This window comes from Chromobacterium alkanivorans (assembly GCF_016937655.1).
Lineage (GTDB): Bacteria > Pseudomonadota > Gammaproteobacteria > Burkholderiales > Chromobacteriaceae > Chromobacterium > Chromobacterium alkanivorans.
On record NZ_JAFHKL010000008.1, the window covers coordinates 165,059 to 278,950 of the forward strand.

General features: G+C 66.4%; 86 protein-coding genes and 3 tRNA genes (1 of these 89 running past the window's edge). 62 read left to right on the plus strand and 27 right to left on the minus strand.

All coding sequences use genetic code 11. The features are described 5' to 3' along the window. A protein-coding gene (locus JW897_RS15595) for a SixA phosphatase family protein (protein WP_048412556.1) crosses the window boundary here: on the plus strand, positions 1 to 125 show its 3' end. The gene continues 334 nt to the left of window position 1, outside the view; 125 of the gene's 459 nt are visible here — the last part of the coding sequence; its start codon lies beyond the left edge, outside the window; it ends in the stop codon at positions 123 to 125. A gap of 63 nt (positions 126 to 188) precedes the next feature. Here JW897_RS15595 and metE read toward each other — a convergent pair whose 3' ends face one another. Then, a complete protein-coding gene (gene metE / locus JW897_RS15600) occupies positions 189 to 2,543 on the minus strand; it encodes a 5-methyltetrahydropteroyltriglutamate--homocysteine S-methyltransferase (protein ID WP_420837269.1) in 2,355 nt (784 codons plus the stop codon). Between the two features lie 32 nt (positions 2,544 to 2,575). On the opposite strand from metE, the gene JW897_RS15605 reads away from it, so the two are divergent. Then, the gene (locus JW897_RS15605) at positions 2,576 to 3,505 is read left to right on the plus strand and encodes a LysR family transcriptional regulator (protein ID WP_048412558.1); all 930 of its coding nucleotides are present in this window, start codon (positions 2,576 to 2,578) and stop codon (positions 3,503 to 3,505) included. Between the two features lies 1 nt (position 3,506). Here the strand turns inward: JW897_RS15605 and JW897_RS15610 are convergent, their stop codons facing one another. The 5 genes from JW897_RS15610 to glnA all read right to left on the minus strand — a co-directional run bounded on the left by JW897_RS15610 (position 3,507) and on the right by glnA (position 8,987). Next, the gene (locus tag JW897_RS15610; protein WP_205466871.1) at positions 3,507 to 4,247 is read right to left on the minus strand and encodes a substrate-binding periplasmic protein; all 741 of its coding nucleotides are present in this window, start codon (positions 4,245 to 4,247) and stop codon (positions 3,507 to 3,509) included. A 29-nt stretch (positions 4,248 to 4,276) separates the two neighbouring features. Then, positions 4,277 to 5,734 carry a nitrogen regulation protein NR(I) gene (ntrC, locus tag JW897_RS15615; protein WP_205466872.1) on the minus strand — a complete coding sequence of 486 codons (1,458 nt, stop codon included), beginning with the start codon at positions 5,732 to 5,734 and terminating at the stop codon, positions 4,277 to 4,279. A gap of 67 nt (positions 5,735 to 5,801) precedes the next feature. Next, positions 5,802 to 6,854 (minus strand): nitrogen regulation protein NR(II), encoded by a 1,053-nt coding sequence (glnL, locus tag JW897_RS15620; protein WP_048412560.1) that lies wholly within the window; start codon positions 6,852 to 6,854, stop codon positions 5,802 to 5,804. A gap of 121 nt (positions 6,855 to 6,975) precedes the next feature. Continuing rightward, positions 6,976 to 7,458 (minus strand): DUF4124 domain-containing protein, encoded by a 483-nt coding sequence (locus JW897_RS15625; protein ID WP_048412561.1) that lies wholly within the window; start codon positions 7,456 to 7,458, stop codon positions 6,976 to 6,978. 110 nt (positions 7,459 to 7,568) lie between these two features. Next, a complete protein-coding gene (gene glnA / locus JW897_RS15630) occupies positions 7,569 to 8,987 on the minus strand; it encodes a glutamate--ammonia ligase (protein WP_048412562.1) in 1,419 nt (472 codons plus the stop codon). Between the two features lie 370 nt (positions 8,988 to 9,357). Between glnA and JW897_RS15635 the strand changes: the two genes are divergently transcribed. The 6 genes from JW897_RS15635 (at position 9,358) to JW897_RS15660 (ending at position 14,850) form a co-directional block, all read left to right on the plus strand. After that, positions 9,358 to 9,810, plus strand: a complete 453-nt coding sequence (locus JW897_RS15635) for a rhodanese-like domain-containing protein (RefSeq protein ID WP_205466873.1) — start codon at positions 9,358 to 9,360, stop codon at positions 9,808 to 9,810. Positions 9,811 to 10,002: 192 nt separating this feature from the next. Continuing rightward, a complete protein-coding gene (gene aroE, locus JW897_RS15640) occupies positions 10,003 to 10,824 on the plus strand; it encodes a shikimate dehydrogenase (protein ID WP_019102659.1) in 822 nt (273 codons plus the stop codon). 111 nt (positions 10,825 to 10,935) lie between these two features. Then, complete coding sequence (mtgA, locus tag JW897_RS15645) at positions 10,936 to 11,619, plus strand: monofunctional biosynthetic peptidoglycan transglycosylase (protein WP_205466874.1); 684 nt, start codon at positions 10,936 to 10,938, stop codon at positions 11,617 to 11,619. Between the two features lie 203 nt (positions 11,620 to 11,822). Beyond that, positions 11,823 to 13,262 carry a magnesium transporter gene (gene mgtE, locus JW897_RS15650; protein WP_048412564.1) on the plus strand — a complete coding sequence of 480 codons (1,440 nt, stop codon included), beginning with the start codon at positions 11,823 to 11,825 and terminating at the stop codon, positions 13,260 to 13,262. A gap of 8 nt (positions 13,263 to 13,270) precedes the next feature. Next, on the plus strand, positions 13,271 to 14,089 hold the full coding sequence (gene prmC / locus JW897_RS15655) for a peptide chain release factor N(5)-glutamine methyltransferase (protein WP_048412616.1): 819 nt from the start codon (positions 13,271 to 13,273) through the stop codon (positions 14,087 to 14,089). Next, on the plus strand, positions 14,089 to 14,850 hold the full coding sequence (locus tag JW897_RS15660) for a phosphatase PAP2 family protein (RefSeq protein ID WP_048412565.1): 762 nt from the start codon (positions 14,089 to 14,091) through the stop codon (positions 14,848 to 14,850). Before prmC ends, JW897_RS15660 begins: the two co-directional genes overlap by 1 nt. A 123-nt stretch (positions 14,851 to 14,973) precedes the next feature. Here the strand turns inward: JW897_RS15660 and JW897_RS15665 are convergent, their stop codons facing one another. Continuing rightward, positions 14,974 to 15,453 carry an FKBP-type peptidyl-prolyl cis-trans isomerase gene (locus JW897_RS15665; RefSeq protein ID WP_048412566.1) on the minus strand — a complete coding sequence of 160 codons (480 nt, stop codon included), beginning with the start codon at positions 15,451 to 15,453 and terminating at the stop codon, positions 14,974 to 14,976. 139 nt (positions 15,454 to 15,592) lie between these two features. Here JW897_RS15665 and JW897_RS15670 point away from each other — a divergent pair, with 139 nt between their 5' ends. Continuing rightward, complete coding sequence (locus JW897_RS15670; RefSeq protein WP_205466875.1) at positions 15,593 to 16,726, plus strand: ribosomal protein uL16 3-hydroxylase; 1,134 nt, start codon at positions 15,593 to 15,595, stop codon at positions 16,724 to 16,726. A 695-nt stretch (positions 16,727 to 17,421) separates the two neighbouring features. Here JW897_RS15670 and bamC read toward each other — a convergent pair. Together bamC and dapA are read right to left on the minus strand one after the other, a co-directional pair. Then, positions 17,422 to 18,549 (minus strand): outer membrane protein assembly factor BamC, encoded by a 1,128-nt coding sequence (bamC, locus tag JW897_RS15675; protein WP_048412568.1) that lies wholly within the window; start codon positions 18,547 to 18,549, stop codon positions 17,422 to 17,424. Positions 18,550 to 18,580: 31 nt separating this feature from the next. Beyond that, entirely contained in the window at positions 18,581 to 19,456 is an 876-nt protein-coding gene (dapA, locus tag JW897_RS15680; protein WP_205466876.1) for a 4-hydroxy-tetrahydrodipicolinate synthase, read from the minus strand. 175 nt (positions 19,457 to 19,631) lie between these two features. On the opposite strand from dapA, the gene JW897_RS15685 reads away from it, so the two are divergent. Further along, entirely contained in the window at positions 19,632 to 21,263 is a 1,632-nt protein-coding gene (locus JW897_RS15685; RefSeq protein ID WP_048412570.1) for an ABC-F family ATPase, read from the plus strand. A gap of 256 nt (positions 21,264 to 21,519) precedes the next feature. After that, entirely contained in the window at positions 21,520 to 22,260 is a 741-nt protein-coding gene (fabG, locus tag JW897_RS15690; protein ID WP_048412571.1) for a 3-oxoacyl-ACP reductase FabG, read from the plus strand. A 67-nt stretch (positions 22,261 to 22,327) separates the two neighbouring features. On the opposite strand, the gene cysB is transcribed toward fabG, so the two are convergent. After that, complete coding sequence (cysB, locus tag JW897_RS15695; protein ID WP_048412572.1) at positions 22,328 to 23,272, minus strand: HTH-type transcriptional regulator CysB; 945 nt, start codon at positions 23,270 to 23,272, stop codon at positions 22,328 to 22,330. A gap of 112 nt (positions 23,273 to 23,384) precedes the next feature. Here cysB and JW897_RS15700 point away from each other — a divergent pair, with 112 nt between their 5' ends. The 16 genes from JW897_RS15700 to greB all read left to right on the plus strand — a co-directional run bounded on the left by JW897_RS15700 (position 23,385) and on the right by greB (position 41,102). Beyond that, complete coding sequence (locus JW897_RS15700; RefSeq protein ID WP_205466877.1) at positions 23,385 to 24,089, plus strand: phosphoadenylyl-sulfate reductase; 705 nt, start codon at positions 23,385 to 23,387, stop codon at positions 24,087 to 24,089. Positions 24,090 to 24,108: 19 nt separating this feature from the next. Then, on the plus strand, positions 24,109 to 25,767 hold the full coding sequence (locus JW897_RS15705) for a nitrite/sulfite reductase (RefSeq protein WP_048412574.1): 1,659 nt from the start codon (positions 24,109 to 24,111) through the stop codon (positions 25,765 to 25,767). Further along, a complete protein-coding gene (locus JW897_RS15710) occupies positions 25,751 to 26,263 on the plus strand; it encodes a DUF934 domain-containing protein (RefSeq protein WP_048412575.1) in 513 nt (170 codons plus the stop codon). The genes JW897_RS15705 and JW897_RS15710 overlap by 17 nt, the downstream gene beginning before the upstream one ends. A 238-nt stretch (positions 26,264 to 26,501) precedes the next feature. Continuing rightward, positions 26,502 to 27,176, plus strand: a complete 675-nt coding sequence (locus JW897_RS15715) for an OmpA family protein (protein ID WP_048412576.1) — start codon at positions 26,502 to 26,504, stop codon at positions 27,174 to 27,176. A gap of 173 nt (positions 27,177 to 27,349) precedes the next feature. Continuing rightward, the gene (locus tag JW897_RS15720; protein WP_048412577.1) at positions 27,350 to 28,285 is read left to right on the plus strand and encodes a bifunctional riboflavin kinase/FAD synthetase; all 936 of its coding nucleotides are present in this window, start codon (positions 27,350 to 27,352) and stop codon (positions 28,283 to 28,285) included. Next, positions 28,282 to 31,059, plus strand: a complete 2,778-nt coding sequence (ileS, locus tag JW897_RS15725) for an isoleucine--tRNA ligase (RefSeq protein WP_048412578.1) — start codon at positions 28,282 to 28,284, stop codon at positions 31,057 to 31,059. The genes JW897_RS15720 and ileS overlap by 4 nt, the downstream gene beginning before the upstream one ends. Before the next feature lie 133 nt (positions 31,060 to 31,192). Beyond that, a complete protein-coding gene (gene lspA, locus JW897_RS15730; RefSeq protein ID WP_048412579.1) occupies positions 31,193 to 31,681 on the plus strand; it encodes a signal peptidase II in 489 nt (162 codons plus the stop codon). Positions 31,682 to 31,708: 27 nt separating this feature from the next. After that, entirely contained in the window at positions 31,709 to 32,650 is a 942-nt protein-coding gene (ispH, locus tag JW897_RS15735) for a 4-hydroxy-3-methylbut-2-enyl diphosphate reductase (protein WP_048412580.1), read from the plus strand. A gap of 160 nt (positions 32,651 to 32,810) precedes the next feature. Then, positions 32,811 to 34,706 carry a molecular chaperone HtpG gene (gene htpG, locus JW897_RS15740; protein WP_048412581.1) on the plus strand — a complete coding sequence of 632 codons (1,896 nt, stop codon included), beginning with the start codon at positions 32,811 to 32,813 and terminating at the stop codon, positions 34,704 to 34,706. Between the two features lie 127 nt (positions 34,707 to 34,833). Beyond that, a complete protein-coding gene (locus tag JW897_RS15745) occupies positions 34,834 to 36,339 on the plus strand; it encodes a hypothetical protein (protein ID WP_205466878.1) in 1,506 nt (501 codons plus the stop codon). A gap of 64 nt (positions 36,340 to 36,403) precedes the next feature. Then, entirely contained in the window at positions 36,404 to 37,252 is an 849-nt protein-coding gene (locus JW897_RS15750; RefSeq protein WP_205466879.1) for a segregation and condensation protein A, read from the plus strand. 77 nt (positions 37,253 to 37,329) lie between these two features. After that, a complete protein-coding gene (locus JW897_RS15755; RefSeq protein WP_048412583.1) occupies positions 37,330 to 37,863 on the plus strand; it encodes a GNAT family N-acetyltransferase in 534 nt (177 codons plus the stop codon). A gap of 67 nt (positions 37,864 to 37,930) precedes the next feature. After that, a complete protein-coding gene (scpB, locus tag JW897_RS15760) occupies positions 37,931 to 38,563 on the plus strand; it encodes an SMC-Scp complex subunit ScpB (RefSeq protein ID WP_019102634.1) in 633 nt (210 codons plus the stop codon). A 45-nt stretch (positions 38,564 to 38,608) separates the two neighbouring features. Continuing rightward, the gene (locus JW897_RS15765; protein WP_048412584.1) at positions 38,609 to 40,009 is read left to right on the plus strand and encodes a pseudouridine synthase; all 1,401 of its coding nucleotides are present in this window, start codon (positions 38,609 to 38,611) and stop codon (positions 40,007 to 40,009) included. Between the two features lie 11 nt (positions 40,010 to 40,020). After that, complete coding sequence (locus tag JW897_RS15770; protein WP_053077189.1) at positions 40,021 to 40,515, plus strand: NUDIX domain-containing protein; 495 nt, start codon at positions 40,021 to 40,023, stop codon at positions 40,513 to 40,515. A 32-nt stretch (positions 40,516 to 40,547) separates the two neighbouring features. Continuing rightward, complete coding sequence (greB, locus tag JW897_RS15775) at positions 40,548 to 41,102, plus strand: transcription elongation factor GreB (protein ID WP_048412585.1); 555 nt, start codon at positions 40,548 to 40,550, stop codon at positions 41,100 to 41,102. 68 nt (positions 41,103 to 41,170) lie between these two features. Here greB and JW897_RS15780 read toward each other — a convergent pair whose 3' ends face one another. Together JW897_RS15780 and JW897_RS15785 are read right to left on the minus strand one after the other, a co-directional pair. Next, positions 41,171 to 41,437, minus strand: coding sequence for a TFIIB-type zinc ribbon-containing protein (locus JW897_RS15780; protein WP_205466880.1), 267 nt, complete (start codon positions 41,435 to 41,437; stop codon positions 41,171 to 41,173). A 96-nt stretch (positions 41,438 to 41,533) separates the two neighbouring features. Then, positions 41,534 to 42,001, minus strand: coding sequence for a MarR family winged helix-turn-helix transcriptional regulator (locus tag JW897_RS15785; RefSeq protein ID WP_048412587.1), 468 nt, complete (start codon positions 41,999 to 42,001; stop codon positions 41,534 to 41,536). 87 nt (positions 42,002 to 42,088) lie between these two features. Between JW897_RS15785 and JW897_RS15790 the strand changes: the two genes are divergently transcribed. The 12 genes from JW897_RS15790 to JW897_RS15845 all read left to right on the plus strand — a co-directional run bounded on the left by JW897_RS15790 (position 42,089) and on the right by JW897_RS15845 (position 77,422). Next, entirely contained in the window at positions 42,089 to 43,246 is a 1,158-nt protein-coding gene (locus JW897_RS15790) for an aminotransferase-like domain-containing protein (protein WP_205466881.1), read from the plus strand. A 96-nt stretch (positions 43,247 to 43,342) separates the two neighbouring features. Then, positions 43,343 to 43,636 (plus strand): hypothetical protein, encoded by a 294-nt coding sequence (locus JW897_RS15795; protein WP_205466882.1) that lies wholly within the window; start codon positions 43,343 to 43,345, stop codon positions 43,634 to 43,636. 793 nt (positions 43,637 to 44,429) lie between these two features. Further along, positions 44,430 to 49,517: a non-ribosomal peptide synthetase gene (locus JW897_RS15800; protein ID WP_205466883.1), complete on the plus strand. Its 5,088-nt coding sequence runs from the start codon at positions 44,430 to 44,432 to the stop codon at positions 49,515 to 49,517. Further along, positions 49,517 to 54,187 (plus strand): SDR family NAD(P)-dependent oxidoreductase, encoded by a 4,671-nt coding sequence (locus JW897_RS15805; protein ID WP_205466884.1) that lies wholly within the window; start codon positions 49,517 to 49,519, stop codon positions 54,185 to 54,187. Before JW897_RS15800 ends, JW897_RS15805 begins: the two co-directional genes overlap by 1 nt. Then, positions 54,184 to 57,735 (plus strand): SDR family NAD(P)-dependent oxidoreductase, encoded by a 3,552-nt coding sequence (locus tag JW897_RS15810; protein WP_205466885.1) that lies wholly within the window; start codon positions 54,184 to 54,186, stop codon positions 57,733 to 57,735. The genes JW897_RS15805 and JW897_RS15810 overlap by 4 nt, the downstream gene beginning before the upstream one ends. A 14-nt stretch (positions 57,736 to 57,749) precedes the next feature. Then, positions 57,750 to 66,905 (plus strand): non-ribosomal peptide synthetase, encoded by a 9,156-nt coding sequence (locus JW897_RS15815; RefSeq protein WP_205466886.1) that lies wholly within the window; start codon positions 57,750 to 57,752, stop codon positions 66,903 to 66,905. Next, a complete protein-coding gene (locus JW897_RS15820; RefSeq protein ID WP_205466887.1) occupies positions 66,902 to 72,613 on the plus strand; it encodes an amino acid adenylation domain-containing protein in 5,712 nt (1,903 codons plus the stop codon). Before JW897_RS15815 ends, JW897_RS15820 begins: the two co-directional genes overlap by 4 nt. Continuing rightward, entirely contained in the window at positions 72,610 to 73,782 is a 1,173-nt protein-coding gene (locus JW897_RS15825) for an acyl-CoA dehydrogenase family protein (RefSeq protein ID WP_048415977.1), read from the plus strand. The genes JW897_RS15820 and JW897_RS15825 overlap by 4 nt, the downstream gene beginning before the upstream one ends. Next, entirely contained in the window at positions 73,779 to 74,744 is a 966-nt protein-coding gene (locus tag JW897_RS15830) for a phosphotransferase (RefSeq protein WP_205466888.1), read from the plus strand. The genes JW897_RS15825 and JW897_RS15830 overlap by 4 nt, the downstream gene beginning before the upstream one ends. Positions 74,745 to 74,794: 50 nt before the next feature. Next, positions 74,795 to 75,700 (plus strand): NAD(P)/FAD-dependent oxidoreductase, encoded by a 906-nt coding sequence (locus JW897_RS15835; protein ID WP_205466889.1) that lies wholly within the window; start codon positions 74,795 to 74,797, stop codon positions 75,698 to 75,700. A gap of 46 nt (positions 75,701 to 75,746) precedes the next feature. After that, positions 75,747 to 76,661, plus strand: a complete 915-nt coding sequence (locus tag JW897_RS15840) for an alpha/beta hydrolase (RefSeq protein WP_205466890.1) — start codon at positions 75,747 to 75,749, stop codon at positions 76,659 to 76,661. Beyond that, positions 76,658 to 77,422, plus strand: a complete 765-nt coding sequence (locus tag JW897_RS15845; RefSeq protein ID WP_205466891.1) for a thioesterase domain-containing protein — start codon at positions 76,658 to 76,660, stop codon at positions 77,420 to 77,422. Before JW897_RS15840 ends, JW897_RS15845 begins: the two co-directional genes overlap by 4 nt. Before the next feature lie 181 nt (positions 77,423 to 77,603). Here the strand turns inward: JW897_RS15845 and JW897_RS15850 are convergent, their stop codons facing one another. The 5 genes from JW897_RS15850 to minC form a co-directional block, all read right to left on the minus strand. Then, complete coding sequence (locus JW897_RS15850; protein ID WP_048415973.1) at positions 77,604 to 77,969, minus strand: VOC family protein; 366 nt, start codon at positions 77,967 to 77,969, stop codon at positions 77,604 to 77,606. Between the two features lie 82 nt (positions 77,970 to 78,051). Then, positions 78,052 to 78,990, minus strand: coding sequence for a LysR substrate-binding domain-containing protein (locus JW897_RS15855; RefSeq protein ID WP_048415972.1), 939 nt, complete (start codon positions 78,988 to 78,990; stop codon positions 78,052 to 78,054). A gap of 3 nt (positions 78,991 to 78,993) precedes the next feature. Further along, positions 78,994 to 79,251, minus strand: coding sequence for a cell division topological specificity factor MinE (gene minE / locus JW897_RS15860; protein WP_019104116.1), 258 nt, complete (start codon positions 79,249 to 79,251; stop codon positions 78,994 to 78,996). Between the two features lie 3 nt (positions 79,252 to 79,254). Next, on the minus strand, positions 79,255 to 80,067 hold the full coding sequence (gene minD, locus JW897_RS15865; RefSeq protein WP_019104115.1) for a septum site-determining protein MinD: 813 nt from the start codon (positions 80,065 to 80,067) through the stop codon (positions 79,255 to 79,257). Between the two features lie 26 nt (positions 80,068 to 80,093). Then, on the minus strand, positions 80,094 to 80,810 hold the full coding sequence (gene minC / locus JW897_RS15870; RefSeq protein WP_048415971.1) for a septum site-determining protein MinC: 717 nt from the start codon (positions 80,808 to 80,810) through the stop codon (positions 80,094 to 80,096). A 381-nt stretch (positions 80,811 to 81,191) separates the two neighbouring features. Here minC and JW897_RS15875 point away from each other — a divergent pair, with 381 nt between their 5' ends. Beyond that, complete coding sequence (locus tag JW897_RS15875) at positions 81,192 to 81,758, plus strand: phasin family protein (RefSeq protein WP_048415970.1); 567 nt, start codon at positions 81,192 to 81,194, stop codon at positions 81,756 to 81,758. Positions 81,759 to 81,804: 46 nt separating this feature from the next. Here JW897_RS15875 and JW897_RS15880 read toward each other — a convergent pair whose 3' ends face one another. Both JW897_RS15880 and ppa read right to left on the minus strand, forming a co-directional pair. Continuing rightward, complete coding sequence (locus tag JW897_RS15880; protein ID WP_205466892.1) at positions 81,805 to 82,533, minus strand: hypothetical protein; 729 nt, start codon at positions 82,531 to 82,533, stop codon at positions 81,805 to 81,807. Between the two features lie 334 nt (positions 82,534 to 82,867). Beyond that, entirely contained in the window at positions 82,868 to 83,395 is a 528-nt protein-coding gene (gene ppa / locus JW897_RS15885) for an inorganic diphosphatase (protein ID WP_205466893.1), read from the minus strand. Between the two features lie 132 nt (positions 83,396 to 83,527). Between ppa and coq7 the strand changes: the two genes are divergently transcribed. Further along, positions 83,528 to 84,148, plus strand: a complete 621-nt coding sequence (gene coq7, locus JW897_RS15890) for a 2-polyprenyl-3-methyl-6-methoxy-1,4-benzoquinone monooxygenase (RefSeq protein ID WP_048415967.1) — start codon at positions 83,528 to 83,530, stop codon at positions 84,146 to 84,148. Positions 84,149 to 84,214: 66 nt separating this feature from the next. On the opposite strand, the gene JW897_RS15895 is transcribed toward coq7, so the two are convergent. From JW897_RS15895 to JW897_RS15910, 4 genes are all read right to left on the minus strand, one after another. Beyond that, positions 84,215 to 85,249 carry a DUF475 domain-containing protein gene (locus JW897_RS15895; protein ID WP_205466894.1) on the minus strand — a complete coding sequence of 345 codons (1,035 nt, stop codon included), beginning with the start codon at positions 85,247 to 85,249 and terminating at the stop codon, positions 84,215 to 84,217. 125 nt (positions 85,250 to 85,374) lie between these two features. Beyond that, positions 85,375 to 86,586, minus strand: coding sequence for a DUF1615 domain-containing protein (locus JW897_RS15900; protein WP_048415965.1), 1,212 nt, complete (start codon positions 86,584 to 86,586; stop codon positions 85,375 to 85,377). A 67-nt stretch (positions 86,587 to 86,653) separates the two neighbouring features. Continuing rightward, positions 86,654 to 87,388, minus strand: coding sequence for a substrate-binding periplasmic protein (locus JW897_RS15905; protein ID WP_048415964.1), 735 nt, complete (start codon positions 87,386 to 87,388; stop codon positions 86,654 to 86,656). Between the two features lie 135 nt (positions 87,389 to 87,523). Beyond that, positions 87,524 to 88,231: a peptidoglycan DD-metalloendopeptidase family protein gene (locus JW897_RS15910; protein WP_048415963.1), complete on the minus strand. Its 708-nt coding sequence runs from the start codon at positions 88,229 to 88,231 to the stop codon at positions 87,524 to 87,526. Positions 88,232 to 88,351: 120 nt separating this feature from the next. On the opposite strand from JW897_RS15910, the gene JW897_RS15915 reads away from it, so the two are divergent. The 3 genes from JW897_RS15915 (at position 88,352) to tdh (ending at position 91,548) form a co-directional block, all read left to right on the plus strand. Beyond that, positions 88,352 to 89,074 (plus strand): substrate-binding periplasmic protein, encoded by a 723-nt coding sequence (locus JW897_RS15915; protein WP_082159169.1) that lies wholly within the window; start codon positions 88,352 to 88,354, stop codon positions 89,072 to 89,074. Between the two features lie 198 nt (positions 89,075 to 89,272). Further along, on the plus strand, positions 89,273 to 90,472 hold the full coding sequence (locus JW897_RS15920; RefSeq protein ID WP_205466895.1) for a glycine C-acetyltransferase: 1,200 nt from the start codon (positions 89,273 to 89,275) through the stop codon (positions 90,470 to 90,472). A 50-nt stretch (positions 90,473 to 90,522) separates the two neighbouring features. After that, the gene (tdh, locus tag JW897_RS15925) at positions 90,523 to 91,548 is read left to right on the plus strand and encodes an L-threonine 3-dehydrogenase (RefSeq protein WP_197083130.1); all 1,026 of its coding nucleotides are present in this window, start codon (positions 90,523 to 90,525) and stop codon (positions 91,546 to 91,548) included. A 409-nt stretch (positions 91,549 to 91,957) separates the two neighbouring features. Here tdh and JW897_RS15930 read toward each other — a convergent pair whose 3' ends face one another. Continuing rightward, the gene (locus tag JW897_RS15930; protein WP_205466896.1) at positions 91,958 to 92,752 is read right to left on the minus strand and encodes an SPOR domain-containing protein; all 795 of its coding nucleotides are present in this window, start codon (positions 92,750 to 92,752) and stop codon (positions 91,958 to 91,960) included. A gap of 137 nt (positions 92,753 to 92,889) precedes the next feature. Here JW897_RS15930 and ndk point away from each other — a divergent pair, with 137 nt between their 5' ends. From ndk to JW897_RS16015, 17 genes are all read left to right on the plus strand, one after another. Then, complete coding sequence (gene ndk / locus JW897_RS15935) at positions 92,890 to 93,315, plus strand: nucleoside-diphosphate kinase (RefSeq protein ID WP_048409044.1); 426 nt, start codon at positions 92,890 to 92,892, stop codon at positions 93,313 to 93,315. A 99-nt stretch (positions 93,316 to 93,414) separates the two neighbouring features. After that, positions 93,415 to 94,509 (plus strand): dual-specificity RNA methyltransferase RlmN, encoded by a 1,095-nt coding sequence (gene rlmN, locus JW897_RS15940; protein ID WP_019104100.1) that lies wholly within the window; start codon positions 93,415 to 93,417, stop codon positions 94,507 to 94,509. Positions 94,510 to 94,544: 35 nt separating this feature from the next. Next, positions 94,545 to 95,249, plus strand: a complete 705-nt coding sequence (gene pilW / locus JW897_RS15945; protein WP_048415958.1) for a type IV pilus biogenesis/stability protein PilW — start codon at positions 94,545 to 94,547, stop codon at positions 95,247 to 95,249. A 2-nt stretch (positions 95,250 to 95,251) separates the two neighbouring features. Continuing rightward, complete coding sequence (locus JW897_RS15950) at positions 95,252 to 96,181, plus strand: RodZ domain-containing protein (protein ID WP_048415957.1); 930 nt, start codon at positions 95,252 to 95,254, stop codon at positions 96,179 to 96,181. A 13-nt stretch (positions 96,182 to 96,194) separates the two neighbouring features. Beyond that, the gene (gene ispG / locus JW897_RS15955; RefSeq protein WP_205466897.1) at positions 96,195 to 97,478 is read left to right on the plus strand and encodes a flavodoxin-dependent (E)-4-hydroxy-3-methylbut-2-enyl-diphosphate synthase; all 1,284 of its coding nucleotides are present in this window, start codon (positions 96,195 to 96,197) and stop codon (positions 97,476 to 97,478) included. A gap of 56 nt (positions 97,479 to 97,534) precedes the next feature. Further along, a complete protein-coding gene (hisS, locus tag JW897_RS15960; protein WP_205466898.1) occupies positions 97,535 to 98,806 on the plus strand; it encodes a histidine--tRNA ligase in 1,272 nt (423 codons plus the stop codon). A gap of 14 nt (positions 98,807 to 98,820) precedes the next feature. Further along, positions 98,821 to 99,450: a YfgM family protein gene (locus JW897_RS15965; RefSeq protein WP_205466899.1), complete on the plus strand. Its 630-nt coding sequence runs from the start codon at positions 98,821 to 98,823 to the stop codon at positions 99,448 to 99,450. Positions 99,451 to 99,454: 4 nt separating this feature from the next. Next, complete coding sequence (gene bamB, locus JW897_RS15970) at positions 99,455 to 100,594, plus strand: outer membrane protein assembly factor BamB (protein ID WP_205466900.1); 1,140 nt, start codon at positions 99,455 to 99,457, stop codon at positions 100,592 to 100,594. Between the two features lie 13 nt (positions 100,595 to 100,607). Further along, positions 100,608 to 102,035, plus strand: a complete 1,428-nt coding sequence (gene der / locus JW897_RS15975; protein ID WP_048415952.1) for a ribosome biogenesis GTPase Der — start codon at positions 100,608 to 100,610, stop codon at positions 102,033 to 102,035. Between the two features lie 89 nt (positions 102,036 to 102,124). Then, a complete protein-coding gene (hfq, locus tag JW897_RS15980) occupies positions 102,125 to 102,382 on the plus strand; it encodes an RNA chaperone Hfq (protein ID WP_039756760.1) in 258 nt (85 codons plus the stop codon). Positions 102,383 to 102,479: 97 nt separating this feature from the next. After that, positions 102,480 to 103,610 (plus strand): ribosome rescue GTPase HflX, encoded by a 1,131-nt coding sequence (gene hflX, locus JW897_RS15985; protein ID WP_048415951.1) that lies wholly within the window; start codon positions 102,480 to 102,482, stop codon positions 103,608 to 103,610. Continuing rightward, entirely contained in the window at positions 103,597 to 104,811 is a 1,215-nt protein-coding gene (hflK, locus tag JW897_RS15990; protein WP_048415950.1) for an FtsH protease activity modulator HflK, read from the plus strand. The genes hflX and hflK overlap by 14 nt, the downstream gene beginning before the upstream one ends. Positions 104,812 to 104,814: 3 nt before the next feature. Then, the gene (gene hflC, locus JW897_RS15995; RefSeq protein ID WP_048415949.1) at positions 104,815 to 105,696 is read left to right on the plus strand and encodes a protease modulator HflC; all 882 of its coding nucleotides are present in this window, start codon (positions 104,815 to 104,817) and stop codon (positions 105,694 to 105,696) included. Positions 105,697 to 105,822: 126 nt separating this feature from the next. Further along, on the plus strand, positions 105,823 to 106,974 hold the full coding sequence (locus tag JW897_RS16000; protein WP_048415948.1) for an ATP phosphoribosyltransferase regulatory subunit: 1,152 nt from the start codon (positions 105,823 to 105,825) through the stop codon (positions 106,972 to 106,974). Between the two features lie 34 nt (positions 106,975 to 107,008). Then, the gene (locus JW897_RS16005) at positions 107,009 to 108,304 is read left to right on the plus strand and encodes an adenylosuccinate synthase (protein ID WP_048415947.1); all 1,296 of its coding nucleotides are present in this window, start codon (positions 107,009 to 107,011) and stop codon (positions 108,302 to 108,304) included. 101 nt (positions 108,305 to 108,405) lie between these two features. Next, entirely contained in the window at positions 108,406 to 109,455 is a 1,050-nt protein-coding gene (locus JW897_RS16010; protein WP_205466901.1) for an oxidoreductase, read from the plus strand. A gap of 118 nt (positions 109,456 to 109,573) precedes the next feature. Continuing rightward, positions 109,574 to 110,965, plus strand: coding sequence for an MFS transporter (locus JW897_RS16015; protein WP_240352232.1), 1,392 nt, complete (start codon positions 109,574 to 109,576; stop codon positions 110,963 to 110,965). Between the two features lie 56 nt (positions 110,966 to 111,021). Here the strand turns inward: JW897_RS16015 and JW897_RS16020 are convergent. The 3 genes from JW897_RS16020 to JW897_RS16030 all read right to left on the minus strand — a co-directional run bounded on the left by JW897_RS16020 (position 111,022) and on the right by JW897_RS16030 (position 111,401). Further along, positions 111,022 to 111,108 (minus strand) — tRNA-Leu (locus JW897_RS16020). Between the two features lie 64 nt (positions 111,109 to 111,172). Continuing rightward, a tRNA-Leu gene (locus JW897_RS16025) sits at positions 111,173 to 111,259 on the minus strand. Between the two features lie 55 nt (positions 111,260 to 111,314). Then, a tRNA-Leu gene (locus tag JW897_RS16030) sits at positions 111,315 to 111,401 on the minus strand. A 73-nt stretch (positions 111,402 to 111,474) separates the two neighbouring features. On the opposite strand from JW897_RS16030, the gene rnr reads away from it, so the two are divergent. After that, positions 111,475 to 113,892: ribonuclease R (rnr, locus tag JW897_RS16035; protein WP_205466902.1), on the plus strand; the 2,418-nt coding region annotated here is incomplete at its 3' end.

Here is a 113,892-nt window from a genome sequence, read left to right on the forward strand (position 1 = left end):
CCGAGCAGCAGCAGTTGTGGAGCGTGAAGAAGGGCTCGATCTGGTGGCTGAGCCACCGCGAGCGCCACGGCATAGAACAGACGCGCTTGAAGGCGATGATGACGCCGGGCATGTTGCAGCCCTGAGTCGGAAGGTAAAAAGGCCCCTCGATCGAGGGGCCTTTTCTTTATGCCGGCGGATTAGATGTTTCAAACCACGGCGTCGGCCTCCTGCGCCAGACGTTGGCGCAGCGTCTTGCTGACTTTGACCATGCTGGAGAGCGCGGCCTCCACTTCCGGCCAGCCGCGGGTTTTCAGGCCGCAGTCGGGGTTGACCCACAGTTTTTCCGGCTCGATCACCTGCAGCGCCTTTTCCAGCAGCTGTTGGATTTCGGCTTCCGGCGGCACCCGCGGGCTGTGGATGTCGTAGACGCCGGGGCCGATGGCGTTGGGGTAGCGGAAGTGGCCGAAGTCCTGCAGCAGCTCCATGTCGGAACGCGAGGTTTCTATGGTGATCACGTCCGCGTCCAGCGCGGCGATGGCCGGCAGGATGTCGCCGAATTCCGAATAGCACATATGGGTGTGGATCTGGGTGGCGTCGGCCACGGCGTGGCAAGACAGGCGGAAGGCCTGGCCGGCCCAGTCCAGGTAGGCGGCGCGGTCGGCGCGCTTCAGCGGCAGGCCTTCGCGGATCGCCGGCTCGTCGATCTGGATCACGCGGATGCCGGCGGTTTCCAGGTCGCGGACTTCGTCGTTCAGCGCCAGGGCGATCTGGCGGCAGACTTCGCCGCGCGGCAGGTCGTTGCGGACAAAGCTCCACTGCAGGATGGTGACCGGGCCGGTGAGCATGCCCTTGACCGGGCGCGGAGTCAGGCTTTGCGCGTATTCCGCCCATTCCACGGTCATCGCTTGCGGCCGCGCCACGTCGCCGAACAGGATGGGCGGCTTCACGCAGCGGCTGCCGTAGCTCTGCACCCAGCCGCCGGCGGTGAACACGAAGCCGGACAATTGTTCGCCGAAGTATTCCACCATGTCGTTGCGCTCGGCCTCGCCGTGCACCAGCACGTCGATGTCCAGCGCCTCCTGGCGGCGGATCGCCAGCTCGATTTCCTGCTGCATCGCCTGGCGGTAGGCGTCGGCGGACAACTCGCCGCGCTTGAAGGCGGCCCGGGCGCCGCGGATGGCCGCGGTTTGCGGGAAGGAGCCTATGGTGGTGGTGGGCAGCAGCGGCAGCTTGAGCCAGGCTTGCTGCGCGGCGGCGCGCGCCGGATAGGCGCTGTGGCGGCGGTCGGCGTCGGCCGGCAGCTCGGCCAGCCGCTGCTGGACGTCGGGGCGGTGGATCAGCGGGCTGGCGGCGCGCTGCTGACGAGCGTAGTCGCTGCCGGCCAATTCATTGGCGATGGCGTCGCGGCCTTGCTCCACGCCGCGTTTCAGCACTTTCAGCTCATTGAGCTTTTGCACCGCGAAGGCGAGCCAGGTCTTGACGTCGACGTCGAGCTGGGTTTCCGCGGCCAGGTCGAAGGGGGTGTGCAGCAGCGAGCAGCTGGGGGCGATCCACAGCCGTTCGCCCAGGTCGGCGGCCAGCGGTTGCAGGCTGGCCAGCACGCGGGACAGGTCGGCGCGCCAGATATTGCGTCCGTCGATGACGCCGGCGGACAGCACCTTGTCCTGAGGCCAGCCGTCGGCGAAGGCCGCCAGTTGCAGCGGCGCGCGCACCAGGTCCAGGTGCAGGCCGGCCACCGGCAAGCGTTGCAGTAGTTCCGCGTGTTCGGCGACGCTGCCGAAGTAGGTGGCCAGCAGCAGACGCAGCGGCGCGTCTTGCAGTTGACGGTAGGCGGGCTCGAAGGCGGCCAGCCATTCCGGCGGCAGGTCCAGGGCCAGGATGGGCTCGTCGATCTGCACCCACTCCACCTTGGCCGCCGCCAGCGCGGCCAGCACCTCGCGATAAGCCTGCAGCAGGGCGGGCAGCAAGGACAGCTTGTCCAGGCCGGCGTGCTTGGCCTTGCCCAGCCACAGCAGCGACAGCGGCCCCAGCAGCACCGGCTTGGCGCGCAGGCCCAGCGCCTGGGCTTCGCGCACTTGCGCCAGCAAGCGTTCCGGCTGCGCTTGGAAGGCGGTGTCGGCATGCCATTCCGGCACCAGATAGTGGTAGTTGGTGTCGAACCACTTGGTCATTTCCAGCGCCGGCTGGCCGGCGTTGCCGCGCGCCAGTTGGAAATATTGCTCGGTGCTGAGCTTGGCGGCGTCGAAGCCGAAGCGCGGCGGCACTGCGCCCACCAGCAGTTGCGCGTCCAGCACGTGGTCGTACAAGGAGAAGTCGCCTACCGGGGACAGTTCCACGCCGGCGCCTTTTTGCAGCAGCCAGTGGCGCTGGCGCAGTTCGCGCGCGCCGCCCAGCAGCGCGGCTTCGTCGATGTCGTTTTTCCAGTAGTTTTCCAGCAGGGTTTTCAGTTCGCGCTTGGCGCCGATGCGGGGGAAGCCGAGCAAGTGCAGGGTGGTCATGGTGGACTCCTTGGTTCGAGATGTCCCTAGCATTGCGCAAGCTGCTGTATGATACAAACTCATTATTTTGCCAGTTAATATGAAATGAATTCATAATGAGCGTTCTGGAGATTAGACATCTGCGCACCCTGCTGGCGCTGGCCGAAACCGGCAGCGTGTCCCTGGCCGCCAGCCGGCTGTTCCTGACTCAGTCCGCCTTGTCGCATCAGCTCAAACAGCTGGAGCAGGCCTACGGCATGGGCTTGTTCGAGCGCAAGACCCAGCCGCTGCGCTTCACCGCCGCCGGCGAACGTCTGCTGACGCTGGCCCATGATCTGAACGCCCGGGTGGCGGCGGCGGAGCGCGATCTGGCGCGGCTGCGCCAGGGCGAGGCCGGCGAGTTGCGGGTGGCGGTGGAGTGCCATACCTGCTTCGACTGGCTGATGCCGGCGATGGACGCGTTTCGCCAGCACTGGCCGGGCGTGGAGCTGGACATCGTGTCCGGATTCCACACCGATCCGGTCAGCCTGTTGCTCAGCCACCGGGCGGATCTCGCCATCGTGTCCGAGGTGGAGCCTCAGGCCGGCGTCGATTACCAGCCGCTGTTCGCTTACGAGATGGTGGGCATCGTGGCGCGGGATCACCCGTTGGCGAACAAGCGCTGCTGGCTGGCGGAGGATTTCGCCGGAGAAACGCTGATCCATTACCCGGTGCCGGACGAGATGCTGGACCTGATGCGCAAGGTCTTGCGCCCGGCGGGCGTCAATCCGGCGCGGCGCAGCAGCGAGCTGACCATCGCCATCATCCAGCTAGTGGCCAGCCGCCGCGGGGTGGCGGCCTTGCCTTACTGGGCGGTCAAGCCCTATCTGGAGCGCGGCTACGTGGTGGCGCGGCCGATAGGCGAGCGCGGGCTGAGCAGCGAGCTGTACGCCGCGGTGCGCGACGACGACGGCGGGCTGGCCTATATGCAGGATTTTCTGGCCACGGTGCGGGAGCAGAGCTTCGCCACTCTGCCGGGGCTGACGCCGCTGGGCGCGGCCGGCTGATTCAGGGCAGGGCCAGTTGCCGGCGCAGCGGCGGCAACTGCCGCCAGACGCAGCGCATGCGCTCCGGATGCGCCTGGCCGTAAGCCTTGCCGAACACCAGATAGTTGTTTTCGGTTTTCAGCGGCGGCAGCAGCTTTTTCATGCGCAGTTGCGGGTGTTGCGCCAGATAGGCGTCGCCGCCGGGTTCATGCATGGCGAAGGCGGCGATGCGCCCGGCCTGCAGCTTGGCGAAGTTCTCCTCCAGATCGGCGCCGGCCTCGGTCGGGATTCGGCGGGCCTTCAGCTCGCGGATGACCGACCAGCCGCGGTTGACGCCGACGCTGTCGTCTTCGGGCAGGTCCAGCCGGTAGCCGTCCCAGCGCAGCGTTGAGTCCTGCGGGATGTAGAGCACGTAGGACAGCGCGGTCAGCCTGAGCCGGCTGTCCGCCTGCCCGTCGCGCATCGGGTAGAGCATCTGTTTGGCGCGGTCAGTCTGGAAGGACAGCATGGCGGCGGCGTCGGCCTGGTCCAGCGCCAGGCTGCGCAGCAGCCGCCGCGCCGGCAGCTGCCGGAACTGGGCGTTCAGGCCGCAGTGTTCCGCCGCTTGCCGGGCGAGCTCGATGACGGGGCCGGACAGCTGGGCGGAGGCGTGTTGGATGAAGGGCGCCGGTTCGGCGCTGCCGACGACGATGCGCAGAACGGGAGCTGCATGGACCCACCCGCCGGCCAGCAGGGTGAGCAGCGCCAGCGCGGACTTGGACATGGGCGAGCCCTTACGGAATGATCATGGCTTCATTTTATGAGCCCGAGATCGGCCTTGTCATGGCTTTCGTCGGCATGGGCCTCCAAACCCAGCTCCTGGATCTTGCGGGTCAGGGTGTTGCGGCCCCAGCCCAGCAGGTGGGCGGCTTCCACCTTGCGGCCGCCGGTGTGGGCCAGGCCGCTGCGGATGCAGCTGGCCTCGAAGCGCCGGGTCAGCTCGTCGATGATGCCGGCCTCGCCGGCGCGCAGGCGGCGGCTGACTTCCTCCGCCAGCAATTGCGGCCAGTCCAGTTGCCCCGCGTCGGCGCCGCCGGCGTGGCGTCCGCCGGCGGCGGGGTCGCGCAGCTCCTGCGGCAGGTCGGCCACTTCCACGGTCTGGCCGGGCGCCATCACGCTGATCCACTGGCACAGGTTTTCCAGTTCGCGCACATTGCCGGAGAACAGGCTGTGCTTGACCACGTCCATGGCGGCGTCGCTGAGCCGTTTGGGCTCCACGCCCAGCTGGGTGGCGCTCTTGGCCAGGAAGTGGCGGGCCAGCAGCGGAATGTCTTCGCGCCGTTCGCGCAAGGGCGGCAGCCGCAGGCGGATCACGTTCAGGCGGTGGTAGAGGTCTTCGCGGAACAGGCCGTCGCGCACCCGTTGTTCCAGGTTCTGATGGGTGGCGGCGATGACGCGAACGTTGGCCTTGATCGGGGTGTGGCCGCCGACGCGGTAGAAGTGGCCGTCGGACAGCACGCGCAGCAGCCGGGTTTGCAGCTCGGTGGGCATGTCGCCGATCTCGTCCAGGAACAGCGTGCCGCCCTCGGCCTCTTCGAAGCGGCCGCGGCGGGTGGCTTGCGCGCCGGTGAACGCGCCTTTCTCATGGCCGAACAGTTCCGACTCCAGCAGGTCCTTGGGGATGGCGGCGGTATTGAGCGCGATGAAGGGCTTGCCGGCGCGCACCGAGTGGCGGTGCAGCGCTTCGGCCACCCTTTCCTTGCCGGTGCCGGATTCGCCGGTGATCAGCACGGTGACGTTGGACTGGGACAGCCGTCCGATGGCGCGGAACACGTCTTGCATCGCCGGCGCCTGGCCCAGCAGTACCGGCATCGCTTCGGGATGATCGCTGACCGCGATGTCCGGGCGGCTCTCCGCCAGCGCGCGCTCGATCAGCAGCACCGCCTGATCGACGTCGAAGGGTTTGGGCAGGTATTCGAAGGCGCCGCCCTGAAAGGCCGCCACCGCGGAATCCAGATCGGAGTGCGCGGTCATGATGATGACCGGCAGCGCCGGGTGCTCGGCTTTGACCTTGGACAGGAATTTCAGCCCGTCGGTGCCCGGCATGCGGATGTCCGAAACGATGACTTGGGGCGCGCGGTCGTACAGCGCGTTCAGCGCGTCGTCGGCGCTGGCGAAGCTGTCGAAGCCGATGCCGGCGCGCCCCAGCGCTTTCTCCAGCACCCAGCGTATCGCCTTATCGTCGTCAATAATCCATACCGCTTGGTTCATCGCGAAATCCTTGTGCTCGGCGCCGCCGGCGAAGCGGGCGGCGGCAATGTGTTTGTGGGCGGGCGGCTCAGTCAGTGGCGAAAGGCAGCGTCACGGTGAAGCAGGTCTGTCCCGGCCGGGAGTCGAATTCGATGTTGCCGCCGTGCTGGTGGACGAAGGCCTGGGCCAGGGTCAGGCCCAGGCCGGTGCCTTCGGCGCGGCCGGTGACCAGCGGGTAGAAGACATGGTCCTTGATCTCGTCGGGGATGCCGGGGCCGTCGTCGATGATCTGCAATTTCAATGCCAGGGTGTGGCGTTTGCGCGCCAGCGTCACCTGGCGCGCCACCCGGGTGCGCAGAACCAGTTCGCCGCGACCCTTCATCGCCTGGATCGCGTTCTTGACGATGTTGAGCGCCACCTGGATCAACTGCTCCTTGTCGGCCACCAGCTGCGGCAGGCTGGTGTCGTAGTCGCGGCGGATCAGCAGGCCCTGCGGGTATTCGGCCAGCGCGATGCTGCGCACGCGCTCCAGCACTTCGTGGATATTGATCTCGCCGCGCACATGGCTGCGGTGCGGCGCCAGCAGCCGGTCGACCAGCGATTGCAGCCGCAGCGCCTCTTCCTTGATCACCGCGGTGTATTCCTTCAGTTCCGGGCGGTCCAGCAGCTCGTGCTCCAGCAATTGCGCCGCGCCGCGAATGCCGCCCAGCGGGTTCTTGATCTCATGCGCCAGATTGCGGATCAGTTCGCGGTTGGCCTGGTGCTGCAGCAGCAGCCGTTCTTCGTTGGCGATTTTCAGCTGCTGATCCAGCGGCCGCAGTTCGATCAGCGCCAGGCCGCCGTCCGCGTCCACCGGCGCGACCGACAGCGCGATGTGCAGCGGCTGCTCGCTGTGCTGCGGAACCAGCTCCAGATCGTGCTCGATGAAGCTGGCGTTGTGGCGCAAGGCGGTGGACAGCGCCTGGCGCAGCGCCGGGCAGGGCTGGAACAGGTCGAACAGGCTGTGACGCAGCAATTCGCGGCTGCCCAGCGCCAGCAGGTTTTCGCAGGCGGGATTGACGAAATGCAGCGCGCCGTCGGCGTCGACGATCAGCACGGGGGTGTCCAGCAGTTCTAGTCCGGCAAAGCTGGTCGGCGGCATGGTGCGGTGTGTCCTGTAGGCTGGAGCGGGGGCTTGCGCAGGCTGAGCAAAATTCGGGCCATGCCCGCGTGCCCGGGAATGGCCCATTCATCGTCAGTATGCACCACGATGGTGCGTCAAACTAGTTCTGTCCCAGCTCGCGGCGCAAGGCTTCCACGTTTTTCTGGCGATCGGTGACTTCGTCCTGCAGCTTCTGCACCCGGTTCAGGTATTTCTGGTAGTTGCGGGTTTCGTCGCCGTTGCGGGTGGCCTTGCCGTCGGTCAGCGCCTTTTCCGCTTCGGTCAGCGCTTTCTGCTCATTGGCCAGTTCCTGCTCCAGAATCTTGCGGCGGCCGTTGTCGCGCTGCTTCTGGGTGCCGGGGTCGACGCTGGGGTAGCTGCCGGCGGGCTTGGCGTCGCCGTTGCCGCCGCTGCTGTTGCCGACGGCGTTGTTTTTCTTGTGCTGGCTGGGATAGGAAGACAGCGGATTGAGCCGGATCGCTTGCGCGCCGCGAATCGGCACATTGGTGAAAGTGACGTTGCCGTCTTTGTCCACGTACTTGTAAACGGTGGCTTGAGCGTAGGCGCTCAGCAACAGCATCAGACAAAGCGATAGAGTTTTCATGGGCGGCGTGTCGAGTTCCGGGTTTCAGCTCTGCAATGATATGCAAATCCGCCGGACAAGTCATATATGAAAACGGCAGCCCTCGGGCTGCCGTTTTTCCGCGCGCCGGTTTACAGCGAGTAATACATCGCGAATTCCACCGGATGGGTGGTCATGCGGGTCAGGTTGACTTCCTGCATCTTCAGCTCGATGTAGGCGTCGATCCAGTCATTGGAGAACACGCCGCCGCGGGTCAGGAACTCGCGGTCCTTGTCCAGCGCGGCCAGCGCCTCGTCCAGGCTGGCGCAGACGGTCGGGATCAGCTTGTCTTCTTCCGGCGGCAGATCGTACAGGTTCTTGTCCGCGGCGTCGCCCGGGTGGATCTTGTTCTGGATGCCGTCCAGGCCGGCCATCAGCAGAGCGGAGAAGCACAGGTAGGGGTTGGCCAGCGGGTCCGGGAAACGCGCTTCGATGCGGCGGCCCTTGGGGCTGGCCACGTGCGGAATGCGGATGGACGCGGAACGGTTCTTGGCGGAGTAAGCCAGCTTCACCGGCGCTTCGTAGTGCGGCACCAGGCGTTTGTAGGAGTTGGTGCCCGGGTTGGTGATCGCGTTCAGCGCCTTGGCGTGCTTGATGATGCCGCCGATGTAGTAGAGCGCGGTTTCGGACAGGCCGGCGTAGCCGTCGCCGGCGAACAGGTTCTTGCCGTCCTTCCAGATGGACTGGTGCACGTGCATGCCGGAGCCGTTATCGCCGACGATGGGCTTGGGCATGAAGGTGGCGGTCTTGCCGTAGCTGTGCGCCACGTTGTGCACCACGTATTTCAGGATCTGGGTCCAGTCAGCGCGCTGGGTCAGGGTGCTGAACTTGGTGCCGATCTCGTTCTGGCCGGCGGTGGCCACTTCGTGGTGGTGCACTTCCACCGGGATGCCCAGTTCTTCCAGCAGCAGCACCATGGCGGAGCGGATGTCCTGGGAGGAGTCCACCGGCGGCACCGGGAAGTAGCCGCCTTTAATGCCCGGGCGGTGGCCCATATTGCCGCCTTCGAACTCCTCGGCGGACGCCCAGGCGGCTTCTTCGGCCTTGATCTTGACGAAGCAGCCGGACATGTCGGTGCCCCAGGTCACGCCGTCGAAGATGAAGAATTCCGGCTCCGGGCCGAAGTAGGCGGTGTCGCCGAGGCCGGAGGCCTTCAGATAGGCTTCGGCGCGCTTGGCGATGGAACGCGGGTCGCGGTCGTAGCCCTTGCCGTCGGCCGGGTCGATCACGTCGCAATGCAGGAAGACGGTGGGTTCGTCGTAGAACGGGTCGATGCGGGCGGTGGCCGGGTCGGCCATCAGCAGCATGTCGGATGCCTGGATGCCTTTCCAGCCTGCGATCGAGGAGCCGTCGAAAGCGTGGCCGTGTTCGAACCATGCGTCCGGATCGTCCAGCAGGACGTGGGCCGGAATCGACACGTGTTGTTCTTTGCCGCGGGTGTCGGTAAAGCGCAGGTCGATGAACTTGACATCATTTTCGGTAATCAGCTTGACTACGTCTGCAACCGCCATGGTTTTCTCCTGAAAGGCTACATGCATCATGTGCGAATGAGTGGATGGCTAGCACTTAAGCATTAAGCGTGCCAGCTTTAAAATCGCTGAGATTCCATTGTGTCATAGCCCAAAATCGGGCGCTAGCGAAGTTGAATGAACCAGGCTGGTGCCTGGACTGAATTTATGCACCAATATGGGGCGTTAATGGCGTTGCGGCCATCATCGTCGATATGGATAATCCGTATATAAGGTAACGGGGCGGCTGACAGCACCTCGCGGAGAGCCTGAGGCAAGACGAGCTGACGCGGACCGTGGCGAGTCAGCCCAAGGCGGAGGCGAAGGAGCGTCGGCGGCTCCGCAAGGCGGCGAGGCCGCGGGGAGAGCTTGCATGGATCAAGTGACACAGCTATTGCAGCAGGCGCGGCGCCGGGCCGAAGAGCAAGGCTTGCCCTATCGCGGCGCCTTGACGCCGCAGGAGGCGCACCAGCTGAAACAGGCGATGCCGGAGGCGGTGCTGCTGGACGTGCGCAGCGCGGCGGAATGGCAGTTCGTCGGCGTGGTGCCCTACGCGCAGCGGCTGGAGTGGCGCAGCTTCCCCGGCATGCAGCCCAACCCGCATTTCATCGAGCAATTGCAGGACATGCTGCCCAAGGAGGGCGTGCTGATGCTGATGTGCCGCTCCGGCGTGCGTTCCGACGAAGTGGCGCGCATGGCCGCCGCCGCCGGCTACAGCGAGGCTTACAACGTGCTGGAGGGCTTCGAGGGCGACAAGGACGCCGCCGGCCACCGCAACAGCGTGGGCGGCTGGAAGGCGCGCGGCCTGCCCTGGCAACAAGGCTGAGCCGAGGCCGGCGCGGCGACGTCGTGGTTGATGTTTGGCGTATTCCACGGCAAAGTGTCATAGCGCCGCCGCGCCGTCGGCGCGGGCATGGCGAGAGCCGCCAACAAAGCCAGGCGCGAAGCGGCGCCGGGGGTTTTGTTAGCCGCTCTCTATCCGATACCGAAAACATACCCAATCTTGGAAAGCTGACTCATGACCGACCGTTACGCCGTTATCGGCAATCCTGTTTCGCACAGCCAGTCGCCGTTCATCCATAACGAATTCGCGGCGGCCACCGGCCAGGATATCGCCTACGACAAGTTGTTCGCCGAACTGGGGCGCTTCAACGACGTGGTGGCCGAGTTCGTCGCCGCCGGCGGCAAGGGCCTCAACATCACGCTGCCGTTCAAGGGCGACGCTTACCGTTTCGCCAACGAGCTGACCGAGCGCGCCCGCGCGGCGGAGGCGGTCAACACCCTGTGCTTCCGCGACGGCAAGATCTACGGCGACAACACCGACGGCGTGGGCCTGGTGCGCGACATCGTCGACAATCTGGATTACCCGATCGCCGGCGCCAAGGTGCTGATCCTGGGCGCCGGCGGCGCGGTGCGCGGCGTGCTGGAGCCCATCCTGGCGCAAAAGCCGGCCTCCCTGACCATCGCCAACCGCACGCTGATCAAGGCCGAGGCGCTGGCCCACCACTTCGCGCCCTGGGGCAAGGTGGAGGCCATCGGCTACGAGCAATTGAAGGGCCGCAGCTTCGACATCGTGATCAACGCCACCTCGACCAGCCTCAGCAATGAACTGCCGCCGATTCCCTACGGCCTGTTCACCGCGCGCACCCTGGCTTACGACATGGTGTACAGCAAGGGCTTGACCCCCTTCCTGCAGCGCGCTCAGGCGGAAAACGCCGGCATGCTGGCCGACGGCCTGGGCATGCTGGTGGAGCAGGCGGCCGAATCCTTCTCCATCTGGCGCGGCGTGGAGCCGGCCACCCGCAAAGTGACCAATATGCTGCGCGAAGTGCTGGCCTGACGCTTCCCGGAGCCGGCCGGGCCGGCGCCGGAAGCGCGGCGCCGCCGGTTTCCTCCCGCGGTTTGAATCCCAATCCCCCGCCTTGCGGGGGCTCGCTTCGCGAGTCAGATAATGCGTCTCTTCCTGAAAGTGCTGGCGGCCCTGATGGCCGCCTTTCTGCTGTATAACCTGTGGATCTTCGGCCATATCGTCTATTGGCGCAGCCACAATCCGTCGGCCAGCTCCTTCATGAACGAACAGCTGGCCAAGTTGCAGCAGGAGGATCCCGAGGCGGAGTTGCGCCACAAATGGGTGAGTTACGAGCAGATTTCTCCCAATCTCAAGCGCGCGCTGATCGCGTCCGAGGACGCCAAGTTCGTCGATCACGAGGGTTTCGACTGGGACGGCATCGAAGTCGCTTTCGAAAAAAACCTGAAGAAGGGCAAGATCGTCGCCGGCGGCTCCACCATCAGCCAGCAGCTGGCCAAGAATTTGTTCCTGTCCAGCAGCAAGACGCCGTGGCGCAAGCTGGAGGAAGCCTTGATCACGGTGATGCTGGAGGCGGTGCTGGACAAGCGGCGCATCTTCGAGATTTACCTGAACGTGATCGAGTGGGGCAACGGCGTGTTCGGCGCGGAGGCGGCGTCGCGCCATTACTACCGCAGCAGCGCCGCGCGGCTGTCCTCGGCGCAGGCGGCCAAGCTGGCGGCGATGGTGCCCAATCCGCGCTATTACGACACCCATCGCGCCGCGCCGGGCCTGGCGCGCAAGACCCGCATCATCCAGCGACGCATGAGCTATGTGGAACTGCCGTGAGCGTCCGGAGGGCGGATTGGAGCGGCGCAGGCGGCATGTTACAATCGCGACTTTCTTTTTAGAGCGCGCCATGCGCGAGGCATGGCGGCTACGCAATGGACTTACCCAGTTACCCCGTAATCCAATCCCGATTTACCGTTAGAGAATAAGCCCGCCTCAGACCGCCCGCGCCGCGCGCGCCATCTGGGCGGAAGGAGACGTGCATGACGGTTGCCTTCAAGCAACAATCCGCCGATCGTCTGCAAGAAAGCCTGGCCCTGGTGCAGCGCCTGATCGAGCGCCAGCGGCAGTTGGAAGATCTTGTATCCCGTCCGGAGGTCTCCGAGCCGCCGACGGACCCGCTGGCCCCGCATTACAATCTGGAAGCGCTGCGCCTGAAGCTGGAACAGCTGCACCCGGCCGACGTCGCCCATATCCTGGAAGCCTTGCCGCTGGAAGACCGCCTGCTGGTCTGGGACCAGGTGGACGGCGCTCGCGACGGCGCCATCCTGCTGGAAGTGTCCGACGCGGTCAGGGAATCGCTGATCGAAGTGATGGAGCACGGCGAGCTCGTCAACGCCGCCGAGCAACTGGATGCGGACGAACTGGCCGAACTGGCGCCGGACATGCCGCGCCAGGTGGTGTACGAAGTGATGGGCGGCCTGGACGAAGAGGAACGCGCCCAACTGCAGTCGGCCTTGTCCTACGACGAGGACAAGGTCGGCGCGCTGATGGACTTCGACCTGGTCAAGATTCGCGCCGACGTCAGCTGCGAAGTGGTGCTGCGCTATCTGCGCCGTTTCGACGAGTTGCCGGCGCACACCGATAAAATCTTCGTCATCGACGACCTGGGCCTGCTCAAGGGCGTGCTGTCCATCCGCAAATTGCTGGTGTCCGATCCCGACGCGCTGGTGGCCGAAGTGATGGCCACCGAACTGGTCAGCTTCAGCCCCGACGAGGACGCCGCCGACGCGGCGCTGGCCTTCGAGCGCTACGACTTGATCACCGCGCCGGTGGTGGACGAGGCCGGCAAGCTGATCGGCCGGCTGACCGTGGACGAGATGGTGGACGTGATCCGCGAGGAGTCCGACAGCGAAGTGCTGAACCTGGCCGGTTTGAAAGAGGAAGAAGACCTGTTCGCGCCGGTCATCGATTCGGTGAAGAACCGCTGGGCCTGGCTGGCGATCAATCTGTGCACCGCCTTCGTCGCCTCGCGCGTGATCGGCGTGTTCGAGCACTCCATTTCCCAATTGGTGGCCCTGGCCGCGCTGATGCCCATCGTCGCCGGCATCGGCGGCAACTCCGGCAACCAGACCATCACCATGATCGTGCGCGCGCTGGCCATGGGGCAGATGCAGCTGAGCCAGGCCTGGCGCTTGTGGCGCAAGGAACTGCGGGTCAGCATGATCAACGGCGTGTTGTGGGGCGGGGTGATAGGCAGCGTCGCCTGGTTGTTGTACGGCAGCTTCTCGCTGGGCCTGGTGATGCTGGGCGCGATGCTGCTCAATCTGATGCTGGCCGCCACCATGGGGGTGTTGATCCCCTGCCTGATGCAGCGCTCCGGCCGCGATCCGGCGCTGGGCTCCAGCGTGCTGATCACCGCCTGCACCGATTCCGGCGGCTTTTTCATTTTCCTGGGGCTCGCCACCCTGTTCCTGTTGTGACGACCATGTTGACGATAGCCGAGGCGCTGCGCCTATACCCCTTGCCCCGTCTGGAGGCCCGCATGCTGTTGCAGCAGGCGGCGCCGGAACTGAGCCACGCCCGCATCGCCGCTTATCCGGAGCAGGAACTGAGCGCGGAACAGGAAGCGTGTTTCCGCGCGCTGGGGGCGCGCCGCGCCGCCGGCGAGCCGGTGGCTTACCTGATCGGCCGGCGCGAGTTCTACGGTCGCGATTTCTCCGTAGGGCCGCAGGTGCTGATCCCCAGGCCGGAAACCGAGCATTTGATCGAGGCTGCGCTGGAGCGGACCGGCCGCGGCGCCGCCCGCGTGGTGGACCTGGGCACCGGCAGCGGCGCCATCGCCGCGACCTTGGCGCTGGAGGCGCCGGCGTGGCGGGTCTGCGCCGTCGATCTGTCGGCGGAGGCGCTGGCCGTCGCGCGCGGCAACGCCGAGCGCCTGGGCGCGCGCGTCGATTTTTACCAAGGCAGCTGGTATCAGGCGCTGCCGGCGGACGCGGTGTTTGATCTCATCGTGTCCAATCCGCCCTATATCCGGCGCGACGACGAGCATCTGGGGCAGGGGGACGTGCGTTTCGAGCCGCGGATGGCCTTGACCGACGAGGCCGACGGCCTGGCCTGTCTGCGCGCCATCGCCGCCGACGCGCCGCGTCGGCTGGCGCCCGGCGGCTGGCTGATCGTCGAGCACGGCTACGATCAGGGCGAGGCGGTGCGCCGGCTTTTCACCGAAGCGGGTTTGCTGCAAGCGGAAACCATTGTCGATCTGGCGGGTCTGGATCGAATCACCCTTGCAACGATGAAAGCTGACTGATGTGGTTTAAGTGGTCCTGTTTGCGCCGGCTGTGGCCGGCGTTGTTGTTGTCGCCGCTGGCTATTCTGCTGGCGCTGTCGCCCGCCTCCAATCGCGAACTGTTCCTGATCTTGCACGAAGCCGGCCGCATCGCGCCCGGCGCGTTCTGGCGCTTGCTGAGCGTGTTGGGAGACTGGCCCACGGTGCTGGCCCTGCTGCTGGCCTTGAGCTGGCGGCGGCCGGACAAGCTGCCGGCCTTGCTGGTCGGCTGCGGGACGGGCGTGTTTCTGGCCATCGCGCTCAAGGCGGGCTTCGCCGAGCCGCGGCCGCCGCTGGTGTTGCCGCCGGGATCGGTGCGGCTGCTGGACGACTTGCCCGGCAACGGCTCCTTTCCTTCCGGCCACGCGATGGCTTCCGCCACGCTGGCGAGCTTTCTTTACTATTCCGGCATGCTGCGCCGCGGCGCGCTGCTGACGGCCGCCGTGGCGCTGGTGATGTTGTCGCGGCTGGCGATAGGCGTGCATTGGCCGTTGGACGTGGTCGTGGGCGCCTTGCTGGGTTGGGCGGCGATGTGGGGCGCCTGCCGCTGGGCCTGGCCCCGGGGCTGGCCGGCGGATTTAAGCGCGCGGCTGCAGTCGCTGATGCTGCCGGCCCTGGCGCTGCAGTTGCTGTGGCTGCTGTACAAGTCCGGCAGTCATGAGGAATACGGCTTGAGGCTGGCGCTGTGCGCGCTGGTGCTTGTCGCCGGTTGCCGCCGTTGGTGGCGAGGGCGTTCGGGATAGCGCGACGGATTTCGCGCGCAGGCATGACAAAGGCGGCCCATGGGGCCGCCTTTGTCGAAATCAGGCCGGCGCGCCGGCAAAAGCATTACAATGACGCCGATGCCGGCTGGGCCGGATGCCTGATCAATGGTGGTGGCCGTGCTCGCCGTGGGCGTGGCCGTGGCTGATTTCATCGGCGCTGGCGGCGCGGATTTCCACTACCTTGGCGGCGAAGCGGATGCTCTGGCCGGCCAGCGGGTGGTTGGCGTCGACCACGGCCTTGCCGTCGGCGATGTCGGTGACGCGGAACAGCAGCACGTCGCCGGTTTCCGGATCGTCGGCTTCGAACATCATGCCGACTTCGACGTCAGCCGGGAACACGTCCAGGTCTTCCAAGCGGATCAGTTCTTCTTCCGGGTCGCCGAAAGCGTCGTCCGGCGTCATCTTGACGTCGATGGCGTCGCCAACGGCCTTGCCTTCCAAAGCTTCTTCCACCAGCGGGAAGATGCCGTCGTAGCCACCGTGCAGATAGCTGATCGGCTCTTCGGTCTTGTCGAGGAGGTTGTTGTCAGCGTCGAACATCTCGTAGTGGAGGGTAACGACGGTGTTTTTGGAGATTTGCATGAGTGCGGATCCGTGAAGGAAGGTAAATAAAGCAGACGGCGGCGCAAGCCGGCCATCGAAAACGATTTTCAGGTGCGCCGCCATTGCGCGCATCCCATATTGTAAACCATTGCCGGGCGTTTCAGCCCGTGAAACTGCCATGAACACAACAACTTTGCTGGGCGGGATGTCGCCCGAACAGTTCCTCGCCGAGTACTGGCACAAGAAGCCTTTGCTGATCCGCGGCGCCCTGACCGAGGTGGGGCCGCTGGCGGATTTTTCGGTGCTGTCGCAACTGGCGACCCGCGAAGACGCGGAGTCGCGCTTGATCGAATGCCGCGACGGCCGCTGGAGTCTGGAGCGCGGCCCGTTCCGCCCGGCGCGCTTCCGCCGGCTGCCGGAAACGGACTGGACCCTGCTGGTGCAGGGCGTCAATCAACATCTGCCGCACATCGACGAACTGCTGTGGCGCTTCAACTTCATTCCCTACGCGCGGCTGGACGATCTGATGATCAGCTACGCGCCGCCGGGCGGCACCGTGGGCCCGCATTTCGACGCCTACGACGTGTTCCTGCTGCAAGTGGGCGGACGCAAGCGCTGGCAGATCTCCACCCAGCACGACGACGACTTCATCGAAGACGCGCCGATCCGGGTGCTGAAGGATTTCCGCTGCGAGCAGGAGTTCGTGCTGGAGCACGGCGACATGCTCTACCTGCCGCCCAAGTGCGCGCACCACGGCGTGGCGCTGGATCCCGGCATGACTTACTCGATCGGCTTCCGCGCGCCGCCGGCGCAGGAGTTGGCGACCCAATTCCTGGTGCACCTTCAGGACCGCATCTGCGCGGAAGGCGTGTACGCCGATCCCGACCTCAAACTGCAGCGGGAACCGGCGCGGATCGGCGACGAGATGGTGGAGCAGGTCAGCCGGCTGCTGGAGCAGATCCGCTGGGACAAGGCGGCGGTGGGCGACTTCCTCGGCCATTATCTGACCGAACCCAAGGCGCATGTATTTTACGACGCGCCGGAAGAAGAGCTGGACGAGGCCGAATTCGAGAGCGAAGCGCGCTTGCGCGGACTGGAACTGGACCGCAAGAGCCAGATCCTGTTCTGCGGCGACAGTTTCTATTGCAACGGCGAGAAATTGGAGGCGGAGGAGGGGGATTTCGCCGCCTGGCGCACCTTCGCCAATGCCAGACGCATTGCCGGCGCGGCTTTGGGGCCGGGCATGCAGGAATGTTTGTACGAGGGATACCTGGCAGGCTATTGGCATTTGGCGACGAATGTAGCAAAATAACCACAGAAATTGTTCGGATGCGCAAGTGATATCGACAAATTCTGGCCTCAACGACAGGGGTAAACGCCCGTTTTTGTGGCTATGCTGCTTTGCGGAAGAGGATTATGGGCAAAGGTGTTTTTTTGGAATTTTGCCCCCTATACAGCCTTTTTTTTCGTGATACAATTTGCGCACTGATGGATTTTCAGTCGCCCGGCTTATTTCGAAGACCGTGCGATAACTGACGTCTTGTTCAACTTATCCTCAAAGGTAATGAAAAAATGAAACAGTCGCTCCTCGTTGCTGCCCTGCTGGCTGTAGCCCTGTCCGCTTGCGGTAAGAAAGCTGAAGCTCCGGCTGAAGCTTCCGCTCCTGCTGTTGAAGCATCCGCTCCGGCTGCCGCTCCGGCATCCGCTCCGGCTGCTGAAGCTTCCGCTCCGGCTGCTGCTTCCGCTCCGGCCGCTGAGGCTTCCGCTGCCAAGTAATTCTTGGCCTGCGACAAAAAAACCGGCTATGGCCGGTTTTTTTGTGCCTGTAGCAAATGGAACAAGAGGTGTTGCAACATGAAAACAACACAATTGTCTGTTCGCTACAAAGTGTTACATTTCGCTTGATTGTCGAAAGCCGGAGGCTTTGATCGCTGGTTTGACAATTAAGGCGCAAAACAAAGCCCGCAATAGCGGGCTTTGTTTTTAAGGACGCGTGGATTTCGCGTCTTATTGCAGCTCGGTTTGCAGCTTGGACAGCGCGGCCTTGCTGAAGGCGTCCGACAGCGGCTTGCCCTGCTTGTCCTGGAGGGACACCGTGCTGGAGCCGGGCGCGGTTTCCTTGATCTGCACGCGGTACTCCTGCTCGGTGGGCTTGGCGGACTTGCCGTCGTCGCTCTTCCAGAAGGCCAGGCTGGACCAGAAGCCGCCGGATTCGTTCTTGTCGGTCTCGCTCTTGGCCGGTTTGACGAAGTAAACGCCCTGGGAGCGGTCGCGGTCGCTGACCACCAGGCCGACGCGGTCCAGCGCCAGGCCGACACGGCGCCAGGCGCGGTCGAACTCGTCGCTGAGCACCAGCTGGCCGTCGACGATGGGCGTCTGCGGCTTGGCCGGCGCGCTCAGCGTCTGCTTGACCTGTTCGCGCGCCTTGTCCTCCGCCATGCCCAGATTCATCATGAAGCGGCCCAGCAACTCGGCCTCCAGGCCCGGGTCGGTGGCGCGCGGCTGCCAGATGGTGTTGGTCTTGGTGGTGTCGGCATAGACTTCTTCCATGCCGCGGTGCGAGAAGTAGACTTCGGTGCCGTTGGCGGTCTTTTCCAGACGGATGCGGAACTTGTCGCGCTCGCCGGTGGAGTAGACGCTGCCGAGGCCGACGGTTTCTAGCAGCTTGCGCAGGCCGTCGTTGGGCAGCTTGGCGCGGTTTTCCGCCCAGTCCGTTTCCATCACGCCCACGGCCGGGTCTTCGCTCTTGATCACGAAGCCGTTGTCCTGCCAGAAGGCCTTCAGCGCCGGCCACAGTTGTTCCGGGCTCTTGCCGGACACCACCAGCCAGCGTTGGGTGCCGGCGCGCTCCATCTTGACGTTGTCAAGCTGGTTCAGCGCGACCGAGCTGCCGGCCGCCGGCTGCTGGGCCGGAGCGTCGGTCTTGGCGCCTTGGGCCGCGGCGCTGGCGGCGCCGGGGATGGTGTATTTGTTCTGGACTTGCGGCGCGGTCAGATCCGGCGGCACTTCCAGAGTGTTGACGCTTTTGGGCTTGTCGGACTGATAGTCCAGCTTCTTGGTCAGCGGCTGTTGCGAGCTGCAACCGGCGATAATGCCGGTTGCCAGCAGAATCGCGGCGGGCGCGGTTCGTTTCATGCGGTCTCCCATCGTTTCGGCAGGGGAAAGGTTAAAGGACGTCGGCTTGTTTCATCGCCGCTTCCACGGCGGCTTGCGCGTCGGTGGAGAGCGGGGTCAGCGGCAGGCGGATGCCGGAGGGTATCCGGTTCATCCGCGTCAGCGCCCACTTGGCCGGAATCGGGTTGGGTTCGATGAACAGCTGCTTGTGCAGGCCTTGCAGCTTGTCGTTGATCTCGCGAGCCCGCTTGGCGTCGCCGCCGGTGGCGGCTTTGCACAGCTCGCTCATGAATTTGGGGGCGATGTTGGCGGTGACCGAGATCACGCCGTGGCCGCCGCACAGCATGAAGGCCATGCCGGTGGCGTCGTCGCCGGAATAGAGGATGAAGCCTTCCGGAACGCGCATGACCAGATCGCAGGCGCGGCCAATGTCGCCGGTGGCGTCTTTCAGGCCGACGATGTTGGGGTGCGAGGTCAGGCGCAGCACGGTGTCGTTGCTCATGTCGGCGACGGTGCGGCCGGGCACATTATAAAGAATGACCGGCAGCTTGCTGGCGTCGGCTATCGCTTTGAAATGCTGATACAGACCTTCCTGAGTGGGCTTGTTGTAATAAGGCACGACCGACAGCACGTAATCGGCGCCAACCTCCCGGGACAGGTGGCTCAGTTCGATCGCTTCGGCGGTGGAGTTGCCGCCGGCGCCGGCGACGACCTTGACGCGGCCGGCGGCGTATTCGACAACCGCCTTGACCACGGCGATGTGCTCGGTCACGTTCAATGTGGCGGATTCGCCCGTGGTGCCAACCGCGACAATGCCGTCGGTGCCATTCTCAATATGGAAATCGACGAGTCGTCGCAGTGCCTCGTAGTCGACCGAGCCGTCTGCGGACATCGGGGTGACCAGGGCGACCAAGCTGCCGGTAAGCATAGTTCAGCCTATCTCAGGGAATAGAAAACAAGGCTTACGATTGTAGCGGAATTCGAGAAGCTGGCAAAAGGTAGGCGGCGTTTCCTTGACGGACGGCTCGGGAAAACGCCGGCACTGTGCTAGAATCCCACGTTTTTCCGATACTTACGGCTATTTGGCTGAAGGATCCCTAAGCGTGATTACCACAAGCAATATTACCATGCAGTTTGGCGTCAAACCTTTGTTTGAAAAGGTTTCCGTCAAATTTGGCGAAGGCAACCGTTACGGCCTGATCGGCGCCAACGGTTCCGGCAAATCCACTTTTATGAAGATTCTGGGTGGCGACCTGGAGCAGACCAGCGGCGAGGTGGCCATCGAGAACGGCCTGCGCCTGGGTAAGCTGCGCCAGGATCAGTTCGCCTATGAGGATCAGCGCGTCATCGACGTGGTGATGATGGGCCACACCGAGATGTGGGCGGCGATGAGCGAACGCGACGCCATCTATGCCAACCCGGAAGCCAGCGAAGATGATTACATGCACGCGGCCGAACTGGAAGCCAAGTTCGCCGAGTACGACGGCTACACCGCCGAGGCGCGCGCCGGCGAACTGCTGATGGGTGTCGGCATTCCTGTGGAGCAGCACGGCGGCCCGATGAGCGAAGTGGCGCCGGGCTGGAAGCTGCGCGTCTTGCTGGCGCAGGCGCTGTTCTCCAATCCGGACATCCTGTTGCTGGACGAACCGACCAACAACCTGGACATCAACACCATCCGCTGGCTGGAAAACGTGCTCAACGAGCGCAACTCCACCATGATCATCATTTCGCACGACCGTCACTTCCTGAACTCGGTGTGCACCCATATGGCGGACTTGGACTACAACACCATCCGCATCTACCCGGGCAATTACGACGACTACATGATCGCGTCGGCCCAGGCGCGCGAACGCCAGCTGTCGTCCAACAGCAAGGCCAAGGAACGCATCCAGGAACTGCAGGAGTTCGTGGCCCGCTTCTCCGCCAACAAGTCCAAGGCGCGTCAGGCGACCAGCCGGCTGAAGCAGGTGGACAAGCTGAAGTCCGAAATGGTGGAAGTGAAGCCGTCCAGCCGTCAGAACCCGTTCATCCGTTTTGAAATGGACGACAAGTTCAAGCTGCACCGCCAGGCGGTGGAGGTGGACCACCTCAACAAGGCCTACGACGCCAAAGTGCTGTTCAAGGACTTGAGCCTGATCCTGGAGGCCGGCGCCCGTCTGGCCGTGATCGGCCCCAACGGCGCGGGCAAGACCTCGCTGGTCAAGCTGCTGGCCGGCGCCTTCAACGCGCCGTTCGCCGAAGGCCTGAGCGCGGACCGCGGCTCGATCAAATGGGCGGAGAAAGCCCAGGTCGGCTATTTCGCCCAAGACCACGAGGCTGATTTCGACAGCGACATGACGCTGACCGAATGGATGCGCGAGTGGGGCCAGGAAGGCGACGACGAGCAGGTGATCCGCGGCACGCTGGGCCGCCTGCTGTTCGGCGGCGACGAAGTGGGCAAGCCGGTGCGCGTGCTGTCCGGCGGCGAGAAGGGCCGCATGCTGTACGGCAAGCTGATCCTGCAAAAGCCCAATGTGATGATCATGGACGAGCCGACCAACCATATGGACATGGAGTCGATCGAGTCCCTGAACATGGCCTTGGAAAAGTACAAGGGCACCCTGGTCTTCGTTTCCCACGATCGTCAGTTCGTCAGCTCGCTGGCGACGCACGTGCTGGAATTGGACGGCAAGGGCGGTTACGACTACTACACCGGCAATTACGAAGACTATCTGGCCAGCAAGGGCCTGGAATAAGCAGGGGCTTGATCCGGGCGGTTACACGCGGTAACTGACCTGTAGAGCAGTTGCTTTACCGGCGGGAGTGAGTGCGCTATATTGCAGTGCGTCTTGTGCGCTGCAATGGCTGCGGTGCACAAACTCCCGCTTTTCTTTTTTGTACAGAAAATAATCAATAAAAACAGGTGTTTGGCCATAGGTGGTCGATGGTGGAGTTGTGAGTCCGGCCTCCGGGCGGATTGCCTGTCATCTACAAAGTCAGTAAGGAAAATCCATGCGCTTGAAAGGTAAAGTCTCCATCATCACCGGCGCCGCCAGCGGCATCGGCAAGGCGACCGCCGAGAAATTCGTCAAAGAAGGCGCAGTCGTCGCCGTTTGCGACCTCAATCTGGACGCGGTCAACGCGGTGGTCGAGGAGTTGCAGCAGGCCGGCGGCGAAGCCATAGGCTACAAGGTGGACGTCACCGATAAGGGCCAGATCGCCGACATGGTCGCCGATCTGAAAAACCGCCGCGGCCGCATCGACGTGTTGGTCAACAACGCCGGCATCGTCATGGACGCCCAACTGATGAAGATGACCGAAGATCAGTTCGACAAGGTGATCGACATCAATCTGAAAGGCGTTTACAACTGTGCCCGCGCAGTGATCGACACCATGGTGGAGCAGGGCGGCGGCGTGATTTTGAACGCGTCCTCGGTGGTGGGCGTCTACGGCAACTTCGGCCAGACCAATTACGCGGCGTCCAAATTCGGCGTCATCGGCTTCGTCAAGACCTGGGCCAAGGAATTGGGCAAGAAGGGCATTCGCGCCAACGCGGTATGTCCGGGCTTCGTCGCCACCCCCATTCTGCAATCGATGCCGGAAAAAGTGATTCAGGCGATGGAGGACAAGGTGCCGATGCGTCGCATGGCCGACCCGACCGAGATCGCCAACGTCTACGCCTTCCTGGCGTCCGACGAGGCCAGCTACATCAACGGCGCGGCCATCGAAGTGACCGGCGGCCTGACGCTCTGATCCGGCACCGGTGAACGCGAAAACGCCCCGATATCGGGGCGTTTTGCTTTGCCGGGCCGCAAAGGGCTCAATCCTCGCTGTCCGGGTCGCGCGCCAGCAGCGCCGCCTCGACTTCGCGCCGGTGCAGATGCGGCGCGAACAGCTCGATGAAGGTGTAGGCGAAGCCGCGCAGATAGGCGTCCTTGCGGATGCCTATCTTGGTGGTGGACGGCTCGAACAGGTGGCCGGCGTCCAGCAGCTGCAGATTGAGGTCGCGTTCCGGCTCGTAGGCCATGCTGGCGATGATGCCTATGCCCAGCCCCAGGCCGACATAGGTCTTGATCACGTCGGTGTCTATCGCGGTCAGCACCACGTTGGGCGCCAGGCCCTGATCGGCGAAGGCCTTGTTGATCTTGGAGCGGCCGGCGAAGGCGAAGTCGTAGGTGACGATGGGATAGCGGGCGATGTCCGCCAGCGTCAGCGGACGCTCCAGCGTCGTCAGCTCGTGCCCTTCCGGCACCACGATGGAACGGTTCCATTCATAGCAGGGCAGCATCGCCAATTCCTTGTACAAGGCGATGCCTTCGGTGGCGATGGCGAGGTCGGCTTCGCCCGACACCACCATTTCGCAGATCTGGGTGGGGCTGCCCTGCTTGATCGACAGTCTCACCTTGGGGTAACGTCGAACGAACTCGGCGATGGCCGGCGGCAGCGCGTAGCGCGCCTGGGTGTGCGTGGTGGCGATGGTCAGCGCGCCTTCCGCCTCCTTGGAGAATTCGTCGCCCACCCGTTTCAGATTCTGCGCCTCGCGCAGGATGCGTTCGGAAATGCGCAGCACCTCCTTGCCCGGCTCGGACACCGACACCACCCGCTTGCCGTTGCGGATGAAAACCTGGATGCCCAGCTCGTCTTCCAGCAGCCGGATCTGCTTGGAAATGCCCGGCTGCGAGGTGTGCAGCTTTTCCGCGGCCTCCGAGACGTTCAGCCCTTGCTTGGCCACCTCGACCAAGTAACGCAGTTGTTGCAGCTTCATGCGACGCCATCCTCTTTAAAACCTGTAGTAATTAAATACTAACACAATATTCTTTTCGGTTTATAAGCGGCTTGGGTAGGATTGTCGTGAAATTTCCTGCCTGGAGTCTTTGATGAGCCTGGAAGCAAAACTGGACGCCACCGTCGCCTGCCTCAGGACGATCGCGGCCGAGCATCCGGACGCCGTGCTGGCCAACAGCTACGGCGCCGAGGACATGGTGCTGACCGATCTGATCGCCCGCCTGGGCCTAGGCATCGCGGCCTTCAGCCTGGACACCGGCCGCCTGCCGGCGGAAACCTACGATCTGATGCAGCGGGTGGAAGAGCGCTATCCCAGCCACCCGGTCGCCGTGTATTTCCCGCAGGCCGTCGCGGTGGAGCAGTACGTCGGTCTCCACGGCATCAACGGCTTTTACCACAGCGTGGACGCGCGCAAGTCCTGTTGCCAGGTGCGCAAGCTGGAGCCGCTCAAGCGCGCGCTGGCCGGCCGCTCGGCCTGGATCACCGGGCTGCGGCGCGAACAGTCGCCGACGCGCCAGGATCTGCAGGTCAGCGAATACGACGCCGACAACGGCCTGCAAAAGTTCAGCCCGCTGCTGGACTGGAGCGAGCGCGATGTCTGGGACTACCTGCGCGCGCACGAAGTGCCCTACAACGCCCTGCACGACCGCCATTACCCCTCCATCGGCTGCGCGCCCTGTACCCGGGCGATCTCGGTGGGCGAGGACGTCCGCGCCGGACGCTGGTGGTGGGAAAACCCCGATTCCAAGGAATGCGGCCTGCACGTCAAGGCCAGCCCGTTGAAACGTCCGGCATAGCGCCGTCTGAAAGAGCACCATGTATCAATATGATGAAGTCGATCACCGCATCGTGCGCGAGCGCGTGGTTCAGTTCCGCGATCAGACCCGGCGCTATCTGGCCGGCGAACTGAGCGAGGACGAATTCCGCCCGTTGCGGCTGATGAACGGCCTGTACGTGCAGCGCCACGCGCCCATGCTGCGCGTCGCCATTCCCTACGGCCATCTGCGCAGCGGCCAGCTGCGCAAGCTGGCCGACATCGCCCGCCGCTACGACAAGGGCTACGGCCATTTCACCACCCGCCAGAACATCCAGTTCAACTGGCCGGAACTGGCGCGGGTGCCCGACATCCTGGAAGAGCTGTCCACGGTGGAAATGCACGCGATCCAGACCTCAGGCAACTGCGTGCGCAACACCACCACCGACGCCTTCGCCGGCGTGGCCGGCGACGAACTGCTGGACCCGCGGCCCTGGTGCGAAATCATCCGCCAGTGGAGCACGCTGCACCCCGAATTCACCTTCCTGCCGCGCAAATTCAAGATCGCGGTGTCAGGTAGCGTGGAAGACCGCGCCGCCACCCGCGTACACGACATCGGCCTGCACGTGGTGCGCAACGAGGCCGGCGAAGTGGGCTTCCGCGTGATGGTGGGCGGCGGCCTGGGCCGCACCCCCATCGTCGGCGACGTGGTCAAGGATTTTCTGCCCACTCCCCATCTGCTGACCTATCTGGACGCGGTGCTGCGGGTCTACAACCGTTTCGGCCGCCGCGACAACAAGTACAAGGCGCGCATCAAGATCCTGGTCAAGGCGATGACGGTGGAGGGCTTCGCCGCCAAGGTCGAGGACGAATGGCTGCACATCAAGGGCGGCCCGGCCACCTTGCGCGACGAGGACGTCGCGCATTACGCCAGCTTCTTCACCGACCCGCCGTATCTGGCGCTGCCGGCCAACCCGCCCGAACTGGGGGCTCTGCTGGAAGAGGACAAGGGCTTCGCCCGCTGGGCGGAGCGCAACACCCGCGCCCACAAGCGGCCGGGCTATCGCTCGGTGGTGCTGTCGCTGAAGCGCGCCGGCGTGCCGCCCGGCGACATCAGCGCTGAGCAGATGGACGCGGCGGCGGATTTGGCCGACCGCTTCGGCTTCGGCGAACTGCGCGTCGCCCACGAACAGAACCTGGTGCTGCCGGACGTGCCGGAGAAGGATTTGCACGCGCTGTGGCTGCTGGCGCGCGAGCACGGCTTCGCCACCCCCAATATCGGCCTGCTCACCGACATCATCTGCTGTCCGGGCGGAGACTTCTGCTCGCTGGCCAACGCGCGCTCTATCCCGGTGGCGGAGGCGATTCAGCAAACCTTCGAGGACATGGACTATCTGTACGACCTCGGCGACATCGACTGCAACTTCTCCGGTTGCATGAACGCCTGCGGCCATCACCACATCGGCAACATCGGCATCCTCGGCGTCGACAAGAACGGGGAGGAGTGGTACCAGATCACGCTGGGCGGCAGCCAGGGCAGCGCCACCAGCATAGGCAAGGTGATCGGGCCCTCGTTCGCCCAGGCCGACGTGCCCAAGGCCTTCACCACCATCATGAGCGTCTACCTGGAACAACGCGGTCCGGGCGAGCGCTTCATCGAAACCGTGCGCCGCATCGGCATCGAACCCTTCAAGGAGCGGGTATATGCCAAACATCATTAAACAGGGACAAGTCCGGCCGGACGATTGGAATCTGCTGCGCCAGGATGAAAACGGCCAGTTGCCGGAAACCGCGGCGGGCGGCAATGTGATCGTGCCGCTGTCCGATTGGCTGGAGCGGCGGGCGTTCTGGCGCAGCCATGCCGCGCGGGTGGGCGTCTGGCTGGGGCCGGACGACGAGCCGGCGCGGCTACTGGCCGATTTGCCAGAGCTGGAGCTGATCGCCGTCGATTTTCCGGCCTTCACCGACGGCCGCGGCTACAGCCATGCCCGCCTGCTGCGTGAGCGCTATGGCTATCGTGGGGAACTGCGGGCGATCGGAGATGTCTGGCAAGACTTACTGCACTCCATGGCGCAAGTCGGTTTTGATGCATTTGCCATCAAGGACGGCAAGACGCTGGAATCTTCGCTGGATGGTTTCAATACTTTTAGCGAAAACTATCAGGCTACCGTGCTGAATCCGCTGCCACTGTTTCGTAGGCGCGTCACATCGCCGTAATGTGTGGTTTATGCGAGACAAAGGCCGCAAAAAAACGCTTTTTTTGATGTTTTTTTGCAACGGATTGCTCGCAATCTGTGGCGCCCTAAGTTGACATGGGGTTGCAGCGTTTCTATAGTGCGGGTTAACTGCATAAACACAGTTTGCAGATCACCCTGTTGTTTGCAGTAAAATTGTTCGTGTGGTCTTTGCGTCAGCCCGCATTGCTACCCATTTTATAGATTAAAGAGGGAATAACATGACTAAACAGCTGAAACTGAGCGCCCTGGTTGCTGCTCTGTTGGTTTCCGCTAGCGCTTTTGCTGCTAAACCTGGCTATGCCGTTGACCAGTCCACCGAATCCGTGACTCGCAACAACTACGGCGAGTGCTGGAGAACCAACTTCTTCGACAAGGCCAAAGACGGCCTGGTTGAATGTGGCGACCGCGAAGCTACCAAGGTAGCTGAAGCTCCGAAGCCGGTGCTGGTTTCCGAAAAAGAAAAAGTCACCCTGTCCGCCAAAGTTCTGTTCGACTTCGACAAGGCCAAGCTGCGCGCTGACGCCAAGAACGAACTGGACCCGCTGGTTGAAAAGCTGAAAGCCAACGCTGGCAAAGGCTACCTGAAGTCCGTTGAAGTTGCTGGCTACACCGACTTCATGGGTTCCGCTGCTTACAACAACCGTCTGTCGCAAGAGCGCGCCGACGCAGTTAAAGGCTACTTCGTAGCCGCCGGCGTTCCGGCCGACAAAGTGACCTCCGTAGGTCGCGGCGCCGCCGAAGCCAAGATGACTGCCGAGTGCAAGGCCAAATTCCCGAAATACCAGAAGAAAGGTTCCAAGCAGAACCTGGCTATCAAGGAATGCATCGAGTCTGACCGTCGCGTAGAACTGACCATCGACGCCGTTAAAGAGTCCCTGGTTGAGAAGAAGTAATCTCGACTAGCCGCTCTGTTCAAAAAGCCCCGCAATCTTGCGGGGCTTTTTGCATTGGGAGGCGGACGGACGGCCTCGTTCGCCGTCGTCGACCCAATTGCGTCGCAAGTCTGGACGCTATCCGTGGCAGGCAGATACAATCGAAGGTTTTCAGGACGCAATAAGACCAGCACATGCAGGTATTTTTTGGAGATCCGCGGCGTTATCAGCTGCCAGCCTGCGCCTTGACCATCGGCAATTTCGACGGCGTGCACCTTGGCCATCAGAAAATGCTGCAGCGGCTGCGGCTGGAAGCCGACGCGCGCGGCTTGCCGACGGCCCTGTTGACCTTTGAGCCCCATCCGCGGGAGTTCTTCGCGCGCGACAATCCGCCGGGCCGCTTGTCCACGCTGCGCGACAAACTGGCGTTCTTGCAGCGGCTGGGCCTGGTCGACTATGTGTTCGTCTATCGCTTCAACCGCGGCTTCGCCGGCATGTCGGCGCCGGATTTCATCGACAAGGTCCTGGTGCAGGGCCTGCAGACCAAGTATTTGCTGATCGGCGACGATTTCCAGTTCGGCGCCAAGCGGCAGGGCCATTTCGAGATGCTGAGTTCCTGTCCCCACTTCGTCACCGAGGCGATGCCGACGGTGCTGGCGATGGGCGAGCGGGCTTCCAGCACCTTGGTGCGCGAGCGGCTGGCTGCCGGCGACCTGAGCGGAGCGGAAAGTCTGCTGGGGCGTGAGTACCAGATCTCCGGCCGCGTGGTGCACGGCAAGAAGCTGGGCCGCACCATAGGCTTCCCCACGGCCAACATCCATTTGCCGCATTTGCGTCCGGCCTTGCAAGGCGTGTTCGTGGTGCAGGCGGAAACGGCCGACGGCGTGCTGGGCGGCGTGGCCAGCCTGGGTTTGAACCCGACGGTCAGCGATACTCCGGATTACAAGCTGGAAGTGCATCTGTTCGATTTCGCCGGCGATCTCTACGGCCAGCGGCTGACGGTGCGATTCCTGAAGAAACTGCGCGACGAGGCGCGGTATGATGATTTATCGGCGCTGATCGCTCAGATCGAAAAAGACGCGGCCAGCGCCAAGACCTATTTGACAAGTTTGCAGCGAGAGCAGGCATGAGCATCGATTATCGAAAAACCGTAAACCTGCTGGATACCCCCTTCGCCATGCGCGGGGATCTGGCCAAACGCGAACCGGCCTGGGTCAAGCGCTGGCAGGAGGAGAAGCGCTACGACAAGCTGCGCAAGCTCTCCGCCGGCCGCCCCAAGTTCATCCTGCACGACGGCCCTCCGTACGCCAACAACGACATCCACCTGGGCCACGCGGTCAACAAGGTGCTGAAGGACATCATCGTCCGCTCCAAGACGCTGGCCGGCTTCGACGCCCCCTATGTGCCGGGCTGGGACTGTCACGGCCTGCCCATCGAGCTGATGGTGGAAAAGCTGCACGGCAAGGACATCCCCGCCGCCAAGTTCCGCGAGCTGTGCCGCGAATACGCCAAAGAGCAGGTGGCGCGCCAGAAGAAGGGCTTCATCCGCCTGGGCGTGCTGGGCGATTGGGACAATCCCTATCTGACCATGGACTTCAAGACCGAGGCCGACATCGTGCGCACCCTCGGCAAGATCTTCGAGAACGGCTATCTGACCAAGGGCGAGAAGCCGGTGCACTGGTGCATCGAGTGCGGCTCCTCGCTGGCCGAGGCCGAGGTCGAGTATGAGGACAAGGTGTCGCCGGCGATCGACGTCGGTTTCAAAGTGCTGGACGCCGACAAGGCGGGCGCGGCCTTCGGCGCCGACGCCTCCGGCGCGATGGCGGTGATCTGGACCACCACGCCGTGGACCTTGCCGGCCAACCAGGCCGTCGCCGCCGGCGCCGAGCTGGTTTACCAATTGCTGGACACCCCCAAGGGCAAGCTGATCCTGGCCAAGGACCTGGCAGAGTCCGCGCTGAAGCGCTACGGCGTCGAAACCAGCCAGGTGCTGGGCGAGGCCAAGGGCCGGGCGCTGGAGCTCTTGCAGCTGCAACACCCGTTCTACGCGCGCCAAGTGCCGGTGATCCTGGGCGACCACGTGACCACCGACGCCGGCACCGGCCTGGTGCACACCGCGCCGGCCCACGGCCTGGAAGACTTCCAGGCCGGCCTGCATTACAAGCTGCCGGTGGCCAACCCGGTGGCCGACAACGGCCGCTACAAGACCGGCACCGAGCTGTTCGCCGGCCTGCTGGTCTGGGACGCCAATCCGCGCATCATCGAAACGCTGGAAGAGCACGGCGCTCTGGTGCACAAGGCCAAGCTGGAGCACAGCTACCCGCATTGCTGGCGCCACAAGACGCCCATCATCTTCCGCGCCACGCCGCAGTGGTTCATCGGCATGGACAAGGCCGGCCACGGCGGCGAGACCCTGCGCGCGATCAGCCAGCGCGCGGTGGACGCCACCGAGTTCTTCCCGGCCTGGGGCCGCGCGCGCCTGGACGCGATGATCAAGAACAGCCCCGACTGGTGCGTGTCGCGCCAGCGCAACTGGGGCGTGCCGATGACCTTCTTCATCCACAAGGAAAGCGGCGAGCTGCACCCGCGCTCGGCGCAATTGCTGGAAGAAGTGGCGCTGCGCATCGAGCAGCAAGGCATTGAAGCCTGGTTCAGCCTGGACGCCAAGGAGTTGCTGGGAGACGAGGCCGAGCACTACCGCAAGCTGTCCGACACCCTGGACGTGTGGTTCGATTCCGGCTCCACCCATTTCGCCGTGCTCAAGCAGCGCGCCGAGCTGGCCTGGCCGGCCGACCTGTATCTGGAAGGCTCGGACCAGCATCGCGGCTGGTTCCAGTCTTCGCTGAAAACCGGCTGCGCCACCATAGGCCGCGCGCCGTACAAGCAGTTGCTGACTCACGGCTTCACCGTGGACGACAAGGGCTACAAGATGTCCAAGTCGCGCGGCAACGGCATTGCGCCGGAAGAAATCTGCGGCAGCTTGGGCGCCGACATCCTGCGTCTGTGGGTGGCCAGCGCCGATTACTCCGGCGACATGTCGCTGTCTCAGGAAATCCTGAAGCGCACGACGGAAAGCTATCGCCGCCTGCGCAACACCATCCGCTTCCTGCTGTCCAATCTGTCGGATTTCGATCCGCTGGAACACGCCGTGCCGCTGGCCAATATGGTGGAGCTGGACCAGTACGCGCTGCTGCGCGCGCGCGAAGTGCAGGAGAAGGTGGCGGGCGAGCTGTACTCGCGCTACGCCTTCCACCACGTGGTGCAGGAAGTGGTCGGCTATTGCTCCGAGGATCTGGGCGCCTTCTATCTGGACGTGATCAAGGACCGCCTGTACACCACCAAGGCGGACAGCCACGCGCGCCGCAGCGCCCAGACCGCGCTCTACCACATCACCCGCAGCCTGCTGCTGCTGGTGGCGCCCATCCTGTGCTTCACCGCCGACGAGGCGTGGAACGTGCTGGTGGACAGCGAGGAAGAGTCGACGCTGTATCACGTCTGGCACGAGTTCCCGGCCCAGGCGGCCGAGCGCGAAGCGGCCTTGTCCGCCAAGTGGCAGGCCATCCGCGAGCTGCGCGCCCAGGTCAACAAGCAGATCGAGGCGCTGCGCAGCGCCGATCAGCTGGGCTCCTCGCTGCAGGCCGAGATCGAAATCGAAGCCGACGCCGAGCTGTCGCAGTGGCTGAACGCCTTGGGCGATGAACTCAAGTTCGTGCTGATTGTCTCTAAAGCCAGCGTCAAGCAAGGCGAGCAAACCCGCGTCAGCGTGGCGTCGTCGACGCAGCAGAAGTGCGAGCGTTGCTGGCACTACCGCGCCGACGTCGGCAGCCACGCCGGCCACGGCGCGGTGTGCGGCCGTTGCGTGGACAATATCGACGGCAAGGGCGAGACGCGCCGCTTCGCCTGATCCGCGTTAACGGGACGCGGCGGCACGGCCGGGCCGGAAGCATGGGGCGCTAAGCGTCCCGGGCTTCCGGCGCTTTGATATAGAGTGCGCGGAGTTCCGCTTCGCATCGTGGAAAGGTCTGATGGAATCTGCAATGACTATGCCCAAGGCCAAGCAATGGCCGAAGTGGTTCGCGCTGGCGGCGGTGATCGTGCTGCTGGATCAATTGACCAAGATTTATTTCAACGGCAATTACCAGTACGGCGAAGTCCGGGAAATCATTCCCGGCTTTTTCGGATTCACCTTGCTGTACAATCCGGGCGCGGCGTTCAGCTTCCTGCACGACGCCGGCGGCTGGCAGAAGTATCTGTTTTCCGGGCTGGCCTTCGCCGTCTCCGGCTGGCTGGGCTGGAACATCTTCAAGAACCGCTTCAGCGGGCTGATGAACCTGGCCGCGGCCTTCATCATGGGCGGCGCGCTGGGCAATGTGATAGACCGCATCGTCCATGGCCATGTGATCGATTTCATCCAGGTGCATTACTACAGCAGCTGGTCGTACCCGGCCTTCAATCTGGCGGACTCCTTCATCTGCGTCGGAGCCGCCCTGATGGTGCTGGACAGTTTCAGAAAGCCGCGCGCCTGAGCGCCGCGGCTTGAGCAAGGATTTGTGATGACGAAGACCATCATGCTGGCCAACCCGCGCGGTTTCTGCGCAGGGGTGGACCGGGCCATCGCCATCGTCGAGCGGGCGATCGAACTCTACGGCGCGCCGATCTACGTGCGCCACGAAGTGGTGCACAACCGCTTCGTCGTCGAGAACCTGCGCGCCAAGGGCGCCGTGTTCATCGAAGAACTGAAGGACGTGCCCAGCGGCAGCACCCTGGTGTATTCCGCCCACGGCGTGCCGCTGTCGGTGCGCGAAGAGGCGGCGGCGCTGGGCCTGCAGGTGTTCGACGCCACCTGTCCCTTGGTGACCAAGGTGCACGTCGAAGTCAAGCGCATGAACAAGGCGGGCATGGAGATCGTCATGATAGGCCACGCCGGCCACCCCGAGGTGGAAGGCACCATGGGCCAGGTGGACGGCGGCATGTATCTGGTGGAGAACGTCGCCGACGTCGCCAAGCTGCAAGTGCGCAACCCGGCGGCGCTGTCCTACGTCAGCCAGACCACGCTGTCGGTGGACGAGACTCGCGACATCATCGCCGCGCTGAAGGCGCGTTTCCCCGAGATCTCCAGCCCGAAAAAAGACGATATCTGCTACGCCACGCAAAACCGGCAGGACGCGGTGAAGGTGTTGGCCGACGAGTGCGACATCGTGGTGGTGGTGGGTTCGCCCAACAGCTCCAATTCCAATCGCCTGCGCGAAGTGGCCGCGCTCAAGGGCGTGGACGCCTATATGGTGGACAACGCCGGCCAATTGGTGGAAGCCTGGTTTGCCGGCAAGCGTCGCGTCGGCGTCACCGCCGGCGCCAGCGCGCCGGAAGTGCTGGTGCAGGCGGTGATAGACCAGATCAAGGCCTTCGGCGCGGACAGCGTCAGCGAGCTGGACGGCGTGGAGGAAAACACGGTGTTCGCGCTGCCGCCGGCGCTGCGCGAGGACAAGCGCGCCTGAGCCGGCCCGGCACGGTTTGAAGCGCCAGACCGCCCCGCGATCCCGCGGGGCTTTTTCATGCGCGCGCGGCGGCGATCCCGGGTTGAGGGCAGGGGTATTGAAAAGCCCGCGACAGCCCTTATCTGATGCGCATCGTTGACCAACTATTGTGTAAGTCACCATGAGCGCATTGAAAGAAACCCTGGGTTTTCAGACCGAAGTCAAGCAGCTGCTGCAGCTGATGATCCACTCCTTGTACTCCAACAAGGAAATCTTCCTGCGTGAACTGATTTCCAACGCCTCCGACGCCGCCGACAAGCTGCGCTTCGAAGGCCTGGCCAAGCCCGAGCTGTTCGAGAACGAGCCGGAGCTGAAGATCACCATCGGCTACGACGCCGAGGCGCGCACGCTGACCATCGCCGACAACGGCATCGGCATGAGCCGCGACGAAGTCATCGCCAATATCGGCACCATCGCCAAGTCCGGCACCAAGGCCTTTTTCGAGCAGCTGTCCGGCGACGCCAAGAAGGACGCCAACCTGATCGGCCAATTCGGCGTCGGCTTCTACTCCGCCTTCATCGTCGCAGACAAGGTCACGCTGACCACCCGCCGTGCCGGCGACGCCGCCGCCACCCGCTGGGAATCCCAGGGCGCCGGCGAATACACGCTGGAGCAGGTGGAGAAGGCCGGCCGCGGCACGGAAATCGTGCTGCACCTGAAGGAGGGCGAGGACGAGCTGCTGAACGACTGGAAGCTGAAGGGAATCGTCCGCAAGTACTCCGACCACATCTCGATCCCGATCGAGATGAAAAAGGGCAATAGCTACGGCGAGAACGGCGAAGTCATCGTCAGCGACGAGATGGAAGCGGTCAACTCCGCCTCCGCGCTGTGGACTCGCGGCAAGAGCGAGATCAGCGAAGAGCAGTACAAGGAGTTCTACAAGCACGTCGCCCACGATTTCACCGACCCGCTGGCCTGGAGCCACGCCCGCGTCGAGGGCCGCCAGGAATACACCGAGCTGTTGTACATCCCGTCGCGCGCGCCGTTCGACCTGTTCGACCGCGAACGCAAGCAGGGCGTCAAGCTCTACGTGCGCCGCGTCTTCATCATGGAAGACACCGAAAAGCTGATGCCGCACTACCTGCGCTTCGTGCGCGGGGTGATAGACAGCAACGACCTGCCGCTGAACGTGTCGCGCGAGATCCTGCAGGAAAGCAAGGACATCGACGCCATCCGCAACGGCTGCGTCAAGAAAGTGCTGGGCCTGCTGGAAGACCTCTCGGCCAATCAGCCGGAAAAATACACCGAATTCTGGCAAGAGTTCGGCCAGGTGCTGAAAGAGGGCGTTGGCGAGGACATGGCCAACAAGGAGCGCATCGCCAAGCTGCTGCGCTTCGTCTCCACCGCGTCCGAAGGCGTCGAGCCGGCGGTGACGCTGGGCGACTACGTGGCCCGCATGAAGGAAGGCCAGGACAAGATCTACTACATCACCGCCGACACCCTGGCCGCGGCCAAGAACAGCCCGCATCTGGAAGTGTTCAAGAAGAAGGGCGTCGAGGTGCTGCTGCTGACCGACCGCGTCGACGAGTGGGTGGTGGGCTCGCTGTTCGAATTCGACGGCAAGGCGCTGCAATCCGTGGCCAAGGGCGCGCTGGATCTGGGCGCTTTGGAAGACGAAGCCGACAAGGAAGCGCAGAAGCAGGTGGAGGAAAGCGCCAAGCCTGTGGTGGAAAAAGTGCAGAAAGCGCTAGCCGACCGCGTCAAGGAAGTGCGCGCCACCGCCCGCCTGACCGAGAGCCCGGCCTGCCTGGTGGCCGGCGAGCACGATATGAGCGCCCATCTGGAGCGCATGTTGAAGGCGGCGGGCCAGAAGGTGGAAGCCAGCAAGCCCACGCTGGAGATCAACCCCGAGCACGTGCTGGTGAAAAAACTGGCCGAGGAGGCCGACGAGGCGCGCGCCGACGATCTGGCCCAGGTGTTGTACGACCAGGCCCTGCTGGCCGAGGGCGGCAAGCTGGAAGACCCGGCGGCCTTCGTCAAGCGCATCAACAAGCTGATGCTGGAGCTGTCGGCTTAAGCCTGAGGCCGCTCCGATCGGAATGCCCCGCCGCGCGCGGGGCATTTTTTTGCGCTGGCAATAATGCCGCGCCAAAAATCATGGCTGGGCGTATCATCGGCGGCTTCTCTCTCGCTATGACTTGGTCATGATGGAACTGTCGCTGATTCACGCCTTGCCGGAAGGCCCCTGGCTGACATTGGACCTCAAGGCGGTCCAGGCGCAATGGGAGACGCTGGCGGCGCAGCCGGCCGCCCTCGCCGCGGACAAGGCCGGCCAGTGGCTGGAGCAATGGCGGCGCTCGGCCCTGGCGCCGGCGGAACGCCTGCAGCTCTTGCAGGCGCTGCGGGCGCCGCTGGCCGCGCTGGCGGCCAGGCTGGAGCGCGCGGCGGCGCGGCAGGATCCCTCCTGCACCCCGGAAGCGCGCGCGGCCTTGCAGTCGGCCCGCCAATTGCTGCGGCAATGGCATGAGCAGTGCAAGCTGCTGGCCCAGGCCTTCAGCGCGCAGGAGGCCGGCCGTTTTTCCAGCTCGCGTCCGCGGCTGGAGGCCCTGCAACTGGCGCTGGCCAGCGGCTACGACTTGCTGGCCTTGCACGCGCGCGGCTACGCGCCGCCGCACAAGGGCTTCTGGCGCGATTGCCACCGCCTGTACGCCTACGCGCTGGCCCAGGGTTGGGAGGGGCGGCAGGCGTCCGGCGGCGCGCCGCCGCCGGGACTCAGCTATCGCCGCATCATGCTGCTGGGCCTGACCGCCAGCAACCGTTTGGAAGCGGCCAAGATCGCCTTGCTGCTGCAATGGCTGGAGCAGCACGCCGGCCTGCTGCGCGTGGAGCAACTGGATCAGCCTTTGGGCGACGACGGCGCGCTGGCTTTCCGCGCCGACGCCGACCGGCCGGCGCGCTTCTGCGCCGAACTGGACCTGGACGGCGACGGCGTGTGGTGGCGGCTGGACGCCGGCCGCCTGCTGCAGCGTCTGGACGAGCTGGGCCGCCAACGCCAGCGCCAGGGACTGGACGACGGCCACGAAGCCTGGCTGCTGGCGCGACTGCGCCAGGAGTGGGGCGCGCCGCCGCGCCGGCGGCACGTCAGGCTGCGCCGGCTCAGCGTCGAAACCGTCGAACTGGTCAGCCTGTTGCCGCGCTGCTGGCGGCTGGCCGCCGGCGAGCCGGCCGACGGGGAACTGGAGCCCTGCCGGCTGCAGATCAGCAATCTCAGCGCTTCCGGCCTGCTGCTGCAGGGCGAATCCCTGCGGCAACCCTTGCGCGCCGGCGAAGTGGTGATGCTGCGCCGCCGCGGCTTCGGCTGGCAGCTGGGCCTGGTGCGCTGGGTCAGCTTCGGCGGCGAGGACATGCAGACCGAGTGCGGGATAGAGTTCATCGGCAAGCGGCCGCAGGCGGTCGAGGTCGCCGCGGTCACCAGCCACGCGGCCGGCGGCTTCGAGCCGGCGCTGCGCATGCAGGCCGAGCGCCATTTCCGCCATTCCGGCATCCTGGTGTTGCCGGGCCGCCTGTATCAGGCCATGCGGCCGTTTCATCTGCGCGGCGCCGACGGCGAATGCCGGGTGCGCGCGCTGCGCTTGTTGCAGCAGACCGCGCATTATCAATTCGTCGAGATCAAGGTCGACGAGCTGTTGCCCGCCGACGCGCAGGCTTGAACGGCGGGCCCGGCGGCGGACAAGTTCCGCCACGGCGCCGGCCAGTGCTGGTATCCTTGCCGCCATGAGCAACGCCCCCCTTCCCGAGACCGGGCCTTCGGCCGACGATTTTCAGCTGACCGCGCCGGAACTGCCCGCCAGCGTGCCGATCGCGCACGTGTTCGGCCAGCCGGTGCTGGAAGTGCCGCAGGATCTGTTCATCCCGCCGGACGCGCTGCAAGTGATTCTGGACAGTTTCGAAGGCCCGCTGGACCTGCTGCTTTACCTGATCCGCAAGCAGAACCTGGACGTGCTGAACATTCCGATGGCGGAGATCACCGTCCAGTACATGGCCTATATCGACGCGATGCGCGACGGGCGCCTGGAACTGGCCGCCGAATACTTGCTGATGGCGGCGCTGCTGATCGAGATCAAGTCTAGGCTGCTGCTGCCCAGGCCGCAGCTGGACGAGGAGGGCGAGCCGGACGATCCGCGCGCCGAGCTGGTGCGCCGGCTGCTGGAGTACGAGCAGATGAAGCTGGCGGGGCTGGAGCTGGACAAGCTGCCGCAGGCCGACCGCGACTTCGCCTGGCTGGCGGTGCTGATCGAACAGTCGGCCGAGCAGCGGCTGCCCGACGTCAGCCCGGCGGACCTGCGCCAGGCGTGGATGGCGATTCTGTCGCGCGCGCGCCACCATCGCCACCACAAGGTGGAGAAGGACGAATTGTCGGTGCGCGAGCAGATGAGCTGGATTCTGCGCTATCTGGACGGCCGCGAGTACGTGCCCTTCGACGAGCTGTTCGACGCGGACAAGGGCGTCGCCCACCTGGTGGTCAACTTCATCGCGGTGCTGGAGCTGGTGAAAGAGGGCCTGGTCAAGGTCAGCCAGGAGGCGCCGTACCAGCCCATTTATGTCAGGATTGCGCTGGTCTGAGGCGGGCGCGCGCCGATTTGCACTTGATGTTGGCGCGGCAGCGATTAGGATACAGATATCCATTGCGAGAGCATGCCATGCACATCGAAGCGGCCGACCAGAAGCATCTGCCAGCCTATCGGACTTTTTTCCAGGCCTGCCGTGAGGAAGGGCTGGATTATTACCGTCGCGCCGGCGCGGATTCCGACGCCTGGCTCGGACAATTGCTGCAGCACGCCGAAGGGCGGGCGCTGCCCGAAGGCTGGGTGCCGTGCCGCACCTGGTTTTTGATCAACGGCCGCACCGAGATCATAGGCGCGATCCGCCAGCGCCTGGCCGACAGCGCGCTGATCGTGGAGCGCATCGGCCACATCGCTTTCGAAGTGCTGCCGGCCTGGCGCGGCCACGGCTACGGCCGAGTGCTGCTGCAGTACGTGCAGACCCTGGGCGAGAAGCCGGCGCACGGCAACTGGGTGTTGGTCTGTCCGGCGGACCGGCCGGCCGCGGTGCGCACGGTGGAGGCCTGCGGCGGCCAGTTGCTGGAAACGATGGAGCACGGCGGGCGGGCGTTCCGGCGTTACAGCCTGACCGCGCTGGCGGCCTGGGACGACATGGCGGAAGGATTAATTTAGCCCCGGACGGAGAGTTCATGTAGAATATCCGGTTTCCTGCGCAAACGTGTTTCGGCTTCACGGCTCAATGTCCACCATCACCGACCTAAAATATCTGAAGATCGTGCTGGAGACGGCGTTACTGACCGCGCAGGAACCTCTGTCGGTTGCCATGCTCAAAAAGCTGTTCACCGAAGAGGTGAAAGCCGCGTTGATCAACGACATCCTCGACGATATCCAGAGCGACTGGAGAGGCAAGGGCGTTGAACTGGTCAAATTGGCGTCGGGATGGCGCTTTCGCGCCCGAGCGGAGTTCACGCCATACTTGAACCGCTTGAACCCGGAAAAGCCGCCGCGATACTCGCGCGCGGTAATGGAAACCTTGGCGATCATCGCCTACAAACAACCTGTGACCCGTGGCGATATCGAAGCGATACGCGGCGTATCGGTGTCCACCGGCGTGATGCAGACTCTGCTGGAACGCGGCTGGATCGAAGTCATCGGCCACAAGGACGTACCCGGCAGGCCGGGCTTGTATGCCACTACCCGAAAATTCCTGGACGATCTGGGCTTTGTCTCGCTCAAGGATCTGCCGCCGTTGGCGGAGCTGGGAAGCCTGGTAGTGCCCGAGGCGGCGCCTCGGGATCAAGGCCCGGCAGCGGCCACAGACGACATCCCCCTCGACGATGAGGCGGATAATTTCGAGCCCATCGCAGAATAACATCGACATTCTGCCGGTTGCTCGCACGGAAAGAGCAAAGCACATATGTCTAAAGGACAACGCAATCACGCCCGCCAGCCGGTGGCGCGTGTCAAAGGTCGCGAAACATCCCAAGCGCGCCAGCCGGGCACCGGCGGCGTTCAGCCGCGCGGCAAGACCCAGGGCGGCATGATCAAGAACCGCAACGGCCAGCCGGCCGAGGCCAACGCCAGGCAAGGCCAAGCCCGCGCCAACGGCGGCAAGGGCCGCGCGCCGCAGAACGGCCGCGCCGCGCGCGACGCCTACGGCAACCCGCTGATGCACGAAGGCACGCCGCTGTTCAAGCTGAGCCGCCGCGAGCAGGAACAGCAGCAGATGCAGCAGGCGCAAGGTCGCAACAAGCCGACCTACCAGCGCGACAGCAACGGCGACGTCAACGGCAACGTGGCCCTGGATCACGAGCGCCGCTTCGGCAACAAGAACGCCGCCGCGCCGGCGGGTCAGCCGGCCGCCGGCAAGGGCGGCGCTCAGCCGCGCCAGGGCAAGCCGGAGGGCGGCAGGCCGCAATTGGTGCAGAAGGCCAAGAAGCTGCGCTTGCGCAGCCCCAATCAGGACATCAAGGACAAGGCCAAGCGCCTGCGCGAAGTCCGCGTGGACCTGGACGACATCGAACCGGTGCGGCTGCAAAAAGCGCTGGCGGCGTCCGGCGTCGGCTCGCGTCGCGAAATGGAAGAGTGGATCGAGGCCGGCCAGGTCACGGTCAACGGCAAGAAAGCCAGTCTGGGCGACCGCGTCGGCCCGCGCGACCGCGTGATGGTCAAGGGCGACCAGATCAAGCTGAAATGGCCGGACCGCCTGCCGCGCGTGATCATGTATCACAAGGAAGAAGGCGAAATCGTCAGCCGCGACGATCCGGAAGGCCGCGTCACCGTGTTCGACCGTCTGCCGCAAGCCAAATCCAGCCGTTGGGTGGCGATAGGCCGCCTGGACGTCAACACCTCGGGCCTGTTGCTGATCACCACCAGCGGCGAGCTGGCCAACCGCATGATGCACCCCAGCTTCGAAGTGGAGCGCGAGTACTCGGTGCGGGTGCTGGGCGAGTTGACGCCGGAAATCATGAAAGAGATGGTGGCCGGCGTGGAACTGGAAGACGGCGAAGCGCGCTTTGACCGCATCTTCCAGAAAGGCGGCCCGGAAGAAGCCGCCAACCAATGGTTCAACGTAGTGATCAAGGAAGGCCGCAACCGCGAAGTGCGCCGCATGTTCGAGCATTTCGGCCTGACCGTCAGCCGCCTGATCCGGGTGCGCTTCGGCAATATCGGCCTGCCTCCGCGCTTGAAGCGCGGCCAGTTCTACGAACTGAACTCCGCTGAAGTGGCGGCGGTGATGAAGTGGTCCAATCTGACCGTCACCGGCGGCAAGAAGGCGCCGCCGGTCAAGAAGGCCTCGGCCAAGGCGCACCGCTGAGCGCGCGCGCGATGCTGTGGAGCCTGGCCGCGCGCGCCTGGTCGCGTTTGCGCGGCGGCGCGGCGCCGGCCCCGGAGCCGGCTCCGCCGGCGGGAGGCAAGCGCCAGCGCGCCGCCATCGCCATCGTCGACGGCGGCCGCATCTTGCTGATGCATCGCGTTAAACCCGGCAAGGACTATTATGTGTTGCCGGGCGGCGGCATCAAGCGTCGCGAGACGGCGGCCATCGCCTGCGTGCGCGAGACGCGCGAGGAAACCGGGCTCAACGTCCGTCTGGGCGGCAGGCTGTGCACGCTGGACGGCAAGGACAGGGTGGAGCACGTGTTCCTGGCGGCCAGCCACGCCGGGGAGCTCAGACTGGGCGGTCCGGAGTTGGCCAAGATGGGGCCGGACAATCGCTACGAGCTTGAGTGGCTGGACCGCGAGCAGCTGCAGCGGATCAAGCTGAAGCCCAAGGGCCTGCTGCCGCATTGCCTGGCCTTGTTGGAACCCGCCGCCGGCCGTTGAGGCTGGCGTTTTTCATGGATGGATGGACGAAGATGAGCAAGGCGTTTACCAAGGAAAACGACGAGGCGGAAGAGGATCTCCCGCTTGAGCGGCGCTTGCCCGCCTCCACCAAGAACTACATCACGCCCGGCGGCTGGCAGCGGCTGAAGGACGAGCTCTATCATCTGGTCAACCGAGAGCGGCCGGAGATGGTGCAGATCGTGAACTGGGCGGCCAGCAACGGCGACCGTTCCGAGAACGGCGATTATCTGTACGGCAAGCGCCGTCTGCGCGAGATCGACCGCCGCATCCGCTTCCTGACCAAACGCCTGGAGATCGCCGAGGTGGTGGATCCGGAAACCCGGGAGGCGACCGACCAGGTGTTTTTCTCCGCCACCGTGCTGATAGAGCGCGGCGACGGCAGCGAGCAATTGCTGCGCATCGTCGGCGTCGACGAGATCGATCTGGCGCGCGGCCGGATCAGCTGGATCTCGCCGATCGCGAGGACGCTGTTGAAGGCGCGCGAAGGCGACTCGGTGTTGTTTCGCGGGCCGGAAGGCGACGAGGACATCGAGGTGCTGGAAGTGCGTTACGAACGCATAGACTGAGGTCTTCCGCAGACACGAGGGACAACGGCCCGGACATGAGTCCGGGCCGTTTTTTATCCGGGGGCGGATCAGTCCAGCAGTTTGCGCAGCCAGCCATGCTTGCCGCCGTGATGGCCTCCGTAGCGGCCGTCGCGACGGTGTTCGTCGTCATGGCCGCGACCGTGCGCGGCCGGCGCGCAAGACGCGGCGGCCGGCGCCGCCGGGGCTTGGGTTTGCAGCAGGCGTTCAAGCTGGCCGGGCGCCAGCCAAACGCCGCGGCATTGCGGGCAGTAATCGATGGCGACGGACAGCCGCTCGCCCATCAGCAGGGTGACTTGGCAACTGGGACAATTCATGGCGTGCTCCTCGGCGCGCCGCAACGGCGCGGTGGTTCGGGAAATGCGCAGGCTAGGCCGCGCTCGCGCATTGCAAACCATGAAGCGGCTACAGGGTCAAGCTTTGCCGCGAGAGGGCGCGTCGTCGGGGCGGGAGTGGGCGGCCAGGCTGCGGTTGATCTGCATCCAGCCGGCGGTGGCCGGCTTGCCGGTCTGCTCGAACGCCGCTTGCAGCAATTTCAGTTGCTCGCGGTGCAGGGCCTCCTCCAGCCTGCGGCCTTCCGAAGTCAGCGTCAGCTGTTTGACCCGCTTGTCGTGCGGCGCGGCCACGCTTTGCACCAAGGCCATTTCCAGCAACTGGCGCAGCGGCATATTGATGGCCTGCTTGGTCACGCCCAGCGCGGCCAGCAAATCCTTGACCGACAGGCCGGGATAGCGGGCGACGAAGAACAGGATGCGGTGATGCACGCGAGCCAGGCCGCGTTTGGCCAGCATTTCATCCGGTTTGTCGGTGAAAGCCTTGTAGGCATGGAAGAAGGCTTCCATGGCGGCGCGCATGTCGTCGGACGGAGATAGGTCTGCCATGTTGACGGAGCCTGTTGTGAGCGGTAGATTGAGTCAATATTATTGACGTTAGTAACAAAGCTGGGGACAAGCTTAATGGAGAGTACCATGTTTTCGGAGCGCATCGAACGGCTCAGCGGCTCGCTGATCCGGGAGATACTGGCGGCGGCGCAACAGCCGCAGATGATCTCTTTCGCCGGCGGCCTGCCGGCCAGTCAATGCTTGCCGCGGCTGGATTTCGCCGAGATGCCGGCGGGACTGGCGCAATACGGTTCCACTGAAGGAGAGCCGGAACTGCGCGAGCTGATTGCGGAGCAGGCGCGGCGCATGGGCATGGATTGCAGCGCCGAGCAGGTGCTGGTGTTGTCCGGCTCCCAGCAAGGCATAGATCTATGCGCCAAGCTGTTCGTCGATCCCGGCACGCCGGTGGTGACTGAGGGGCCGACCTATCTGGCGGCCTTGCAGGCCTTCAAGCTGTTCGGCGCCCGGGTTCACGCGGTGGGGCAGCGGGACGGCAGGCTGGAGCCGCAGGCGTTGGCCGCCGCGCTGGAGCAGGCGCGGCCGCGCTGCTGTTATTTGATTCCCAGCTTCCAGAATCCGGCGGGCAGCTGTTACAGCGCCGAAGACCGGCAGGCGCTGGCGGCCGTCGTCGACGCCGCCGGCGTGCCCCTGATCGAAGACGATCCGTACCGCGCGCTCAGCTACGACGGCGAAGCGCCGGCGCCGCTGGTCAGCCATTTGAAGCGCGCGCCGTGGATTTACTCCGGTTCCTTCTCCAAAACCCTGGCGCCGGGGCTGCGCGTCGGCTTCCTGATCGCCTCGCCCGAGCTGTACCCCTATTTGATGCGGCTCAAGCAGGCGACCGATCTGCACACCAACCGTCCGGCGCAGTGGTTCATCGCCCGCCAGCTGCGCGATCCCGGCTATGAGCAGCGCTTGCTGGGGCTGCGCGAGGTGTATCGCGCCGGACGCGACGCGATGCAGGCTTCGCTGCAGCGCCATTTCGGCGATCTGGCCGATTGGCAGCTGCCGCGGGGCGGCTTGTTTTTCTGGCTCAAATTGAAGCAGGCGAGGGACACCCGTGAGCTGCTGCCGCTGGCCTTGAAGCAGAACGTCGCCTTCATGCCGGGGGAAGCGTTCTTTCCCGAGCCGGAACAGAATCTGGGCTATTTGCGCTTGAACTTCAGCCATGCCTCGCCGGAACGGATCGAGACCGGCATCGCCAGGCTGGCGGCCTTGCTGCGTGATCCGGCCGCGGCGGACTAAGCCGCGGTTCAAGGTCTCCGCGCAGCCCGCGCGTAAAGCGGAACAGCGCCGCCTCGTCGATGAGGCGGCGCTTCACTCTCCCCCGCCGTCCGGCGTTTGTCCGCATCTCCCTTCTTCCCTGCGGCCTGTAGCTGTGGCGCTGGCGCGCTCCCCGGCGAGCGTCAAGCCAAGCCGTCGTTGATCTCTCCCTTATCGTCCCGTCCTGAGCGGATAGTCGATGCGCTCGGCCGTCCGGCTTGCATTATTAAGAAAATTCAATATGTCATAGGCATTTATTTTGATGCGAACATTTTGATGATCACGGCTACGCCGGATGTTTCGCCCCCGGACGCCATTCTTATATTTGTTTTATTTAATAAAAAATTTGCCGGTATTGGATCAATTAATTGAACAACTGCCGTTGGTTTATGCCGTAATTGTCATGTCGATTAAGATTTAATTCATCGACTCCGGCCAATTTTTATGTGGTCAATTCTCGGCGCTTAAATCATTGATATCGCCGTGGAAATCTGCGTTTCAAAAAAATATAAGCCGTAAATCGGCTGAAGTTGTAACTGGCAGTTCGGGGGATGCTTTTCCTAGAGGTCTTTCAGTATAGTGCTGACGCTTATTCTTCCCATATGGCTTTGGGGGGATTAATGCGATCAATCAAATCTATACGAAAACAATTTTAGCGTCAATATTCATTGCATTTCCAAGTTTCCAGGGGGATGGAAAATATAAACGCACAGCCTAAGACTGTGCTGGTTTGCAATGATTTGACCGCTGAAGTGATATCGAATCATCTCAAAAGAAAGTCCGACCACGGCGAATGAGACACACAGGCAATCCTTTTCTCTTGATTCAAACGCTGCGTAGGCGAATTGCCGCGCACGCGTCACGCATCCTCACGTGAAAACAAAGGGATGACCCTCTCTATTCTGTCGAAGCAACAGTTTCGACAGGGCGGGATATATCAAAACCAGCATGACTGCTTCTTGAACGGGGCGGGCTCTCGCCCGGCCCGCATTTAAAGTCCTCGCGAGCGTCGCGGCCATCGCCGCGGCCGTGCGCGCGGCGGGGCGACGGAGCTCGTCGGCCCAGTGAGGGCGAAGCGGCGATCCGACTTATGCCGTCCGGGTTTTTGTCGGCCGGCGCTCGCCTCGTACACCGGAGTTAGTTGTCGATACATGGAGGTCATGCAATGTATTCCTCATCCGATGCCTCATCGCGGCGGACGTCCGCCGGCGACCAGTTCGGACCTCATCCTGCTTTTTCGCACCGCGAAGCGCTGAGCATTGCCCGGCAGCTGATGTCGCGGGCGGAAGCGAGTCCCGACCGTCTCGCGTACGCGTCCGCCGATCCGGCGAAAAACGTCGCGCTGAGCTATGCGGCGCTGTGCGAACGCGCGTCCGCCGTCGCCGCGCGCCTGGCGCAAGCGAGCCAGGCGGGAGACCGCGTGATGCTGGTCTATCAGGAGCCCCTCGATTTCATTCCGGCCTTCTTCGGCTGCAGCCTGGCCGGGGTGATCCCGGTGCCGGTGGCGCCGCGCCACGGCCGCGACACCATGCTCGCGATCGCCAAGGACTGCGGCGCGGCCATCGCGCTGACGGCCGAGGCGCGCGACGCGCTGCCGGGCCTGCGCTGGATGCGCACCGACGAGGCCGAGCGCGCCGCCCCCTTTCTGCGGGCCGCGGACGACGGCAGCCCGGCGCTCTTGCAATACACCTCGGGTTCGACGCGCACGCCGCAGGGCGTGGTGGTCACGCAATCCGGGCTGTGCGCGACGATAGACGATCTCGACCGCGGCGCGATGCACGACGCGGACAGCGTGATGATCAGCTGGCTGCCGTACTTTCACGACATGGGCCTGGTGTACGGCATCCTCACCCCCTTGCAATGCGGCTTTCCCGCCTATCTGATGGCGCCGGAGAAATTCGTCGCCCAGCCCATGTCCTGGCTGCGCGCGATAGACGCGCGGCGCGGCACCCACACCGCCGCGCCCAATTTCGCTTACGCCTTGTGCGCGGACCGCGCGGCGGATCTCGCGCCCGGCACCGATCTGTCGTCCCTGCGCTACGCGCTGAACGGCGCGGAGCCGGTGCGCTGCGACACGGTGCGCCGTTTCGAGGCGGCCTTCGCGCCGTTTGGACTGAAGCCGTCCGTGGTGGCGCCGGGCTACGGCCTGGCCGAGGCGACTTTGAAAGTGACCGCCGGCCGTTGCGGCGAAGGCACGCGCGGCGTGCGTTTCGGGCGGGAGGCGCTGGCGCGCGGCCGCGTGTCGCCGCAGGCCGACGGCGTTGAATTGGCGGCCTGCGGCGCGAGCCTGATCGATACGCGCGTCCGCATCGTGGACCCGGACACGCGCGCGCCGTGCGCGCCGGACGCCGTCGGCGAAATCTGGGTGGCGGGGCGCACGGTCGCCGACAGCTACTGGCGCCGGCCGGAGGAGTCGCGCGAGATCTTCGGCGCGCGTTTGGCCGACGGCGACGGCGCCTGGTTGAGAACCGGCGATCTCGGCTTTCTGCACGACGGCGATCTGTTCGTCACCAGCCGCTTGAAGGATTTGATCATCGTCGGCGGCCGGAATTTCTACAGCCACGATCTGGAGGACACGGTGTCGGCCTGCCATCCGTCGATTCGGAAGGGGCGCGCCTTCGCCGCCGCCGTCGACGGCGAGGAGGGCGAAGGGATTCTGATCGGCGCCGAGGTGCGCGGCGGCTGCGGGGAGGCGGAAGCCCGCGACATTCTGCCTATGATTCGCGCGGCGCTGGCGCGGGAGCACGGCGTGGCGCCGGCGCGCATCGCGCTGCTGCGGCGCGGCAGCATCCTGCGCACCTCCAGCGGCAAGACCCGGCGCGGCGCCACCCGCGACGCGCTGCTGCGCGGCGAATTGAGCATTGTCGCCGACGACGCGGCCGGCGCGGCCGACGACGCGATTCTCGCCGAGATCGCGCGCTTCGTGCCCGGCGCGGCGGCGGCCCCCGAGGCCCGGCTGATCGATCTGGGGCTGGATTCGCTGTCGGCCGCGCGGCTCGCCGCCGCGGCGCGCGCGCGCCACGGCGTGGAATTGTCGTTCGCGGCGCTGTTCGCGCTCACGGCCGAACAACTGAGGCGCGAGATCGTCGCCGCCCCGCGCGTGGACGCCGCGGCGCCGGTCGCGGCGCGGCGCTACGCGGCGGGGGAGCCGTTCGAATTGTCCGAGATGCAGCAGGCCTACTGGATAGGCCAGCAGGGCGGCGTGCCGCTGGGCAGCGTGTCGCCGCACATCCGCGTGGACTTCGAGATCGACGCCGCGCGCGCGCCGGAACTGGGCCGACGTCTCGCGCGGCTGGTCGCCCGCCATCCGTCCTTGCGGATGACGGTGGGGGCGGACGGGCGCGGCGCCTTCGACGCGCTCGCCTACGATCCCTTGCTGCCGCCGCAGGATCTGCGCGGGCTGGACGCGGCGGAGGCGGCCGAACGGCTGGAGGCGACGCGGGCGAGCCTGGCCGAGCGCGACGGGCCGCCGCTGGTCGCGGCGGTCACCCGTCTGACGGACGACGCGGCCATCCTGCACCTGCGGCTCAGCCTGTTGGCCGGCGATCTGCGCAGCTTCCTGCAATTGATGACGGAACTGGCGCGCGGCGCGTCCGACGATCCCCCGGCGCAGTTCATCGCGCCGCTGACGCCGCCGGCGATGCCCGACGCGCATCGCGAGGCCTGGTTGCGCCGGGTCGAGTCGATCGCGCCCGCTCCCGAGCTGCCGATGAAGATGGGGCTGGCCGAAGTGGCCGAGCCGCGCTTCGCCGTCCGCCGCCGGGAACTGCCGGCCGCGCTGTCCGCCGCCTTGACGGCGCGCGCGCAGGCGCTCGGCGTCACGCTGACTTCGCTGTGCATCGCCGCCTTCGCCGACGCGCTGCGGCTGTGGACGGCGGCGCACGCGTTCACGCTCAACGTGACCTGCAACACGCGGGCGGAGCAGGCGGGGCAGGCGATAGGCGACTACACCAGCAACGCCTTGCTGTCGCTGAGCGAAAGCCACGAGTCCTTCGCCGCGTTCGCGCAGGCGGTGCAGCGGCAAGTATGGGCCGATCTGGACGCGCCGTGGTGCTCCGGCGTGTCCATCCTGCGCGAGCTGAGCCGCCGCAACGGCGCGCCCGTGCTGATGCCGGTGGTGCTGACCAGCCTGCTGTCCGGCGACCCGGCGGACGATCTGGCCGTCCTCGACGGCATCGGCCGCGTGGTCGACATGGCCAATCCGACGCCGCAGGTGTCGCTGCACGCCGTCCTCGGCCGCCGCGGCGACAGGCTGCTGGTGATGTGGGAGTTCGTCGCCCAATTGTTCCCCGAGGGCATGATGGACGCGATGTTCGACGCCTTCCTCGGCGCGCTGGAAACGGTGGCGAGCGAAGCGGCGGCGGCGGAGCGGCCGACGGTGGCCCGGCTCGCGCCGCAACAGGCGGCGCGGCGCGCGGCGGTCAACGCCACCGCGGCGGAGCGCGCGCCGCGCCGGCTGGAAGCCCCCATCGTCCGGCAGGCGCGGATCGAGCCGGAGGCGGTGGCGGTCAGACAGGGCGAGACCACGCTGAGCTACGGCGCGCTGCTGCGCGACGCGGAGGACATCGCCGGCGCGCTGCGGCAAGGCGGCGTCGCGCGCGGCGACGTGGTGGCGGCCATCGTCGCGCCGGGGCCGCGCGCGGTGGCGGCGCTGTTGGGCATCGTGATGGCGGGCGCGGTCTATCTGCCGATGGAGCCGTCCTGGCCGGCCGCGCGCATCGAGGAACTGCTCGGCGAAGCCGGCGCCCGTCTGGCGGTGGTGGACGAGGGCGGCCGGGCGCTGCCGGTGCCGGCGTTGCGCCTGGACCTGCCGCTGCCGCGCTGCGCTTGGGAGCCGGCTGCGGAGGCGGCGGCCGGCGACGCGGCCTACGTGATCTTCACCTCCGGCTCGACGGGACGGCCGAAGGGCGTGCTGATCGCGCACGAGGCCGCGGCCAACACCATAGACGACATTAACGAGCGCTTCGCGGTCGGCCCGGCCGATCGCGCGTTGTGCGTGTCCTCCCTGGCCTTCGACTTGTCGGTCTACGACATCTTCGGCCTGCTCGCGGTGGGCGGCGAGTTGGTCTTCCCCGAGCGCGCGCGCGATCCGGAGGCGATGGCCCAGGCGCTGCGCGACGGTCGGGTCACCATCTGGAATTCCGTGCCGGCGGTGCTTGAGCTCTTGCTGGACGTGGCCGCGCCGCGTTCGCCGGATTTGCGGCTGGCGCTCTTGAGCGGCGACTGGATCGCGCCCGGGCTGGCCGGGCGGCTGCGCGAGGCGTTTCCTGGCCTGCGGCCGATCAGCCTGGGCGGAGCGACCGAGGTGTCGATCTGGTCGGTGGTGCATCCGATCGCGCCGGAGGACGCGGTGTTGGCGTCGATTCCCTACGGCAGGCCGCTGAGCAATCAGCAATGCTTTGTGCGCGCGCCGGACGGCCGGGAGCGTCCGGACAGCGTGGTGGGCGAACTGCTGCTGGGCGGACGCGGCCTCGCGCTCGCCTATCTGGGCAACGAGGCGGAAACCGCGCGCCGCTTCTTCGTCGACGCCGAGGGCCGCAGGCTCTACCGCACCGGCGATCTGGCGCGCTGGCTGCCGGACGGCGAGCTCGAACTGCTGGGGCGGATGGACGGGCAGGTCAAGGTGCAGGGCTACCGGATCGAACTGGGCGAGATCGAGGCTGCCGCGATGCGCGCCGGCTGCCTGGCGCGAGCGGTGGCCTCGGTGGTCCGGCGCAAAGACGCGACGGCGATCCAGCTGCACGTGGTCGCGCGGCCGGATTACGACGGAGGCGTCGTCGCGGCGGTGCGCACCCAGCTGGTGCTGCATCTGCCCGCCTATATGCAGCCGCATCACGTGACGGTGCTGGACGCCTTGCCGCTGACGGCCAACGGCAAGGTGGACCGCGCTCGCCTCGCCGCGCTGGTGGCCCCGGCGCCCGCGCCGACGCAGCCGGCCGCCGCGACGCGGCGCGACGCCTCGCTCGAGGCGACGATGCTGGCCGCCTTCGCCGAGGTGGTCGGCGTGGAGATAGACCCGCAGCAGGGCTTCTTCGATGCGGGCGCCACCTCGATGCACGTGGTGCGCCTGCGCGCGCTGCTGGCGTCGCGCGGCGTCGCGGTGCCCCCCTTGGTTGACTTCTTTTCGCTGGCCACGATACGGGCGCTCGCCGAGCGCGCCGACGCGGGCGACGCGGATCTTTCCCCGATGATTGACGTCGACGGCGCGCGCGCCTATCGACAGCGCGTGCGCGCACGCAAGGAGGCTTTGTAATGACTTATCCCACACCCGTCGACGCCGTAGCCATCATAGGCGCAAGCTGCCGCCTGCCCGGCGTCGCCACCCTGGAACAGTTCTGGTCGATGATCGCCGACGGCCGGGTCGCGATCGAGCGCTTCGGCGCGGACGCGGCGCGCCGCGAGGGCGTGCCGGAGACGGTGCTGGCCCAGCCCGGCTTCGTCGGCGTCGGCGGTCCGCTGGACGGCGTCGATCAATTCGACGCCGGCTACTTCGGCATACCGCCGTCGCAGGCGGCGGCGATGGATCCGCAGCAGCGCATCTTCCTGGAGTGCGTGCACGAGGCACTCGAGCGCGCCGGCCACGGCGCGGCGCGCGGCGCGCGCGTCGGCGTCTGGGCCGGCTCGGCCAGCGTCGATTATCTGGTCGACCACGTGCGCGACCGGCTGGACCGCGCGTCGCCCAACCGCTATCTGCAGCAATGGGTGGGCGTGGACAAGGATTATCTCGCCGCCCAGGTCGCGTATCGGCTCGACTTCGGCGGCCCGGCCATCAGCTTGCAGACCGCGTGCTCGACGTCGCTGGTCGCCGTGGTCCAGGCGATGCAGGGGCTGCTGAGCTTCCAGTGCGATTTCGCGGTGGCGGGCGGCGTCAGCGTCGCCCTGCCGCAGCGGCAGGGACATGTGTACGAGGAGGGCAGCATCCTGTCCGCGGACGGCGCCTGCCGTCCGTTCACCGCGGACAGCAACGGCACCGTCTTCGGCAACGGCGCGGGCGCGGTGGTGCTGCGCCGCCTGGAGGACGCGCTGGCCGACGGCGATCCCATCATGGCGGTGATACGCGGCGGCGCGGTCAACAACGACGGCGCGGCCAAGGTGGGCTTCACCGCGCCCGGCGGGCGCGGGCAGCAGGACGTGATCCGCCAGGCGCTGGCGCTCAGCGAGGTGGACGGCGCGTCGATCGGCTACGTCGAGACGCACGGCACCGGCACGGCGATCGGCGACGAGGTCGAGCTGGCGGCGTTGGGCGCGGCGCTGGGCCAGCGCGCCGCGGCCGACGCGCGCTGCGCGCTCGGCACCTTGAAGGCCAACGTCGGCCATCTGAACGCGGCGGCGGGGGTCTGCGGGCTGATCAAGGCCGCGCTGGCGGTGGAGCATGGGCGGATTCCGGCCGCCGTCGGCGCGGAGCGCGCGATAGACGCGCTGCGCGGCGACGCCGGTTTCTACCTGCCGACGGAAACCGCGCGCTGGGACGCACCGCAGCGGCGCGCCGGCGTCAGTTCCTTCGGCATAGGCGGCACCAACGCCCACGTGATCATAGAAGCGGCGCCGCCGCGCGCGCCGCGCGCGGCCGACGTCGCGCCGCTCTTGCTGTTGTCGGCGCGCGGCGAGGCCTTGCCCGCGCTGTGCGCGGACTACGCGGACTTTCTCGACGGCCATCCCGAGTTGAGGGTGGAGGACGTTTGCCTGACGGCGGCGCTGGGGCGGCGTCATTGGGAGCGGCGCGCGGCGTTCCGCGCCGAATCGCGCGAGGCCTTGATCGCCGCGCTGCGCGCCTTCGCCGCCGGCGAGCCGGATGCGGGCGTGATCGCGGCGGAAACGCCGGCGCGCGCGCCGGAGCTGAGTTTCGCCTTCGGCGGCGCGGCCGATCTGGACGCGGTGCTCGCCCGGCTTGAGCTGTGGCAGGCGAGCGGCGTCGTTCCGGCCAGCGTGTGCGCAACGGGGGACGGCGTGTTCGCCGCGGCTTTCGCGGCCGGCGCGCTGAGCCTGGCCGACGCGCGGCAACGCCGCGCGGACCGCGCCGTCGCGCCGTCGCGGCTGTGGGTCAGCGCGGCCTCGGGCCTGCCGCTGGACAGCGAGCAGGCGGTGCGCGAGGAACTGGCGCGCGCGGGAACGATGGTCGGCGCAGCCGACGCCGCCGCCGCGCTGGAGGCGGCGGGCGCGGAGTTGGTGCTGGACTTCGGCGACGAGGCGCTGGGCGCGGGCGGAGCCGGCATGGCGTCGCTGGATCCCGCCTCGCCGGACGCGCTGGCGCGGCTGTGGACCGCGGGCGTGACGCTGGACCTGGCCCAGCATTACCGCGACGGCAACCGGGTGGCCTTGCCGACCTATCCCTTCCAGCGCCAGCGTCACTGGATAGACCGCGCGCCGCGCTTGCTGGCGGCGGGCGCGACGCCCTTCCTCGGCCGGCGCACCGACGCGCCGGCGCTGGACGCCACCTTCTTCGACGCGGAATGGAGCGTGGCCGTCTTGCCCTTCCTGCAGGACCACGTGATCTACGACAAGGTGGTGGTGTCCGGCGCGGCGCTGGCGGTGATGATCGCCGACGGCGCGCGCGAGCTCACCGGATCGGACGGCTGCGTGCTGAGCGATTTGCGCTTCCCGGCCGCGCTGGTGATTCCGCCGGGCGCGGCGCGCAAGGTCCAGTTGCAGCTGGTGCGCGACGGCGACGGTTTCGAAGCCACGGTGTTGACGCTGGAGTCCGCCGACGTCCACGCGACGGCCAGGGTGGACGCCGGCGAGGCGCCGGGCGCCGCGCCGTCGGAGCCGGCGCGCGGAGCAGCGATCTCCGCCGAACTGATGGACAGCTGGCTGCGCGCGCGCAGTGTGGTGATGGGGCCGACCTTCCGGCGGCTGTCCGACATCGTGGTCGGGGACGGCGACGCGTCTTGCGACATGCGCTCCGACGCCGACGACGCGGGCTGGCTGCTGCATCCGGGGATCCTCGATTCGGTGCTGCAACTGGTGGCCGCCGCCGCGCGGCCCGAGGGCAGCAAGGCCTTCGTGCCGACGCGCATCGCGCGGCTGGCGCTGCAGGGGCGGACCGGCGCCGGGATGCGCTGTCGCGCGTCGGCGGAGCGGGGGCAGGCCTGCCTGTTCGACGCCGGCAAGGTGCTGCTTGAAATGACCGGCCTGGAATCGCGCGAGGTCACCCGCAACGAATTGCTGCGCGTCGAGCCGCTGCGCGAGGGCTACGCGGTGGAATGGCGCGACGCGGCGGGCGGCGAACCGGCCGCGCTGCCGGAGTCCATCGCCATCCTGAGCGACGCGGGGCAGGCGGCGGCGGGGCTGGCCGCGATGCTGCGCGACGAAGGCAAGGAGGCCGTCGTCGTGGCGGCGGTGGCGGACATTCCCTTCGACAAGGCGGGCCTGATCGTCGATTGCCGCGGGCTGGAGGCGCGCGGCGACGCGCCGGCGCCGGCGGTTTACGCCGGCGCGCTGGAACTGTTCGCCACGGCCGCGCGCCGCGAGCGGCCGTGCCGCATCGCCGTGGCGCTGGCGCCGGACGCGCCGGCCTCGGCGCCGCTGCAGGCGCTGTCGCGCGCGGTGGCGATGGAAACGCCGCATCTGCAGACGCAGGCGCTGCATGCCGGCGACGCGCGGGCGATCCGCCGCGGCCTCGATTGCTTCGAGCGCGAGACCGAAGTCGCGGTGCGGGGCGAGGCGATCACCGCGCCGCGCTTCGACGAGCGCGCGCTGCCGCTGCGGGCGGACCTGGCGCTATCGGAGAACGCCACTTGGCTGATCACCGGCGGGCTCGGCGAGCTCGGCCTGCGCGTCGCCGGCTGGCTCGCCGCCTTGGGCGCGCGCGCCTTGGTGCTGACCGGCCGCCGGCCGGCCGACGCCGCCGCCGAGGCGGCGCTGGCCGCTCTGCGCCGCGACGGGGTGGAGGTGAAAGTATGGCAGGCCGACGTGGCGGTGGAGGCGGACGTCGACGCGCTGCTGGCCGAGATCGACGCGACGCTGCCGCCGCTGCGCGGCGTCTGCCATCTGGCGGGCGTGGTCGAGGATTGCCTGGTCGGCGACGTGACGCCGGCCTCGCTGGCCGCGACCCTGGCCGGCAAGGCCCGCGGCGCCTGGTTGCTGCATGAACGCACGCTGGCGTATCCGCTGGAGCACTTCGTGCTGTTCTCGTCGGCGGCCGCCGCCTTCGGCGCGCCGGGGCAATCGAGCTACGCGATGGCCAACGCCTATCTCGACGCGCTGGCCGCGCGCAGGCGCGAGCAAGGGCTGCCCGCGCTGTCCATCGCCTGGGGGCCGTGGCAGGACGTCGGCATGCTGGCCCGCTCGAGCGCCAACGCCAAGCGGCGGCTCGCGCAGCTGGGCATAGGCCAGATCGAGGCCGAGTGCGGCCGCGCCACCTTCGAGATCGCGCTGGCGGCGGACCTGCCGCCGCACATGGTGCTGCTGCCCATCGATTGGGGGCGGCTGATCGAACAATGGCCGCCGCATGTGCCGGCCAGCCGCTTCGCCGGCATCGCTTCCGCGCGGCCGGGCGCGGGCTCGACCTCCTCGGTCAGCGAGTTGCTGGCGCTGACTCCGGACGAGCGGCGGATCCGGCTGTTCCAGCTGCTGGCGGAAGACGCCGCGCTGGTGACCGGCACGCCGCTGGCCTCGCTGGACCCCGAGCGTTCCTTGTTCGACTACGACCTGGACTCCCTGCTGATCACCGATCTGCGCGTATTGCTGGAAAAGCGTTTCGGCCGCGCGATCCCGACCACGGTGATTTTCTCGAACCCGACCATAGCCGCGCTGGCGGACCATCTGGCGCGGACGGTGTTCGGCGCGGCCGAGGCGGAGGCGACGGCCGCCGCGCCCGCCGCCGAGACGGAAGCGCCGGCGGACGCCGCTTCGCTGTCGCAGGAGGAAATCGTGGAAATGCTGTCCGCGAAACTGGACGAACTGAATAGAAAGGGCGCGCGATGAGCCAAATCGACACGACTGCGCTGATGCGGAACGCGCTGCGCGAGATCCAGCGTTTGCAAGGCGAGCTGGACGGCGCCGAACAGCGGCGGCACGCGCCTATCGCCGTGGTGGGCATGGGCTGCCGCTTCGCCGGCGTCGATTCGCCTGAGGCGCTGTGGCGGAGTCTGCTCGACGGCGCGGACGGCGTCGGCGAGGTGCCGGCCGAGCGCTGGGACGCCGCGCGCTACTTCGACGCGGACCCGGACGCGAGCGGCCGCATCTACTGCCGCACCGGCAGCTTCCTGGACGACATCGCCTCCTTCGACGCCGGCTTCTTCGGCATCTCGGCGCGCGAGGCGGCGATGCTGGATCCGCAGCAGCGCATGCTGCTGGAGGTGGCGTGGGAGGCGGTGGAGCGCGCCGGCATGACGGCGGCGGAACTGAAGGGCTCGGCCACCGGGGTGTTCGCGGGCGTCATGCATCAGGACTACGCGCACCGCTTCCGCCGGGCCGACGACGTCGATCTCTACACCGCCTCGGGCAACGCGCCCAGCGTGCTCGCCGGACGCGTGTCGCACGCGCTGGGCCTGCACGGGCCGACGCTGACGATAGACACCGCCTGCTCGTCGTCGCTGGTCGCCGTGCACCTGGCGTGCAATGCGCTGCGCGCGGGCGAATGCGACATCGCCATCGTCGGCGGGGTCAATGTGGTGCTGTCGCCCTTGTCCACCGCCGCCGAGTGCCGCGCGCACATGCTGTCGCCCAGCGGCCGCTGCCGTTCCTTCGACGACGGCGCGGACGGTTTCGTGCGCGGCGAGGGCTGCGGCGTGGTGGTGCTGCAGCGGCTCGCCGACGCCGAGGCCGCCGGGCGCAGCATAGACGCGCTGATCGCCGGCTCGGCCGTCAATCACGACGGCCGCAGCGCGGGACTGACGGTGCCGAACGAGCACGCGCAGCGCGAACTGGTGCGGGCCGCCTTGCGCGCCGCGCGCATCGAAGCGTCGCAAGTGCGCTATGTCGAAGCGCACGGCACCGGCACCGCGCTCGGCGATCCGATAGAAGCGGCGGCGCTGGCCTCCGTGTTCGCGGGCCGCGAGCGCGGGGAGCGCGTGCTGCTGGGCTCGATCAAGAGCAATTTCGGCCACCTGGAAGGCGCGGCGGGGATAGCCGGGCTGATCAAGGCGGCGCTGACGGTGCGCCATGGTGTCGCGCCCGCCACGCTGCACGTGCGCACGCCCAACCGCGGCGTCGAGTGGGACGCGTCGCCGCTGCGGCTCGCGCTGCGCGCGGAACGCATAGACGGCGGGAACGAGCCCTGCGTCGCGGGCGTCAGCTCCTTCGGCTTCAGCGGCACCAACGCGCACGCGGTGCTGGTCGCGCCGCCGCGCGAGGCCGCCGGCGCAAGCGCGGCGAGCGCGGGCGAAGGCGTTCAACTGCTGGTCGTCTCCGCGAAGTCCGAAGCCTCCTTGCGCGGCAACGCGGCGCGGCTGGCCGACCATCTGGCCGGCCTCGACGCCTCGGCCTGGGCGGCCGCCTGCCACGCGTCGCGCGTCGCGCGTTCGCATTTTCCGCATCGGCTGGCGCTGACGGCCGCCGACGCGGAGGAAATGGCGCGCGAGCTGGGCCGTTTCGCGCGCGGCGAGGAGGCGGCCGTTTACCGCGGCGTCTGCGGCGGGATGCCGGCCGGGCGCGACGCGACGCCGGCCGAAGCGGAGGCGGAGAAGGAGCCGGCCGAACGGCTGGCCGCGCTGGCGCGGCGCTACGTGGCCGGCCTGCCGCTTGATTGGCCGGAGGCGGCCGTCGGCCGCCGCGCCGCGCGCCTGCCGACCTACGCCTTCGACCGGCAGCGCTACTGGGTGGACGAAGGGAGAGCGGTCGAGGAGTCGCCGCTGTACCGGGTGGCCTGGCAGCCGGTGCCGGCCCCGGCCGGCGCGCGCCGCTCGGGCGAGCGCATCGTCGCCGGCGATCCGGCTTTGTGCGCGGACGTGGCGCGCGCGCTGGAAGCCGCCGGCGAGCGCTGCGTGATCGCGGCCGCCGAGATCGACGCCATCCGCCGCGCGGGCGACGCCGGCCTCGTGCTCGCTTTCGACCGCGCGGCCGGAGACGAGGACGCGGCGGCGGCCGTCGCGCGCTGCGGCGCTTTGCTGGGCGCGCTGGCGCGCGAGCGCGCCGCGACCTCGTCGACGGCGCCGATCACCGTCGTCACGCGCGGCGGAGCGGCCGCCGGGCCGGCGGAGGACGTCGACCCCGTCCTCGCCGCCTTGAACGCGGCCGTGCGCGTCGCGCGGCGCGAACAGGGCCGGACCTGGCGCGGCGCGATCGATATCGACGGCTCGCCGGCCTCCTTCGACGCGCTGGCTGCGCTGCTCGCCGACGATGCGGCGGAGGAACAACTGGCGGTGCGCGGCGCCGTCGTGCTGGCGCCGCGGCTGCGGCGCGCGGGCGCTGGGACGGCCGACGCGCTGCCGGCGCTGGACGCCGACGCCGTCTACGTGGTGAGCGGCGGCACCGGCGCGCTGGGCCTCGCGACCGCGCGCTGGCTGGCCGGCCGCGGCGCGCGCCATCTGCTGCTGATCAGCCGCGGCGGCGAAACCGGCGACGCCGCGCAAGCCGCTTGCGCCCGTCTGCGCGGCGACGGCGTCGAGGTGCGCGTGGCGGCGGCCGACATCGCCGACGAGGCCGCCTTGCGCGGCGCGCTCGCCGCGGCCGGCCGGCCGATACGAGGCGTCGCGCACTGCGCGGGCGTGGTGAGGGACGCGACGCTGGACGCGCTGGACGCCGCGGCCTTCGCCGAGACCTTGCGCGCCAAGGTGGGCGGCGCGGTCTTGCTTGACCGGCTGACCGAGGCCGAGCCGCTCGATTTCTTCCTGTTGTACTCGTCCATTTCCGCGACGGTAGGCCGCCACGGGCAGGCCGCCTACGCCGCCGCCAACGCTTATCTCGACGCCTTCGCGCAGCGGCGCAGCCTGCGCGCGCGGCCGGCCTTGTCCATAGGCTGGGGCTCGTGGACGACGGGCATGGGCGCGGCCGACGCGAAAACGGCGGAGCGGATTCGCGCAGGCGGCCTGAACCCGCTGAGCGAAGGCGAGGCCTTCGCCGCGTTGGAGCAGGCGTTCGCGGGCGAGCCGCACCGGGTGGCGGCGGCGATCGATCTTGCGCGGATCGCGGCGCAGCCCGATTTGCCGCGCCTGATCGAAGGCCTGCTCGGCCGCGCGCCGGCCGAGCGCGCGCGGACTCTTTCTTTCGACCAATTGCGCGGCCGCCCGGCCGGGGAGCGCCGCGCGCTGGTCGCCGATTATCTGGACGCCGAATTGCGCGCGGTGCTGTCCAGCCCGGCGGCCTTGCCGCGTCAGGCCTCGCTGCTGGACCTGGGCGTCGATTCGCTGACCGGCGCGGAACTGCGCAACGCGCTTGAACGCGCGCTGGGCGTGTCCGTCGCGATTACGCATCTGATCGACGGCTCCTCGCTGGACGAGTTGATCGATCAGGCGATGGCGCAGCTGGAGCGCAGGATGGTGACAGAACAAAGCTCGGCCGTCGGCGCCGACACGGAGGAAATCACGCTATGACCATGGCACGGCTCATGACCGATCTTGCCGACGCGGGCGTCACGCTGCGCCGTCGCGGCGATCAGCTTCAGGTGCAGGCGCCGCAGGGCGCGCTCGACGAGGCGCTGGTCGCGCGGCTGCGCGACGCCAAGGAGGCGCTGCTGCGCGTGCTGGACGACGAGGGCGCGCGCGCCGCGCCGCTGTCGCCGGCGCAGCCGGGCGAGGCCGGCGACGCGGCGGCGCTGTCGCCGGGGCAGGCCCGTCTGGTCGCGGCGACGCGGCTGGGCGATCCGGCGATGTACAACGAACAGGCCGCGATCGAGCTCGCCGACGCCGTCGACGCGGAGGCCGTTGCCCGCGCGTTCGCGGCGTTGGCGCGCCGGCACGACATCCTGCGCACCGTCTTCAGCGACGGCGAGCCGGGGCAACAGACGGTTCTGCCCGAGCCGCTGGTCGTCTTGCAAACGTGGGCGGTGGACGGCGACGACGCCTTGCGCGCGCGCGCCGCCGAACTGGCCCGCCAGCCCTTCGCCGCCGGCGCGCCGATGTGGCGAGTCGATCTGTTCTCGACGCCCGGGCGCGCCGCGGTGCTGGTGCTGACCATCCATCACGCCATCTTCGACCGCTGGTCGATGAGCGTGCTGATCCGCGATTTCAGCGCCTATCTCGCATCGCCGGACGCGCCCGAGGCCTCGGCGCCCCGGCTCAGCTATCGCGATTTTTCCGCCTGGCAGCGCCGCTGGATGGCGTCGTCGGACTACGCCGCGCAACTGGACGACTGGATCGACGCGCTGGCGCAGGTGGACGAGGTGCCGGCGATACGCGGCGACCGCGCGCGTCCGCCGGCGCTGAGCGGGCGCGGCGGCACCGAGCGCTTCGAGATTCCGGCCGACTGCATGGACGCGGCGGCCGCGTTTTCGCGTGCCCGCAACGCCACCTTGTTCACCACCTTGTTCAGCGCTTTCGCGCTGCTGCAGCATCGCTACACCGGCGAGGCGCGCGCGCTGACGCTGACGCCGGCGGCCAATCGGCCGTTCCAGGCGGCGGAGGACATCGCCGGCTACTTCGTCAACCTGGTTGCGCTGGCCACCGAGATGGGCGAGGACGACAGCTTCGGCGCCATGGTGGATAGGGTCCGCGACGCGAGCGCGCGGGCCTTCGCGCGCCAGGGCGTGCCGCTGGACGCCGTCGTGGAACGGCTGCGCGCGCGCGGCGGACCCCGGCACGAGCAGTTCGCCCAGACCGTGTTCGCCTTCCAGAACGTCCGCCTGCCGGCGGTGCGCACCGCGAGCGGCGCGGCCACGCCGTTCGATCTGGACAGCCCGTTCGCGCGCTTCGATCTTTATTTGTCGATCGAGGGCGACGAGCGCGGCACCTTCGCGGTCTGGCAGTACAACACCGATCTGTACGAGGCGGCCACCATCCGCCAGCTGGGCGAGCATTATCTGACCTTGCTGCGCGCGGCGCTGGCGTCGCCCGACACGGACGCGCGCGCCTTGCCCATGCTGTCCGGAGAGGAAGAGGCGCTGCTGCGCGGCTGGGGGCGGCATGAGCTGCCTTACCGCGCCGACGCCGCGATGGACCAGTTGTTCCGCGAACGCGCGGCGGCTCATCCCGGACGCATCGCGCTGGAGCAGGGCGGCGCGCGCTGGACTTACGCGGAGCTCGATCAGTGGTCGGACCGTGCGGCCGGCGCGCTGCGCGCGGCCGGCGTCGAGGCGGGCGCGCTGGTGGGCGTCGCCGGCGAGCGCTCGCCGCGCCTGCTCGCCGTCTTTCTCGCGGCGCTGAAGGCGGGCGCCGCCTATCTGCCGCTCGATCCCATGTATCCGGCCGCGCGCTTGCGCGCGATGACGGCGGACGCCGCGCCCGCGCTGATGATAGTCGCCGACGGGCTGGACGCCGGCTGGCTCGGCGATTACGCCGGACCGGTGCTCAGCCTGGCCGACTGCGAAGCCGACGCCGCGACGCCGCTCCCGGCCGAAGCGCGGCGCGCGGGTCCGGAAGACCTGGCCTATGTGATGTACACCTCGGGTTCCACCGGGCAGCCCAAGGGCGTGGCGGTTCCGCACCGCGCGGTGACGCGGCTCGCCACCGGCGGCGGCTACGCGCGGCTGGACGCGTCGACGGTGATGCTGCAGCAGTCGCCGCTGGGCTTCGACGCGTCGACCTTCGAAATCTGGGGCTGCTGGCTGAACGGCGGGCGGCTGGTGCTCGCGGAGCCGGGCATGCCCTTTCTGGACGCGGCGTCCCGCGACGGCGTCACCACGATGTGGCTGACCGCCGATCTGTTCCGCATGGCGGTGGAGGAGGAGCCGGCCGCGTTAGTCGGCCTGCGCGAATTGCTGACCGGCGGCGACGCGCTGCCGGCGGCGAGCTGCCGCGCCTTTCTCGAGGCCTGCCCCGGCGTGGCGCTGATCAACGGCTACGGCCCGACGGAAAACACCACTTTCACTTGCAGCCATAGGGTGACCGCCGACGACGCGCGGCGCGGCTCGATTCCGATCGGGCGGCCTATCGGCAATACCGAGGTGCGGGTGGTCGACGCGCAAGGCCGGCTGGTGCCGGTCGGCGTGCCCGGCGAATTGTGGGCGGGCGGCGACGGGCTCGCGCTCGGCTATCTGGGGCGCGCCGACTTGACGGCGGAGCGCTTCGTCGCGGCGCCGCCGCCGGACGGCGGGCGCTGGTATCGCACCGGCGACCGCGTGCGCTGGCGGCGCGACGGGGTGCTGGAATTCCTCGGCCGGATCGACGAGCAGATCAAGCTGCGCGGCTACCGGATAGAACTCGGCGAGATCGAGGCGACGCTGGGCCATCATCCCGGCCTGAGCGGCTGCGCCGTCGCGCTGCGGCGCAGCGCCGCGGACGAGAAGCAGCTGGTCGGCTATCTGGTGGCGCGGCCGGACGCGGGCGAGGCCGCGGACACGGCGGCGGTGCAGGCGTGGCTGGAGGCGCGGCTGCCGGGCTATATGGTGCCGCGCGTCTGGCTGTGGCTGGACGCCTTGCCGCAGTCCGCCAACGGCAAGGTGGACCGCAAGCGTCTGCCTGAGCCGGTGGTCGAAGCGGGCGCGGCGGCGGCGGAGAACGAGGCCGAGGCGGCGCTGGTGGAGATCTGGCAAGGGCTGCTGGGGCTGGAGCGGGTCGGGGTCCGGGACAACTTCTTCGCGTTGGGCGGCGATTCCATCTTGAGCATCCAGATGGCGTCGCGGGCGGCGGAACGGGGCTTGCGCATCAGCCCGCAACAGGTGTTCCGCCATCCGACGATAGCGGAACTGGCGGCGGAGAGCGGCGCGGCGGAAGACGTCGGCGCTCAGGCGGAGCAGGGCGAGGTGGAAGGCGAAGTGAGGCCGGGTCCGATTCAGGCCTGGTATCTGGACTGGCCGAGGACGGACTGGGAGCAGTTCAGCCAGGGGGCTTATCTGGGCCTGGACGGCGTCGTCGATCCCGAGGCGCTGATCGCCGCGCTGCAGGCGGTGGCGCAACGCCACGACGCGCTGCGGATAGGCTGGCGGCGGGACGGCGAGCGCTGGATTCAGGAAAGCGGCGCCGGCGCGCCGGTGGAGGTGAAGGCCGTGGATTTGCGCGGCCTGGCCGATGCCGAGGCTGCGCTGGAGCGCGACGCGGCGGAACTGCAGGCGGGTCTGCGTCTGGACGGCGCCAGCCTGTGGGCGGCGCGGCTGTACCGGCTGGACGCGGGCTGGCGCTTGCTGTGGCTGGCGCATCACGCCTCGGTGGACGGGGTGTCGTGGCGGATTCTGCTGGAAGACCTGTGGCGAGCCTACGCGGCGCTGAGCCGGGGCGAGGCGGCGGCATGGCCGGCCAAGACCATGTCGTACCAGGCCTGGTCGCGGCGGCTGTGGGAGTGGGCGGAGACCCTGCCGGAATCGACGCTGCGCTACTGGCGGGAGATGGACGCGCCGGGGATGTCCCTGCCCGGCGTCGGCGCGGGCGAGGACACGGTGGCGGCGGAGTCGCGCGTGTCGCTGCAGTGGGACGCGGAGACGACGGAACGCTGGCTGCGGCAGGCGGGCGAGGCCTACCGGATGCGTCCGGAGGAATTGCTGGTGGCGGCGCTGGCGCGCGCCTTGCGCCGATGGACGGGCGCCGAGGAATGCGTGCTGGACTTGGAAGGCCATGGCCGGGACGGGCTGGCGGGCGTGGACGTGTCGCGCACCGTGGGCTGGTTCACCAGCCTGTATCCGTTGCGGCTGCCGCAGAGCGGCGAGCTGTCGCGCGAGCTGAAGTCGGTGAAGGAGAGGATGCGCGGGGCGCCGGACGGCGGCATCGCTTACCACGCGCTGCGCTACGGCGGGCGGGGGGCGGAACTGGGCGGCCATGCGCGCACGGTGTGCTTCAACTACCTGGGCCAATGGCGTCTGGACGAGGGCGGCGAGCCGCGCGCGACATGGCTGGGCGAGCCGCCGGGCGGGACGCGCTCGGCGGGGATGGCGCGGCGCTACGCGCTGGACGTGGTGGCGCAGGTGCACGAGGGCCGGCTGCGGGTGGACTGGCTGTACAACGCGGCGCGGCAAGAGCAGGGCGCGGTCGCGGCGCTGGCCGAGGGTTTCCGCGCCGAGCTGGAAGCGGTGCTGGCGCATTGCCTGTCGCCGCAGTCGGGCGGCCTGACGCCGTCGGACCTGCCGCTCGCCCAGCTGGAGCAGTGCGACATCGACGCGATCGAGCGCGAGCATCCGCGGCTGGAGGCGCTGTACGGCGTCACGCCGCTGCAGCAGGGCATTCTGTTCCATTCCATCGCCGACGACGGCGCGCCGCTCTACATCGAGCAACTGCATTGGAAAATGAGCGGAGCCTTGGACGCGGAGCGCTTCCGCCGCGCCTGGTTCGACGTCGCGGCGGCGCACGCCTCGCTGCGCACCACCTTCCGCTGGCGAGGGCTGAAGAGCGCGGTGCAAATCGTCCATCCGCGTCTGGACCCGGACTGGGACGCGCTGGATTGGCGCGCGCTGTCCGCCGAGGCCTGCGCCGGCCGCTTCGCCGCGCTGCGCGAGCTTGACCGCGAACGCGGCTTTGATCTCGAGCGCGGGCCCTTGCTGCGCGGCACCCTGATCCGCGAGCCCGGCGAGACCTGGCGTTTTCTGTGGAGCTACCACCACGCGGTCGTCGACGGCTGGTCGGTGCCCTTGATCCTGAAGCAGGTGCTCGGCCGTTACGCCGAGCTGGGCGCCGGCGAAGCGGCTCCGCTGGCGGGCAGCCGTTTTCAGCCCTTCGTCGACTGGCTGGCCGCGCGGGACGCGCGCGAGCAGGCCGCGTACTGGCGGCAAGTGCTGGACGGCGTCGAGGAGCCCACGCCCATCGGCTTCGCGTCTCCGGCGCGCGGCCCTCAAGCGCAGGGCCAGGGCCGGCGCGCCTTCGTCTTCGACGCGGCGCTGCGCGATCAGGTCGACCGCGCAGCGCGGCGGGCCGGCGTGACCCGCGCCAGCCTGCTGGCCGGCGCCTGGGCGCTGACGCTGGGCTACGCCGGCGGCGGGCGCGAGGTGGTGTTCGGCACCACGCTGTCCGGCCGACCGGCGACGCTGCCGGGCGTCGAGCAGATGGTGGGCCTCTTCATCAACACGGTGCCGGCGCGCGTGAGCATAGACGACGAGGCGCGGGTATCGGAGTGGCTGCGCCAGCTGCATGGCCAGCAGAGCGAGCGGGCCAGGCTGGGCGCCGCCTCGCTGACCGACATCCGGCGCTGGGCGGGCTACGACGGCGGCGAGCTGCTGAGCAGCTTGTTCGTGGTGGAAAACTACCCGGTGGACCGGACCCTGGTCCGAGGCGACGCCGGTTTCGACGTCAGCGAGTTCGCGGCGGCGGAGACGCGCACCAACTATCCGCTGGTTGGCCAGCTGATCCCGGGCGAAGAGACCGTGCTCTACGTCGACTTCGACGCCGCGCGTTACGACGAGGAGGGCATAGGCCGGCTGGGCGCGAGCTTCCTGCATCTGCTGGCCCAGCTCGCCGCGCGGCCGGACGCGCGGCTTGGCGATCTGACCCTGGTCGACGACGAGGAGGCGCGTCGGCTGATTCACGACTGGAACGCGACGCCGCCGGTGGGCGACGGCTATCTGCTGCACGCCGGCATAGAGCGGCACGCCGAGCTGACGCCGCTGGCGCCGGCGATCATAGGCGTAGACGAGGCGATGAATTACCGCGAGCTGGCCGACGAGACCCTGCGCGTGGCCAGGGCGGTGGCGGTGGCGGGCGCGCGGCGCGAACCGGTGGCGGTGCTGCTGCCGAGGAGCGCGCGCGCGGTGGCCGCCTACTCGGGCGTGATGCGCGCCGGCTGCGCCTACGTGCCGGCCGATCCGGCGATGCCGCCGGGACGCCTGCGCGATCTGCTGGCCACGGTCGGCCACGTGCTGACGACGCGCGAGCATCTGCCGCTGCTGGACGGCGTCGCGGCGCGCGCGATCCTGATCGAGGAGGAGCCGCCGGCCGACGTCGCGCTGCCGGAGGCGGCGCCGGACGACCTGGCCTATGTGATGTTCACCTCGGGATCCACCGGCAAGCCAAAGGGAGTGATGATCACCCACCGCGCGGCCTCGCTGACGATGGAGGTCTTTCTGCGCGGCTACCAGATCGGCGCGTCCGACCGCTTGATGTGCGTGTCGGCGGCGGGCTTCGATCTGTCGGTGTTCGATTTCTTCGGCGCGTTCGCGGCGGGCGCCGCGGTCTTGCTGGCGCCGGAGTCGTCGACGATCGCGCCGGGCGTGTGGCTGGACCTGATGACGCGCGAGGGGGCGACGGTATGGGAGTCGGTGCCGGCGGTGATGGAGCTGTTGCTGCTCGAATGCCGGCAGAGCGGGCGCGCGCTGCCGCCCTCCTTGAAGCTGGCGATGCTGAGCGGCGACCGCGTGCCGGTGGGGCTGCCCGCGCAGATCCGCGCGGCCGGGACCTCCGATCCGGAGGTGCTCGCGCTGGGCGGCGCCACCGAGGCGGCCATCTGGTCGTGCTGGTACGACACGCGGGGGCTGGCGGCCGACGCCGCCTTCGTGCCCTACGGCCGCCATTTGCCGGGGCAGCGGCTCTATGTGCTGTCCTCCTCGCTGCAGGCGGTGCCGGTGGGCGTGGCGGGCGATTTGTGGATCGCCGGCGCGGGCGTGGCCTTGGGCTATCTCGGCCAGCCCGATCTCACGGCCTACCGCTTCGTCGACAACCCCTTTGTGCCGGGCGAGCGGATGTACCGGACCGGCGATCGCGCGCGCGCGCTTGCCGACGGCAATCTGGAGTTCCTGGGACGGGTGGACGACCAGGTCAAGATCGGCGGCTTCCGGATCGAGATCGGCGAAATCGAAGCCGCGCTCGCGGCGGCGCCGGGCGTGGAGCGCGGCGTGGCCTCGGTGATCGAGCGCGAGGGCCGGCGGATCATCGCCGGCTATGTGCTGCCGCGGCCGGACGGGGGCTTCGATCCCGCCGCGATTCGCGACGCGCTGGCGCGGCGTCTGCCGCCTTACATGCTGCCCGCGTCGATCATGGCGCTGGACAGCGTGCCGCTGAGCGCCAACGGCAAGGTGGACCGCAAGCGTCTGCCTGAGCCGGTGGTCGAAGCGGGCGCGGCGGCGGCGGAGAACGAAGCCGAGGCGGCGCTGGTGGAAATCTGGCAAGGGCTGCTGGGGCTGGAGCGCGTCGGGGTTAGGGACAACTTCTTCGCGTTGGGCGGCGATTCCATCTTGAGCATCCAGATGGCGTCGCGGGCGGCGGAACGGGGCTTGCGCATCAGCCCGCAACAGGTGTTCCGCCATCCGACGATAGCGGAACTGGCGGCGGAGAGCGGCGCGGCGGAAGACGTCGGCGCTCAGGCGGAGCAGGGCGAGGTGGAAGGCGAAGTGAGGCCGGGTCCGATTCAGGCCTGGTATCTGGACTGGCCGGGGACGGACTGGGAGCAGTTCAGCCAGGGGGCTTATCTGGGCCTGGACGGCGTTGTCGATCCCGAGGCGCTGATCGCCGCGCTGCAGGCGGTGGCGCAACGCCACGACGCGCTGCGGATAGGCTGGCGGCGGGACGGCGAGCGCTGGATTCAGGAAAGCGGCGCCGGCGCGCCGGTGGAGGTGAAGGCCGTGGATTTGCGCGGCCTGGCCGATGCCGAGGCCGCGCTGGAGCGCGACGCGGCGGAACTGCAGGCCGGTCTGCGTCTGGACGGCGCCAGCCTGTGGGCGGCGCGGCTGTACCGGTTGGACGCGGGCTGGCGCTTGCTGTGGCTGGCGCATCACGCCTCGGTGGACGGGGTGTCGTGGCGGATTCTGCTGGAAGACCTGTGGCGAGCCTACGCGGCGCTGAGCCGGGGCGAGGCGGCGGCATGGCCGGCCAAGACCATGTCGTACCAGGCCTGGTCGCGGCGGCTGTGGGAGTGGGCGGAGACCCTGCCGGAATCGACGCTGCGCTACTGGCGGGAGATGGACGCGCCGGGGATGTCCCTGCCCGGCGTCGGCGCGGGCGAGGACACGGTGGCGGCGGAGTCGCGCGTGTCGCTGCAGTGGGACGCGGAGACGACGGAACGCTGGCTGCGGCAGGCGGGCGAGGCCTACCGGATGCGTCCGGAGGAATTGCTGGTGGCGGCGCTGGCGCGCGCCTTGCGCCGATGGACGGGCGCCGAGGAATGCGTGCTGGACTTGGAAGGCCATGGCCGGGACGGGCTGGCGGGCGTGGACGTGTCGCGCACCGTGGGCTGGTTCACCAGCCTGTATCCGTTGCGGCTGCCGCAGAGCGGCGAGCTGTCGCGCGAGCTGAAGTCGGTGAAGGAGAGGATGCGCGGGGCGCCGGACGGCGGCATCGCTTACCACGCGCTGCGCTACGGCGGGCGGGGGGCGGAGCTGGGCGGCCATGCGCGCACGGTGTGCTTCAACTACCTGGGTCAATGGCGTCTGGACGAGGGCGGCGAGCCGCGAGCGACATGGCTGGGCGAGCCGCCGGGCGGGACGCGCTCGGCGGGGATGACGCGGCGCTACGCGCTGGACGTGGTGGCGCAGGTGCACGAGGGCCGGCTGCGGGTGGACTGGCTGTACAACGCAGCTCGGCAAGAGCAGGGCGCGATCGCGGCGCTGGCCGAGGGTTTCCGCGCCGAGCTGGACGCGGTGCTGACGCATTGCCTGTCGCCGCAGTCGGGCGGCCTGACGCCGTCGGACCTGCCGCTCGCCCATCTGGACCAGGACGATATCGACGAAGTGTTACAGCTACTGAACGAACAGTCATGAACCAAACATTATCGAATGCCGCACAGCAAGCCCGCTCGAAAGTCGAGACCATGCTGCCGTTGACGCCGACGCAGCAGGGCCTGCTGTTCCATACGCTGAAGTCGCCGGATTCCGGCGTCTATTACGAACAGGTCGCCTGCGCCTTCCACGCCGCGCTAGACGCCGCCGATTACCGGCGCGCGCTGGAAGCGGTGATCGCGCGCCACGGCGTGCTGCGCACCGGCTTTCTGTGGGACGGGCCGTCCAAGCCGGTGCAGGTGGTCTTCCGCGACGTCGAGCTGCCGTGGGTGGAGGAGGACTGGCGACAGTTCGACCCCGAGGAACAGCAGCGCCGCCTCGCCGCCTACCGCGACGCGGACCGGCGTCCCGGCTTTCACCTGAGCCGCGCGCCGCTGATGCGCTGCGCCTTGTTCCGCACCGGCGAGCAGCGCTACGAGTTCGTGTGGAGCTATCACCATCTGTTGCTGGACGGTTGGTCGGTGCAGATCGTGCTGGGCGAAGCGCTCGCCTTCTACGACGCGCTCCGGCGCGGCGCGGCGCCGGCGCTGCCGCCGCCCCAGCCGTACAGCGCCTTTCTGCGCTGGCTGGACGAGCAGGACGGCGCCGCGGCCGAAGCCTTCTGGCGCGCGCGGCTGGGCGATGTGCGCTCGGCCACGCCCTTGCCGTTCGCCGACGAGGCGAGCCCGGACCGCGCGCCCGGCCACGGCCTGATCGAACGCGAACTCGACCCGCGGACGAGCGAGGGACTGCAGCGGCTGGCGCGTGAGTGCGAGCTGACCCAGAGCACGGTGATCCAGGCCGCCTGGGCGCTGTTGCTGGCGCGGGCGAGCGGCCGCGACGACGTGGTGTTCGGCACCACCGTGTCCGGCCGGCCGGCCGGGCTGCGCGGCGTCGAGCAGATGGTGGGGCTCTTCGTCAACGCGCTGCCGACGCGCGCCTCCGTCGACGCGGCGCTGACGCTGGGCGACTGGCTGAGACAGCTGCACCGCCGGCACGTCGACGCCGAAGCCTACGCGTATACGCCGCTGCACGCGATTCCGGCCTGGAGCGGCGTCGCCCCCGGCGCGCCCTTGTTCGAGAGCCTGGTGGTGTTTGAGAACTACCCGGCGCGCGCGGACGCGACGCGCTACCGCGAGCAACTGGGCGTCAGCGACGTCGAGGTGGTGGAACAGACCAATTATCCGCTGACCGTGGTCGCGATTCCCGGCGAGCGCCTGCGCCTGCGCCTGCATTTCGACCGCCAGCGGCTCACGCAGGCGTCGGCGGAGCGTATCGTCGAAATGCTGGCGGAAGTGCTGGGCCAGTTCGAACGCGGCGGCCCGGCGCTGAGCGTCGCGCGGGCCTCGCTGCTCGGCGACGAGGCGGGCCGCGCGCTGGCCGCGCGGTGGAACGCGGAGGCCCGCCGCGCGGACGATGCGGAGCGCCAGTGCCTGCATCGCCGCTTCGAGGCGCAGGCGCGCGCGCGGCCGGACGCCGTCGCGCTGAGCTGCGACGGCGAGACGCTGACTTACGCCGAGCTGGATCGCCGCGCGAACCGGCTGGCGTGGCGGCTGGACGCGGCCGGAGTGCGCGGCAACGCGCCGGTGGCGCTGGCGTTCGGGCGCGGCGTGGACAGCGTCGTCGCGATCCTGGCGGTGCTGAAGGCGGGCGCCTGCTATGTGCCGCTCGATCTCGACCATCCGCCGGAACGCCTAGAGTGGATACTGGACGACATCGGCGCCGTCGCGCTGATCTGCGGCGCCGAGGCGGGCGAGCGCTTCGGCGGTTTCGGCGGCGCGCGTATCGGGATGGGCGAGGCGCCGGCGTCGGGCGAAGGCGAGGACGCGCCGCCGCCGCGCGAGACCTCGCCGACGGATCTTTGCTATGTGATCTACACCTCGGGCTCGACCGGTCAGCCCAAGGGCGTGTGCGTCGAGCACCGCAATGCGGACCACCTGTTCGCGTCCACGCGCCGGCGCTACGGCATCGGGCCGTCGGACGTGTGGACCCTGTTCCACTCCTACGCCTTCGATTTTTCGGTGTGGGAAATCTGGGGCGCCCTGCTGCACGGCGGGCGGCTGGAAATCGTGCCTTACCGCTGTTCGCGCGCGCCGGACGAATTTCTCGCGCTGCTGGAGCGCGCGGGCGTCACGATGCTGAGCCAGACCCCCAGCGCCTTCAAGCAACTGCTGCGCGCGCTGGACGAGGCGCGGCGGCCCTTGCCGGCCGGCTTGCGCCACGTGTTCTTCGGCGGCGAGGCGACGATACCCAGCCAGTTCGCCGCCTGCCTGCGCGATGCGGACGGCGTCGCGCTCGTCAATCTCTACGGCATCACCGAGACCACGGTGCACGTGACCGAGCGCGTGCTGGGCCCGGGCGACGCGCAGTCCTCGCGCAGCCCGGTAGGCCGGCCCTTGCCCGGCTACCGCGTCTACCTGCTCGACGCCGCCGGCCACCCGGTGCCGCCCGGCGTGCCGGGCGAAATCTACGTGGGAGGAGAGGGCGTGGCGCGCGGCTATCACAACCGTGCCGAGCTTGACCGCGAGCGCTTCATCGCGGACCCGTACCTGCCCGGCGCGCGGCTTTACCGCAGCGGGGACCTCGGGCGCTGGGACGCGCGCGGCGAACTCGACTACCTGGGCCGCATCGACGACCAGGTCAAGATCCGCGGCTTCCGCATCGAACTGGGCGAGGTGGAGGTGGCGCTGGCCCGGCATCCGGACGTCGCCGCCGCGGCGGTGATGGTCGACGACGCGACCCTGGACGGCCACGCCCAATTGGCGGGCTTTGTGGTCGCGCGCGAGCCGGCGCGCGTCTCCGGCGTCGCCTTGCGGGACTGGCTCGCGCAGCGCCTGCCGCCGCACGCGATTCCGGCGCGTCTGATCGAGATGGACGCGATTCCGCTGACCAACAACGGCAAGCTCGATCGCCGCCGGCTGGCCGACGCGCTGGCGGCGGACGGCGCAGCGGCGCGTCCGCACGTCGCGCCGCGCAACGCGGTGGAGCAGGCGCTGGTCGGCGTGTTCGAGTCCGTGCTCAAGCGCTCTCCGGTCGGCGTCACCGACAACTTCTTCGAGCTGGGCGGCGATTCCATCCTGAGCATCCAGATCCTGTCGGCCGCGCACAAGGTGGACATCGATTTTTCGCTGGAGGATCTGATGAGCGCGCTGACCATAGAGCGGCTCGCGCCGCGCGTCCGCCAGGCGGGCTCGGCGCCGGCCGCCGCGAGCGCGCCGCCGCCGCTGGACCCCGCGTACGAGGACGCGTATCCGCTGAGCGCGATGCAGATGGCGATGCTCGCCAACGAGATGCGGCACGGCCAGGACTCCGCCTATCACAACGTCAACGATCAGCGTCTGGCCCTGCGCTTCGACGCGGCCGCTCTGGAGGCGGCGCTGCGCGGCGCCTTCGAACGCCATCCGGCGCTGCGCACCGCCTTCGACCTGGCCGCCGAGGAGGAGCCGCTGCAGTATGTCCATCGCCGGGTGCCCTTGCCGCTGGCGGTCAGCGACTGGCGGGGCCTGGAGCCGGCGCGGCAGGACGCGCGGATTCTCGATTGGCGCGAGGCCGAGCGGCGCCGGCGCTTCGACGTCGAGCGCCCGCCGCTGATCCGCTTCGCCGTGCATCGCCTGAGCGAGGACGAGCTGCATATCGGCGTGACCAAGCATCACGCGATTCTGGACGGCTGGAGCTTCAACCTGCTGCTCTCCGAGCTGATTTCCGATTACTCGGCGCGGCTGGCCGGGCGGCCGCCGGCGCTTGCGGCGCCGGCGAGCCGGTTCCGAGAGTTCGTCGAGCGGGAGCGCGAGGCGGCGCGTTCGGACGCGCTGCGCGACTGGTGGCGCGCGCGGCTGCAATCCTTGCCGGCCACGCGGCTGGCGCGCGAGCCGGACGGCGACGCGGCGCCGGCGGAGGTGCCGATCTCGGCCGCGCAGTCGGCGCGGCTGCAAGCGCTCGCCGCGAGCGCGGGCGCCTCGGTGAAAAGCGTGCTGCTGACGGCGCATCTGCTCGCCTTGTCGCGCATCGTCGGCGCGCCGGCGGTGACGAGCGGCGTGGTGTTCAACGGCCGCAGCGAGGGCGTAGACGGCGACCGCGCGCTGGGCCTGTTCCTGAACAGCCTGCCGCTAGGCTTCGATTTCTCGGCCGGCGTCGGCGACCCCGCCGCGCTGGTGCGCGCGGTGCAGGCGGCCGAGCTGGAGGTCTTCAGCCGCCGGCGCTATCCCCTGATCGAGCTGCATAGGCAGGCCGGCACGGTGTTCGACGCGCTGTTCAACTTCACGCATTTCCGCGCGCTGGAAGAGGCGGTGCGCGACATCGACGTTTCCGACGGCTACGCCAGCGACACGACCAATGTGCCGCTGGTGGTGCAAAGCAGCTTCGACGGCCGGCGAGGCGTGTTGCGGATCAGCTTGGTGCCGTCGCGCGGGCATTTCTCGGCGGCGACCGTCGGCCGCTTCGTCGCTTGCTACGCGGACGCGCTGCGCGCGCTGCTCGGCGAATCCGCGCCGGCGGAACCGGGCGCGGAAATCTTGGCCGAGAACAAGGCGGACGGCGGCGAGCGCAGGAGCGAGGCCTCGGCGGCGGCGACGCCGTCCGCGGTCAAACCGTCCGCCGCGTCGCGGCCCCGCGGCGCGGCGCTGCGGCGCGAGCTGGGCGCGCTGTGGGCGGCGGTGCTCAAGCGCGACCCGCCGTCCGACGACAGCGACTTCGTCGCGCTGGGCGGCGATTCGCTGCTGATGCTGAGGATTTGCTCCCGCGCCGGCCGGGCTTTCGGGCTGGACGCGCGGGTGGTGGCCCGCCTGCTGACGGCGCAGACGGTGGCCGAGCAGGCCCGGATCATAGAAACCGACGGCGCGGGCGAAGACGGCGCCCGGGTCGGCGCGCTGGTCGCGCTGTCCGCGGCCGGCGGCGCGCCGCCGCTGTTCTTCGCGCCCGGCGCGGGCGGGCATGCGCCGTATCTGCGCGCGCTGGCGGCGGAGCTGCCCAACGCCTTCTCGGTCTGGGGCATGACGCTGCCCGGACCCGACGACGACGGCGCGGGCGGCGTCGAAGCCATCGCGACGGCGCTGATCGCCGACATCCGGCGGGTGCAGCCCTACGGCCCGTACCGGCTGGGCGGCCATTCCTTCGGCGGTTGGGTCGCCTTCGAGATCGCGCGGCAATTGGCCGGGCAGGGCGAGGCGGTGGATTGGGTCGCGGTGGTCGACAGCCTGCCGCCCGGGCCCGCGGCGGCGGCGCGCAGGGAAGACTGGACCGACGGCCGCTGGATCGCGGAAATCGGCAACAGCTTCGCGCGCCTGGCCGACGTCGGGCTGGCGTTCGCAGAGGAGGAATTCGACGCGCTGGACGAGGCGCGGCGGGTGGAGCGTTTGCGCGAGCGGCTGATAGCGGCGGGCGCGGTGCCGGAGGAACTGAGCCTGGCCGAATTCGCGGCGCGCGTGCGCGCCTTCATCGCGCATTCGCAGACCGACTACGCGCCGGAGACGCCTTATGCGGGCGCGCTGCACCTGATGGTCGCCGCCGATCAGGACGGCGACGCGGCCGGCGGCGACGCGCTCATCGACGGCTGGCGCCGGGCGGCGCCGGCCGCGGCGGCGATCCGCCTGCCGGGCGACCACATCGGCATCATGCGGCATCCGTTCGTCAGCGGGCCGGCCGCCGCCTTGCGCGCCGCCGAAGCCGCCGCGCGCCGCGCCGTTTCAGTGAAGGAAACCGAGGAAGAACAATGAATACACGAGTGAAGGCATTCTCCGCCGTCGAGGCGGCGCTGGCGGAACCGGAGGCGGCGCTGGCCAACGGCGATTTCGAAGCCGTGGAGCGGCTGATGAGCGGAGTCCGCGAGGCCAACCGAATGAAAGGCCTCTGGCTGCCGCAGGTGCCGCGAGCCGACGGCGGCCTGGGTCTGAGCCTGCTGGAGCTGGTCGAGGTGGGCGAGCTGCTGGGCGCCTCGCCGCTCGGCCATTACGCGGTCAACTACCAGGCGCCGGACGCCGGCAACATCGACGTGCTGCTTGAATACGCGACCCCGGCGCAGCGCCGGCGCTGGCTGGAGCCGCTGTTGCGCGGCGAGCTGCGCAGCTGCTTCGCGGCGACGGAGCCGGAGTCCGCCGGATCGAATCCCTCCTCGCTGAAAACCACGGCGGTGTTCAAGGACGGCGCCTGGCGTTTGAGCGGCCGCAAATGGTTCGCGTCCGGCGCCGACGGCTCGGGCTTCGCCATCGTGCTGGCCGTCACCGACGAGGCCGCGCCGCTGCACGCGCGCACCAGCACCTTCATCGTGCCGACCGACGCGCCCGGCTTCCGCCGCGTCCGCAATCTGCGGGTGATGGGCGACGAGGGCTGCGGCTGGGCCAGCCACGGCGAACTGGTGCTGGACGATTGCCGGGTGGGCGAAGACGCGATGCTGGGCAAGCCCGGCGAAGGCTTCGTCGTGCTGCAGTCCCGGCTCGCCACCGGGCGGCTGCATCATTGCGCGCGCTGGATAGGCGTGTGCGAGCGCGCCTTCGCCATCATGTGCCGGCGCGCTTGCCGCCGGGAGCTGGCGGCGGGCGAGCTGCTGTCCTCGCGCCAGACCGTGCAGAACTGGATCGCCGAGAGCCGCGCGTCGATAGACGCCGCGCGGCTGCTGGTGAACCAGGCGGCCACGCGGCTGCAGAACCGCCACGAACGCGCGCAGATCGACATTTCCATCGCTAAATTCTTCGTGGCCGGCGCGACGCAGACCGTGCTCGACCACGCGCTGCAAGTGCAGGGCGCGCTGGGCGTCAGCGGCGACACGATTCTCAACGTGCTGTGGCGGCACGAACGCGCGGGGCGGATCTACGACGGCCCGGACGAAGTCCACAAGAGCCTGGTGGCGCGCCATGCGCTGGCCGGCTTCCGCCGGGAGCTGGCGTGAGCGCGCGGATCGCGGAGCGCGCGATGGCGGCGCTGGGCCGCTCCGGGGCCGGCGCGCGCGCGACGCGCGTCGGCGGCGGCCGGGCCAGCGAAGTGTTTCTGGTGCAGGGAGGCGACCGCGAGCTCATCGCTTACTGGCTGCCTGAGGGCGGCGCGCGCGAGGCGAGGCGCCGCTTCGCGCTGCTTGAGCGGCTGGCCGGCCAGTTCCGGCTGGCGCCCAGGCCGCTGGCGGTCGACGACGGCGAAGACGCCGCCCTGTTGCTGGTCGAAAAGCTGGACGGCGTCGCGCCTGCCGCCTGCGGGCAGCTCGCGCCGGACGCCGTGCGCCGGCTCGCGGAAAACTTCATCGCGACGCTGGCGAGCCTGCATGCGCTGGAGGTCGCGCCGGCCGACCGGCCTCCCGACTATCTGCGCCGCATCCTGGGCGAGTGGCGGCGGCGCTGGAACGCGGAGGAGGCGGGCGAGGCGCTGGACGCGGATTTCCGCGCGGCGGCCGACTGGCTGACGGCGCGGCTGCCCGAGACCGAGCCCGCCGCCTGGCTGCACAACGACTACAAGCTGGACAACATCCTCGTCGATCCGGGCGATCCCGCGCGCGTGGTGGGCGTCGTCGATTGGGAGCTGGCCGCCGTCGGCCATCCGCTGGCCGACCTCGGCGCCGCGCTCGCCTACTGGATAGAGGGCCGGGATTCTTCGCTGCTGCGGCTGGACGCGCCGGGACCAAGCTGCGCGCCGGGCGCGCCGACGCGCGCGGCGCTGGTGGACCTGTACGCGGCCGCGGCCGGGCGCGAAGTGCCGTCTCCCGCCTACTGGTACGCCTACGGCCTGCTGCGGCTCGCCGTGATCACTCAGCAACTGGCGCTGCGGCGCCGCGACGAAGGGCTGCGCGTGCCGCGCGCCAAGCTGATCGTGCGCTGGCTGCTGGACCGCGCGGCGGAAGCCTGCGGCGGCGGCCGGCTGTGACCGTCGCCCGCGCGCCGTCCCACCCATTTGAGACCAAGGACACCCAAGTCATGCATTCCGATACTTCCCCAAGCTTCTTCGACGTCGTCGTGATCGGCGGCAGTCACGCCGGACAATCCGCCTCGCTGCAGATCGCGCGCGCGCGCCGCCGCGTGCTGGTGATAGACGCCGGCGCGCGCCGCAACCGCTTCGCCGCCCAATCTCACGGCGTGATCGGCCAGGACGGACGCTCGCCCGACGCGATCGCCGCGGATGGCAAGGCGCAGCTGCTCGCCTATCCCAACGCGCAATGGCGGGCGGACGCCGTGGTCCGGGCGCAGCGGACCGACGCCGGCTTCGCGCTCCGCTGCGCCTCCGGACAAGACTACGGCGCGCGCCAGCTGGTGCTGGCCTTCGGCGTGGTGGACGAACTGCCGGAACTGGAAGGCCTCAGCGAGCGCTGGGGGCTGAGCGTGTTCCACTGCCCTTACTGCCACGGCTACGAACTGGACCGCGGCCGCATCGGCGTGCTCGGCGGCGACGCCTTGTCCTATCTGTCGGCGATGCTGATGCCGGAATGGGGACCGACCGTGTTCCTGACCGACGGCGGCTTCGAACCGGACGAGGAGCAGCGCGAGGCGCTGGCGCGGCGGGGCGTCGAGATCGTGCGCGAGCGGATCGCGCGCATCGTCGACCGCGCCACCGTCGAACTCGCCGACGGGCGCCGGCTTGAGTTCGACGGCCTGTTCACGATGAACCGCATCCGGCTGTCCAGCCCCGTCGCGGAGCAGCTGGGCTGCGCGATCGAGGAGGGGCCGCTGGGGCCTTATGTGCGGACCGACGACGCGATGGAGACTTCGACGCCCGGCGTGTTCGCCTGCGGCGACATCACGCACCGCGGCGGCACCGTGGCGCTGGCCATCGGCAACGGCGCGTTGGCGGGCATCGCCGCGCATCGCAAGCTGGTGTTCGCCTGAGGCGCGCGGCGGCGCGCCTTCCTTTCTATTCACCGGAAATCGATCAATGAGCTGGCAAAACGTATGTTTCTCGTGGCTGTTGCGCAGAACGGCCAAATCCCTGACCCGCAAACCAGGCCTGACCGCCGAGGAAATGCGGACGCGCAGCGCGAAATGGGCGCGCGGCGAGGTTAAACCGCCGCGCGGATGGCGGGTGCGCAAGCTGGACGCGCGGGCGCTGCGCGGCGAGTGGATAGAGCCGGAGTCCGCCGCGCGGCGCGAGGCGGCCGGCCGGGTCATCCTGTATCTACACGGCGGCGGCTATTGCTTCTGCTCCCCGCTGACCCACCGCGGCGTGGCCGCCGCGCTGGCGGTGGAGGCGGACGCGCGCGCGTTTTCGCTCGACTATCGGCTGGCGCCGGAACATCCCTTCCCTGCCGCCGTCGACGACGCGCTGGCGGCGTATCAGGCGCTGTTGGACGAGGGCGTGGCGCCCGGCTGCATCGTGGTCGCCGGCGATTCGTCCGGGGGCGGGCTGGCGCTCGCGCTGCTGCTGTCGCTGCGCGACGCGGGCGCGCCGTTGCCGGCCGGCGCGGTCTTGTTCTCGCCGTGGACGGACCTGGCGGCGACCGGGGCGTCGCTGGAGGCGAACGACGCGTCCGACGTGATGCTGTCGGCCGTCGCGGTGAGGAATTTCTCGCGTTATTACCTCGGCGACGCCGCGGCCGACCATCCGATCGCCTCGCCGCTCTACGGCGAGTACGCTGGCCTGCCCGATCTGTTCATCCAGGCCAGCGACAGCGAGGTGTTGCTGGACGACGCCGCGCGCGTGGCCCGCAAAGCGAGCGCGGCCGGCGTTGCGGTGGACTTCAAGGTGTGGCGGCGGCTGCCGCACGCATGGGCGACCTTGGCGCCGATGTTGCCGGAGGCGCGAGCGGCGATCAGAGAAGCCGGCGGCTTCGTCCGCAAGGTGGCGTCGTGAGCCGCGCGTGGACGCCGGCGCCGGGCGGCGCCTGGGTGGACGCCGCGCCGGCGGGCCGGCAGGCGGCGCTGCGCCTGTTCTGCTTTCCGTACGCGGGCGGCGGCGCGGCGGTGTTCCGGGGCTGGGCGGAGCGGCTGCCGGCCGCGGTCGATGTCCGGCCCATGCATCCGCCGGGGCGGGGGAAGCGGTTTCACGATGCGCTGCGCTATTGTCTGGATCAGCTGGCCGACGAGGCGACGGACGCGCTCGCGCCGCTGCTGGACCGGCCTTACGCCTTGTTCGGCCACAGCATGGGCGCGAGCCTGGCGTTCGAGGTGGCCCAGCGGGCGCAGGCGCGAGGCCTGCCGGCGCCGGCGTGCCTGATCGTTTCGGGGCGCGCGGCTCCGCATCTGCCGGCGAGGGATAAGCCTATCCACGCTTTGCCGGACGAGTTGTTCCTGGACGAAGTGATGAGAATGAACGGCACGCCGCCCGAGGTGCTGGAGCACCCCGAGCTGGTCAAGCTGATGCTGCCGGTGCTGCGCGCCGATTTCGAGGCGATAGAAAGCTATCGTCCCGAACCGCGTCCGCCGTTGAACTGCCGCATCGTCGCTCTCGGCGGCAGCGAGGAAGAGGGCGGCGCCGAGGCGACGGCGTCATGGCGCGGCTACAGCACCTGCGGCTTTCGCGGCGAAATGATGCCCGGCGACCACTTCTTCCTGAACGGCAGGCCCGAGAGCCTGTTCGCGCTGCTGAACGAGGAGCTTGGCCGCGCTTTGTGAGGGCCGGCCCGCGGAGTGTTAGAACGTGTTTACGATCTCGCGAGCTAAGGCGAGACAAGGCGAGACAAGGCGAGACAAGGCGAAAACGGCTGAGAAAGCGGAATGTACAAGTGGTACATGAGCATTTCGAAGCCGGTTTCAACGCCGTATCGCCGACGCGCAGCAGATCGTAAACAGGTTCTTATAGGTTCTGGCCGACGCGCCACAGCACGCCGGAAGGATCGTGCAGGCAGAAGTCGCGCATGCCCCAGGGCTGGTCCACAAGCGGGCCGATCTTGGCCGGATAGCGCTCGGCGATGCCCTGTTCCAGCCATTGGCGGTGCCAGGCGTCGACATCGTCCACCAGCAGGTGCAACACCAGGTTTTCCGCCAGCTGAGGGTGATAGAAGTCTTGCAGCAGGAAGCTGCACTGGCCGTGGACGAAGTAGCTGACGCCGTGGCCGTCCGATTTTTGCTCGAAGCCCAGATCGGCGTAAAAGCGCTGCGACAGCGCGTAGTCGCGGGCGGGCACGAAGACTTTGATTTCAATGCTGCGCAATTGGGACACGGCGGAACTCCTTGCGGCGGATGGTCGGAAAAAAACCGCTGCGGCGGAGGCGCGCAGCGGTTGCTTGGGTTTGAGGGCCGGCTTATTGCGCCGGCGTTTCGCCTTCCAGCATGGAAACGCCTTCCAGCCCGGAGCGGAACACCGCTTGCTGCAGGGTGTCGATCGCCTTCTTGCGGAAGAACTGCTTGCGCGTCACCAGCAGCACGCGGCGCTGCGGCGCCGGCGTCTTGAACGGCACCACCGACAGCAGGGACTCGTCGGTGGGGCCTATCGAGGTGGACGGCATCACGGTGACGCCCATGCCGCTGGCCACCATATGGCGTATGGTGTTGAGCGAGCTGCCTTGCAGATTGGCCGCCAGCGTGCCGCCGTGGCTCTGGCGGCTGGCCAGATCGCTGCAGGCCTGCAGCACCTGATCGCGGAAGCAATTGCCCTGGGTCAGCAGCAAGACGCTTTCGTCGGCCAGCTGATTGGCGGCGATGGCGCCCAGCTTTTCCCAGGGATGGCCCTTGGGCGTGGCGACGACGAAGGGTTCGTCGTACAAGGGGCTGGCCACGGTGCCGGCCTCGTCGAAGGGGTCGGCGACGATGATGGCGTCCACCTCGCCGCGCTTGAGCATTTCCGACAGCCGGGAGGTGTAGTTCTCCTCCAGGATCAGCGGCATGTCCGGCGCCAGGATGCGCAGCGCCGGGATCAGCCGCGGCAGCAGATAGGGGCTGATGGTGAAAATCACCCCCAGCTTCAGCGGGCCGACCAGTTCGTTCTGGTGCTCGCCGGCCAGCCGCTTGACGGTCTCGGCCTCCTCCAGCACGCGTTGCGACTGCTCGATGATGCGCTCGCCGATCTCGGTGACGCTGACTTCCTGGCCGCCGCGCTCAAACAGCGTGACGCCCAGTTCGTCCTCAAGCTTCTTGATGGCGATGGACAGCGTCGGCTGGCTGACGAAGCAGCTTTGCGCGGCGCGGCCGAAGTGGCGCTCCCGCGCCACCGCGACGATATAGCGAAGTTCGGTCAGCGTCATGGCTCAGCGCTGGTGCTCCGGCAACACGATATTGACTTCCAGCACTTCGAAGTCGTCCTGGCGCTCCACTTGCACCTTGATGTCGTCCAGATTGACCGCCACGTATTTGGAGATCACTTCCATCAGTTCGCGCTGCAGCGCCGGCAGATAGTCCGGCGCGCTGCGGCCGTTGCGTTCGTGGGCCAGGATGATTTGCAGACGTTCTCTGGCAATGGCCGCGGTTTTCTGGCGCTTGCCAAAGATCATTTCGATCAGGGACATGACTTAACCTCCAAAGAGGCGTTTCAGGATGCCCACTTTGGGGGCGTCGAGGAAACGCATCGGGCGCTCTTCGCCCAGGAAACGCGCCACCACGTCGGAATAGGCGTCGGCAACGTCCGAGCCTTTCAGGTGGATGGCCGGGGTGCCGGAGTTGGAGGCTTGCAGAACGGTCTGCGACTCCGGAATCACGCCCAGCAGCGGCACGCGCAGAATCTCCTTCACGTCGTCCACCGACAGCATTTCGCCCTTGTCGACGCGGCCGGCGGAGTAGCGGGTGATCAGCAGGTGCTCCTTGACCGGCTCGCGGCTTTCTTCCGCGCGCTTGGACTTGGAGGACAGAATGCCCAGGATGCGGTCGGAATCGCGCACCGAGGAGACTTCCGGATTGGTGACGATCAGCGCTTCGTCGGCGAAGTACAGCGCCATCAGCGCGCCTTTCTCAATGCCGGCCGGCGAGTCGCAGACGATGTATTCGAAGCCGGCTTCGGCCAGGTCCTTCAACACCTTCTCCACGCCGTCCAGCGTCAAGGCGTCTTTGTCGCGGGTTTGCGAGGCGGGGATGATGTAGAGGTTGTCGCAGTTCTTGTCCTTGATCAGCGCCTGGTTCAGGCTGGCTTCGCCGTTGACGACATTGATCAGGTCATAGACCACGCGGCGTTCGCAACCCATGATCAGGTCCAGGTTGCGCAGGCCGACGTCGAAGTCGATGACGACGGTTTTGTGACCGCGCAACGCCAGGCCGGAGGAGAAGCTGGCACTGGTAGTGGTTTTACCGACGCCACCCTTGCCGGACGTCACAACGATGATTTTTGCCACAGTCGATCCCTTTGAATAATGGCTTGTTACTCGCCGAGCGCGGTCATGACCAGGCGCTCGTTCTCAAGATAGATTTGAGTCGGCTTGCCCAGAATGCTCTCGGGCAAGGCTTGTTCGATAGTTCGATAGACCCCGGCGATGGACACCAGTTCGGCCTCCATGCTGCGGGCGAAAATGCGGGCGCCGGCGTTGCCGCGCGCGCCGGCGAGGGCGCGGCCGCGCAGGGGCGCGTAGATGTGGATGTTGCCGTCGGCGATGACTTCCGCGCCGGCGCTGACCATGGCCAGCACGATCAGGTCGCAGCCCTTGGCGTAGATTTGCTGACCGGCGCGCACCGGGCGGTCGACGATCATCGCGCCGCTGGCCGGGGCCGGCTCGGGCGCCGCGGGCTTGTCGGCGGGTTCCGGCGCGTTCTGCGCCGAGCGCGGCGGCGTGGCGCTGCTGGTGTAGGCGAGGCCGAACTGGCTGGCGACGCCGGCCAGCGCGGTGCTGGGGTGGCGCAGGGCCACCGCGCGGATGCCGCGGCGGCTGAGCATGGGCAGCAGGCGGCCGTAGTCCAGTTCCGTCGGGGCGGGCAGGGCCTCCACGTCGAGAACGAAGGCTTCGACCGGCGCGTCGTGGCCGGTGCCGAAGCGCGCGTCCAGCGCCTGGCTCAGTTCGTCCAGATCGTCGGTGCGCAGCAAGAGCGCCAGCAGGTCCAGGCTGGCGGATTTTATGTCGAATGCGTTGGCCGCAGGGCTCATTGTACTTGGCTTCATGTAGATAGATTTATTCTATGGGGCGAGTGTACTGGGTTGCTGACGGGCTTTCAATGGCGTTGCTCGGCTTGGGGCCAAAAGGCCGAAATCGGCCGGCGCAACGGGCTTGGGCGCTGGCAAGTGTTGCAATTGCGGGAATCGCCGCGCAATGAGAAAGGTAAGGGCGTCGTTGTAATGTCTTTGGAATGTTTGTGTTGCAAAAATTCATGAAAAATAGTGGTTTAGCGGCTTGTGCGTTGCAACATTTTCTTGACTCGAGAAAAGCGACCCGCCACAATGGCAATTGTTGCGATGCAACATCATGAGCGCAGGTTAAGTTCGCTGTCGTTGCTGAGCTGTCAATTTTGGATATTTTTAGGAGTCGTCATGTTTACCACTACTCAAGAATTCTCTGCTCTCGGCCAGTCGCAGTTCGACAAGGCCGTGCGTTTCTCCTCCATCGTGCTGGCCGGCGCCGAGCGTCTGGCCGCGCTGCAACTGGATCTGTCGCGCAAGCTGCTGGCCGACAACGCCCAGGCGATCAAGGCCTTGAGCGAAGCCAAGGATCCCAAGGCTTTCGCCGAGGTGCAGAGCAACCTGGCCCAGCCGTCCATCGATCAAGCCTTCTCCGTGGCGCGCAATGTCTACGACGCCGCGTTGGCCACCCAGAACGAACTGGCCGCTTTTGTCGAAGAGCAGATCGCCGAAGGCAATCAGACCCTGCTGAGCAATCTGGACCGTCTGTCCAAGAACGCGCCGGCCGGTTCCGACGCCGCGGTGTCGGCGCTGAAAAGCCTGGTGAACACTTCCAACGCCGCTTTCGAAAGCGTGTCCAAGACCGCCAAGAAAGTCAGCGCGGAAATCGCCGAAGCGAGCGTTGAAGCCGCCACCAACTCCGCCAAGGCCGCCAGCGCCGCTGTCGCCCGCGGCAAGAAGGCGAGCAGCGCCGTCTGATTTTCGGCCCTAGTCGTGAAAAAAGCCCGCATTCATGCGGGCTTTTTCAGTTTTTGGGGCGCAGCGGCGTTTGGGCGGCGAAATCGTCCCACAGCTGCCGCCAGGCTTGCTGGCAGCCGTCCGCCTGCACGATCAGCCCGGCCAGGCTGGCGGCGTAGTGCTCTTGTTGCCGGGGGGCTTCGGCGAAGTCCCGCCGCGCCGTCGGATTGTCCTCGGGCAGCTTGCGTTCCCGCAGGTAGCGTTGGGACAAGCGCACCAGTTGTTCCCACAGCCGCCACTGCTCGCGCAGCGCGGTTTCCCAGTCCGGCGCGGTCGGCGTGGACGGGCAGGGCGGCGGCTGCCGTCTCAGCATGAACAGCAAGGCCTCCCAGACCTGGCGGGTATAGCGCGCGCTGCCCGCGGGGCCGCAGCGCAGCCAGGCGGCCGGCAGCGGCGCCAGCGCGTCCAGCAAGGCCAGGGCGTCGGGCGGCGGCGCGCTTTCGGCGCCCAGCAACAGCATGAAGCCGAAGTCCGCGCCCAGCGCCTGCCAGGCGCCATCCAGCTCCAGCAAGGGGATGCCTTGTTCTAGACAGAGCCGCAGTCGGGGAGGCAGGGAGGCTTGATGCAGGGGGTCGACATTGATCCAGCAGCCGGAGGGCAGGTAAAACCCTTGCCAGTCGCGAGGCAGCCAAGACGGCAGCCCGCTTGCGCCCGCGGACGCGGGCAAACCCCGGCTGGCCAGGCGCTGCTGGAGCCAGTGGAGTTGCGGTGCTGAGCCTTGGGCGATATGGGTCACGGTGGTTCCGGTTGGGCTGCCCGACGCTATGGCGACGGGCGGCGGGGCATTTGGCGCGCGCGTCCGGCATCGCTGTCCTGGGCGCGCCCCGGCGCTCCTAATGGAACGATACCTGCAATGCGGCGACGGGTAAAAGTATTATTTATGGTATTTAGTAACAATCACTTGCTTTTCTAACTGGGCGCGGCGACGGCGCCCAGGCAGCTGCGATTGTAGCAAATATTGATGGCATATTGCGTTGCAATATCAGCGTTGGCGAATGTGCGGCGTCGGCCGCGGGCATGAAAAAACCGGCGACCCGCGCCGGTTGTTTGTCAGGGCAAGCGCCGCGCGCTTATTTTTCGAAGCGGGCGATGCCGTCGACCAGCTCGGTCTTGGCGTCTTCCAGGGTGCCCCAGCCTTGAACCTTGACCCACTTGCCCGGTTCCAGGTCTTTGTAGTGCTCGAAGAAGTGAACCATCTGGTTGCGCAGCAGTTCCTGCAGGTCTTCCAGCTTCTGGATGGACTTGTACATCGGGCACAGTTTTTCCACCGGCACGGCCACCAGCTTGGCGTCAACGCCGGACTCGTCTTCCATCTTGATCAGGCCCAGCGCGCGACAGCGCACCACCACGCCCGGCGGCAGCGGGAACGGGGTGACCACCAGCACGTCAACCGGATCGCCGTCGCCGGCCAGGGTTTGCGGCACGAAACCGTAGTTGGCCGGATACATCATGGAAGTGCCCATGAAGCGGTCAACCACCAGAGCGTTCCAGTCTTTGTCGAATTCGTACTTGATCGGGGCGGCGTTGGCGGAGATTTCGATGACGACGTTGAAGTCGCCCGGCATGTCTTTGCCCGGGCCGATGCTAGCGAGATCCATCAGGGGAATCCTTGTTGAACGTGTTGAACACAATGTTTCGATAAACTGCGCGATTATAGCAGTAGCTGCCGCGCCGCGTATCGGGCGGGTATAATCGCCGGCGATTGTGTTAGCGCGAGAAAGAGCGGATTGATGCTGGACAAATGGATCGTCGAGTTCGACAAAGGGTTGCGCACCCTGTTTGCTTCCGCGCAAAGCCTGAGGCCGCATCCGGACGCGGCGCTGGACGAGGCGGAGCTGGCGGCTGAGGAAAAGAAACACGCGCTGGGGCTGATGCGGGTCAACCACTGCGGCGAGGTGTGCGCCCAGGCCCTGTACCAGGGGCAGGCGCTGACGGCGCGCACGCCGCAGGCGCGCGAAGCCTTGCGCCAGGCGGCGCAAGAGGAGGTGGAGCATCTGGCCTGGACCGAGCGGCGCATCCGCGAACTGGGCGGCCGGCCCAGCGTGTTCAACCCGCTGTGGTACACCGGCTCGCTGGCGATAGGCGTGGCCGCCGGGGTGCTGGGCGACAAGTGGAATCTGGGCTTCCTGGAGGAAACCGAGCAGCAGGTGGGCGCGCATCTGGACAGCCATCTGAGCCGTTTGCCGGCGGCGGACGTCAAGAGCCGCGCCATCGTCGAGCAGATGCGCGACGATGAGCTCAAGCATGCGGACATGGCCCATGAGTTGGGCGCGGCCCAATTGCCGGCCCCGGTCAAGGGCGCGATGAAGCTGTCGGCCAAGCTGATGACGGGCGCCAGCTACCGGCTTTGACTGCGTGCTTCCTTAAAAGAAAACAGGCCTGGATTCCAGGCCTGTTCGCATTGCGGCGCGGGCGTTTCAGTCGCGGTGGCGTTTGCGCCCCGGCAGGCTGGTGACGATGCCCAGCCCGATGATGGCGACGCTGATCAGGCCTGTGGTCACTTCGCCCAGCTCGACATGGAGCGCGGCGGCGAACATGATGGCCACCAGGGCGCCGATGGCCCAGAACGCCGAAGTCTCCAGGTATTTGAACTGGCCGATGATGTTGCGCTCCACCAGCAGGATGGTCATTGAGCGCACGAACATCGCGCCTATGCCCAGCCCGGCGGCGATCAGCCAGAAGTTGTTGGTGATGGCGAAGGCGGCGATCACGCCGTCCATGGAGAAGCTGGCGTCCAGCGTTTCCAGGTAGACGAAGCCGATCAGGCCGTTCTTGGCGGCGGCGGTCTGGATGTCCATGCCGCCGAACAGCTGCTTGAACACATGCAAGGCCATGAACACCACGTAACCCCAGAAGCAGCTGCTGAGAAACTCCATCTTCTGGCCGGCGGGAATGGCGGCGGCCACCAGCGCGATCAGCAGGATGGCGATCAGCGACTGGGCGTTCTCAACCGAGCCCAGCCGCGCCAGCAGCGGTTCGACGGCCGGCAGCCAGTGTTCGTCCTTTTCCTTTTTGACGAAGTACTCCACCACCACCATCAACAGGAAGGTGGCGCCGAAGCCCATGATCATCAGGTGGGAGTCATGCATGATCTGCTGGTAGCGCAGCGGTTCGCGGGTGGCGATGGCGAAAGCCTCGAGCAAGGGCGTGTCGCCGGCGACGGCGACGATGAGCAGCGGGAACAGGATGCGCATGCCGAACACCGCGACGGCGATGCCCACCGTCATGAAGAGCTTGCGCCACAGCGGGCTCATCGCCTGCAGCACGCTGGCGTTGACGACCGCGTTGTCGAAGGAAACGCTGGTTTCCAGGATGGCCAGCACCAGGGCGGTGACCAGGAAGGAGCCGGCCATGGCCGGGCCGCCCAGCTGGAAGCCGTACCAGCCGGCGGCGGCCAGCACGACGACGCTGAACAGCAGCGAGCCGGTGAAATAGGAGAGCGTGGTGCGCATGAATGGATTCGCCTTGTTGTGCCGGGCGGATTCAAGCCGCCCGCCGCTTCGCGCCGCAAGCGGCGCGGGCGGGTGATGACGTGGGATTATAATCGCGGCGCTTCGGCGAAGCGCGTGGCTTTAGATCAACGCGCGCGGGCCAGGCAGCTTTGGTAGCGGCCGTCGACGCGTTTGGCGAACCATTCGGTGGTCAGCTTGCGGGTGATCTTGGGGCTTTTCAGGTCGATTTGCGGCAGCTGTTCGCGCGGCGCGGGCTTGCCGAAGCGCTGGTCAGCCAGCGCGTAGGTCTTGCGGTAGAGCTCGCTTTGGCCGAAGGCCGCGCTTTTCTCCAGCTTCAGGTCTCGCAGAATCTCGCCCTGGCCCATGCCCAGCTTGCCGCCCTGGCTGATCACCGCGCTCTGGGTGGTGCTGGGGTAGACCTTGCCGTCCTTGTAGCTGAGCAGGTCGCCGTCCAGCGTCAGATCCTTGCCGCTGAGTTTCTCCATCACGGCTTGGAAGGCCGCGTTGCGGCTGCTGTAGCGGCCGGCGTTGAAGTCGGCGAAGCGGTACAGCATCTGGCTGTAAGGCGCCGGGTATTGCAGCAGGATGGCCGCGCCGAAGTAGACGCCGCCGCGGCGAGTGAACACTTCCTGGCGGATGCCGCCGCTGCGCGGGTAGGGGTAGGGCCAGACTTTGACGTGCCCTTCGGCGAATTCGACGCTGACCTGCATCGGCCCGCCGGTGCGGATCGGGTTCTTCATGCTCATCGGCAGACCCAGCTTGCTGGCCTCGCGCGCCATGTCCTCGAACAGATCGTTCATTTCCCGTTCGGTGCGCAGGCTGTCGATGCGCGCCTTGTAGCTTTTGCCGTTGGGCGAAGTCTTCATCAGCGCGGCCTTGACCACAGGCAGCGGGATCAGATAGCCGTGGGCCCGTTCGGCGATCTTGTCCCAGACGATGGCGGGCAGGTTGGGCACGGTGGGGTCCGCCTGCCAGCTGGATTCCTGTTCGATCACCGCCGCCAGCGCGCAGAAATTCTCCGCGGTATAGGGAATCTTCAGGTGAGTGAAGGCCGCGAGCATATCGTTGCTCCAGCCCTGGCGGTCGCGAATCTTGGCGGGCAGCAGGCGATTGAGCAGCAGGCGTCCGGCCTGCGGGTCGTTGTAGGCCGGCCTGAGCGGCGGCGCGCTCACCGGAGGAGGCGACGGCGGCGCTTCGACCGCCGGCGCGGGGGCCTCCGGCTCGCTTGGAACCGGGGCGACGACGACGGGCGCGGCGACGGGGGCCGGCGGGCTGACGTTGGCGCAGGCGCTCAGCAGCGCGGGCAATAGGGCAAACAGCAAACGGGATGGTTTCACGGTGCGCGGGACGGTGCGGAATCAAACCGTGAAGGTTAGGCTATCTTGCTGTCATCGGCAATCGCGCTCAGAGGTTCTGGTAACGATTCACGATTTGCTTGTAGACGCCGCTTTTCTGTATCGCGCGCAGGCCCAGATTGAATTCGTCCTTCAGCGGAGCGCTGCGGAAGGCCATCCGGTACACGGTGGGGGCGAACAGACGGTGGATGTCCACCGGCGCGGTTTTTTCCTTGAACTGGGTGACGAGCTTGTGGTTCATCCAGGCGAAGATGTTGCGGTCGGCCACCACCACGTCCACTGAGCCGCGGAACAGCAGCCGGTTTTGATCCACCTGATTGGCGGTTTCGGCGTAATTGGGATTGGTCTTGGCCATGTCCTTGAAGGCTTCGCCCAGGTATTGCCGGGCCAGGGAGAAGGCCAGCACCCGGTAGGCGCCCAGCTCCTTGGCCTGGCGCAGCTGGATGCGGCGGCTGCTGAGCGTGATCGCCACATCCTCGTAGCTGATGTAGACGTCGGAATACTCGGCCTGCAATCCGGCCTGCTCGCCCACGGTGGCCACCGCGTCGATGTCCTTGTTCTTCAAGGCCATCGGCAGCCGGGGTTGGGAAAAGAAGACCGGCTCTATCCGGTAGCCGCGTTCCTGCAGCGCCGCGCGCACGATCTCCAGTTCCAGCCCGCTCTTGCCGCCCTCCATCACATAGGGCTCCAGCGACTCCCCAAACGCCACCTTGACGGTCTTGTGCGCATGGGCGTTGGCGCCGAGGGCAAGCAGCAAGCTGCCAAGCAACAGTAATCTCCCCATTGGCCTGCCTTAATTTGACTTCCTCGCTTCTGGCCCGCGCAGTGGAAGCCGTGCTGTCCGGGCGATAGGGTTGCGCATCGGGCGCGACATGCATTTTGCGCGTTCGTCGTCGGCGCTGACAAGCGGCCTCGCGGCTCAGTCCGCCAGATAAGGCATGGGATCGACCGCCGAGGAGCGGACGCGCAGTTCAAAGTGCAGCTTGACCCGGGTGGTGCCGGAACTGCCCATGGTGGCGATGGTGTCGCCGGCCTTGACCGTCTGCCCTTCCTTGACCAGCAAGGACTGATTGTGAGCATAGACGGTGAGGTGGGCGTTGTCATGCTGGATGATCAACAGATTGCCGTAGCTGCGGATGCCTTTGCCGGAGTAGGTGACCCTGCCGCTGGCCGCCGCTCGGACCGGGGCGCCCGCCTCGCCGGCGATGTCTATGCCCTTGCTGCCCTGGCCGTTGAACTTGGCGATGATCGGACCCTTGGCCGGCCAGACCAGCTTGATGTTGGCCGCCGGACGAGCCGCGGGCTTGCTGGGCTCGGAGGCGGAGGGCTTGGCCGCGGGCCGGCTGGGCTGCGGACGCTTGGGCTTGGCGGGCGCAGGCGCGGCGCCGGTGGGCGGCGACACGCGCAGCAATTGGCCGGCATTGATGCTGCTCGGGTCTTTCAGTCCGTTCCAGCGCACCAGGTTCGCCACGCTGACCCGATGGCTCTGGGCGATGCGGAACAGGGTGTCTCCCGGTTTGACGCGGTAAAAGCCGGCGGACTCCACCGCGGCGGGTTGCGAGGTGCTGGCGCAGGCGACAAGCAGCAGGGACAGGGAACTGGAAACGAGGCGGACGGACAAGGACATGGCGCAGATTCTAGCATCGCCGCCGACGGCTGCGCGCTTTCTGTGCGCAAACGCCGGCGGCTGGACTAAAAATCATGTTAAGGACTGTGACAGGCGCGGGCATAGGGCGGAGGTGACGGGATGAAACTGGGATGGTTGATGTGCGGCTTGTGGAGCGTGGCGGCGCTGGCGGCGGAGCCGTCGACGCTTTCCATCTACACCGTGGAGTATCCGCCGCTGGTGTTTAAAGGCGAGAACGGCAAGCTGAGCGGCATCGCCGCGGAGGTGGTGGCTCAGGCGGCGCAACTGGCCGGCCTGAGCATGCGCGTGCCGGAGATCCCCTGGAAGCGCGCCCAAATGCAGGTGCAGCAAGACGCGGACAGCTGTCTGACGCCTTTTACGCGCTCCCCGGAGAGGGAAAAACTGTATCGCTGGGTGGGGGTGGTGATGGAGAGCAATCAATCCCTGTTCATCAATACCCATCATCCGGTGGCCTTGAGCTCGCTGGACGACGCCAAGGGCAAGCGCGTGGTGGTGTTGCTGGGTTCGTCGATGGCGGACTACCTGAAAAAGAACAATATCGCCTATTCCGTCCGGCCCACGCCGGAGGAAGCCGAGCGCGAGCTGGCGGCGGGGGTGGCGGACGTGTGGGCGGTGCATGACGTGGTGGCCAACTACACCATCAAGCAGGTGGGCACGCCGGCGGACAGCATCCGCGAGGCCTTGCAAGTGCAAACCACCAGCATCTATCTGGCCTGCAGCCTGAAAATGCCGGACGCGACCGCCTTGAAGCTGAGCAGGGCGTTTCAACAGTTGCGCGAAAGCGGCAAGCTGGAAAAAATCATCGCCAAATATTTGAAGTGACGATAGTTGGCGCGTGGTGTTTTATGGTGACAGTGTCGATTCGTATCAATTTTTCAAGGTTACAGTATCTTGGAAAAACACATTGAACTGTCACTGATGGCTGTGAAATGGCTGGGCTAGAATGGTGCCAGTTTTTGAGCCGCCAAGAATCCGGCGGCGCAATGGTGATTCTTTTGTCATCCCTGGACAAGGACAGTCATGAACCGAACCTACTTAGCCCATCTTGAAGCCACGCTGGCGCAGATTCGCGCCGACGGTTTTGAAAAACCCGAGCGCGTGATCGCCACGCCTCAGCGCGCGGACATCGCCCTGAGCAACGGCAGCAATGTGCTGAACTTCTGCGCCAACAACTACCTGGGCCTGGCCGACGACCCGCGCCTGATCGAGGCGGCGAAGAAGGGCATGGACGACTTCGGTTACGGCTGCGCCTCGGTCCGCTTCATCTGCGGCACCCAGCAAGTGCACAAGGATCTGGAGCAGGCGATTTCGGGCTTTTTGGGCACCGACGACACCATCCTGTATTCCAGCTGCTTCGACGCCAACGGCGGCGTGTTCGAAACGCTGCTGGGCGAAGAAGACGCGGTGATTTCCGACGAGCTCAACCACGCCTCCATCATCGACGGCGTGCGCCTGTCCAAGGCCAAGCGCTTCCGTTACAAGAACAACGACATGGCCGATCTGGAGGCGCAGCTGGTCGCCGCCGAACAGGCCGGCGCGCGCTTCAAGCTCATCGTCACTGACGGCGTGTTTTCCATGGACGGCATCATCGCCGATCTGAAAACCCTGTGCGAAGTGGCCGAGCGCCACGGCGCGCTGGTGATGGTGGACGATTCCCACGCCGTCGGCTTCATCGGCGACAGCGGCGCCGGCACGCCGGAACTGTGCGGAGTCGCCGATCGCGTCGACATCTACACCGGCACCCTGGGCAAGGCCTTGGGCGGCGCGTCCGGCGGCTATGTGTCCGGCCGCAAGGCGATCATCGATCTGCTGCGTCAGCGCTCGCGTCCGTATCTGTTCTCCAACACTCTGGCCCCGGCCATCGCCGCCGCCAGCCTGGAAGTGCTGAACATCCTCAAGGGCGGCGAGGGCGCCGAGCTGCGCGCCAAAGTACGCCGCAACGCCGAGCTGTTCCGCCAGGAAATGAGCGCGGCGGGCTTCACTCTGGTGCCCGGCCAGCACCCCATCGTCCCGGTGATGCTGGGCGATGCTAAGCTGGCGGGCGAGATGGCGGCCAAGCTGCTGGAAGAGGGCGTGTACGTGATCGGCTTCTCCTTCCCGGTGGTGCCCAAGGGCAAGGCGCGCATCCGCACCCAGATGTCGGCGCGCCACAGCGAAGAACAGGTTCGCCTGGCGGTGGCGGCTTTCATCAAAGTGGGCCGCGAACTCGGCGTGATCTGAGGCGTTGCGCCGCGCGCCCGTGGAGGGCGCCGCGGCGGATAGGAATAGAAATGAAAGCATTATCCAAACTGAAGGCCGAGCGCGGCCTGTGGATGACCGATGTGGCCAAGCCGGAAATCGGCCATAACGATTTGTTGATCCGGATTCGCAAGACCGCGATCTGCGGCACCGACATCCATATCTGGAACTGGGACGACTGGGCGCAGAAAACCATCCCGGTGCCCATGCACGTCGGCCATGAGTATGTCGGCGTGGTCGAGGCGATAGGCTCGGAAGTGCAGGGCTTCAGCGTCGGCCAGCGCGTGTCGGGCGAAGGGCACATCACCTGTGGCCATTGCCGCAACTGTCGCGCCGGCCGCCGTCACCTGTGCCGCAACACCTTCGGCGTGGGCGTCAACCGCGAAGGCGCCTTCGCCGAATATCTGGTGATTCCGGCCTTCAACGCCTTCCCGATTCCGGACGACATCTCCGACGACCTGGCGTCCATCTTCGACCCCTTCGGCAACGCGGTGCACACCGCGCTCAGCTTCAACCTGGTGGGCGAGGACGTGCTGATCACCGGCGCGGGCCCTATCGGCATCATGGCGGTGGCGATCGCTCGCCACGTCGGCGCGCGCCATGTGGTGATCACCGACGTCAACGAGTACCGGCTGGAGCTGGCGCGCAAAATGGGCGCGACCCGCGCGGTGAACGTGGCCAAGCAGGAGCTCAAGCAAGTGATGGCCGAACTGCATATGACCGAGGGCTTCGACGTCGGCCTGGAAATGTCCGGCAACCCGCAGGCCTTCCGCCAGATGCTGGACACCATGAACCACGGCGGCAAAGTGGCGCTGCTGGGCATTCCTCCGGCGGACACCGCCATCGACTGGAACCACGTCATCTTCAAAGGCCTGGAAATCAAGGGCATCTACGGGCGCGAGATGTTCGAGACCTGGTACAAGATGGTGGCGCTGATCCAGTCCGGTTTGGACATCACTCCCATCATCACCCACCATTTCCCGGTGGATGACTTCCAGCAGGGCTTCGAAGCCATGCTGTCGGGACAAAGCGGCAAGGTGATTCTGGACTGGAGCTGAAGGTAGGCGACGGCCTGACGAAAAACCCTCTTCGCCGGCGAAGAGGGTTTTTTTACGCGCATGGCCGCGGCTTGAACCTGCTTTGAGAATGTTTGAGCGTCGCCGGCGGGGCGGCGAGAATGGGCTGGCAAAAGGGATGGGGCGAAGGGGGTCAAGGACGGGCCCCGCGGCTCGGACCCTGTTCACTGTCCGCTGCGCTTCGGACAAGGGCCATGCAAGCCAGCTGGAAATGCCCATGCGCTACTCGCGCATGCCGCTTTTTCGCTGGTTTCCGCCTGGCCTCGTTCTGGCTTGAGAGACTTTGAACAGGTTTTCAGGCCGCTCGCGCGGTGTTTGTCCCGGTCCGATTGTTTGAGTGAGTTCAGAGCTTGCCCTCTCCGCCGTGCGGAGGGGGCTTTTTTATTTCGCCTTATTGCCCGGCCGGCGCCAGCAGCGGCGCATAGCCCAGGCCGCGCAACTTCTCCATGGTTTCGTCGGCTTCGGCGCGGCTCTTGAACGGGCCGACCTGCACGCGGGTGACGGTATGGGCCGGGATGCCGTGCTGTTTCAGCTCCTTCACCAGTTTTTCGGCGTTGCCGATGCTGGAGAACAGGCCCAGCTGGACTTGGTAGCCGATGGAGCTGCCGGCCGGCTTGGCCTTGACCGCGGCCTCCTTGGCCGGCGCTGCGGGTTTATCCGCGGCGACGGGGGCTGCGAGGGGAGGGGCTGCTTTGACGGGCTCGGCCGGCGCGGTCTTGCCGCCCGCCGCTTGCGGCGGAGTCGCCGCGGCGGGCGCTTTCGCCGTCGCGCGCTCATGCGCCGGAGCCGGAGCTGGCGCCGCCGCGTGCGCGGGCGGACGGTTGTTGACCACGGCCGGGGTCTTGTCCAGGTCGGGGCTGGCCGGGCTTGCGGCGCTGGGCGCTTGCGGCGCGCCGGCGGCTTCGGTCGCGGGCGCGCTGCTTTCCGCTGCCGGCGCGCTGGCGGGGGTGGGGGCCGGCGGCGCTTCCGCCGGGGCGGAAGCGGGCTTGATGATCTTGCCGGAACTGGGACTCTGGCTGCTGGCGGTCATTTCCACCTTGGGTTTGTTGAAGCTGTCGGTCAGCGGAATGGCGGCCAGCGCCACGGCGACCAGGCCGCCGGCGATCAGCAATCGCTTTTTCAGCTTGCTGTTGAGGTCGGCTTCGCCGCCGGTCTTGTCGGGGTCTTGTTGATTTTGTTCGCGCATGGTCCGTGAGACTTGAGAAATGTGCAGCACATGGTTGAAAACACTGCTAAAATATCGGGTTCGTCAAAATTGGGTAACCCGAGTGGCTGCATAATACTCAAGTTTAGCCACTTGTCTTGATGTTTGGGAGAATTTATATGGCAATTGAACGCACCTTGTCCATCGTTAAGCCGGACGCCGTTGGTAAAAACGTCATCGGCAAAATTTACGACCGTTTCGAATCCGCCGGCCTGAAAATCGTGGCCGCCAAGATGAAGCAACTGTCCCGCGCCGAAGCCGAAGGCTTCTACGCCGTGCACAAAGAACGTCCGTTCTTCAAGGACCTGGTTGACTTCATGGTGTCCGGCCCGGTGATGATCCAGGCGCTCGAAGGCGAAAACGCCGTGCTGAAAAACCGCGAACTGATGGGCGCGACCGATCCGAAGAAAGCTGAAGCCGGCACCATCCGCGCCGATTTCGCCGATTCCATCGACGCCAACGCCGTCCATGGTTCCGACAGCGTGGAAAACGCCGCGATCGAAGTGGCTTATTTCTTTGCTGCATCCGAGATCAGCGCCCGCTAATCTCAAATAGTACTCCGTTGTTTGCGGAGCCCGTCTCATGGACGGGCTCCGTCGAAAAGGCGGTCGTCCACACCGCCTTTGCTTTATCCCGAGGAATGCATGAAAACCAACCTGCTCGACTTCAACCTGGACCAGCTGACCCGGCATTTCGCCGAAATGGGCGAGAAGCCGTTTCGCGCCAAGCAAGTGATGCGCTGGATGCACCAGATGGCGGAAGCCGATTTCGACGCGATGACCGACCTGGCCAAAAGCCTGCGCGCCAAGCTGCATGAACGCGCCGAAGTGAAGGTTCCCTCGCTGATGACCGGGCAGGCGTCCAGTGATGGCACCCGCAAGTGGCTGCTCGACGTCGGCACCGGCAACGGCGTCGAAACCGTCTTCATCCCCGAGGATGAACGCGGCACCTTGTGCGTGTCATCCCAGGTGGGCTGCGCGCTGGAATGCACGTTCTGCTCCACCGGCCGCCAGGGCTTCAACCGCAATCTGTCCACTGCGGAGATCATCGGCCAGCTGTGGTGGGCCAACAAGGCGATGGGCGTCACGCCCAAGAACGAGCGCGTGGTGTCCAATGTGGTGATGATGGGCATGGGCGAGCCGCTGGCCAATTTCGACAATGTGGTCAGCGCGATGCAGATCATGCTGGACGACCACGGCTACGGCCTGTCGCGCCGGCGAGTGACCCTGTCCACCTCCGGCCTGGTGCCGCAGATGGACCGGCTGCGCGAAGAGTGCCCGGTGGCGCTGGCGGTGTCGCTGCACGCGCCCAACGACGCGATTCGCGACGTGATTGTGCCTATAAACAAGAAATACCCGTTGGCGCAGCTGATGGCGGCCTGTCAGCGCTATCTGGAAAAGGCGCCGCGCGACTTCATTACTTTCGAGTACGTGATGCTTGACGGTGTCAACGATAGGCCGGAACATGCTCGCCAATTGCTGGAGCTGGTGCGGGACGTGCCGTGCAAGTTCAATCTGATACCGTTCAATCCGTTCCCGAACTCGGGTTATGAGCGTTCCAGCAATAATGCGATTCGCGCGTTCCGCGAAATTCTGCAGGAGCGCGGTTATGTGGTGACGGTGCGGAAAACGCGCGGCGACGACATCGACGCCGCCTGTGGCCAGCTGGCCGGCCAAGTCATGGACAAAACCCGCCGTCAAGCCAAATGGATGCAGCTCGTAGAGGACAATAAGCAATGACGATACGGCAAATGGGGTTGATGGCCTGCTTATGGATGGCTGTGAGTTCAACCGCATTTGCCGCCGACGCCGAGGTGTCGCGCGAGCTGGCGACGATACGCAGCCAGCTGGCGATCGAATACGCCAAGATCGGCAATTACAAAGTGGCGCTGGAAACGGCGGACCTGGCCGTCGCCGCGGACCCGGCCTACGTCCCGGCCTATGTGTCCCGAGCCTATGTTTTGACCCAGTTGCGCGAAGAAGGGCCCGCCGAGGCCAATTACCGCAAAGCCCTGCAACTGGATCCAAGCAACCCGGAAGCGAACAATAATTACGGTTTGTTTCTGTGCGACCGAAACCGGTTGCAGGATTCTTTGTCCTATTTTCAGAAAGCGCTGGCCAACCCGCTGTATGATTCGCCTCAGACGGCTTATTTGAACCTGGGGCATTGCAGCGCCAAGGCCGGCAATAACGAGCAGGCCAACGATTACTTGCTGGCGGCGCTGCGCGCCGCGCCCAATTTCGCGCCCGCGCTGCGGGAATTAGCACAGTTGCATCTTGGGCTGGGTAATGCCAAATTGGCTGCTTTCTATTTCGAACGGATGGGCAAGGGCGCGGCGCTGCAAGCCGACGACCTGTGGCTGGGCGTGCAGATCGCGCGCAAGAGCGGCAACAGGGCGTTGGAAAGCGAATGTTCCGCCGCGCTCAAGAACCGTTATCCGGATTCCAAAGAAACACAACTGCTGTTGAGTGGAAGCTGAGGATGGAGCAACAATTCGAACAACAGGGACAGCCGACCGGTTCCAGCGTCGGCGCCCGGCTGAAAGCCGCTCGCGAAGCGGCCGGCATGGGCTTGGGGGAAGTCGCGGATAGGCTGAAACTGTCGATGCGGCAGTTGGAGGCGATAGAGCGCGACGATTTTACGATCTTGCCGGGCGCGACCTTCGTGCGCGGCTTCGTGCGCAATTACGCCCGCTTTTTGCAGATTGATCCCGAACCGTTGATGCACGCGCTGGACAGGCAGTTTCCTTCCGCCGTCAACGACGTCGCCAATCTGGTGCGCGACGGCGCGCACGAGGTTCCGGGGCATGTCGGCGAGCCGGCCGCGTCGGACGAAGGCGGCTCTTCAGGCAAATGGATTGTAGGCCTGTTGGTGATCGCGGCCCTGGGCGGCGGCGTCGCCTGGCTGGCCAGCAATCATGGCGGCGACAGCCGACCGGCCGCGGAAGCCTCCTCGGCCATCGCGACCGAACTGTCTTCGGCGCCGGCGGGCGAAGCCTCCGCTCCCGCGGCGTTTGCCGCGGAGACGCCGGCTTCCGCGCCGGCCGTCGCCGTCGCGCCCGTTCCGGCTTCCGCGCCGCAGCCGGTCAAGGCGGCCAACGTGGCCAGCGCGCCGGTCCAAACGGCGGCGCCGGCGGCCAAGCCTCAGGCCAGCGCCGCCGTTGCGGCGGCCAGCGGCAAGCTGGTGTTGACGGTCAAGGAGGCGGAAGCCTGGGTGTCGGTGGTGGACGCCACCGGCAAGAAGCTGGTGTTCCAGACCTTGCAGCCGGGCAGCACCCAGGAAGCGGTCGGCACCCCGCCGTTCAAGCTGGTGATCGGCAACGCCTCGCAAGTGGCGGTGAATTTCAATGGCCAAGCGGTGGACCTCTCGGACAAGATCCGCGGCACCACGGCAAAGCTGGAACTCAAGTAATTCAAGGTAGCGAATGGATAGCGTGAACATCGCGCGACGCCCCACCCTGCAGGCTAGGGTGGGGCATGTCATTGTAGGATCGGACGCTCCGGTGGTGGTGCAGTCCATGACCAACACCGACACCGCGGACGCGGCGGCCACGGTGCAGCAAGTGCTGGAGCTGGCGGAAGCCGGATCGGAGCTGGTGCGCATCACCGTCAACTCGCCGGAGGCGGCGGCCAAGGTGGCGGAAATCCGTCAACGGCTGGACGACGCCGGCTGTGCCGTTCCCTTGGTCGGCGATTTCCACTTCAATGGCGATCGCCTGCTGAGGGAGTACCCGGACTGCGCGCGCGCGCTGGCCAAATACCGGATCAATCCGGGCAATGTGGGCAAGGGCGCCAAGGGCGACGACAAGTTCGCCTTCATGATTCGCACCGCCATCGAGCACGGCAAGCCGGTGCGCATCGGCGTCAACTGGGGCAGCCTGGACCAGGCCTTGCTGGCGCGGATGATGGACGCCAACAACCGCGTCGCCCGGCCGCTGCCCTTGGAGCAGCTGATGCGCGAGGCCTTGATCGTCTCCGCGCTGGAGTCCGCCGACAAGGCGATGGAGCTGGGCCTGCCGGCCGAGCAGATTCTGCTGTCCTGCAAGGTCAGCAATGTGCAGGACCTGATCACCGTGTACCGCGACCTGGGCAGCCGCTGCAATTTCCCGCTGCACCTGGGTCTGACCGAAGCCGGCATGGGCTCCAAGGGCATCGTCGCGTCCAGCGCGGCGCTGGCGATCCTGCTGCAGCAAGGCATAGGCGACACCATCCGCATCTCGCTGACGCCGCAGCCGGGCGAGGCGCGCACCAAGGAAGTGGTGGTGGCGCAGGAGCTGCTGCAAACCATGGGCCTGCGCAGCTTCACCCCGCTGGTGACCGCTTGTCCGGGCTGCGGCCGCACCACCAGCACCTTTTTCCAGGAGCTGGCGGACCAGATCCAGAATTATCTGCGCACGCAAATGCCGGTGTGGCGTTTGCAATACCCGGGCGTAGAGGACATGAAGGTGGCGGTGATGGGCTGCGTGGTCAACGGCCCGGGGGAGAGCAAACTGGCCGATATCGGCATCTCGCTGCCCGGCACCGGCGAAGTGCCGGTGGCGCCGGTTTACGTCGACGGCCAAAAGGATGTTACCCTCAAGGGCGACAACATCGCCGCCGAGTTCACCGCCTTGGTTGATCGCTATGTGCAAAGCCGTTACGGCGAAGGCGGCGCCAAGCGCCGCGAGGGCGGCAGCCGCACCATCCCGATTCGTCCGGTAGGCGTTTGAGCGCGTTTGGCGCAATGACCGGGCACTGATTCAAGCGATATACAAGAAAACAAGCAATGGCTCAAAAATATCAAGCGGTCAAAGGCATGAATGACGTGCTGCCGGCCGAGTCCTACCAGTGGGAGTTCTTTGAAGGCAAGCTGCGCGAGTTGCTGGCCGACTACGGCTACCAGAACATCCGCACCCCCATCGTCGAAACCACGCCGCTGTTCGTTCGCGCCATCGGCGAAGTCACCGACGTGGTGGAGAAGGAGATGTACACCTTTATCGACAGCCTGAACGGCGACAGCCTGACGCTGCGCCCCGAAGGCACCGCCGGCACCCTGCGCGCGGTGGTCGAGCACAACCTTCTGTACAATGCCACCCAGAAGCTGTGGTATATGGGGCCGATGTTCCGTCACGAGCGCCCGCAAAAGGGCCGCTATCGCCAGTTCCATCAGATGGGGGTGGAGGCGCTGGGTTTTGGCGGGCCGGACATCGACGCCGAAATCATCGCGATGACCGCGGACCTGTGGCGCCGGTTGGGCCTGTCCCAGTATGTGCGCCTGGAAATCAATTCGCTGGGCAACCAGGAGGAGCGCGCCGCTCACCGTCAGGCGCTGATCGCCTATCTGGAACGGCACGTGGACATCCTGGACGAAGACGGCAAGCGCCGCATGTACAGCAATCCGTTGCGCGTGCTGGACACCAAGAACCCGGCCTTGCAGCAGATGGCCGACGAGGCGCCCAAGCTGTCCGACTATCTGGGCGAAGCGTCCCGCGCGCATTACGAAGGTTGGAAGGCGATGATCCGCGAACTGGGCGTCGACTTCGTGGAAAACCCGCGGCTGGTGCGCGGACTCGACTACTACAACCAGTCGGTGTTCGAATGGGTGACCAATGAGCTGGGCGCGCAAGGCACGGTTTGCGCCGGCGGCCGTTACGACGGCCTGATCGAACAACTGGGCGGCAAGCCGGCGGCCGGCATCGGCTTCGGCATGGGCCTGGAGCGCGTGGTGCTGTTGCTGCAGGACAAGCAATTGCTGCCGGCGCAACGCAGCGTCGACGTCTACCTGGTGAACCAGGGCGAAGGCGCGGGGCTGTACGCGATGAAGCTGGCGCAGAGCCTGCGCGCCGCCGGCCTGTCGGTGGTGCAGCACTTGGGCGAAGGCAGCTTCAAGTCGCAAATGAAAAAAGCCGACGGCTGCGGCGCGCAGTTCGCCGTCATCGTCGGCGAAGATGAAATCAAGACGGGTCAGGCGGTGATCAAGGTGCTGCGCGCCGAGATGGACCAGCAAACCGTGGCGGCGGAAGCGGTGGCCGCCACGCTGATCTCACTGAAAGCTTAAGGGAGAGGGGCGCAATGGCGTTCGACTTGCAGGAACAGGAACAGATTGATTCGATCAAGGCCTTCTGGCAACAGTGGGGCAAGCTGATCGCCGGCGTGCTGGCGGCGTCCGCGATTGCCTACCTGGGGTTCAAGGGCTATCGCTACTATCAGGAGCAGCAAGCGCAGAAGGCCGCGGCCGCTTACGAGAACATCGACGCGGCGGTGGCGGGCAAGGACATCGCCAAGCTGAAGTCCGCGGTGACGCTGCTGCAGAACGATTTCGGTTCTTCGGCCTACGCTACCCGCGGCTCGCTGATTCTGGCCAAGGCCGCTTTCGACAAGAGCGACCTCGCCTTGGCCAAGAGCCAGCTGGAATGGGTGCTGGCCAATAGCAAGGACGAATCGGCAAGCGCCATCGCCCGCCTGCGCCTGGCCTCCTTGCTGCTGGATCAGAAGGCTTACGACGCGGCGATCGCCGAACTGAACAAGGAACACGCGGCCGGTTTCGACGCGCTGTTCCTGGATTTGAAGGGCGATGTGCTGGTCGCCAAGGGCGACGCCGCCGCCGCGCGCGACGCCTATAAATCCGCTTTGGCCAAATTGGTGGGCGATTCGCCGAACCGCCAGTTCATCCAGACCAAACTCGACGCGCTGGGAGGCTGACCGCATGCGCCGCCAATTGTTGCTGACCGCTGTGCTGTCCTCCTCGCTGCTGGCCGGCTGCGCCAGCTGGTTCGAAGGCAATACCCAGTTCAAGCCCACCCCGCTGGCCGCGATCAAGCCCTTGCAGGGGCTGGACGTCAAATGGACGGCGGGCCAGGCCGCGCCGGCCGCCGGCTTCCTGCCGGTCTACGTCAACGGCCTGGTGGTGAGCGCCGACGCCGACGGCCATGTGCGCAGCATCGACGCCCTCAGCGGCCGCGTCAGCGCGGACGTGGATCTGAAGCGCAAGCTCAGCGCCGGCGTGGCCGTGGCCGGCGACATGGTGCTGGTGGGCACTCAGGACGCCAAGCTGCTGGCGGTGGAGCGCGCCAGCGGCAAAGTGCTGTGGCAGCAACCGCTGACCAGCCTGATGCTGGAGGCGCCGCAAGTGGCCGGCGACATGGTGCTGGTGCGCACCAACGACGCGCGCCTGACCGGCTTCTCCCTGACCGACGGCGGCAAGCAGCTGTGGTCCAGCGGCAATGTGTTGCCGCAGCTGACCGTGCGCAACAACGGCTCGATGCAGGCGGTGGGCAAGGAAGCGGTGATGGTGGGGCAGGCCGGCGGCCGCCTGGACATCGTCAACCCGCAAACCGGCAACGCCTTGTGGCAGGGCGCGGTGGCCAACCCGCGCGGCGCCACCGAACTGGAACGGATGACCGACGTGACGTCGCGGCCGGTGTTCGACGCCGGCCAGGTGTGCGCGGTGGCCTATCAGGGACGGGCGGCCTGCTTCGAGGCGCGTTCCGGCAATCTGTTGTGGGCGCGTGAAATCTCGTCCAGCCGCGGCCTCGCCGTGGATGGCCGCAATGTCTACGTGACCGCGGAAGACGGCTCGGTGTGGGCGTTCGACCGCGGCACCGGCCGCAATATCTGGAAAACCGACGACCTGAAATATCGGGACGTCACCGGCCCCGCGCTGCTGGGCCGCTTCGTGCTGGTTGGCGATGGCGAAGGTTACGCCCATCTGCTATCCAATGAGAGCGGCAGCATCGTGGGCCGAGTCAAGGTCGGGTCCGCCCTGGCCAATCAACCGGTGTCGCTGGGTTCGTCCGCCTTGATGCAAGGCAAGGACGGCCGCCTGGCGATGCTGACTTTGGGATAATAAAGCAGTATTCATGAAACCTACCGTAGCTCTGGTCGGCCGCCCCAATGTGGGCAAGTCGACCTTATTCAACCGGCTGACCCGCAGCCGCGACGCCCTGGTCGCCGACCAGCCCGGCCTGACGCGCGATCGCCACTATGGCCATGGCCGCGTGGGCGAAAAGCCGTATCTGGTCGTGGACACCGGCGGCTTCGAGCCGGTGGTGGACGAAGGCATTCTGTTCGAAATGGCCAAGCAGACGCTGCAGGCCGTGGACGAGGCCGATGCCGTGGTGTTCCTGGTGGACGGCCGCAACGGCCTGACGCCGCAAGACAAAATCATCGCCAACCGCCTGCGCCAGCTGCAGCGTCCGGTCTTCCTCGCCGTCAACAAGGCCGAGGGCATGCGCCACGCCATCGCCGGCGCCGAGTTCCATGAACTCGCGCTGGGCGAGCCGCTGGTGATTTCCGCCGCCCACGGCGACGGCGTGCGCGAATTGATGGAACTGGTGCTGGCGGACTTCCCGGAGGAAGTCGAGGAAGAAGCCTCGCGCCATCCCAAGTTCGCGGTGATCGGCCGGCCCAACGTCGGCAAGTCCACCCTGGTGAACGCCATTCTGGGCGAGGAGCGCGTGATCGCCTTCGACCAGGCCGGCACTACTCGCGACAGCATATATATTGATTTTGAGCGAGATGGCCATACCTACACCATCATCGACACCGCGGGCGTGCGTCGCCGGGCCAAGGTCAGCGAGATGCTTGAGAAATTCTCGGTGATCAAGACCATGAAGGCGATCGAAGACGCCAACGTGGCGGTGCTGGTGCTGGACGCTCAACTGGACATTTCCGAGCAGGACGCCACCATCGCCGGTTTCGCGCTGGAAGCGGGTCGGGCGCTGGTGGTGGCGGTGAACAAATGGGACAACCTGGACGGGGAGCAAAAGGAAACGGTGCGCCGCGAGATCGCGCGCAAACTGAACTTCCTGGATTTTGCAAAGTTCCATTACATCTCCGCCATTGAAGGCCGCGGCGTGGCAGACTTGTTCAAGTCCATCGACGAGGCGTACAAGGCGGCGATGGCCAAGCTGGCCACGCCCAAGCTGACCCGGGTGCTGCAAGTGGCGCTGGAACGCCAGCAGCCGCCGCGCTCCGGCCTGATCCGCCCGAAAATGCGCTACGCGCACCAGGGGGGGCAGAACCCGCCCATCATCGTGGTGCACGGCAATGCCTTGGACGCGGTGCCGAACAGTTATACCCGCTATCTGGAACATACTTTCCGGAAAGTGTTCAAGCTGCAGGGCACGCCGCTGCGCGTGCAGTACAAATCTTCGGACAATCCGTTCGACACCGACGACGGCAAGGAGAAGTCCCGAGCCAAGCCCAAGCCGATGTCCAAGATGCGCGGACGCGAAAAAGAAGTGCGTTACGGCAAGAACGGCAAGGGCAGCAGCAGTAAAAAATAGTACGCCGGGATGTTTTCTGCTAATAATAAGCAGACAACCGGGCTGTAAGGTTCAGTTAATACAACAATCAACGATTCGGAGAATAACGAATGAGCTCTAAAGGGCAAATGTTACAAGACCCGTTCCTGAACATCCTGCGTAAGGAACATGTGCCGGTGTCCATCTACCTGGTGAACGGCATTAAACTTCAGGGTCAGGTAGAATCCTTTGACCAGTACGTGGTGCTGTTGAAAAACACGGTGACCCAAATGGTGTACAAACACGCCATTTCCACCGTAGTGCCCGCCCGTCCGGTTAATCTTCCCCATGAACACCCGGTGCAAAAACAGGAGCAGCAAGACGCCTAAAGCGTTGCTGTGCTTGTGACCGGGCCGATGGGCCGCGCCGATCCGGCGCGGCTTGTCGGCCTTTTGTCTTTTGCGCCCCAACTATGGTTTCCGAATAGTGTTTGATCGTCCCGACTTAGGCGACCAGGCGGTTCTGGTCTGCCTGGATTTTGGAGATGCCGATTACCAGGAAAACATCGCCGAGTGCGCCGAGCTGGTCAGGAGCGCCGGCGTGGAGGTGATGGGCGTGGTGCAGGGCAAGCGGCAGCGCCCGGACGCCGCGCTGTTCGCGGGCAAGGGCAAGGTCGAGGAAATCGGCCTGCTGGTGCGCGCCACCGATGCCAATGTAGTGATATTCAACCACGCCTTGGCGCCTGGCCAAGAGCGCAATCTGGAGCGGGCGCTGCAGTGTCGAGTCATCGACCGCAACAGCCTGATCCTGGACATCTTCGCCCAGCGCGCGCGCAGCCACGAGGGCAAGCTGCAAGTCGAACTGGCTCAACTGTCGCATATGTCCACCCGCCTGGTGCGCGGCTGGACCCACTTGGAGCGGCAGAAGGGCGGCATCGGCCTGCGCGGCCCCGGCGAAACCCAGCTAGAAACCGACCGCCGTCTGCTCGGCATCCGCGTCAAGGCGCTGAAAGAGCGGCTGGCCCAGGTGCAAAAGCAACGCAACACCCAGCGCAAGGGGCGCGGCCGCGCCGGCATCGCCTCGGTGTCCATCGTCGGCTACACCAACGCCGGCAAGTCCACCTTGTTCAACGCCTTGACCAAGGCGCGCATCTACGCGGCGGACCAATTGTTCGCCACGCTGGACACCACCAGCCGCAAGCTGTTCCTCAATCACCAGACATCCATCGTGATTTCCGATACTGTGGGCTTTATCCGCGATCTGCCGCACACCCTGGTGGCCGCGTTTCGCGCTACCCTGGAGGAAACCGTGCGCGCGGATCTCCTGCTGCATGTGGTGGATTGCTCCAGCGATATGCGCGATGTGCAGATCGAGGAGGTCAACAAGGTGTTGGCCGAGATCGGCGCGGACGGCATTCCGCAATTGCTGGTCTGGAACAAATGCGATCTGCGCGAGATGGAGCCGGAGATCGAGCGCGACGCGGCGGGCCGTCCGGTTTCGGTGCGGGTTTCAGCCCTGACCGGAGCCGGCCTGGAACTCTTGCGCGCGGCGGTTGCCGAATGCGTGCATCCTTCCCAAAACAACCATAAAGACTATTACGAGCATGTCGCAGAATGACCCTAACCGAGGCCGCCGAGGCAATGAAGGGCCGCCGGACCTCGATGAAGTGTTCCGCAACCTAAATCAGAAGCTGTCGCGGCTGCTGGGCGCCAAAGGCAGCGGCGCCGGCGGCAGTCCCGCGTCCGGCGTCAAACCGCCGTTCAAGGGCGGCGCCATCGCCGTGGTCGGCGTATTGGCCGCGCTGTGGCTGGCCAGCGGTTTCTACGTGGTGGACGCGCGCGAGCAAGGCGTGGTGCTGCGCCTGGGCAGCTTCAACCGAGTGACCGAGCCGGGCCTGCAATGGCACGCGCCGTTCCCGATTGAGAAGGTGGAAATCGTCAACCTGACCGAAGTGCGCAGCGTGGAGGTGGGCTACCGCAACACCGCCCAAACGCGGGTGGCGGAAGAGTCGCTGATGCTGACTTCGGACCAGAACATCATCGACGTCCAGCTGTCGGTGCAATACGACATCAAGGACGCGCGCGCCTTCCTGTTCAACAACGCCTCGCGCGAGCGCGACGCCAAGGACATCGTCAAGCAGGCGACCGAAACCGCGATCCGCGAAGTAGTGGGCCGCAACAAGGTCGATTTCGTGCTGAACGAAGGGCGGACCCAGATCGCGGTCGAAACCCAGAAACTGATCCAGGAAGTGCTGGATCGTTATTCGCTGGGCGTGCGCATCGCCAAGGTCAACATCAACGCGGTACAGCCGCCCGAGCAGGTGCTGGCGGCGTTCGACGACGCGGTGAAGGCCGGCCAGGACAAGGACAAGTTGCGCAACGAGGGCCTGGCCTACGCCAACGAGGTGCTGCCCAAGGCCCAGGGCCTGGCCGCGCGTCTGCAGCAGGAGGCCGAAGCCTACGAGCAGAAAGTCGTCTCCCGCGCGGAGGGCGACGCGTCGCGCTTCAAGCAAGTGTTGTCTGAATACAACAAAGCGCCCAAGGTGATGCGCGATCGCCTGTATCTGGACATGATGCAGCAGATCATGAGCAGCACCACCAAGGTGGTGGTGGACCAGAAGGGCGGCAACAACCTGCTGTACCTGCCCTTGGACAAGCTGATCCAGCAGAGCAGCCCAGGCGCCTCCGGCGCGGCGGCGCCCGCCGCCAGCGCGGCGCCGCAGCCGGCGGAACAGACGCCGCCGGCCGCTCAGGCCGGCAATGCCAAAGGGGGGCGGGACGTGACCCGCGGGCGTGATTTTTTTGGGGCGGAGCGATAAGCAATGGATAGACTGATTCCGACTGTAGTTGCCATAGCCGGTGTGCTATTTGTTGCCAGCCTGTCGCTGTTCACCGTGGATCAGCGCCAATACGCGCTGGTTTTCCAGTTTGGCGAAGTGGTGCGCATCATCAAGGAGCCGGGTATCCAGTTCAAGGTGCCGCTGCTGCAAAACGTGCGTTATTTCGACCGCCGCGTGCAGACCATCGATGCGGAAGCGCCGGAATTGTTCAACACCCGCGAGAAAAAGAACGTGCTGGTGGACAGTTTCGTCAAATGGCGGGTGGTGGACGTTGAGCAGTTCTACAAGAGCGTGGGCTCCGAAGCCGCCGCTGTGGCGCGATTGAAACAGACCATCAACGACGGCCTGCGAGCGGAATTCGGCCAAAAAATGGTTGCCGACGTCATTTCCGGCAAGCGCGACCAGGTGATGGACACGGTTCGCAAGCGCGCGGACGCGGATGCGCGTAAAATAGGCGTACAAATTCTCGACGTGCGCTTAAAACGAGTCGATTTTCCGGATAAAATAAGCAGTTCGGTCTTCGATCGCATGCAGTCCGAGCGCCGCACCGTCGCCAGCCAGTTGCGCAGCGAGGGCGCCGCGGACGCCGAGCGCATCCGCGCCGAGGCGGACAAGCAGCGCGAAGTGGTGCTGGCCGAAGCGTATCGCCAGGCTCAGGACTTGAAGGGCAAGGGCGACGCCAAGGCGGCGGCGATCTATGCCGAGGCTTACGGCAAGAACCCGGACTTCTACGCCTTCTGGCGCAGCATGGACGCGTACAAGGAGTCGTTCAAGAACAAGAGCGACGTCTTGGTGCTGGAACCGAGCAGCGAGTTCTTCAAGTACTTCAAGAACCCGCAGTCCGGAGCGGCCAAGGCCAAGTAAGCGGCCAAGGCGGGCGGTTTGCGCCGCGCAAAACAATCGAGTATGGAACACTGGCCGGGGCGACCTGGCCAGTTTGCTGATAACAAGGCGGGACGCTTCCCGCCTTTTATTCTGTTGAAAAGAATCATGCGTAATTGGCTGTTACCGGAATACATCGCGGATATTCTGCCCGCCACCGCGCGCCAGGTGGAGTCCGCCAAGGCGGCGATGCTGGAAGGCTTTCGCGTGGCGGGCTACGAGTTGGTGCTGCCGCCGCTGATCGAATACATCGATTCGCTGATCGGCGAGGAAGATGCTTCGCTCGAGCTCAAGACCTTCAAGCTGGACGATCAGTTGTCCGGCCGGCAGATGGGCTTGCGCGCGGACATCACGCCGCAGGTGTCGCGCATCGACGCGCACCTGCTGGGCGAGCGCACCGGCGTGACCCGGCTGTGTTACGCCGGCAGCGTGGTGCATACCCGGCCGGACGGCCTGGCCGGCTCTCGCGAGCCGCTGCAGGTGGGGGCGGAGCTGTACGGCTACGCCGGCATCGAGGCCGACCTGGAAATCATCGAATTGATGCTGGGCACCTTGGAGCGCGCCGGCGTGTCCGGCCTGCGGCTGGACTTCGGCCATATGGCGATTTACCGCGGCATCGCCGCCGCCGCCGGTTTGTCGGCGGAAACCAGCCGGGCGCTGTTCGCCAAGCTGCAGAGCAAGGACGTGGCCAGCATTCGCGAATTGGTCAGCGATGTCGCCGAGCCGTATCGCAGCGCCTTCCTGGCCTTGCCGGAGCTGTACGGTCCTATCGAAGAGCTGGACCGGGCGCGTTCGCGTCTGCCGTCCTTGCCCGAGGTGGAGCTTGGCCTGATGCAGCTGTCCGCGGTGGCCAAGGCCTTGGAGGGCCGGGTGGCCTTGAGTTTCGACCTGACCGAATTGCGCGGCACCCAGTATCACAATGGCTTGCTGTTCGCGGCCTATGCTGAGGGCTGGGCCGAGGAACTGGCGCGCGGCGGACGTTACGACAATGTCGGCCGCCGTTTTGGCCGCGCCCGTCCGGCCACCGGCTTCAGCCTGGATTTGCGCGATCTGATCCGCATCCTGCCGGAGCAAGGCTCGGTCCGGGGCATCCGCCTGGCCGCCAAGCACTGGCCGCAGGCGCGGGCTGAAGTGGCCCGCCTGCGCGCGGCGGGCGAAATGGTGGTGATTGATTATCTGGGCGAGTCCGCCCAGGCCTTGAATTGCGATCGCGAGCTGACTCAGGACGGCTCGGATTGGCATGTGGTTTCATTTAACTGATTTTTGAATCTGACTGAAGAAGAGGCTTTTTCCAATGTCCAAGAACGTTGTCGTGATCGGTACCCAGTGGGGTGATGAGGGCAAGGGCAAGATCGTTGACTGGCTGACCGACCACGCGCGCGCCGTGGTCCGCTTCCAGGGCGGTCACAACGCGGGCCACACTCTGGTGGTGGGCGGCAAGAAAACCGTGCTGCGCCTGATTCCGTCCGGCATTCTGCGCGACGATGTCGAGTGCTTCATCGGCAATGGCGTGGTGTTGTCTCCGGAAGCCTTGCTCAAGGAGATCGACGAACTGGAAACCGCCGGCGTGAACGTCGCCGCGCGCCTGAAGATTTCCGAAGGCTGCCCGCTGATCCTGCCGTACCACGTCGCTTTGGACCAGGCGCGCGAAGCCGCCAAGGGCGCCGGCAAGATCGGCACCACCGGCCGCGGCATCGGCCCCTGCTATGAAGACAAGGTGGCGCGCCGCGCGCTGAAGGTGATCGACCTGTTCGATACCGCCCGTTTCGCCGAGAAGCTGAAAGAGAACGTCGAATACTACAACTTCATGCTGACCAAGCTGTTCCAGGCAGAGCCGGTGAGTTTCGACGTCATCCTGGCCGACACCCTGAAGCTGGCCGAGCGCATCAAGCCGATGGTGGCCGACGTGTCCCGCACCCTGTACGACATGAACCAGGCGGACATTCCGCTGCTGTTCGAAGGCGCGCAAGGCACCCTGCTGGATATCGACCACGGTACCTATCCGTACGTGACCTCGTCCAACTGCGTGGCCGGCGCTGCCGCGCCGGGCGCCGGCGTGGCTCCGCAGATGCTCAACTACGTGCTGGGCATCGTCAAGGGCTACACCACCCGCGTGGGTTCCGGTCCGTTCCCGACCGAACAGGAGAACGATATCGGCATGTTCCTGGCCAAGCGCGGCAATGAGTTCGGCTCGGTGACCGGTCGTCCGCGTCGCTGTGGCTGGTTCGACGCCGCCGCGCTCAAGCGTTCCATCCAGATCAACGGCGTGTCCGGCCTGTGCGTGACCAAGCTGGACGTGATGGACGGCCTGGAAGAGATCAAGCTGTGCGTGGGTTACACCCTGGACGGCGAGAAAGTGGACATTCTGCCGTTTGGTTCCGACGCGGTCAGCAAGTGCGTGCCGGTTTACGAAACCATGCCCGGCTGGAGCGAAAGCACCTTCGGCGCCAAGCGCTGGGAAGACCTGCCGGCCAATGCGCAGGCCTACCTGACCCGCATCGCCGAAGTTTGCGGCGCTCCGGTGGACATCATCTCCACGGGTCCGGATCGCGAAGAAACCATCGTGATGCGTCATCCCTACGGTCTGTAAGTCCGATTCGACCCTTAGTCGGAAACCCGCCTGCCAGGCGGGTTTTTTCATGTCCGCGGCCGGCGTAGACTGCCTGGGTCTGGTTTTCGAAAGCGAAACAAATGCAGCCATTGAATGTCGCCTTGGTGGGTTACGGCTATGCCGGCAAGACTTTTCACGCGCCCTTGATCGCCGCGACGCCCGAGTTGAGGTTGGCCGCCGTCGTCAGCAGCCGTCCGGACGCAGTACGGGCCGATTGGCCGCAAGCATCGGTGCTGGCCGGTCTGGAGCAGGCTTTGGCCGATCCGGCGATCGATATGGTCGTCATCGCCAGCCCCAACTCGCTGCATTATCCGCAGGCGCGCGCGAGCTTGCTCGCCGGCAAGCACGTGGTGGTGGACAAGCCGTTCACGGTGACGCAGGCGGAGGCGCGGGAGCTGTGCCGGATGGCGGAGCGGCCGGGCAGTCCGCTGCTGTCTGTGTTCCATAACCGGCGCTGGGATGCGGACTTTCTGGCGCTTAAAGACTTGCTGGGCAGCGGCGAGCTGGGGGCGCTCAGCCACTTCGAGTCTCATTTCGATCGCTATCGGCCGCAAGTGCGCGCGCGTTGGCGCGAGCTGGATCAGCCGGGCGCCGGGCTGTGGTACGACCTGGGGCCGCATCTGATCGATCAGGCCTTGCAGTTGTTGGGTTGGCCGCAGACGATTTATGCGAGTTTGTCCAAGCAGAGGGTCGGCGCGCAGGCTGCGGATTACTTTCACGTGCAGTTGGCTTATGAGGGGCATCAGGCGGTATTGCACGCCTCCTGCCTGGTCAGCGGCGGCGCTCCGCGCTTTAGTCTGCACGGCTCGCTCGCCAGTTACGTCAAGTTCGGCCTGGATGGTCAGGAAGACTATTTGAAGCGCGGCGGTCGCCCCGGCGAAGAGGGCTGGGGTGTGGACCTTGCGCCGGGCATTTTGTACCGTCAGCGGGACGACGAGGAGCTCCGCGAATCCCGGCCGGCGCCCTTGGGAGACTATCGCGAATACTATCGCGCGGCGGCGCGCGCCGCGCGAGGCTTGGGAGCCAATCCAGTGACGGCGCGGGAGGCGTGGCGGGTGATGGCCTTGCTGGAGCAGGGGGAGAGGAGCGCCCGGGAAGGCCGGCGTCTGTTCTGCCTCCCGCTTGCTTGAGTGCGACCGGGGGCGCGCGTCTCGCTTTACGTTTCGACATCATTTGCGACGCCGGTCCCGTCGTTCTTGCGGCGGCGGGTGCTACACTGGCGTTTCCGCCTCCTGAAGTTTGATCGTCATGCAGCTCAAGCTCGCCGCCGGTATGGTGACCCCGTTGATCGTGGCCACCGCCTTGTTCATGGAGAACATGGACGCCACCGTGATATCCACCTCCTTGCCGGCCATCGCGCGCGACCTGTTGGTGGATCCGATCGGCTTGAAATTGGCGTTGACGTCCTATTTGGTCAGCCTGGCCGTGTTTATCCCCATCAGCGGCTGGATGGCGGACCGTTTCGGTTCGCGGCGTATTTTCCGTGCCGCCATCGCCGTCTTCGTATTGGGTTCCGTGTTGTGCGCGCTCAGCAATACGCTAGGCGGTTTCGTGCTGGCGCGTTTTGTGCAGGGCATTGGCGGCGCGATGATGGTGCCGGTGGGGCGTTTGGTGATTTTGCGCACCACCGCGAAAGCGGACCTGGTGCGGGCGCTCAGCTATCTGACGGTTCCCGCCTTGCTGGGGCCGGTCATTGGACCGCCCTTGGGCGGTTTCATCAGCACCTATCTGCATTGGCGCTGGATATTCTTGATCAATATCCCGATCGGCGTGTTGGGTTGGGTGCTGGCCAGGCGCCACATCGAAGACTTGAAGGATGAGGAGCTGCCGCCGCTGGACTGGCTGGGCTTTGCCCTGAGCGGCGTCGGCCTGTCCTTGTTGATGCTGGGCCTGGCTTCCGAGGGCAAGCATTTGATCTCGGCGCAATGGTCCGTCCTGCTGGCCGTGGTGGGCGCCGGCTTGTTGTGGCTTTACCTGCTGCATTACCGCCGCGCGGCGCATCCCTTGCTGGACTTGTCCTTGCTGCGCTTGCCCACCTTTCATGCCGGCGTGGTGGGGGGCTTCATGTTCCGCGTCGGCATCGGCTCCACGCCTTTTTTGCTGCCGCTGATGCTGCAGCTGGGATTGGGGCTCAATCCTTTTGTCTCGGGCTTGCTGACGTGTTCTACCGCGGTGGGCGCCATTTTCATGAAGACGCTGGTGATGCGCATACTGCGACGCTATGGTTTCCGCCGGGTATTGATGGCTAATAGCGTGCTTGCAGGGATTTCCATTGCCGCGTACGCCTTGTTCTACGAAGCACCGAGCTATGTCTGGATGTTGCTAGTCTTTGTGTTGGGCGGCTGCCTCCGCTCCTTGCAGTTCACCAGTCTGAACGCGATCTCTTTTGCCGAGGTCGAGCCGGCCGGCATGAGTCACGCCACCAGCCTTTCCGGCGTGGCGCAGCAGCTGGCTGCGGGGTTGGGGGTGACGGTGGGGGCTTTCGTCGTGCAGGGGGTGGGCCTGTTGCATGGACACGCGCATTTGACCGTGGTCGACTTTGCCTGGGCTTTCGCCATCATGGGCGTCTTGACCATGCTGTCCGGCCTGATGTTCGCCAGTTTGGACCCTCGCGCCGGCGATGAGTTGGCCTCGCGCTAATGCGGGCGGGGGAGGAATGCAAAAACCCCGTTGATCATAAATCAACGGGGTTTTATTGGTGCCCAAGAGAAGACTCGAACTTCCACACCCTTGCGGGCGCTAGGACCTGAACCTAGTGCGTCTACCAATTCCGCCACCTGGGCATAAAACTTAAATTGTCTTACCGCTAGACTACGATATAAACACCATCGAAGCCGTTAAAACTGTTGGTGCCCAAGAGAAGACTCGAACTTCCACACCCTTGCGGGCGCTAGGACCTGAACCTAGTGCGTCTACCAATTCCGCCACCTGGGCCAACCAGATTGTTACTATACAGAGCGAACATCACGATTACAATAGAGTAAATCAGTGGTGCCCAAGAGAAGACTCGAACTTCCACACCCTTGCGGGCGCTAGGACCTGAACCTAGTGCGTCTACCAATTCCGCCACCTGGGCTTCGCTTTGCTGTATTATTTCGCTGCATCTCTGCAACGAGATGCGAATTATAGACATATTCTTGAGGGTGTCAATGGCTAGAACACAAAAAAAACAAAAGACCCTGTCCCTCCGCGAACAGGACCCCTTCCTGGAACGGGAAAAACTTAAATATTCCAATCCCTTGCCGAGCCGAGAGTTCGTTTTAAAAATTTTGGCCGAGCAGGGGGTGCCGCTGTTTCCTGACGAATTGGCGCGCATGTTATCGATTGCGCGGGCCGAATCTATTTATTTCGAACGTCGCTTGCGGGCGATGGAACGTGACGGCGAAATCATCATCAATCGCAAAGGCGCGGTCTGCGTCGCTCAAAAGCTGGACCTGATCAAGTGCAAAGTGTCCGGTCATCGCGACGGCTACGGTTTCGCCATTCCGGACGAAGGCGAAGGCCAGGGCGGCGATATTTTCCTGCCCGAGCGGGAAATGAAGAAAGCGATGCATGGCGATCGAGTAATGGTCCGTCCGTCCGGCGTCGATCGTCGAGGCCGCCAGGAAGGCAAGATCGTTGAGGTGCTGGACCATGTGGTAACGCGGCTGGTTGGCCGCATCAACCGGGTCCGGGGTGTGTGGGTGGTGACGGCGGAAGACCGCCGCATCAACCACGACATTCTGATTGAGCCGGGCGGCGAGGCGGGCGCCAAGGACGGCCAGGTGGTGATGGTGGAAATCCTGCAGCACCCGGACGCCTACCGTCAGCCTGTCGGCCAGGTGGTGGAAGTGCTGGGCAATTACGCCGATCCCGGCATGGAGATCGAGATCGCGCTGCGCAAGCACGACCTGCCCCATCAATTCCCGGAGGCGGTGCTGGCCCAAGCCAAGGCGACGCCGAAGAAGGTGCGCAAGAAAGACTGGACCAAGGACCGCGTCGATCTGCGCGACCTGCCCTTGGTGACGATAGACGGCGAAACCGCGCGCGACTTCGACGACGCCGTGTACGCCGAGAAGCAGGGCAAGGGCTTCCGTCTGGTGGTGGCTATCGCCGACGTCAGTTTCTACGTGGAGCCTGGCGACGCTTTGGATCAGGAGGCGCTCAATCGCGGCACTTCGGTTTATTTCCCGCGCCGGGTCATTCCCATGCTGCCGGAAGCCTTGTCCAACGGCATTTGCTCGCTGAATCCGGATGTGGAGCGGATGTGCATGGTCTGCGATATGCAGATCAACGCCAAGGGCGCGGTCAAACGCTACCAGTTCTATCCCGCGGTGATGCTGTCCAAGGCGAGGCTGACCTACACCCAGGTTTGGGACTGGATCCAGAAGGGAAGCGACAGCCCGCTGCTGCCGCAGATACAGACGCTGTACTCCTTGTTCAAAGTGCTGCTGGCCGCGCGCAGTCAGCGCGGGGCGATCGAGTTCGACTCGGTGGAAACCCAGATGATCTTCAACGACGCGGGCAAGATCGAGCGCATCGTGCCGGTCGTGCGCAACGACGCGCACCGCCTGATTGAGGAGTGCATGCTGGCGGCCAACGTCTGCGCGGCAGATTTCCTGGAGCAGAACGGACACAAGGCCTTGTATCGGGTGCATGAAGGGCCGACTGAAGAGAAACTGGAAAATCTGCGCAACTACCTGCGCCTGGTCGGCCTGAGCCTGGACGGCGGCGAAAAGCCCACCGCCAAGGACTACGCCAAGCTGGCCGAACAGATACATGGCCGTCCGGACGCACCGGTATTGCAGACCATGCTGTTGCGTTCGATGCAGCAGGCGGTTTACACGCCGGACAACAACGGCCACTTCGGTCTGGCTTACGAGGCTTATGCGCACTTCACCTCGCCGATCCGCCGTTACCCGGACCTGCTGGTGCATCGCTCGATCAAGGCGGTGCTCAAAGGCGGCAAATACAAACCAGGCAAGTGGGCGCAACTGGGCGTGCATTGCTCGATGACCGAGCGTCGCGCGGATGATGCCAGCCGCGACGTCGAGTCCTGGCTGAAAACCTACTATATGAGGGACAAGGTCGGCGAGATCTTCAAGGGCAAGATTTGCGCGGTGACCAGCTTCGGCGTCTTCGTGTTGTTGGACGACGTGTACGTCGAGGGGCTGGTGCACATCTCCGAACTGGGCAAGGACTACTTCCACTTCAAGAAGGACGTTCAGGCGATTGTCGGCGAGAAGAGCGGCATGCAATACCGCTTGGGCGATACGCTGACGGTGAAGGTGATGAGCGCAAATCTGGAGAGCGCCCAAGTCGACTTCGCCCTGGTTAAAGAGGGCGACCTGCCTGTCGCCCGGCCGGTGCCCGCGCGCAGCGCCGGCCCGAGACAGGGCGGTTCGAGGCGGCCTGCCGAGTCCAAGCCTGCAGAGGTGAAACCTGCCGCATTGCCGACGGCGCCCAGGGGGCGCAGCAGAGGGGCGGCTCAAGCGCCGGCACCGAAGCCCGCGGCCAACAAGCCTGTGGCTACCCAGCCGACAGCAAGCAAGCCGACAGCAAGCAAGCCGACAGCAAGCAAGCCGACA

Coding starts and splice junctions, on each gene's coding strand:
- metE (WP_420837269.1), bottom strand. CDS start 2,543: ATGAGTTTGTATCATACAGCAGCTTGCGCAATGCTAGGGACATCTCGA.
- JW897_RS15605 (WP_048412558.1), top strand. CDS start 2,576: ATGAGCGTTCTGGAGATTAGACATCTGCGCACCCTGCTGGCGCTGGCC.
- JW897_RS15610 (WP_205466871.1), bottom strand. CDS start 4,247: ATGTCCAAGTCCGCGCTGGCGCTGCTCACCCTGCTGGCCGGCGGGTGG.
- ntrC (WP_205466872.1), bottom strand. CDS start 5,734: ATGAACCAAGCGGTATGGATTATTGACGACGATAAGGCGATACGCTGG.
- glnL (WP_048412560.1), bottom strand. CDS start 6,854: ATGCCGCCGACCAGCTTTGCCGGACTAGAACTGCTGGACACCCCCGTG.
- JW897_RS15625 (WP_048412561.1), bottom strand. CDS start 7,458: ATGAAAACTCTATCGCTTTGTCTGATGCTGTTGCTGAGCGCCTACGCT.
- glnA (WP_048412562.1), bottom strand. CDS start 8,987: ATGGCGGTTGCAGACGTAGTCAAGCTGATTACCGAAAATGATGTCAAG.
- JW897_RS15635 (WP_205466873.1), top strand. CDS start 9,358: ATGGATCAAGTGACACAGCTATTGCAGCAGGCGCGGCGCCGGGCCGAA.
- aroE (WP_019102659.1), top strand. CDS start 10,003: ATGACCGACCGTTACGCCGTTATCGGCAATCCTGTTTCGCACAGCCAG.
- mtgA (WP_205466874.1), top strand. CDS start 10,936: ATGCGTCTCTTCCTGAAAGTGCTGGCGGCCCTGATGGCCGCCTTTCTG.
- mgtE (WP_048412564.1), top strand. CDS start 11,823: ATGACGGTTGCCTTCAAGCAACAATCCGCCGATCGTCTGCAAGAAAGC.
- JW897_RS15660 (WP_048412565.1), top strand. CDS start 14,089: ATGTGGTTTAAGTGGTCCTGTTTGCGCCGGCTGTGGCCGGCGTTGTTG.
- JW897_RS15665 (WP_048412566.1), bottom strand. CDS start 15,453: ATGCAAATCTCCAAAAACACCGTCGTTACCCTCCACTACGAGATGTTC.
- JW897_RS15670 (WP_205466875.1), top strand. CDS start 15,593: ATGAACACAACAACTTTGCTGGGCGGGATGTCGCCCGAACAGTTCCTC.
- bamC (WP_048412568.1), bottom strand. CDS start 18,549: ATGAAACGAACCGCGCCCGCCGCGATTCTGCTGGCAACCGGCATTATC.
- dapA (WP_205466876.1), bottom strand. CDS start 19,456: ATGCTTACCGGCAGCTTGGTCGCCCTGGTCACCCCGATGTCCGCAGAC.
- fabG (WP_048412571.1), top strand. CDS start 21,520: ATGCGCTTGAAAGGTAAAGTCTCCATCATCACCGGCGCCGCCAGCGGC.
- cysB (WP_048412572.1), bottom strand. CDS start 23,272: ATGAAGCTGCAACAACTGCGTTACTTGGTCGAGGTGGCCAAGCAAGGG.
- JW897_RS15700 (WP_205466877.1), top strand. CDS start 23,385: ATGAGCCTGGAAGCAAAACTGGACGCCACCGTCGCCTGCCTCAGGACG.
- JW897_RS15705 (WP_048412574.1), top strand. CDS start 24,109: ATGTATCAATATGATGAAGTCGATCACCGCATCGTGCGCGAGCGCGTG.
- JW897_RS15710 (WP_048412575.1), top strand. CDS start 25,751: ATGCCAAACATCATTAAACAGGGACAAGTCCGGCCGGACGATTGGAAT.
- JW897_RS15715 (WP_048412576.1), top strand. CDS start 26,502: ATGACTAAACAGCTGAAACTGAGCGCCCTGGTTGCTGCTCTGTTGGTT.
- JW897_RS15720 (WP_048412577.1), top strand. CDS start 27,350: ATGCAGGTATTTTTTGGAGATCCGCGGCGTTATCAGCTGCCAGCCTGC.
- ileS (WP_048412578.1), top strand. CDS start 28,282: ATGAGCATCGATTATCGAAAAACCGTAAACCTGCTGGATACCCCCTTC.
- lspA (WP_048412579.1), top strand. CDS start 31,193: ATGACTATGCCCAAGGCCAAGCAATGGCCGAAGTGGTTCGCGCTGGCG.
- ispH (WP_048412580.1), top strand. CDS start 31,709: ATGACGAAGACCATCATGCTGGCCAACCCGCGCGGTTTCTGCGCAGGG.
- htpG (WP_048412581.1), top strand. CDS start 32,811: ATGAGCGCATTGAAAGAAACCCTGGGTTTTCAGACCGAAGTCAAGCAG.
- JW897_RS15745 (WP_205466878.1), top strand. CDS start 34,834: ATGATGGAACTGTCGCTGATTCACGCCTTGCCGGAAGGCCCCTGGCTG.
- JW897_RS15750 (WP_205466879.1), top strand. CDS start 36,404: ATGAGCAACGCCCCCCTTCCCGAGACCGGGCCTTCGGCCGACGATTTT.
- JW897_RS15755 (WP_048412583.1), top strand. CDS start 37,330: ATGCACATCGAAGCGGCCGACCAGAAGCATCTGCCAGCCTATCGGACT.
- scpB (WP_019102634.1), top strand. CDS start 37,931: ATGTCCACCATCACCGACCTAAAATATCTGAAGATCGTGCTGGAGACG.
- JW897_RS15765 (WP_048412584.1), top strand. CDS start 38,609: ATGTCTAAAGGACAACGCAATCACGCCCGCCAGCCGGTGGCGCGTGTC.
- JW897_RS15770 (WP_053077189.1), top strand. CDS start 40,021: ATGCTGTGGAGCCTGGCCGCGCGCGCCTGGTCGCGTTTGCGCGGCGGC.
- greB (WP_048412585.1), top strand. CDS start 40,548: ATGAGCAAGGCGTTTACCAAGGAAAACGACGAGGCGGAAGAGGATCTC.
- JW897_RS15780 (WP_205466880.1), bottom strand. CDS start 41,437: ATGAATTGTCCCAGTTGCCAAGTCACCCTGCTGATGGGCGAGCGGCTG.
- JW897_RS15785 (WP_048412587.1), bottom strand. CDS start 42,001: ATGGCAGACCTATCTCCGTCCGACGACATGCGCGCCGCCATGGAAGCC.
- JW897_RS15790 (WP_205466881.1), top strand. CDS start 42,089: ATGTTTTCGGAGCGCATCGAACGGCTCAGCGGCTCGCTGATCCGGGAG.
- JW897_RS15800 (WP_205466883.1), top strand. CDS start 44,430: ATGTATTCCTCATCCGATGCCTCATCGCGGCGGACGTCCGCCGGCGAC.
- JW897_RS15805 (WP_205466884.1), top strand. CDS start 49,517: ATGACTTATCCCACACCCGTCGACGCCGTAGCCATCATAGGCGCAAGC.
- JW897_RS15810 (WP_205466885.1), top strand. CDS start 54,184: ATGAGCCAAATCGACACGACTGCGCTGATGCGGAACGCGCTGCGCGAG.
- JW897_RS15815 (WP_205466886.1), top strand. CDS start 57,750: ATGACCGATCTTGCCGACGCGGGCGTCACGCTGCGCCGTCGCGGCGAT.
- JW897_RS15820 (WP_205466887.1), top strand. CDS start 66,902: ATGAACCAAACATTATCGAATGCCGCACAGCAAGCCCGCTCGAAAGTC.
- JW897_RS15825 (WP_048415977.1), top strand. CDS start 72,610: ATGAATACACGAGTGAAGGCATTCTCCGCCGTCGAGGCGGCGCTGGCG.
- JW897_RS15835 (WP_205466889.1), top strand. CDS start 74,795: ATGCATTCCGATACTTCCCCAAGCTTCTTCGACGTCGTCGTGATCGGC.
- JW897_RS15840 (WP_205466890.1), top strand. CDS start 75,747: ATGAGCTGGCAAAACGTATGTTTCTCGTGGCTGTTGCGCAGAACGGCC.
- JW897_RS15855 (WP_048415972.1), bottom strand. CDS start 78,990: ATGACGCTGACCGAACTTCGCTATATCGTCGCGGTGGCGCGGGAGCGC.
- minE (WP_019104116.1), bottom strand. CDS start 79,251: ATGTCCCTGATCGAAATGATCTTTGGCAAGCGCCAGAAAACCGCGGCC.
- minC (WP_048415971.1), bottom strand. CDS start 80,810: ATGAGCCCTGCGGCCAACGCATTCGACATAAAATCCGCCAGCCTGGAC.
- JW897_RS15875 (WP_048415970.1), top strand. CDS start 81,192: ATGTTTACCACTACTCAAGAATTCTCTGCTCTCGGCCAGTCGCAGTTC.
- ppa (WP_205466893.1), bottom strand. CDS start 83,395: ATGGATCTCGCTAGCATCGGCCCGGGCAAAGACATGCCGGGCGACTTC.
- coq7 (WP_048415967.1), top strand. CDS start 83,528: ATGCTGGACAAATGGATCGTCGAGTTCGACAAAGGGTTGCGCACCCTG.
- JW897_RS15895 (WP_205466894.1), bottom strand. CDS start 85,249: ATGCGCACCACGCTCTCCTATTTCACCGGCTCGCTGCTGTTCAGCGTC.
- JW897_RS15905 (WP_048415964.1), bottom strand. CDS start 87,388: ATGGGGAGATTACTGTTGCTTGGCAGCTTGCTGCTTGCCCTCGGCGCC.
- JW897_RS15910 (WP_048415963.1), bottom strand. CDS start 88,231: ATGTCCTTGTCCGTCCGCCTCGTTTCCAGTTCCCTGTCCCTGCTGCTT.
- JW897_RS15915 (WP_082159169.1), top strand. CDS start 88,352: ATGAAACTGGGATGGTTGATGTGCGGCTTGTGGAGCGTGGCGGCGCTG.
- JW897_RS15920 (WP_205466895.1), top strand. CDS start 89,273: ATGAACCGAACCTACTTAGCCCATCTTGAAGCCACGCTGGCGCAGATT.
- tdh (WP_197083130.1), top strand. CDS start 90,523: ATGAAAGCATTATCCAAACTGAAGGCCGAGCGCGGCCTGTGGATGACC.
- JW897_RS15930 (WP_205466896.1), bottom strand. CDS start 92,752: ATGCGCGAACAAAATCAACAAGACCCCGACAAGACCGGCGGCGAAGCC.
- ndk (WP_048409044.1), top strand. CDS start 92,890: ATGGCAATTGAACGCACCTTGTCCATCGTTAAGCCGGACGCCGTTGGT.
- rlmN (WP_019104100.1), top strand. CDS start 93,415: ATGAAAACCAACCTGCTCGACTTCAACCTGGACCAGCTGACCCGGCAT.
- pilW (WP_048415958.1), top strand. CDS start 94,545: ATGGCTGTGAGTTCAACCGCATTTGCCGCCGACGCCGAGGTGTCGCGC.
- JW897_RS15950 (WP_048415957.1), top strand. CDS start 95,252: ATGGAGCAACAATTCGAACAACAGGGACAGCCGACCGGTTCCAGCGTC.
- ispG (WP_205466897.1), top strand. CDS start 96,195: ATGGATAGCGTGAACATCGCGCGACGCCCCACCCTGCAGGCTAGGGTG.
- hisS (WP_205466898.1), top strand. CDS start 97,535: ATGGCTCAAAAATATCAAGCGGTCAAAGGCATGAATGACGTGCTGCCG.
- JW897_RS15965 (WP_205466899.1), top strand. CDS start 98,821: ATGGCGTTCGACTTGCAGGAACAGGAACAGATTGATTCGATCAAGGCC.
- bamB (WP_205466900.1), top strand. CDS start 99,455: ATGCGCCGCCAATTGTTGCTGACCGCTGTGCTGTCCTCCTCGCTGCTG.
- der (WP_048415952.1), top strand. CDS start 100,608: ATGAAACCTACCGTAGCTCTGGTCGGCCGCCCCAATGTGGGCAAGTCG.
- hfq (WP_039756760.1), top strand. CDS start 102,125: ATGAGCTCTAAAGGGCAAATGTTACAAGACCCGTTCCTGAACATCCTG.
- hflK (WP_048415950.1), top strand. CDS start 103,597: ATGTCGCAGAATGACCCTAACCGAGGCCGCCGAGGCAATGAAGGGCCG.
- hflC (WP_048415949.1), top strand. CDS start 104,815: ATGGATAGACTGATTCCGACTGTAGTTGCCATAGCCGGTGTGCTATTT.
- JW897_RS16000 (WP_048415948.1), top strand. CDS start 105,823: ATGCGTAATTGGCTGTTACCGGAATACATCGCGGATATTCTGCCCGCC.
- JW897_RS16005 (WP_048415947.1), top strand. CDS start 107,009: ATGTCCAAGAACGTTGTCGTGATCGGTACCCAGTGGGGTGATGAGGGC.
- JW897_RS16010 (WP_205466901.1), top strand. CDS start 108,406: ATGCAGCCATTGAATGTCGCCTTGGTGGGTTACGGCTATGCCGGCAAG.
- JW897_RS16015 (WP_240352232.1), top strand. CDS start 109,574: ATGCAGCTCAAGCTCGCCGCCGGTATGGTGACCCCGTTGATCGTGGCC.